The following is an 84,182-nucleotide window of genomic DNA, read 5'->3' on the forward strand; positions in this document are numbered from 1 at the left end:
AATGGGTAATACTTCGACTTCGCTCAGTAACAGGGTAATGGGTAATTACGAATTACGAATTACGAATTACGAATGGGTAAGGGGTAATACTTCGACTTCGCTCAGTAACAGGGTAATGGGTAATTACGAATTACGAATTACGAATGGGTAAGGGGTAATACTTCGACTTTGCTCAGTAACAGGGTTTTGGGTTTTGGGCTATTGTGATTAAGTGGGGTATAATCTCAAAACCTGTTGAATTAAATCTAAACCATCATGGAGCCAAATTCACTACTAACGGAATTGATACTAACACAATCTCATCAATCCCTTGGACGTATTTGTTTAGATTGGACACCTCAACCGGGACACGATCTAAATTTCCAGGGTCAAACCTATCGGGTTTTAGAGCGCCGTCATCGCTATCAACTCAAATCTGGTCGTTACCGACTGCATAAAATTTCTTTGTATGTGCAATCGGTAGAACGATCTGAAGATAGAACCCTAATCGATGGACATTGGGTTATAGGAGATGCAAACTGTCGTTTTAATGCCCATTCTGAACTAATACGCTGTGCGGTGAATCCCCTGGGCTCCTGTCAAGATTGTCATTTTTTTGAATCGATTTTAGCCGATTAAAGATTGAACGGCTCAAATCATTTCGGCCCGATATTCTTCGCTAGAAAGCAGACGCCATTTTTGATCTCCCATGAGTTCTAAAACATTATCATGGTAGCGCAATAAACTGATTCGATGCCCAACACTAATATAAGTTGTTCCGGTTTCATGTAGTTTTTTATAAAGTAGTTCTTCATTTTTTAAATCTAAGGCGCTGGTGGCTTCATCTAAAATCGCGTAGCGGGGTTTACTAATTAATAATCGAGCAAAAGCTAACCGTTGCTGTTCTCCGACAGACAGAACATTAGCCCAATCTAATTCCGTATCAAAACCACTAACTCGTTGGGGTAAATCTGCTAAATTTACTAACTGCAATATTTGATGTAATTCCGTTTCACTCACCTCTCGATTACTATTAGGATAGAGTAATTGTTGACGTAAGGTTCCGAGAATCATATAGGGACGTTGGGGTAAAAATAACATCGATGAGAGTTCAGGACGAATTAAGCGCCCGGTTCCCGATGTCCATAACCCGGCAATGGTGCGTAATAAAGAACTTTTTCCTACTCCACTTTGACCCATAATTAATAATCCTTGACCTTCGGGTAAGATTAGAGATAGGTCTTTAACCAGGATTTGTTGATAGTTGGGTGTGTTGACGGTAACGTGTTCTAAGGCTAGGGAATCATCAACTTTTATATCAATTTGTGTCTGACCTTCCTCCATGGATTTAGGAGAGTCTAAAAATTCCGAGAAGGTTGATAAACGATTAATTCCGGCGGCAAAAGCACTTAATATTTCAATCTGACTAACTACAATTGAAAAAGCTCCTAAAACTTGACCAAAGGCAAAACTAGCTTGGGTAATATCCCCATATTTAATCGTTTCAGCAAAATAAATAGGAGCTAAGATCAGTGAAGGAAGAATAATCACAGCATATCCATAGCTTGTGGTAAAATAATCAACATTTCTCTGCCAACCAATTAATAAATTAAAGTTTTCAAAGGCTTTGAAAAATCGTTGTTTTACCTGAGTTGATTCCTGTTCTTCTCCCTGATAAAAGGCAATGGATTCAGCATTATCTCGGACATGAACTAATCCATAACGAAAATCGGCTTCTCGTCTTAATTGATTGAAGTTTAGAGGAATTAAACGCCGTCCAATAAAAACCGTGATGATCGTACCGACAGAAGCGTAAACCAATAGAAATACGGAAAGAGATTTAGAAATAGACCAGAGGATTCCGGTAAAAGAAATTACATCAATAATTGAACTTAGAATAATTAGTAAAAATCTTAAACTCGTAATCGTAAATGCCTTAATATCCTCGGTAATTCGTTGATCTGGGTTATCAATTTTATTTTCTGATTCTATTTTATAAAATGCTCGCTGACTTAAATATTGGTCTAAAAATTTATCCGTTAACCATTTCCGCCAATAGTTTCCCAAGCGATCGCGGGTATAAGAATACATGACAATAATGGGAGTTCCTACTACAAACACACTGGCATAAACATAGAGAAAACGCCAAAAATTATCCTGATTTCTTTCGGCTAAAGCCGTCGTAAAAAAGTTACTCACATAGCTAAGAATTACATTCAATCCACTGACAGATAGGGATATAAATAAAAGCACACTTAAAAATGCCCAAGGTTGCCAACGAGTTTTAATTTGGTTTCTGTACACTAAAAATGTTCCGATGGGAACAATCAACATTAAAATAACGATAATAATATAGCGAGAATAAATAATACTTTCGATCACTTCATACAACCCCGGAGCGATGCTATTAAAGAATTCGGGAAAAACAGATTGACTGATAACAGTAACAATACTCACTAAAACAAAGACAGTCGCCGCCAGAAAAATTAACAATAATAATAATAAACTCAAAAAAACCTTACTACTTCCGGGTTCTAAAGGATAAAAGAAGGGTTGGGCAATTCTTAAAAAGCGTTGCCAAAGTTGAGTATCAAATTTATTCATATTTTCCATCACGTTTAGCACAGGTCTTTTATCCTATCAAAGTTATGTATTCTCTAGGGTTTTCCACAGATTAAATCTGTGAAAAGGGCTAGATTTTTTTGCAAGTAGTTAGAAAATCGGCACAATCGAATGAGGAGATTAACAGCCACGGACGAGAGAAATATAACCCTAGTCACTCTACCATATTAATTTTAAATCTTAGCAGCCACCTCGAAATTTTTACACCCAGACTCAATTTAATTGATTATTCTGACATTTTATAATATATCTTAAGATAGATGACAAAGGTTGATTCAGTTTATCCGATTAATTTGAACATCCTGTACACAACCAGGAAAGCTTAATACTCAGATCGGCTGCACTCAACGATACAATGGTTCAGGGTCTAATAAGAACACGATGTCTCAAACCTATACCGTCGAATTTCACAATCAAGGGAACATCCAAACAGTCGAAGTTCCAGAGGATAAACAAATCCTCCAAGCTGCCTTGGATGCCGGAATTAAGTTGCCCAATTCTTGCAATGCCGGAGTTTGTACCACCTGTGCGGCCAAAATTATAGAAGGCGAAGTTGATCAACGTGAGGGCATGGGATTAAGTCCCGAACTTCAAGCTGAAGGTTATGTCCTGCTTTGTATTGCCTATCCTCGTTCTAATTTGAAATTGATTCCAGGGAAAGAAGACGAAGTTTATGATCGTCAATATCCCCAAACTTCCTAACGAGTGAACAGAGGGGGCAGGGGATGGGGAATTACGAATTACGAATTACGAATTACGAACAGGGGATGGGGAATTACGAATTACGAATTACGAATTACGAACAGGGAATAGGAAGCAGGGGGAGCGTCCTCGCTCGCTGAATATCACCCAAAACCCAAAACCCATTACCCAAAACCCAAAACCCAAAACCCAAAACCCAAAACCCAAAACCCATTACCCATTACCCATTCGTAACATGACAACCCATTTTATTACGGCTGAAATTGATATTCAGGAATCTCCGACGCAGTTAAATCAAGCGATTGAAGCGGAGTTAAAAAAACGGGGAGAACCCCTACGCTGGGCAATTAACCGGGTTGATTCTGAACAACAAAAAGCCCATGTTGAAGCTGTTGTAACGGTTCAAGAAACCTCTAAGGTTTGATGGTTGATAGTTAACTTTTCTTAGGGTGTTTCCCCTGATCTTCTATGCCTCGTCCTTATACGGTTGTTTTAATTATCCCAACGGGAATTGGTGCGGCCATTGGTGGGTATGCGGGGGATGGTTTACCTGTGGCGCGGGCGATCGCTCAAGTTGCGGATACCCTAATTACCCATCCTAACGTTCTCAATGGTGCCCAACTGTATTGGCCGATGGCTAATACCCTCTATGTGGAAGGGTTTGCCCTGGATCAATGGGCCGCCGGACAGTGGGGACTGCAACCTGTGCATCGAAACCGGGTGGGGTTACTCCTCGATCAAGCCATTGAGCCGGAATTGCGCCTCAGACATTTACAAGTGGCGGACGCAGCTAGGGCAACCCTGGGCCTAACTTTAACCGACTATGTGGTGACAGATGCCCCCCTGAACGTGGAATTGAGAACCTCGACTTCCGGGGCTTCCTGGGGAACTATTGGCAACCCAGACAGCCTGCTACGAGCCGCAGAACGCTTAATTAAGGATGCTAAAGCGGAAGCGATCGCCGTGGTAGCCCGTTTTCCTGAACCGGAAAATAGCAGTGTTTTAGAAGCCTATCGTCATGGACAGGGAATTGATCTCTTAGCCGGGGCGGAGGCGGTGATCAGCCATTTAATTGTTCGTACCTTTCAAATTCCGGCAGCCCATGCTCCGGCTCTTTCCCCCCTGGCCCTTGACCCGGAATTATCCCCCCGTTCGGCGGCGGAGGAATTGGGCTATACCTTCCTACCCTGTGTGTTAGTGGGGTTGAGTCGCGCCCCCCAATTCGTCACAACTACTACGGCGGGGACAATTTGGGCCGATCAAGTGGATGCAATTGTGGTTCCGGCTACAGCCTGTGGGGGTTCTGCGGTGCTTAGTTTTGGCCTAACTCCGACTCAAATTATTGCTGTCGGGGAAAATCAAACCCGAATGCAAGTTACCCCAGAACAGTTAGGAATTAAGGCAATACAGGTAAACTCTTATTTAGAGGCTTTAGGGGTTTTAGTGGCGCATAAAGCTGGACTTGATCCTAACTCCCTGCGTCCGAATATATTATCCTTGAATCAACTTAAATCCTATTAATTTTTAACTAGCGTGGTAGAACAAAAAACACCTAACAATTTTGACCTCGAATCTTTAAGCCGGACTCAGGTTTTGATAGCCATGGGGGGGACGGCGATTGTATTATTAGCGATCGCGAAAGCTTGGTTATATTTGAGTCATGTTACTCTTTTACCTATTAACTTAACCTGGGTTAGTTTGGGGTTGGGTTTAGGTGTGGGATTAATGATTACAATGGCTAGTTTTGTCATGTATAGAATCTGGCCTGCCTATAGTAGCAGTGCAGATACCTATTTAAAATTAGTCTTAACTCCTTTATTATGGCCGGATTTAATTTGGTTAGGCTTATTACCCGGACTGAGTGAGGAATTATTATTTAGAGGAGTAATGTTATCGGATTTGGGATTAGGAACTCTGGCTTTAGTGGTTTCTAGCATAGCCTTTGGGGTTCTACATTTTAGCGGTTCTCAACAATGGCCCTATGTAATTTGGGCAATTGTTGTGGGGTTTATTTTAGGGTATAGTGCGATCGCCACGGGTAATTTATTAGTTCCGATTATAGCTCATATTTTTACTAATTTTATGTCTGGTTGTTTATGGAAATTAAACTATTTTGGGGGTAAATTATAGTAGGGAGGGAACAGGGAACAGGGAACAGGGAATGGGGAATAGGGAATAGGTAATAGGGAATAGGTAATAGGGAATAGGTAATGGGTAATGGGTAATGGGTAATACTTCGACTTCGCTCAGTAACAGGGTAATGGGTAATGGGTAATAGTAAGTAAAATCAACTTACTGCCCACCAGCTATTATTATTTACCCACAAAAACAAACTTTAAAACAAAAATAACTGCTAAAATCCACATTGCAATATTGGTTTCATGAAACTTACCCTGACAGGATTTAATCAGAGGATAAGTAATTAAACCAACGGCTAGACCATCGGCGATGGAATAACTTAAGGGCATGATAAAAATAGTTAAAAATGCCGGAATAGATTCGGCGGGGTCATCCCAGCGAATATATTTAACACTTCCCATCATTAATACCCCCACAATAATTAAAGCCGGGGCGGTGGCAAAACTGGGAATAGCTGATAATAGGGGAATAAAAAATATCGAAATTGTGAATAATATTGCCACAATTACAGCTGTAAATCCACTTCTTCCCCCCTCGGAAATTCCCGATGCGGATTCAATATAAGTAGTTACCGTTGAAGTGCCAAAAATTGCCCCGGTTGTAGTTCCCACGGCATCAGCCATAAATGCTTCTGTAACCCTAGGAAATTCCCCCTGTTGATTAATATAACCCGCTTTCATTCCTAACCCCGTGAGAGTGCCTACGGTGTCAAATAAATCCACAAAGAAAAATACAAAGGTAATTGTAAATATCTGAAAAAAATTAACTTCTAAAACTTGTTTTAACCCAATAATTCCCTGACCGAATAAATCCACAGGTAATTGAGGCAAACCGATAATTCCTTGGGGCCAAGGAGCAATTCCTAGAATCCATCCTAACCCGGCTGTGGCTAAAATTCCTAATAATAACGCCCCGGTAACTCGACGGACAATTAAAGCAGAAGTAATCAAAATTCCGGCAATTGTAATTAATACAATCGGATCATTTAAGTTTCCTAATGTGGTGGTGGTCACTGCATCGGTTACAATAATTTTTGCACCCGTTAAGGCAATATAGGCAATAAACAAACCAATTCCGGCGGCGACGGCGTGTTTAATTCCTTCAGGAATAGCGGTAATAATTTTAGTTCTAAATTGACTCAGGGTTAGGGCGATAAAAATTAAGCCTTCAATTAAAATAGCAGCTAACGCCACCCGCCAAGGAATGCCTAATTTTAACACCACTGAAAAGGCAAAATAAGCGTTTAATCCCATTCCTGGGGCTAAAGCAAAGGGATATTTAGCATATAATCCCATGACTAATGTTGCTAAGGCGGAAGCCAGGGCGGTTGCTATAGCTAATTCTCCAAATAAATCCCCCGATGTTTGTAGAAAAATAGCATTGGATAAAATAGCAGGATTGACAATTAAAATATAAGCCATGGTCATAAAAGTTGTGACCCCGGCTATAATTTCAATCCTAAAATTGGTCTGAAGTTCTCGAAAGTTGAAAAAACGGGCAACTGATTCTAAAGTGGAAGAATTAGAGTTCATATTATCCCCGAATCAAAAATAAATTATGGATATTAAAGCTGCTGTTGCATGGGAAGCTGGAAAACCTTTAACCCTGGAAACCGTTCAACTTGAAGGCCCAAAAGAGGGAGAAGTTCTTGTTGAAATTAAGGCGACAGGGATTTGTCATACCGACGCCTATACCCTTTCCGGCGCCGACCCGGAAGGATTATTTCCAGCTATTTTAGGTCATGAAGGTGCCGGAATTGTAGTTGAAGTTGGTTCCGGGGTAAAAAGTCTTAAACCCGGAGATCATGTTATTCCCTTGTATATTCCAGAATGTCGTCAATGTCAATATTGTTTAAGTTTTAAGACAAATTTATGTCAGGCGATTCGCGGGACTCAGGGCAAAGGTTTAATGCCCGATGGTAGTAGTCGTTTTTCTAAAAATGGTCGGATGATTCATCATTATATGGGAACTTCTACCTTTTCAAATTATACGGTTTTACCCGAAATTGCCTTAGCAAAAATTAGAGAAGATGCTCCGTTTGAGAAGGTTTGTTATATAGGTTGTGGGGTGACAACGGGAATAGGTGCGGTGATTAATACGGCTAAAGTGGAACCCGGATCAAATGTGGTGGTTTTTGGCTTAGGAGGCATTGGATTAAATGTGATTCAAGGGGCAAAAATGGTGGGGGCAAATAAAATTATTGGGGTGGATTTGAATTCTGATAAAAAAGCCATTGCTGAGAAATTTGGCATGACCCATTTTGTGAATCCGAAAGAAATTGAAGGGGATTTAGTATCCTATTTAGTGGAATTAACTGACGGTGGCGCGGATTATAGTTTTGAATGTATTGGGAATGTTAAAGTTATGCGTCAAGCCCTAGAATGTTGTCATAAAGGTTGGGGAGTTAGTGTGATTATTGGGGTAGCTGGGGCGGGGGAAGAAATTAGTACCCGTCCCTTTCAATTGGTGACCGGAAGGGTTTGGAAAGGTACGGCTTTTGGTGGGGCAAAAAGTCGGACGGATGTGCCTAAAATTGTGGATTGGTATATGGATGGGAAAATTAATATTGATGATTTAATTACCCATGTCATGCCGATTGAAAAAATTAATGAAGCCTTTGATTTGATGCACAAAGGAGAATCAATTCGGACGGTGGTAACGTTTTAATAGGACAGGATCAAAAAGTATTTCGATGGGGAGCAAATAGAATCACAATTGTACCCACCAGACAAATTATTGCCCCCAGTAAGTCCCATCGGTCAGGTTTTACGCCTTCAACTATCCATAGCCAAAAGATAGATGAAAGGATATAAATTCCACCATAAGCTGCATAGGTTCTGCCCGCATAGGAAGCATCAACCCTAGTCAAAGCTGAGGCGAAAATAATCAGTGCTATTACGCCGGGAATCAGCCAGAGGATGCTTTTTCCCAAGCGTAGCCATGCCCAAAAAGTATAGCAGCCAGAGATCTCTCCCAAAGCTGCTACTAAAAAGAAAACAAGTGATTGCATTCAACTTTCAAAAATTTTTATTCTTCTCAAGTGTACTCACAATTGGAAGTACAAACGATAGGTTGATATTCTGGGTTTGATATTTTAGGAGCAGAAAATACAGGTTGATTTTGAGGTCGATTTTTGAGAGGGACAGGTTAAATGATTGGAACCAAACCAAGGATAAAAATTAGCATCCCAATCCGCCTTGGGCACAAATTCAATAAACAAATCCATCATAATTTGATTGACAACCTGAGCGATAAATTGATTAGCTAACCAATTATAAGTTTTCTCAAAATCTCGATCCGACTCTAAATAAACTGCACCCACTAAGGCTTCAAACATTTCTGATAATATTTTTTGTTGTTCAAAATCTGGTTTTAAAGGATAGTTTTTTCCTAAATCACCCCCTTGATCGATCTTGATTTTTAACGCTAATTTTGCTAAGATGATCGGACTGACTAAATCACTTTTTAAAAGTGTCCGAGTTGCCTCGCCTAAATGGGAACAGTGCAGATATAAATAATCACTCACCATCTGGCTAAACAAGTTAGAACCTAAATGAGTAATACCCCAATATTCCAAGGTTCGGAGTTTCCTTTCCTTGGGAGTTAAATCTAGGTTTTGTGCAATCGCATCGGGATGAGTTAAGGCAATTTCTAATAACTCTTGATGAGTAAAAGAATGAATTCCTATTTGGGTTTTGATTAAATTTGGATTAATCATGATTTAAAAAGATTTTAAGGTTTAATTAAAAGGGTAGTCGCCGAGATACGTGCAAAATGGGACACTTTGTAAACAAATATTGCAAAATGTCTTTTAATGATTTAAAAACTTGCCCAAAAATGGTACTGAAACATTCTAGTTTTTGGATACTTAAATCCACTGTTAACACTATTCAGTCTTTCAAACTTGCCCATTTATGACCTTTTTAGGGGATGTTTTACAAAAGAGGACACGCGGAATCCAGTGTTGAAACAACGTAAAATCGTGGATTTTAAACATTAACGTTACAAAACTTTACAACGTGTCCCATTTTGCAGGTATCTCGGTGGCTACCCTAATAGTACAAACATATTATTGACAGGGAAGCATCAATAAGGATCACAATCACTGATTGTATGTCATATCTACAGAATGAGGGATTAAATTAAGCTGGAGTTACCTCGTCAATGGCAAAATAACCATTATATCCTTTCATATAAATAGCTGCTCGATGCCCAAACAGAACCATAGCTTCTGTTCTAGTTTCCAGTTGACCTTCATATCCTTTTACATAAACCTTTGAACCAATCATGTGGGTAGAATTCCACCGATCTACCTTTTCCTGAACACTCCAACTATCAGAAGTTTTTTTGATTTCAATCGGTTTTTCCTTAGATTTAATATAAGTTATAAACTTGGTCAAAACGGCTCCAACTCCGATTTCCTCAAACTCTACATCACCCTGAGCCAAGAGGTAACGTATGCTTTCTGTCCATTTAATTGAATGGGTGATCTGTTTAGCCAGATTTTCAGCAATTTCGCTATGGATGTATGGTTGTGCAGTGACATTGGAAATTACTGGGATTTGGGGTTTGGCAAAGGTAAAACCTTTGATAAACTTTTCAAACTGGACTTTTGCAGACTCCATATAACGCGAGTGAAAAGCACCACTTGTATTTAAAATAATGTATTTTGTACCTGCCTCTTGAAAACAGTCACTAGCTCTAGCGATATCTTCTTTTAAACCGGAAATAACTACTTGCTCTGGAGAATTGAAGCTAGCTATATCAATATCAAAACTGAATTTTCTCAGAAGTTTTTCAACTTGCTCTTCAGTAGCACCGATGACAGCTGCCATAGCTCCTTCAGGAGCTTGGCTCATTAGTATACCTCTTTGTTGAACCAGCTTTAGTCCATCTTCAAAAGTAATCGCGCCTGAAGCTTCTAAAGCGTTGTATTCCCCCAAGCTGTGTCCGATCAAAAAGTCGGGCTTTTTACCAATCTCCTCAATTTTGCTCCGGTAGGAGAGGGCATTCACAACATAGAGAGCAGGTTGGGTGAATTGAGTTTGATTCAACTCTTGTTGCGGATCGTTTAAACAAAGATTTTCAATTGAGTATCCTAAAATTGAATCAGCTTTTTGCGTCAAATTGGGAAATTTGCTAAAGAGATTCTTTCCCATACCCTTGATTTGAGAACCTTGTCCTGGAAACATATAGGTGATCATTGCTATACTTCTCCTATTTCTTGAGGTACGATTTGTTGAAGAAGCCTAAAAGTTGAAATGAGATGTCAACTGAACTGTATGGGAAGTTATACAGAGTCCTAAACCAGTATTTATGCTCGTTTTTGAGCGGCCACAAGCACATACCCAAGGTTATCACACATATCTTGGAGCATTTGAATCCAATAGTCGATCGCTTCACTCTCGATATATTCCCTACCACGCTTATTTTGGTACGATCGCAGCCAATCTTGCATTTGTGCGCTATTGAGATATTTCAAGAAATCGGACTCATGCTGTTGGCAAGCAATCTTCATATTGGATACAAGAGGAGTAATCACGAATTCGGTCACGTCGTCAATTTCAATCAAGTCAAAACCAGCTGCATCAAGCAGTTCTGGATAGTCTTCTTTGGGGATAATAAATGAATGAGTCTCTTCCTCGCAAAGTACCCTATATTCTTCGCTCATGGTGGGTCGCGCTGGAAGGTCTGAAATCACCAAGGTTGCTCCCGGTTTCAAGATTCGAGAAGCTTCTTGCAGGGCTTTGCGGTGTCCCATATGAAAAATCGATTCAAAGAACCAACCACCATCATAGGTTGCGTCCTCGCAGGGCGTTGCCAAGGCATCACCTAGTATGAAGTTTGTCTGTTCAGATAGACCTGCTTTTGCTGCTAGTTCCTGTGCCTTTTCATGCTGGGACTGACTAATCGTAATTCCATCTACAAAACATCCTGTGGCTTGTGCCAGCTGTATCGCTGGCATACCAACCCCGCATCCCAGATCGCAGAAGCGTTGTCCTGGCTGAATGGTCACTTTGTCAATCATAATCTGAGTGAGACGATCTGCGGCTTCAGTAATACTTGCATTTGGATTTATCTCATCCCAATAGCCCAAATGATACTGATCGAGAAGGATAGCTGTCTCTCCTTGATCTTCGATGGAATCGTACATCTGTGCTACTTTTTCTGGTTGATAGTTGCTCATCGTTCTCCTAAATTAATCTATGGTGACGCAACAACGGCATATTTAAATTCCCTTACAACATTAAATCATGTCAATGCTACTCAATTGTTTTAATTTTGCTTTCCAGGTGCTGGAGATCTTACGCTACAACCCTATTGCTCAAAAAGTACATGATATCGGTATTTTGGGGGATTGTATCCCCCAAATGAACAGATGGTAAGCCTTCTAAAAATCTTTACGGTCTACTGACTCTGGGAGAATCGAATCGCCCAAACAGTTACGAAGCTAGGACTTACGCATTGACAAAATAGCTCGATTGTGCGTATCGGGAACAGAGGTGAGTTCAGTTCCCAAAACAAATAGAATTGAGTAAAATTGCTTAAGCTATCAGGGGAGAAAAAATATTAGAACTAGAACTAAGCCATCTACTGCACTGTGCAACCTGGAAAAGTACACATATTTTCTCTTAGCTGAGTCTAAATATTCAGGTTGCTGTCGGCTCTCCGAAATTTTAGATGAATTATCTCACGATAGCATTAACCGTTTTTTGTTAACGGGACTTAAACAAAAAACACGAGCTAAATAAGTTATAATGTTTGTAGAGCAAGCATACAACATTCAAAAATGAGCGATGAAAGAGACCACCCCCGCCGCCATGCCCCCCTGCTTTGACCGATGGTGTAAAAGATTTGACGATATATTTGGTCATCAAGCCCAAAAACGGGAATTTAGGAACTATTTAGGAGGATTATTGGGAGAAAGTGAGCGAAAAAACCTGTCGCAAATGGCAAATAACGCCGTAGGAGTAACTTACCACCGATTACACCACTTTTTGACCGAAGCTCCCTGGTCAGCAATGAAACTGAATCAGCGTCGCCTGGAGGTGATGAATCAGTGTAAGCAAACCCAGATTAGTCGGGGATTTGCCCTAATTATTGATGATTCAGGACATCGAAAAAGCGGGAACTTTACCGAGGGAGTGGGACGGCAATACATCGGAGAAATCGGAAAANCAAATCGTTGCCCCAGGGAGCTTTTAGTGAAATTCAACTCCAACTAGAAAAACCCAAAACTGTGTGGATAGCAACAAGAGAAATTGAATTATCAAAGTATGCCGGGAAGAAAGTAATAGCCATCGTCATGAATGCTGCCACTTTCGACCAAGCCAGTGATATTGATTATTTAATGACTAATGTTGAGGCATCAAAAGCCACAGGAGAATGGATAGTAACGACCTATTCACAAAGAAATTGGATAGAAGTTTTTTACAGGGAAGCAAAGGGNGAAGGAGTAACAGCAGAGCAACTAAATGATGACCGAATAGGGAGAGCATTAGATAAATATTATCAAGCGGGAACAACAAAGCTATTCACAGCAATAGCCCTAAAAGCCGCCCAAAAATTCCAAGTAGAAAAGGAGAGTGTACACCTAGACAGCAGTTCGATATCAGTAGAGGGAGAATACAAAAGTAAAGAAGAAGAAAATCAGGAAATAGAAGAAGAAATGAAAGCCATAAAANATTAAGACGTCGATGGGCGAACAAACCTTTAAACACATTTGCTGATGCCCTTGAAGCCTTCCGCACAGCGATTTCCTTTCGATTTGTGGAGTGGCTCCAGGATAATAGGGATGTATTTGCAGCCTACAAAGCAAGTTTAGGCTTGATTTGGGCTTGATTTTTGTTTAAGTCCCATAGATAACTTCATGTCGCACGCCCCTGGTGACAGCTTCGCTATATCTACCCCAATTTACGATATAAAACTTATGACATCTAGTTGGATTATTAAGTATTATCCAAATCCTCAAGCATCTTTACGCCTTTTTTGCTTTCCTTATGCAGGTGCAGGTGCTTCTATTTTTCGCAGTTGGTCTACTTATTTACCTCCAGATATTGAAGCTTGCGGCATCCAACTTCCAGGGCGAGAAAACCGATATAAAGAAAAGAAATTTACTAATATATTTTCTTTAATTGACGCTCTTACAACAGCACTTTTACCTAATCTAGATCGCCCTTTTATGTTTTTTGGTCATAGTGTTGGCGCATTGCTTAGTTTTGCAGTGGCGCGTCAACTTCGCAGACTACGATATCCTACTCCATTACACCTATTTATTTCTAGTTATTCCGCTCCACAACTTCCTAATTTAGATTTACCGATCGCTAAACTTTCCGATACCGATCTTTTAGAAGAAATACGCCTTTACAATGGTACACCAAGTAACATTTTAGAAAATCAAGAATTTATAAACTTCTACTTACCGATTATGCGGGCAGATTTAACATTAAAGGAAAGTTATGTTTACCTACCTGAACCCCCTCTTAATTGTCCGATTTCTGTATTTGGAGGCATAAACGATCCTAAAATTAGCCGAGATTCTCTAGCTAGTTGGCAAGAGCAAACCAGTAAAAAATTTAACCTACAAATGTTTTCTGGAGATCATTTTTACTTAAAAACTCAACAAGAGTCTTTGCTGAAAGCGATCGTTCTTGATTTAACCAAACACAGTTAACCTTAAAGCCCACATTCCGCAGATAGGGGTCAAATTTTCCACTATAGCGCCCGCCAAGGCGGTTAGGACGCAAGACGCAGTACATTCTCAATTGCCTCTCGCAAGGAATCAAAGTGAGTTAATTCCCACATTCCGCAGATATTTAAGCCAATTGAATTTCCAATTAAATTGGAATAAATAAAAGCCCAAATTTAGACCATTTAGGAATAGTAGCAGGCGTAATATAGCAATCTTAAATGATTTGCGATCAGAATATAGAACCCCACCCTAGCCCTCCCCTTACTAAGGGGAGGGTTGGGAGGGGTCGAGATAGATGGAAATATTACAACTGATTTAGGATTGCTATAGATGAGATGGAATTAGTAGAAGAAGTCAATAAAAAAGTCGGATTAAAAGCAAAAGAAGCCGTAAGCCCAGGACAGGTAATGAAAGCAATGATTTTGAATGGATTAGGATTTTTGAGCGCGCCATTGTACCTATTCGATAACTTTTTTATAGGGAAGGCAACAGAACATTTAATAGGAGAAGGAGTAACAGCAGAGCAACTAAATGATGACCGAATAGGGAGAGCATTAGATAAATATTATCAAGCGGGAACAACAAAGCTATTCACAGCAATAGCCCTAAAAGCCGCCCAAAAATTCCAAGTAGAAAAGGAGAGTGTACACCTAGACAGCAGTTCGATATCAGTAGAGGGAGAATACAAAAGTAAAGAAGAAGAAAATCAGGAAATAGAAGAAGAAATGAAAGCCATAAAAATAGTGCATGGATACTCAAGAGATAAAAGACCAGATCTGAAACAATTTATAATAGATATGGTAGTAAGTGAAGATGGAGATGTGCCATTATATCTAAAAATAGATGACGGAAACGCCGATGATAAAAGCGTATTTGTAGAAAGACTAAAAGAATTTAAAAAGCAATGGACATTTGAAGGAATATGTGTAGCAGACAGTGCGTTATACACAGCAGAGAATATAGCAGCAATGGCAGGAATGAAATGGATAACAAGAGTGCCATTAAGTATAAAAGAAGCACAAAATAAGATAGTGGAGATAGAAGAGGAAGAATGGGAAGAAAGCCAAATAATAGGATATAGAATAGCAACGAAATCAAGTGAGTACGCGAATATAAAACAAAGATGGCTAGTGGTAGAAAGTGAAGCCCGGAAGCAATCGGCTATCAAAAAAATATCAGAGCAAGTAGAAAAACAGTTAGAAAACGCCAAAGCATCGCTGCGTAAGCTATCGAAACAAGAGTATGCCTGCATAGCAGATGCAGAGATAGGGATAAAAATATTATCAGAATCGTGGAAATATCACCAAATAAAAGAAATAAAATGCACAGAAAAAGCCAGTAAAAAAAGCCAAAGTAAACCCAAAAAAGCCAAGAAAGAAAAGACAATAGTTTATCAAGTTACAGGGGAGATAGAACCTAGAGAATCAGTGATAGAAGCGGAAAAAATCAAAGCCGGAAGATTTATATTAGCGACAAATATATTAGACAAGAAAGAGGTGAGTAATGAAAAGCTATTAGCGGAATATAAAGCGCAGCAAAGTAACGAGAGAGGATTTAGATTTTTAAAAGATCCGTTATTTTTCACAGCGAGTGTATTCGTGAAAAAACCAGAGAGAGTAGAAGTAATAGCGATGATAATGGGATTGTGTTTGTTAGTGTATAACCTAGCCCAAAGAAAATTGAGAAAACAACTAGAAACAGCCCAAGAAGGGGTGAGAAATCAGGTCAAAAAATTAACGAATAAACCGACGATGCGGTGGATATTTCAAATGTTCCAAGCAGTGCATTTAGTCAGGATAAATGGAGAGAAACAAGTGAGTAACTTAACCCAAGAGCGTCAAGAAATATTGCAGCATTTAGGGAAATCTTGCTGTGAATACTATTTAATGATTTCCGGGGGATAAAGATTGAGAGAAAGGGGAAAATAGTTGTAAACAAATCTAAGTTATGAGTCAAGATGAGAACTCTTGGCTGGAACGAACTTGGTTATAAAATACAAATATGTTAAAAAAAGAGGATTCTATTTCTATGAAAAAATAGCAATTATTTGTGTTTAGTTAAAAAGCGGTAAATTAGCTATACAATCTGATAGTAAAGCCTCGGAAGTTCAACGAAGAACTGTAAGGATTTTCAATTTTTTAGAATTAGTGGAAAATTTAGCCCACATCTGCGGAATGTGGGTCTAATTATTATTCTACATTAAAAATAGCCCAAATCATTACATGGCAACTATTTGGGCTTTTATTTATTCCAATTTAATTGGAAATTCAATTGGCTTAAATATCTGCGGAATGTGGGTGTTAATTCATTAACTCGAAGAAAACTTATTTATCACTCTTACTTGGGGTAAACTCTGTGCTAATTCATCTATTCTAATTGTTTGTTTGTTGGGTTTTACCCCACCTAGCTCTCATTCCCAACCCAAGAGAGCTTTAGCCCTCTTGTCACACCATGAGATAACCCTTATTCAGCAGCTTTACTAGCTCCCTTATCGACCTCTGGAGGTTTTTCTGCTGAAAACAAAACATAATCATCAAACCCCATAAACCAACCCCAATTTTTCAACCAATCCTCAATTCCTGGATTATTTTTCTGAAGATCAATGACTATTTCATCATGGTTACTAATTCCTCGGCCTACATTATGGTCACTAACTTTTATACCTACTTGGGCAAAATAATATACCCACGCAGACCAAACATATTCGCTAATTGATATAGCTTGAATATTAACAAATCCACAGCTTTTTAGTTTTTCTACATAAGCATTTCGATCATATAAATTTGCAATAGGAATGAACATTTTTTTACTATTAACCCTCAGCCAAAAGTCAATCTTTCGTCCTACACTAGGCAAACAATCTGCTACGGCAAGCACTCCACCAGGTTGCAAAACTCGAAAGGCTTCAGCAAAAAAATCTTCACGAGTATTAAAATAAAAAGCACATTCTAAGGCGGTAACTTTATCAAAATAATTTTCTTCAAAAGGTATTTTTGTAGCTGAACCTACCTGAAGATGTATTCTTTCAGATAGCCCCGCTTTAGCTACTCTTTCTTGAGCAATTTCTACTTGTAACTCTGTCAGATTAAGACCAATAATTGAGTCAACATTGTTTTCCCGCACCCAAAGTAAATCTTGTTCAGCAAAACCGAAGCCCACATCTAAAACTTGGTCACCAGCACTAAGTTTTGCAATTTCTCCTAATTTACGAGCTAAAGCAGCGCAGGCTCTATTATAAGTAGTTTCTTCTTTCCAATAGCCAAAATTGAGCCATCGGGGAATATTGGGATCATGAAGATTAAAATCTTCTTGGGCTGCATATGTATAATTATCAGTTACGTCTATTTTGCCTCGCAAATACATAATTTCCTTAACTGGATAGAGAATAAATTCTCTGATCGTTATCCAGCGATTGCGCCATTCATCCCTCAAGGAAATTTTGCTAATCTTTTCCACATTAATACCCTCATACTAGTCACGGTTCACACGTTTCTTGATCACACAAAAATTATACCACGAGGGCTAGGTCAAAAGTCCATTTTCAGAATACAGGGTTTTACAAAAATCAAGAATCGTATCGCGTGACTTCTCTTCTGAGAACATGGTCATGTGACTGGACGAATTAATATCAATAATTTGCAGGTTCGGCAAGTTGTTTTCCCATTGCCGCGAAACGGCTGCCTGATCGGTAGCAAATTTTTCTCTATCCTGCGGTATCGCAAAATAATAGGGAGCCTGATCACCCAACATTGATCCGTTCTTGTTGCGGAAATAATAGCAATTTACCAAGTTTGGATCGGGCAGAGGCATAATAGTAAAGGGATCGGCTTGATAAAATTCATCAAGAGTTGTTGTATATTCGAGGTCGGCACGTATTTCTGTCTCTGCTTTCACTAATCCTCGTTTTTGAGCTAAGGCGATCAATTGACTTAAATATTTGTCGTCACTTAGGCTTGCATCCAGTTCATCTGAACGAATCAGCATTTCCTCCAAAGTTTTTTCTGAACGCTGCCATGCAGATAAGGCCAACACTCGATTCAAGGTAACCAGATAGTCTGTTTTGCGCGAGTATTTATTCTTGGCACCAGGGTTATTCTGTATCGTATCCACCATCACAATGGTGTTAACGCGCTCTCCCAGTTCCTGTAATTGACGGGTTGCTTCATAAGCTAACGCCCCACCCAGCGAATAGCCACCAAAATCGTAGGGTCCCTCCGGCTGTACGGATCGTATGGCATCAAGATAACGTTTCACCATAGGTTGAATATGAGAAGGGAGTGCGGTTTTGTTGATCCAACTCCAGGGCTGAATGCCATAGAACGGGCGCTGGCTTTTTTCCGCAACGGGCGCGTAAACCATAACTCCCGCGATCCCATGAAACCAGAATACAGGTCTTCCCTTGGTACTCGAATTAAGCTGGATTAGCTCTGGGAAAAGAATGTCATTTGACAAAGAGAAATCAGCTAATTGCTGATGTGTCGGCTCTGGCTCGATTTGCGGTATGTCTCTTTGCGATTTCAAATAGAGAAGCAAATCCCACGTTGTTTGGCATTCGAGCAACTGCGTTAAGTTAACGCGGGCATCGACTTTGGATTTTATTTGCTGGAAAATTTGCATAAACATAATAGAATCAACCCCATATTGAACCAGAGGGGTATTTAGATTTAATTCTTCTGCCGTCAGTCCTAAGATTAGAAGCATAATATCCACAAGTGCTGCCTCTCTGTTTTTGCCAGAGGGGCTTTGATCATCAAGGTTTTTAGAAACCGACTCTGTCTGAACCTTGAGATCAACTTGAGATGGAACGTTAACCTCAACTTTAGCCTCAACCCAACAGCTCCGTTTGGCGAAGGGATAGGTCGGCAGAGAAATCATAGAAACTTGTCCTTTTTTATGCAGTAACTGCCAGGGAATCTTACCTCCTTTAACCCAGTAAAGTGCGATTTTTTCCAGGTCATTTTCCGCTAAAAGCACTTTCATCATTGCCTCTCCGGATTTACCAGAAAGCAGATGCTTTATTTCTGAGTGATCCGCCTCCACATCGCCCATATACACCGGAATGGAGGTTTCTATCACAGCATTTTGTTCCAAGCAATTCAAAGCCTCCTTGATTCCCTGGAGCAATTCTTCTTGATTATTCACCAGAATCGCAATTCGATGGGTCATCGCCATACGCCCCACCTGGAGGGTATAAGCCATCTTCCTCAGAGAAAGTTGTGCATTGGATTCAACAAAATGGCTCATCTGTTGCAGCACCACCTGAAGACGATCGCGACTTTTTGCAGAGAAAACCATCAGATGGCGATCGCCAGGAAAATCAATATCAGACGATACCGGCTTATTACTGGGAGAAGGAATATATTCTTCGATAATCAAATGTGCATTGGAACCCCCGGCACCAAAGGAGCTAACCGTTGCGCGTCGGGGAAACTCCCGCTCCTGACCATCAATATTTAGTACTGGCCGCTGCCAAGGCTGAAGTTTTTGTTGCAGATAAAAAGGTGAGCCGTCGAAGCTTAAATTTGGATTCAGCGATTCTGCATTAATCGACGGTACAAGCTGTTGATGCTGAAGTTGTAAAATTACTTTTGTCAGTTGGGATATTCCAGAAGCCGCCTCTGCATGACCGATATTCGACTTTACCGAACCAATTGCACAAAAGCCCTGATCCTTAGTAAATTTTTGAAAAGCCTTATTGAGGGCACTGACCTCAATCGGATCTCCTAGCGGAGACCCATTGGCCGCCGCTTCAACATAAGTAATCGTCTGTGGATCGATGCCAGATTTACGGAAGTTATCTTCAAATAATTGGGCTTGGGAATTCGGGTTCGGCACATAAAATCCGTGAGTATGACCGCCATGATTTGTACTAATCGATTTAATGACAGCCAAAATGGAATCCTGATCTTCTATTGCATTGGTTATGGGCTTTAATAATACTGCACCCACCCCTTCTGCCGGAACATAACCATCATCCTTTCCAAAGCTGTTGCTGGTGTTTTGCCGACCAATTATTTGGCCCAGGCTCAAGCCAATGTATTTGTTCGGATGAATCGAAAGGTTCACGCCCCCCGCGATCGCCATCTGACATTCACCTTTAAGCAGACTGTCACAAGCCAACTTGATCGCAATTAATGAAGAGGAACACATCGTGTCAATCGCCATGCTGGGGCCATAGAAATCAAAAAAGTAAGACACACGATTGGCGATCGCGCTATAAGAAGACATCGAAAGAATTGATTGTATTACCGGGTCAGAAGCCAAAGCTTGATACTGCTGATGCGTAGCCCCGACATAAACCCCCACTTGATTTTCATGTTGCTTCTGTATTCTTTCCAGCGTATACCCCGAACGTTCCATAAGTTCCCAGACTATTTCCAGAAAAAGACGCTCATTGGGGTTCATTAACTGAGCTTCGTTAGGAGAAATATTAAAAAATAGGGCATCAAATTTGTCCACATCGTCTAAGAAACCGCCCCACTTGCTACGCATCTTGCCGGAGTGGGAAGGATCAAGATCAAAATACAAGTCATGATCCCAGCGACTTTTGGGAATTTCCGTAATACAGTTTTTGCCCTTCGATAAATTTTCCCAGAATGTTTCCAAGTCTGGAGACAGAGGATAACGTCCAGAAACACCAATAATGGCAATATCCTGCGTTTGTGCAACAGATAATGGCGATAAGCTTAGCCTATCAACCAAAAAGCGAGATTGTTGATTTGCCTTGGGACTGGCTTCATTGACGAAAGCCTCGCGACAATTATCAGGCACTTTTGTCTTATCTAGACTTAGTATTACTTTAAGTTTTTCTCTATAGGACGCGACAAAATACTGGTTTATTTCTTCAATCGTTGGATACTCAAAGAAGATGGTTTTCGATAAAGAGCCAAAAACTTGTTCCAACTCATTGGTTAATTGCATAATCACAATAGAATTAATGCCATAGACTTCCAGCAATTCGTCGTTTTGAATTCGATGAGCAGGTATCTTTAATATGGACGAGATTAGGTTTTTGAAATAATGAAGTGACCTTGCCTCTAACTCTTGTTCACCAAACTCATTTTCAGGAATGCCTTCCTGTCCAATATCAATCTGAGATGGTAACGATGAAAGATGTGTCTGCTGCAAAATTTGCAAGCGTTCCAGATCTCCCCGCAAAACCATAAGCTGGCTCTGTCCTGAAGAAAGACCTTGAATCAGGGCTTGAATTCCACACTCTGTCTCCATCACCACTAGCCCCGAATTTTGCAGCATGGCGTTTTCAGTCCACGGATCGATGTGCATACCACCATCTTTCCACAACGGCCAATTAATAGAAAACGTCTGTCCAGTACGTTCTTTTGTCGCCACCAAGTCATTCCGGTAATGGGCATAAGCATCCATAAACGCATTAGCGCAGGCATAATCCACCTGTCCCACGTTGCCGATACTGCCTGCGAGAGAGGAAAATAAAATGAAAAAATCGAGAGTTAACTCTTTAGTTGCCCGATCTAAATTAATTACGCCATCCACTTTAGGCGCAAGCACTGATTGAAACTCACTCGCTGTTTTCCTAATAATAAAATTATCTCGAATAATGCCAGCACTATGCAAAATGCCCTTAAGTGAACCTATATCATTTTCGATGTTTTTAATTAAGCGCTCTGTTTCCTGCTTCTGACTGATATCAACCTGCCGATAATATACCCTAGCACCTAAAGATTCCAGTTCTTTGATTTGCTTGTGTCGGCGCTCATCCAAGGTCGATCGTCCAGTCAGAATAAGAACAACCTTCCTTGTTTGCTGTGCAATATGTTTAGCAAAAATAAATCCCAGTCCGCCCAGTCCACCCGTAATCAGGTAAACACCGCCTTCCTGCCAGGGAATTGGAATAGCCTGCTCTGAAACTGAGAGTTCTTGCCACGAAATAATCTGGCGTTTTTCTTGCTGATAGCGGATAAAAGTGTCTTCAGGGCAATGGCTGTTTCGCTGAATTTTATCAATTAGACCTTCCTGGGTTTCACTCGCTTCCAATAGGATAACTTGCCCCAGAATTGCTGGGTTCTCCAAATGAGCCGTTCTGAGCAAACCTGTGAGCGCACTAAAGAGCGACATCTCTCCCGAAGAAGGTATCAGAATCTGGATAAATGTTACCCCTTTGTTTTTTTCGTAGATGACCCCTTTGATTTGCTCAAAGACCTGAACCGAAATTTCTTGAAAAGATTTTGCCAGTGTTTTTGTTTTAGTCGTCAAATGAATACAAGTTGCACCTTCTATTTGAGATTCAACTGACTGCTTGGAAAACCATTCCATCTCAAATAACATAACAATATGTTGAGCAAACTCAGAATGTATCTTTTCAGATAATGGTTTTTCTTGCCAAACTGGAAAGCCCATCCAAGTGCCAATGGCTTTGCTCTCCTGTATTGCCTTTTCGTCAATCAGAGGATGTGATTTTATAGCGTTTTTCTCTCCTGATATAGCCGAACTTTGACGGTTGGTATTAAGCACCTCTTCGATCCAGTATTTTTCTGGTTCAAAGGGATAGGTTGGCAGACTGACACGATCGGGTTTTGACTCACCATAAAGTTTGTACCAATCAACCTGCAATCCCTGACTCCAAAGCTCAACTAATTTGGCGAATTTTCGGCGTTGAATCCATTTTTCGATCGCCTCCTGAAGTTCATCATCGTCAGTAAATAAAGCTAATGATTTTTTATTTCCTTTCACCTGTCCGCGATACAGATCTTCAATCCCAGTTTCACGGGCAATAAAGCGACTAAGTTTTTGTTTGAGTTCATCTAAGGAATGAACAATTAAACCTAAACGTTCTTCCATTGCTTCACGCCCTATTTGAAGAGTATAGGCGATCTCACGCAGGGTTAAGTTGGCAGCTTGCTTTGAATTCAAGTAATCGGATAAATTTTGAGCAACACAGTAGAGACGATCTTCATTTTTTGCTGATAATGTAATGATTTGTGCTTCATTATTGCGATCGCATTCTCTCATCTCACTAACCCACTCTTCCTTCACATACTCTTCTACAATCAAGTGAGCATTCGCTCCACCAGCACCGAAAGAGGAAATTCCCGCTCTTCTGGGATATTCTTTAGTTTCACCCTCAATCTCGATCGTTGGTCTTTTCCATGTTGACAGTGTTTGCTGCAAAACAAAGGGGGTTTTGTCAAAATTAATATTAGTGTTTAATTCAGTAGCATGAAGACTTGGCACAATTTGCTTGTGTTTCAGTTGCAGAATAATTTTCGTTAGTCCTACAATACCTGCGGCTGCTTCCAGGTGTCCCAGATTAGATTTAACTGAACCTAATGCACAGAAATTGGTAGCGGTGGTATATTTTTGGAAGGCTTTGGTTAAACCACTGATTTCGATCGGATCGCCTAACTCGGTTCCCGTTCCATGTGCTTCAATATAACTGAGTGTGCGTGCGTCGATTCCAGCTTTATTCAAAGCTTCTTCGATTAATTCGGCTTGTGCATTTGGATTGGGTATTGTGTAACCATTGGTTTTTCCGCCATGATTCACACTTGAAGCACGAATGACTGCATAGATATTATCGCGATCGGCAATCGCTCGCTCAAGAGGCTTAAGCAATACCGCACCTACACCTTCACCTGGGACAAAGCCATTAGCGCCTTTGCCAAAGCTTTTACATTTCCCATCTGGTGAAAGCATATTAGCGGCACACAATTGAATATAAGAAGAAGGATGAAGATATAAATTAACGCCCCCAGCAATAGCCAACTCGCACTCCCGACGACGAATATGTTCGCAAGCTTCGTGAATAGCCGTTAACGAAGAAGAACACATTGTATCGATCGGTAAGCTTGGCCCCCGCAGATTTAAAATATAAGAAACACGATTAGCAACCGAGCTAAAAGATGTATGCGGGTAAACTATTTCGCCACGCTGCCATAGTTCTGGGCCATATAAGTTAAAACCTGTTTTGGTAATACCAACAAATACTCCGACTTGCTGTTGAAACTGATCTCGTAGTGTTTCTCTAGTGTAGCCTGCATCTTCGATCGCCTCCCAAGCAGTTTGCAAAAACAGACGTTCCTGCGGATCGATCCCAATAGCTTCACGAGGAGAAATCGAAAAGAACAGAGGATCGAAATCAGCAAAATTGGTAATAAAACTTCCCCATTTACTGTAACTTTTACCTTGAACAATAGCCTCTTCCAAATTTTCATGATAAAAGCCTTCCAATGACCAACGTTCTGGAGGAATTTCCGTCACACAATCTTTGCCTGAGAGTAAATTTTCCCAATAAGCTTGGGGTGTATTGGCTTGAGCATAGCGACCAGCTATACCAATAATTGCAATGGGTTCATATTGCCAAGGTGTCTGTATCTTTAAAGAAGATTCTGATGATATTTTAAACTCTGGAGTAACTTTAGATTCGGAGATAATTTTAGGTTTTGAAAGTATTGATTTATCAGTTGTAGAATCAACAGCCAAGCCAGTCCAGTTAATACATTTTTGTCTGTATTCGGTCATTAAATATTTTGCTAGTTCGCTGAGTGTCTGATGTTCATAAAGTAGAGTTTTGGAAATTTCACCAAAAATTGTTTCTAAACGAAGATTCATTTGAATAACAATCATTGAGTCAATTCCATAGTGTTCTAGAGGTTCTTCTGACTCGATGCGATCAACGGATAATTTAATAATGCTGCCAAAAAGAGTTTTACATTGGTGTAATGTTTTAGTTAATAGGTGGCGATCGTCGATCGCAAAATCTGAAGCTGAAGATTCATCATAACTAAGCTCTGTCGATGTAGCAAACAACCCTTGTCGAATTTTGGTCAGATTACCTGACAACACCATAACTTGATTTGGTTTTAAATTAAGTACACGCAGCAACGCATTTATGCCACTGTTAGTTTGCAAAGCTTCGATCCCTGTATTTTGTTCTAAGGCATTTAACTGCTGCTCATCCATACCCATACCGCCTTCTTTCCAGAAAGGCCAATTAATCGAAAGGCTTCGACCAAAACGTTTATTTGACGCACACAAAGTATGACGATAATGAGCATAAGCATCCATAAAAGCATTAGCAGCAGCATAGTCTGACTGACCAGCATTACCCAGCACTGCAACACCCGAAGAAAACAAGATAAAGAAATCCAGATTAATTTCCTGGGTAGCTCGATCTAAATACACCGTACCGCAAACTTTAGGTGCTAACACCTGTTGAAACTCTGCAACCGTTTTTTTAATAAAAAAATTGTCGCGAATAATCCCAGCAGAATGCAAAATCCCATCAAGTTTAGTGAAATCCCGTAAAATATTTTGGATCAAATCATCCACTTCTTTCGGTTGACTAATATCAGCTTGTCGATATTCAATTCGCGCACCTAATAGTTTTGCTTCTTGTTGCAGTAATTCTTGTTTTTTCTGACTTAACAAAGAGCGACCTGCCAAAATAATCGTTGAATTCTTAACAGAATGAGCAATTTCTTGAGCAAAAATCAAACCTAAGCCACCAGCGCCGCCAGTAATTAAATAGACTCCCCCTTCTTTCCAAGGTATGTAAGTAGCTTGCTGTTCTGAAATAGGAAGTTCTTTCCAAGAAATTACTTGACGTTGGGTAAGTCGGTATCTGATTTGTAAATCTTCTGGGAACTGACTATTTTCTTGGATTTGTTTAATTAATTGATCGTTTGTGTTGTGGCGATCGACTTCAATAACTTGCCCAATAATTTTGGGATTTTCCCAATGTGCAGTTTTCAGCAAAGCAGAAAGTCCTTGAAACAGACAACCAGTATCTTCAAAATCATCTGTTCCGTTACCTGGAATTACAATCTGTACTAATATTTTGCCTTTCGGTTGATTCTCTAAAATTTCTTGGAGATGCGTAAAAACCTGTTCGCAAATAGATTGATAGCGTAGCGCCAAATCTTGACTCTGAGATTGAAGTACACGACAAATGATATTTTGAGATAAATGGCTTTCTTCACCCGTAGGCACATCCATTTCACAGAATAGAATCAGGTGTTGACTATAATTTAGAGAAGCCAGATCGATTGAATCCGACTCGATCAAAGTCGCCTTTTCTTGCCAAACTGGGTAACACATCAATACCCCAAAAGTTTCATCAGCTTCAACTGGTGATTCTGACAATCTATCGGATTTAGCTTCATGTTGAATAGGTGTCGGAAGCCAGTAACTTTCACGCGCAAACGGATAGGTTGGCAAACTGATCCGCTTGGGTAAAGTTCCGGTGTAAAATTTATTCCAGTTCACAGAAAGTCCTTTGACCCAAAGCTTGAGGATTTTGTCAAATTTCCTGCCCTCAATCCATTTTGCCAGTATTTCCTGTAACTCATCATCAGACCCAAAAGTTTCTATAGTATCTTTGTTTCCTTTAGTGCTGCCTTCATATAAGTCTTGATTTTCTCCGCGATCGCTAATATAAACCGCCAGCTTTTCTTTAAGTTCCTCAATCGAAGAAACCACAAAACCTAAACGATATTCCATTTCCTCACGTCCGATTTGAAGCGTGTAGGCAATATCACTAAGACGTAATAGATTAGTTGAAGAAGAATTGTAGCTAGCAACGAGAAAGTTATCCAAATTACTAGCAATTTCAACCAAACATTGCTTATTCTTAGCTGATAAAATAATGGCTCTAGCTTCGCCGTTGTCTGGCTGTTTGGTGGCTGTCTGGCTAATATATTCTTCTAAAACTAAATGAACATTAGTACCGCCAATGCCAAAACTACTGACTCCGGCACGCCTGGGTATGGGGTTTTGTTCCGCATCCTGTAAAGCCGTCCAAGCTTGAGTATTTTTCGCTAAATAAAAGGGGCTGTCAGTTAATTGCAAATAAGGGTTTGGTTCTTGAAGATGACAATTACCGGGAATGATGCGATGTTTCATCATCAATAAAACTTTTAGAACACCGGAAATTCCCGCAGCGGCTTCCAAATGTCCGATATTAGTTTTCACGGAGCCCAGCGCACAATGGGGTTCTTTTGCGGGCTCACTTCCGTTTTGTTGATAAAGTTGGGCAAACGCGCCCTTGAGTCCGTTAAATTCGATCGGATCGCCAAGGGGAGTTCCCGTTCCGTGAGCTTCAATATAACTCACAGTTTCCGGGGCAATTCCTGCTTGGGTGTAGGCTGAAACTATTAATTCTTGCTGTGCTATTGGATTAGGTGCTGTGGGCGAAGTTGCCTTACCACCGTGATTTTCTGCCGAACCACGAATAATTCCGTAGATAGAATCATTGTCCTCTATGGCTTTTGCCAGGGGTTTTAACAAGATAGCGCCAACGCCCTCGCCTCTGACATAACCATTGGCACTTTTATCAAAGGTTTTGCAGCGTCCATCTTCACTTAACATACCGCTTTGAGCGGCTGCAATCACCAATTGAGGGTTAGCAATAATATTGACTCCTCCAGCTATAGCCATTTCACAACTTCCTTGGCGTAAGCTTTCGATCGCACGATGAATAGCCACTAAAGAACTAGAACAAGCTGTATCTATCGCCTCACTAGGCCCGCGAAAATTCAGTAAATACGAAACACGATTAGCCAGCATAAAGGGAAACATTCCATAATATTCTGGGGAATTTTCCTTCATTAGTGCTTGCTGCATTAAATCTTTATAGTCTGTGGTAGTGACTCCTACATAAACAGCAGTTTTGCTTCCAGACAGATCGCTCGCCCGATAACCTGCGTCTTCAATTGTCGCCCAAACTGTTTGCAAAAACAGCCGAAATTGCGGGTCTATTAACTCAGCTTCTACTGGGGAAATTCCAAAAAATAAAGGATCGAAGCGATCGACATCAGTAATAAAACCGCCCCATTTAACATTAGTTTTGCCGCTTTGATTCTGGCGATCTCCGTAGTAATCTCGCCAGTTCCAACGGTCTTCAGGTATTTCACTAATTAGATCGCGGTTAGCCTCTAAATTATGCCAAAACTCTGTCAGATTTTCTGCGCCCGGAAATTTGCCACTCATACCAATAATGGCAATAGGAGCAACTTTAGTTTGATTCTCTTGCGTCGAGATAGAATCAACGATTGTGATAGGTAAAGGTTCAAAACCTTGGTTTTTCTCTATTTGCTCTGGTGCGACTTGGGGTTGGCTGGGTAAAGCAGCTTTTTTTGAGAGTTTGTATTTTTTTAGTAAGGCTTCTTGATGATTTTCTATTAGTGAGTTGGTGAGCGATCGCAAACTTGAATACTCAAAAAACAGCGTTGGCATTAATTCCAAACCATAGGTTTCATTTAAATAATTAGTAAAACTTGTAAAGCTAATCGAATCAAAACCATAAACAAAAAACTCAGCGTCAATTTCAATTTCTTCCGGTTTAACTTTCTGTAAGCGACAGATAAATGCAGCCAGATCTTTATGCAATAATCCTGTTAGCCATGTTCGTTGACTTTGCTCATCCTGATTTGTCTGCTCAGAAAACTCTGATTTATCGACTTGAACTTGCTGTTGATTTTCTCTAGTTGATGATGACGATAATAAACGCGATCGAATTTTTTCAGTTTCGCCTTGAGCCACAAAAACCTGGTTAAACTCTGAAGCTAAAGCCCACTCATAAGCTTTTAACCCTGCATGAGTTTCTAATGCAATCATCCCAGTATTTTGCTGCATCAAAGTTTCAGTTTGTGCATCTACCCCCATGCCACCATCTTTCCACAAAGGCCAGTTTAGGGAAATAGTTTTACCAAAACGCTTTCCTTGCTGAACAAGGAGATTTCGCGCTTCAGCAAAGCTATCAAGAAAAGCATTTGCTGTGGCATAATCAGCTTGACCAATACTGCCAAAAACGCCTGCGATCGAAGAAAATAAAACTAAAAAATCAAGTTTTATATTTTGACAAACTTCATCTATCGCCAAAGTTCCTGCTACTTTAGGACGCAATACATTAATAAACTCTTCACTTGTTTTATTCACAATATAAGCATCTTGATTCAATCCAGCACTGTGAATAATGCCATTTAATTTGCCATACTTTTCTTGAATTTTTTGAATCAGATCTGCCACTGCTTTCTTATTGCTGATATCGCAACTTAGATAGCTAATTTCGAGATCCGCTTGTTGAAGTTCTTGCAATAGTTTTTCTTTAGCTGCATTCAATGGAGAACGTCCACTTAGAATCAGCTTCAAGCCTTTAATTTGACTAAAATATTTGACAAAAATTTGTCCTAAGCCGCCTAAGCCACCTGTAATCCAAACTACATCCCCTTCATGTAATAAATCTGTATTAAAAAGAGATTTTTCTTGGCTATTACTAAAGTCGGATACTTCGTTTAACTTTTTGGTTTTTCTGATTCCAGTTTGGGTATAGAATACTTCTACATCGGGTGTGTCTGCTTCGATTTCTGTTGCTACTAATTCAACAAAACTTTCTGTTTGATCGTTGATCGCATAACGAATTATTTTGCCTACTATTTTGGAATTTTCAAATCTCGCTGTTTTAAGTAAAGCAGCCAAACCTGCATAAAGATAAGTATGTTCATTTTCAGGCAAAAGTATAATTATTGGCTGAATCAGTTTAGGCTTTTGGACAATACAGCTTTTGATTTGCTGAAAAACTCGCAGAAAGTTCTCCTGAACTGTTTCGGCAATATCTGCATCCACTGATGTTAGGGTTTCAATGTTTGCTGTCGGCCATTTCTGGCGCAATAAGTTTTTGAGTTTTGAGTTTTCTTGAACAAGAATAAAGGTAGGAACATTTGTGTCTAAAGATGTTGCTTGCTTTGAGTATTGATAATCGGATAAAGCACTTTCTTGCCATTGAGTGCTGGCATAAATTACATTACGTTGTCCCAGATTTTTTTCAGTAATTGCCCGACCTTGTAATGCACCTTGAATGGTAGTGGTAAAGCCTTTAAATGAAACAATTATTTCCCCCTTTTCATCTATTAAGTCGATATCGTGTTTATTGGCAGAGTTCAAGCTTAGATATGCGTAAGCTTGTTCAGGTATTTCTTTATATATCCAAAGATTATCTAAGGCAAAAGGAAGAGGCAAATGTTCCGGCGATCGATTCAGTAAAGAAAAGAGAACACTTGTTAAGATTGCACCATTAGTCATGCTGGGATGAAGGACATAATCTTCTCTTCCTGATTTCAGATTATCGGGTAATTGAAGTAAGGCTATTGCTTCTTTTTCGTTGTGCCATAATTGTTTGATTGTTAGTAAACTAGAGCCGTGGGTAGATTGCAAAAGTCGATCGCAATCAGCAGTTTCTATCCTAGCTGAACAGCGAGAAAAAATATCCTGAATATTAAGTTTAGGGGGTATTGCTGGGGACAAAACCCGATCGACAACCAGTTGGCATTGAAAATGTATTTTTTCTTGAGAAGTCCGATCTTGTGTGGTGATAATCAAGGGAAGTCGATCGCCTTCTTGATGTAATTGAACAGATACATCTTGAACTTGCCCAGTAATAAAAAGAAGCTGACTCCAAACAATATTTTTGAGTCCAATAATTTTCTGTCCTGTGCTAATCTGACCAGCACTGCAAGCCATTTCGAGGTAAGCTGTACCTAGCATAACTTGTTGATGATCTCGAAGAAAAAATTCTTCTCCTGTGAATCGACTGACAAATCGATCGCCGACTTGTTGATGCAATAAGGGGTGCATTAATGTTTGTGGAGAACGGAAGATCCGAGAAGAAAAACCTCTCATCACTACACAAATTTTGCCGATATCATCGCATAAATCCAAATCAAATTTTTGAATCGGGCTATCTCCTTTATTCTGCTCAGAATAGCGTATCCAAACCCACATTGAAATACTACATTTCGCCTTTATTTCCAGCGTTTCCAAAGCATAAGGTAAAGAGGAATGTTGTTCTGTATCAGATGTCTGTATACCAAGAGCAAAACCGATCGCTGCTTGCAATGATGAATCCAGCATACTCGGATGAAGTGTAAACTGTTCGCGATCGTCCAAAACCGAGGAAGGCATTTTTAATTCTGCTAATATCTGATTATTACCAAAATGAATTGCTGCTATACCTTGATGTCCTTCCCGGTAATCAATACCCATAGTCATAAAAGCTTGATAGCATTGCTCTGGAGTGAAATGGTTTTGATTTGTTGTTTCTTGTAAATCTTCCAGATCCAGATAAGTTTCACTATCAGGTGTTTTTAAGATAGCAATACCTTGACAGTGCATGGTGCGACTTTGCTGATTAGGATAGTGTTTATCGTCAGTATAAATTTCAAAACCAACTTGTGAATTTTCTTTGGCAACCAAGCGGATATGAACCGTTTTTTCTGGATCATCAATAACTAGCGGTTGTTGCCAGATAATATTCTTGAGTTGTATGGCACCCAAATCATTAACTGAGGTGGCATTTTGCACCGCAACTCGTGCCATTTCCAGATAAGCAACACCAGGGAGAATTTTTTGACCTTGCACAAGATGATCGGCAAGGAAAAATTCTTCACCGCTAAAGGTAGAGGTAAATTTGTGTTCGTTGAGAGTAGAAGTATTACAGTGTAATAAGGGGTGAAGAGCAGTAAAAAGCGGAGTAGGTTTAACTTTTGTTGGTATCCAGTGACTTACTTTAGCAAAAGGGTAAGTTGGCAAGCTGACACGGGCAGGTTTTGGGAAATTTTTCTCCAACGCATAAAGGTTTTCCCAATTTAAATAAACTCCTTGAATCCATTCTTGTGCAAGTTTATCGAGTCTGCCTTCAAGCATCCACTGTTGTAAAATTGCCTCGCTATTCTCGCCTTGGCGAGCAGTTTTTTGCTGTTTAACTTGCTTATTCTGCCAACAATTTTCTTTAATGTTGTTACCTTTTAAGAAGGCTTTTAGGTTTTCAATTAGTTGCTGTTTGCGATCGACCAGAAAAATCAGCCTAGTTTCCATTGCTTTTCGACCTACTTGTAAAGTGTAGGCTATATCTCTAAGACTGGCTATTTTCTCTGCTGCAAAACCTTCAGATTGAGAGACTAAATAATCATAAAGCCTTTGGACAACTTCTCTAAGTCGTTCTTCATTTTTGGCAGACAAAGGAATCAGTACAGGTTCATTTTTCTCTGTTGTTTCTGTAGTTTGTGCGGAAATGACTTCGCTGGGTTCGGCAATGTATTCTTCCAGAATTATATGTGCATTTGATCCGGTTGCACCAAAGGAGCTTAAACTTGCGCGTCGTGGGTAGTTTGGGGGCTTTTCCCAGTGCTGGGTTTGATGTTGAATATAAAAGGGCGATGCTGGCAAATCAAGGTGAGGATTGATTTCTTGCGAGTGTAGTGAGGGAACCAGTGTTTTATAGTATAGTTGCAAAGCTACTTTGGTTAAACCACTAATGCCTGCGGCTGATTCTGTGTGACCAATATTGGATTTAACTGAGCCGATCGCACAAAATTGCCTATCATTAGTGTAAGTTTTAAAAGCCTTGGTTAAGCCCTGAATCTCGATCGGATCGCCCAGAGAAGTACCTGTGCCATGAGCTTCCACATAACTAATTGTTCGTGGGTTAATACCCGTTTTCTCTAAGCATTGTAGAATCATATCGCCCTGAGCTACTGGGTTTGGTACACTAATCCCAGACACTTTTCCCACATGATTAATCGTGCTGCCTTTAATGACAGCGTAAATATGATCCCGATCTTGGATAGCCTGTGCCAAAGGTTTCAAAACCACAGCACCTACCCCTTCACCTGAAACATAACCATCCCCACCCCTGCCGAAAGTCCGACAACGCCCATCGCTGGAATACATATCGAGTAAGCCATAAGTCATATATTTATTCGGGTGCAATGACAGGTTTACTCCTCCTGCGATCGCAATATCACTTTCCCCATGTCTAATACTTTCCAAAGCCAGGTGTAGGGAGGTGAGTGAGGATGAACATACGGTATCGATCACCATTGAGGGGCCGTGAAAGTCGCAAAAGTAGGAAACTCGGTTAGCGATCGACGCATAGTTCAAAGATAAAAGAAACTCCTCCCCACGCGCAATAGCTTCTGCACCGAGAAAAACATAATCTTTGTGCATCACACCAACAAACACACCAACACTTTGTCTACGATGTGCGTCTTGCTGGCGAGATACAAGAGTTTCCGGTGTATAGCCAGCATCTTCAATACATTCCCAGCAGGTTTGCAAAAACAGACGTTCCTGTGGATCTAGCACTTCGGCTTCTCGTGGAGAAATCCGAAAAAACTGGTGATCGAAGCAATCTGGGTTTTGAATAAATCCTCCCCATTTTGATATATTTTTACCGGATGGAGATTTGTATTTGGCAAATGTTTGCCAGTCCCATCGTTCTTTAGGTATTTCGCTAATACAATCTTTACCTGAAATTAAATTTTGCCAGAATTCATTAATATTATTTGCCCCAGGATAACGCCCCGCTATCCCAATAATGGCAATATCGCCCTCTTGTTTAGTTGGTGTTTTCGCAAAATTAGTAAGTAATAGATTATTATTCTCTTGGCTAGTAAGGTTTTGATTGATCAAATTTTCATTGATCAGGTAATCAGCTAGATCGGCGATGTTTGTATATTCAAATAATAAAGTAGGAATAAGTTTAACTCCAAACGTTTTCTCTAATGCTGTAACAACTTCTAGCAGCATTGCCGAATCTAAGCCTAGTTCATAATAACCAGCATCGCTATCTATTTCATCTGGAGAGCATCTTAAGTAAGGGGCAATAATCTCTTTTAGTAAGTTTTCTATACTTTCCCAAGTTTCAGATTTATCAAGCTGAGGTAAACTTAAATTTGATTGGGGATTGCTAGAGATTTCCTGATTTTGATTCAGCTTAGGTGTTGGAGAACTGTCTGATTTTTTGAGATTTGGATTAATAAAAGCGGCTTCTGGCACCAATTTATTAACAAATTTTTTCAATTCGGCAATTTTTTGACCAGATTCGTTAAAAAATTCCAGATCCATATAGATCATGTCTTTTTTTCTTAATACTGATGCCGTTTTAACCCTGACAATGCACTTTTGGCGAAACAAATCAGATGCACGGAAATTTTCATAAAATAATGGGAGAAATAAACGCTGTTCACCTTCAACCAATGCCGCAAATAAATTTGATGAAGCTACACTGCCACCATCCATAATAGTAGGATGAAATATAAATTCAGTATGAGTAGCAATTGCTTCTTTTGGCAGAGAAATTTCGACAATTTGTGCATCATCCAGCGTGTAAATTGTTCCTTCTGCCTTCATCATGCCTGAGTGAATCAGTTGTTGAGAACAACACTGTGCATAGATATCACACAAGCTGATTTGGGTTTTACTGGCGGACTGGAGAGCTTGAAAATCCAGATGTTCTTCAAAAATTGGCGCTGTGCTGTGATGATACATTTCCGCTTTTATATAAAGTTGCGGCTTTTGGGTTACACTGTCATTGTGTTGTTCTCGGTCTTGTAATGTGATCGACCACAGCCCCTTAGATACTTCATCTGCTTGTAACAAAAGCTTAATACTGCCACTTGTTCCAACTATCAAAGGACGATAAATAGACAAGTTACGAAGCTCCAATACCGCAAAATCATACCCCTGCTCCCGAAAAAACTGATACAGTAAATCAACATAAGCCAACCCTGGCAATAACGCCTGACCGTAAGCTAGATGGTTTTTAACAATGGGATGGTTTGCACTGATAGTAAATTCTTTTTTCACCTTATTTGCCTCGTTTCTTTTATCCATGTTTGTCAAAGTTGATGATCTAGGTGCGTTTTATTTATGTGCTGTCGCCCCACCAGGGGTTATGGCTGGCTTCTTTTGTGTCTTGTGCTACTTTTTCCTCGATGACTGTTTCAGGAACGAAACTATTTCCTCGAACATTTACCCGTTTTAGCTGAGGTGGTGTTATCGCTTGTCGTTGCTTACCAGATTCTTCCTGCAACCAACTTCCTATAATAATATGTGCATTGGTGCCACCATCGGCAAAACAGTTGAGTGCAAACACAAGTGGCGAAGTTTCCATCCATGCACTTGATTGACGACAGAAATAAAATGGCGAAGTGTCTATATTGTAATGTGTCAAGGGCATTTGCCCAGATAAAAAGGGTACTTGCTGCTGATGGTTTAACATACACACTAGTTTGATCAAGCCAGCAATACCTTCCGCACATAACGGATGTCCAATATTGGGCTTGATGGAACCTAAGCTACAAGGTGTCTTGTTTTCACTGCGATAAACTGCTTCAATAGCTTTAAGTTCTAGCAAATCAGTTACTTCGGAACCAGAACCGTTAGCTTCAATATGAATAATATCTTGTGGTTGTTTAGCACTTTGGGCTAGGGCGCGTTGCATAACTTCTTTTAGTGCTTTGATATTTGGTGTTGCTGGGCCTGCTGTGCGACCATCGTTATTGATTGCTAGTCCTTTAATGATGGCGTAAATGCGATCGCGATCATGTTGCGCCTGCTGTAAAGTTTTTAACAACACTAGTCCGACTCCTTCACCTAAAGTGATGCCAGAAGCTCGTCGATCGAAAATATGAAACTTCGATCCTTGATTTAACAAATTACGTTGCTGAAATATCCGATGTGCATTTTCGTTAACCAGAAGACTAACACCTCCAACTACAGCTGAGTCAATCTCGCCACTAAGCAATGATTGTATAGCAAAATTCATCCCTACTAGAGCCGAAGAGCAAGCCGTATCAATCACCAAACTTGGCCCTTTTAAATCAAAGAACTGCGAAACATGAGTAGCTAGATAATTCTGTGCCGATACAATTGGATTTTTCGCTTGATAAAGATCGGCAGCATCCACAAAATGTTGGCTGCGGGCACCCAAGAAAACTCCAGTGGCACTGCCCTTAATCTCTTCCAGAGTATAACCTGCGTGATAAAACAAGTTTAGGCATTCTTCTAATACTAAAAATGCCTGGGGATCTATTACCTTTGCATCCTCTGGCGGAATCAGGAAAAAAGCGGGGTCAAAATCACTGATATTATCAATTAAGCCTGCATAAAATGGTGTTGGGCTAGACCAGCGATCTCCCGAAACAGGACAAATCGAGCTTTTACCTTCTGATAATAAAGTCCAATATTCATCCAGATTTTTTGCCCCTGGAAATTGACAAGACATACCAACTACGGCAATTTCTAATGGCTTTGGCGATGAGGATTTTGGTGAAGTGATACCGGAGATATGAGGCTGGCTTTTTTCGAGAGGTGGAGATATTTGTGTGGTGTGTTCGCTATTTTTCGGCTCGATTTTCTGATGAATAATTGTATTTTTTAAAGCGGATGCTTGTTCGCTGGTCAGCCAAGAGGCGAGGGATTTTAATGATGAATATTCGTATAAGCTGGAGGGAGCGATTGGTTCAATAAGTTGTTGATTGATTTTGCTTGTCAGTTGAGCCAGCCAGATAGAATCCAAGCCATAATCGGCAAAGGATTTGTCTAGATCTAATTTTTGTTTAGCGATACCTAATTCTTGTGAAAATAAGTTGATTAAGTTATCTAGGGTAAATTTGTTAGAAATGTTGCTCTGTGTGAGAGGTTCTGCTAATGCTGGCATTTGTTGGTTTTGAATTAATGTTTGTGTGCTATTTATTTGTCTGTTCTGATGCTTCATTAGTTGTTGGGGATTCCACGAAGCAGAATGAACAACAGCAGGTAAAACCACAGGCCCCATCTTGGATGTAAGTATATTATCTAACAGTTGTAGCCCTTCTTGATTGGTTTGATGAAGTAGTCCTGTTTGTTTATATGCTGGGGTATTCGCTGCACCCATTCCGGCTTCTTGCCAACTTGACCATTGAATACTAACCACGATACCGCCTGTGGCTTCTGCTACATAATCCATATAAGTGTTAGCCATTGCATAGTCGCTCTGTCCGCTAGCCAGACTGGGAATAATGGCGGATACGGAAGAAAACAAGACGGCAAATTTTAATGGCTGCTGTTGGCATTGCTTCAATAGCGATCGCAATCCCACCACTTTAGGTTCTAGCACCTTTGCTATGTCTGCGATCGACTTACGAACAAAGGCCGGATTTTCTGAGTCCACTATTCCAGCACAATGAAGAAGACCAGCGATCGGCCCAAAGTTCGTTGTGATTTGGCGCAGACTTTCTTGGACAGCTGCTCGATCGCTTAAATTCAGTGACAAAACTTCTACCTTGACACCCTGCGCTTCTAGTGCTTGAATAGCACGGATCTTTTGTTGTACCTTGTCATTTTGCGGAGTAGCCCACTCAGTTTTGGGAGGTAGTGTTTCCCTTCCGGTTAGTACCAGGCGTTTTACTGCATAATGTTGGGCAAAATGTTGAGCACATAAAAGCCCTAAGCCGCCTGTTCCTCCAGTAATCAATAGCACTTCTTCCTCTGCAAACTGAAGTTCTGTACTTTGTGTTTTGGGTGCTTCTAGTACACGCTCTGTCAAACATGACACATAGCGTTTTCGATCGCGGCAACAAACCTCGCAGTTATCATCATTCAACAAAAACTCTGATGCAATCTGTTCTGCCAAAGCTGCCGTTTTCAGTCGAGGCTCAATATCAACATGACGGGATTGCACAAAACTATACTCACTTTGCAGCATCCGATACAACCCTACACGAGATGCACCAGATAAATTTACCTCGTCGTTTTGAAAAGACTCTAAACCTTGAGTTATACCCAGCAGTTTCAGGTTAGTTCTAGATCCTTTTTCGATCAGGCATTGAAACCACAATATCCAGTCAAGGGAATCTTCTGTTATTTCGCCTTTACAACAACCCAAAAGATCTATACAGCCGATGTATTCACTCCAATCTGTATCACTTTGTTCCAGTTGTGACTTGATGCTATTGAATTCAACGATCTGGCTGTTAGGAAATTCTTCTGCCAGCAAAGTCGCTAGTAATAGCGTTTCTTGATTACTGAGAATGGCAACTTTTCCCGTTAATTGTTTTTGGTATTGCGATCGATCAAATCTTGATTCATCAAGTACCCAATACTTTTGTAGATAATGAATTTTTCGTGAGGTTGCACTATCTTGAGTTGTGTTTGGTTGGCGATCGAAACTGCTTTGAGCGAGTCCTGGGAGATCGAACCAATAAAACTCTTTAGCAAAGGGATAGGTAGGAAGACTAATACGTTGGGGATTGCGGTTGTCATAGAACTTCTGCCAATCAATAGTGAAACCTCTCACCCACAGATTTAGCAGTTTATTTATTCTCTTTGATGCGATCCATTCATCAATTATGGTGGAAAACTCTTCTTCACTGGCAAAATCTGCCAGTAAATCTCGATCCTGTTGCAAATGCCCCCGATAAAGCAGTGGAATATCTTCCTGTCCTTCAACAAAGGACTTGAGTTTGTTTTCTAATTCATCCAAACTGCTCACAATCATTGCTAGACGCTCTTCCATTGCTTCGCGTCCTGTTTGAAGAGTGTAAGCAATATCTTCTAATCGGAGTAGTTTAGCCTCAGTTTGAGCAATTAAAAAGTGCCTTAAATTGTCAGCCATTTTAATAAGTTGCTCGGTATTTTTGGCTGACAATACGATCGCTACAGGTTGATGAATATCCTCATTGACATACTCGAAAACATCCTCCTCTGCATACTCTTCAATAATCAAATGTGCATTTGAGCCGCCAGCACCAAAGGAAGAAATACCCGCTCGTCTTGGGTATTCTTTGACTTCGCCGTTGATTTCAACAATAGGTCTTTTCCACTCCGAAAGAGTCTGCTGCACAACAAAAGGTGTTTTATCAAAAGCAATATTGGGGTTTAAATCTTCTGTGTGCAAACTGGGAACAATCTGGCGGTGCTTGAGTTGCAGGATAATTTTGCATAGTCCGGCTATACCTGAAGCAGCTTCCAAATGTCCCAGATTGGATTTTGCAGAACCTATGGCACAAAAGCCAGTATCGGCTGTTTCTTTGTTAAAGGCTTGGGTTAAGCCAGTAATTTCTATTGGATCTCCTAATTCTGTTCCTGTTCCGTGTGCTTCTATGTAGCTAATACTGCGGGCATCAACGCCTGCTTTATTGAGTGTTTGGCGAATTAAATCTGCTTGGGCTTTTGGGTTAGGAACGGTGTAACCATTGGTTTTCCCGTCGTGATTCACATGACTGGCGCGAATAATGGCGTAGATGTTGTCGCGATCGCGAATAGCCGCAGATAATGGTTTAAGTAAAACCACCCCTACGCCCTCTCCAGGCACAAAACCATTACCGCCCTTACCGAAGGCTTTGCACTTGCCATCCTTCGATAACATCCGCAACGCACACATCTGTACATAAGTGGAGGGGTGCAGATATAAGTTAACTCCACCTGCGAAGGCAAGTTGGCAGTTTTGACGACGTAAATGTTCGCAAGCTTCGTGAATAGCGATTAAGGATGATGAACACATCGTATCAATTGATAAACTTGGGCCTTGCAAATTCAAAAAATAAGATGTGCGGTTGGCGACTGAGCTAAAGGAGGTATGGGGAAAAACCTGTTCGCCGCGTTTCCATAGTTCTGGGCCATACAAGTCGAAGCCTGTTTTGGTGATTCCGGCAAATACTCCAACTTGTTGTTGATAGATATCCCGTACAGTGTCGCGGGTGTAGCCAGCGTCTTCTAGTGCTTCCCAAGAGGCTTGGAGAAATAAGCGTTCTTGGGGGTCAATACTTAAGACATCACGGGGAGGAATGCCAAAAAACAGCGGATCGAAATCTGCAAAACCTTCGAGAAAACTGCCCCATTTACTGTAACTTTTTCGTTGGGCGATCGCTTCATCGGCATCCTCAACAAAGAAGTCTTCTAATGACCAACGTGAGCTAGGAATTTCGCCAACGCAGTCAATTCCTGCTAGGAGATTTTGCCAATAAGCTTGTAGTGTATCGGCTTGGGAAAAGTGCCCGCTGACACCAATAATTGCGATCGCTTCTGTGACTTGGGAGTTTACCACATTTAGCACTTTCGATTTACTGATTGTAGTTTCAGGTAAAGGAGATTTGGCGATCGCTTTTTTGTTTTTCAACCCAGTCCAAGTCATGCACTCCTGCGGGTATTCATCAACCAAATAAGCAACTAATGCCTGTGATGTTTGGTATTCAAAAAACAAGGTTTGGGAAATTTCTGGAAAAACCTTTGCTAATTCCTGATTCAATTGGATAATAATCACGGAGTCTATACCGTAATGCTCAAATGCGTCTGATGCTTTAATCCGACTTGGTGCTAAACCGAAAGATTCTCCCAAAAGACCTTTTAGTTGAATCAAAGTTTTTTCCTGAAGCTGTTGTTTTTCAACCTGTGTCAGTGATTTTTCCTGATTATTTCCTTTTAGATTAATTTTTGATCGATCTGATGTTTTTTCCGTTGATGGCTCTCTTAGCAGCCATTTTTTCAAGGTTGGAAGATGACCGCCTGCTACTAAAATCTGACTTGGCCCTGAAGCCAACCCCTTAAATAATGCCTGAACTCCTTGGACTGTATTGATCGTTTCTAGTCCCACGCTCTGCTTCATTGCTGCTTTGTGGTGAGCGTCCAGTTGCATTCCACCCGCTTCCCAAAGGGGCCAGTTAATAGAAAGTGTTTGTCCCCATCGTTGCCCAGCTTTGACTAGATCGTTACGATAGCTGGAAAAGGCATCCATGAAGGCATTAGCGATCGCATAATCAGCCTGTCCTCTATTGCCCATTGTGCCCGAAATTGATGAAAACAACACCAAAAAATCAAGATTCAAATCTTTACTAGCTGCATCTAAATTAATCACACCTGCTACTTTTGGAGCCAACACTGACTGAAACTCGGCTGAGGTTTTTTTGATAATAAAATTATCCCGCACAATCCCCGCACAATGTAAAATACCATTCAAGGAACCATATTCTTTTGTAATTCGTTGCATGAGCAGATCGACATCATTTTTATTGCTGATATCAGCCTGCCAATACTCTACCCTTGCGCCAAGTTTTTGCAGTTGATGAAAAAGAGATTTTTGCTTTTCTAAACTTAGGTCTGATCGCCCAGTTAAAATAATCGTAGAACTCTGGGTTTTAGTAGCAATTTCTTCGGCAAAAATCAAGCCCAAACCACCTGCACCACCAGTAATTAAATAAACGCCTCCTTCTCGCCAAGGGGTTTGGTAAGTGCGATTGGAAATGACAAGCTCTTTCCATGCCAATACTTTACGCTGCCCAAGATAATACCTAATCTGCTTATCTTCTAGGCATTGACAATTTTCATTGAGTTTCTTCAGCAGACTAGTTTCCGTCTCGTCAGCAGAAACTTCAATTACCTGCCCGAATACTTTTGGGTTTTCCAGTTGAGCCGTTTTGAGTATACCGGAAATAGCCGATAAGCATTGTTTTTCTGTTTGTTGAGGAACCACACATTGAATAAAGGTTTTACCCCGATTTTTACTAACGAGAATTTCCTGAATAATTTCAAATATTTTAGTAAAATGATCCTGATAAATTTTCTCTAAAGTTGTGTTGTTGGGTAAAGTGTGAGCAGATGCTAAATGCACAAATTCAACACTTGGCATTTCGGGTTGCATCTCCACCACAGAGATATGATCCATCCCAGATAATAAGACGAGATGCAGATCATACTCTAACGATTCAACAGTTTGGGTAACAGCTTTTTCTTGCCAGTGTGGATAACAAATTAAAGTTTCTGATGAAGATGAAGACACTGTTGGCAGTTGTTCTACTTCTTGTTCGCGATCGCTACCAAAATACTCGCCAGTAAAAGGGTAAGTAGGCAACCCTGCTAATCGATGAAATAATCCAGATTGATAAAAAACACTCCAATCTACCGATGTACCTTGCTCCCACAACTGAGCAAGTTGTTCTACTTTGCGATCGGATATTAATTTTTGAATTAAGGCTGTTTCTTCCTGATTATTTCTACTAACTAATTTTTCATTTTCTGTGCTTTTTTCTCTATTTTCAAGCCATTGTTTTAACTGTTGAATCAGAGTTTGTTGATTATTTGCAATTAAAGCTAAACGATAGGTAAACGCTTCCCTTCCTACTTGAAAAGTATACAAGAAACGCTCAAATTGAATGCCGGGATTATCTTCCAGATATCGCTTTACATTGTAGGCATAGTGTTGTAAAGTTGACTCACTTTCAGCAGAAAGTAGAAATACGCCTGGTCTAAATACGTTGATTTCTGTTGGCGATCGAGGAATATAATGTTCCAGAACCAAGTGTGCGTTAGTGCCACTAAAACCAAATGAGCTAACCGCCGCCAGACGTGAACCCTGTGCATTCAGAGGCCAAGGTTTTAGCTGAGTATTAACGTAAACAGGACTGTTATCAAAATCAATGTGTTGATTGCCCCGATCAAAGTTAATTGATGGTGGTATTTGTTGGTGTTTCATACTCAGCAAAACTTTAATCACACCTAACACACCAGCGGCAGCGGTTGTATGTCCTACGTTAGCTTTTAATGAACTGATCGCACAGAATTTTCGTTTTGCGGTAAAGGACTGAAAACTTTTATTAAGTGCATGAATCTCTATCGGATCGCCGAGTTTAGTAGCTGTTCCATGAGCTTCAATATACTGTAAATCTTCCAGATTAATATTAGCCTTTTGATAGACTGAACTTTCCAATTCACTTTGAGAAACAAAGCTAGGAACAGTCAAGCTAGAAGTTTGTCCATCCTGATTAATCCCACAACCTCGAATAATGCCATAAATTGCATCGCCATCGCGCTGGGCTTCCTGCAAACGTTTAAGAATAACAACACCAACTCCATCACCAACTACAATTCCATCGGCATTGTTATCAAAGGGGCGGCACTGACCCGTTTTAGAAAGCATCCCTGCATTGTGCATGGCGATAAAAGTACCAGGATGCTGATAAAATGTCACGCCTCCAGCAATAGCAAGATTAATTTCACCATTTTTTAAAGCTTTGCTTGCCACATCAATAGCAACTAAAGAAGAAGAACAAGCTGTATTAATAGTCAGTGCAGGGCCTTTTAAGTCTAGGAAATAAGCTATACGTGCTGATAGAATACTTGTCTCTGAACCGAGCATATCAAAATGGGAAAAACCTTTGCCGAGTGAAGCACTTCCCATCGCACCTATATAAGTTCCTACAGCTTTTTTCTTTAATGACGAAGGTTTATAACCTGCATCTTCTAAAGCGCGATAACATTCTTCTAAAAGTATGCGTTGGGTTGCATCCATCGCTTTGGCTTCTCTGGGTGAGATATGAAAAAACAGCGAGTCAAAATAATCTAAATCGGGCATCATGCCATAGCGAATGGGAAAAGTTTCTGAACAATGGGAGGCGATATAGTCAAGCCATTCGGGTTTATTCAGGTCGGCAATACAATTTTTCCCTTGACTAACTACCTGCCAAAATTGCTCTTGATCTTTGGCTCCAGCACAGCGACAGGAAATGCCGATAATCGCAATATCATTGTTTGTATTGTTGTTTATTACAGGTATTTTCTCTTCAATAAATGCAGCATATTTTTCTGCTGTTACTAATAGATTGTAATTCCATGATCTAATCGGTTTACGCCCTAATTCAACTTGGATATATTGGGCTAAATCCTCTAAATTATGGCACTCAAATATTATACTGCTGGGCAAATACAGATCAAATTCTGTGTTAATAGCTTCCAATAATTCTACTGCATTTATAGAAGTAATTCCCAATTCTCCAAGTTGAAGTCGTTCTATAGATTTGAGTTCCTGTGCTGCAAATCCTAAGATGTTAACAAAAATGTTGACTAGGATGCTTTTTATTTTCTCTAAGTTAGGTATATTCTCATTAAGTGTGGGAGGCAAAATTTCTTTAGACTTGTTCACAGATAGCTCAGTTTTTTTCAGTCCTCCCATTGGTGGATAAGGGATATGACCAATCCGCAACATTTCATCTAATGCGTGGCTATATGGTGTTTGATTGGCGATTTTTCGGGTGTTATAATCACGCCGTTCTTGTTCGCTGCGCTGAGTATCTTTTCTCAATTTTAACAAGTTATAAGTAATCCAACCTTTTTCTAGTGCGATCGCTTGATTAGCATAATTACGATAACTATCCTGACTCACTTTCGGCAAATGCTTGGTATGTTCAGCGTGTTCTGGATCATAAAGATAGTTGGAAATTTCCCTCGATACATCAATAATTTCATCAATAATTAAATTGTGTTTTGATAACAGGTCAATCCACTGTTGTTGAGTAGGGATACTAATTTCCACATTCGGATCGACAATACTACCTCGCAGATTGCCGATATAATCCATGAGCAAAATTTTTCCGTTCTCACTAAGCGCGTCTGCCATTTTCCGAAACAAAGCATCTTTATCACGAATATGAAAAGTGACTTCAACGCCGAGAATAATGTCACAGCGATCAGGGAATTTATCTTTTGAACTATCTTTGTGATAAATATGAGCGCGGGAACCCAAATTCATATTTTCAATCCGGCGATTTCCCAAAACTGCTTGAGATTCGGTAATGGTAAAACCGTCAGTTTGAATATGAGGATAAAGTGCGGCGATTTGAATTACATCCGTTCCATGACCGCATCCAATATCAAGAACAGTGTGAATTTTGGCAAAGTTTTCCCGACAAAAAAGAACCTGACGGACTTCCCGTTGTTTTTCTTTAATCATTTCTAGTTCTTCGGGATACTTTGCTGCATTCATAGCCACACGAGTCATCGAAAAGCCGGGAATTCTTTGGGGAAAAGCGCCGAAAGTTAAATACTCTTCCTGAAATTCTTCATCACATTCTTGTGACATTCTTGTATAAAATTCAACGACTTTATTTTCTTCTCCGCTTGGCTCTAAGTTGAGATTATTCTCTAAGTTACATTCAGCTTCTGAAAATTCATTCTCATGAGGAACGATCGAGCAAGTTCTTCTCACAAAAGGATAAGTTGGCAAACCATTAATCCTGTCTAAAATTCTTTCATTATGCCACTCATCCCAAGGAATAGTATTACCTTGTACCCAAAGTTCAGCCACAGCGAGAGCATTATCAGCATCACCTTCTTTTACCCTTGCTGCTACTGCTTCTGGATTCTTGATTTTCGCTTGTGTTAAATCACCGTAAAAACCTACTTCACCTAGTTCACGGGTTTCCAGCCAACGATTAAGATATTTCTCAATTTCCTCCGATTGTTTAACTACAAAAGCTAGGCGACAGGTCATACTTTCCCGGCCTACTTGTAGGGTGTAAGCTATCGATCGTAGATTGAGATTTTGATGATTCTTTAAGTAGATTAACCAGTCCTGAACATATTGTTCTAAGCGTTCTTCATTTTTGGCTGATAAAACAAACAATACAGGCTCCTGGCTCTCGCTCACAGGCTCTACATTAACAGCGTATTCCTCCACAATCACACAAGCATTCACCCCGCCAGCGCCAATGTTCATAATCCCGGCTCTCCGAGGGACTTCTACTCCATCGACGCTCACGGGTTTCCATTCGCTAAGGTCTTGTTGTAACTCAAAGGGTAGTCGCTGGAAATCAATACTAGGACTGAGTTCTCTGGAACGCAAGGTGGGTACTAGGGTTTTATTGTGCAATGATAAAATGACTTTGGTCAGTTGCGACATTCCCGATGCTGATTCGCAGTGTCCGATATTGGGTTTGACTGAGCCAATGCGATAGGCTCCTTCAACATGATAACGATCACGAAAAACCTCGGTCAATGCACTTGCTTCTATCGCATCACCCATTTCTGAACCTTGTGCTGCGGCTTCAATATAACTGATGCTTCGCGCATCAATGCCACTATCTTGCAAAGCTTGGCGAATCACAGCGGCTTTCGGTTCAGGATTGGGGGTTTTATAGCCATTTGTCTTACCATCATGATTGACCGCACTACCTCGAATCAAGGCATAGATGCGATCGCGATCTTTAATCGCTCGATCGTAAGATTTAAGAATAACAACCCCAACTCCTTCTCCGGGAACAAAACCATCACCATCTTTTTCAAAAGCAGCACAAATCGAACTGCTGGAAACAAATTTTCCTAAAGAAAGTTCGAGATATGACGAGGGATGTGCATATAAATTTACACCCCCAACTATAGCCATATCTCCCTTACCAGAACGAATATATTCACAAGCTTCATGTATAGCAACTAAAGAAGAGGAACACATCGTATCGATCGGGAAACTTGGCCCTTGGAGATTCAGGAAATAAGAAACCCGATTTACTAGAGAGGCATAAGATGTAGCTGGAAAAATAGCGTTGCGATCGCTATTTTCAAATTCTGTGCGATATAAATTAAAGCCTTGTTTTGTAATTCCGGCAAAAACACCAATTCTTTGCCGTAAATCAGCCGATATATGGGAAGGTGAATACCCAGCATCTTCTAGTGCTTTCCAACTTTCCTCAAGGAATAGGCGTTCCTGGGGATCAATATTAGCTGCTTCACGGGGAGTCATGTTAAAAAATATCGGATCAAATCGATCAAAGTCCTCTAAAAAACCACCCCATTTGCTATAACTTTTTCCTAATTTCACTGCTTGATTGCGATCAGGATGATAATGATGTTGCCAATCCCAACGCTGCTTAGGAATCTCCTCAATGCAGTATTCGCCGTTTTGCAATTTTTGCCAAAATTCGGCTATTGTTTTCGCTTTTGGATAACGACCACTCAATCCGATAATAGCGATCGGTTGTTTTGTAGCAATATTTGGTATTAAAACAGGCTGAGTTTTGACAGATTCAACTTTTAGATCTGGAATAGCGATCGAGGTATTCCAATCAATCCATTTCCGGCAACCATCCATATAGTTTGTGGCTAAATGATCTGCTAAATCAGCTAAGTTTTGGAATTGATAAAATAGAGTTTGAGATACAGAGCCTAACCTCTCAGTCAACTTGTGATTTAACTGGCTAATTATGATTGAATCAATACCATAATTTTCTAGAGGTTCTTCTGGATCGATCTTGTTTAAAGGTAGCTTAGTTATTTCGGCAAATAAACTTTTTAATTGGTCAAGGGTTTTTTGTTTTAGTTGCCTGTCATCCAGAACAGTTTGAGAATCACTTCCTTGAGACCGAACTGTTTTTTCTGGCAAGTTCAAAAAGAATTGTTTAAGTTTAGCCACATCACCCTCTAGGATCATCACCTGATCCTGATTGCTAGCAAAGGCTTTATACAAAGCACGAATGCCAGCCGAAGTAGGCATAGCAACTAGACCAATACTTTGCGCCATCATTTTCTCGATCGCTTCATCAACTCGCATACCACCCTCTTGCCATAAGGGCCAGTTAATTGATAAACTCCGCCCTTGACGTTGATGTGATTGCACAAGTTGATTACGGTATTTCGCATAGCAATCCATAAAGGCGTTAGCACAAGCATAATCCGCTTGTCCGACGTTACCTATAGCACCCGCTAGTGACGAACAGAAAAAGAAAAAGTCTAATGGTTGGTCTTTAGTCGCCTCATCAAGATTCACCGATCCCATGACTTTGGGCGCAAGTACTTTTTCTAACTCTTGTGATGTTTTTTTAATAATAAAGTTATCGTAAATCACACCAGCAGCGTGAATAATACCGTCGAGATAACCGAAATTTTGGTTAATATCTTCGATCAAATTTGTAACACTTTGCGAATCGCAAATGTCCGCTTGTCGATATTCAATATGTGTATTACTTTTTATACATAATTTCTCTAAGCTTTGCATTAGCTGTTGCTTCGTCTCGTTAAGTGGCGATCGACCAGCAAGAATAATCGTTCCATCACAAATTTGTTGGGCAATCTCCTTACTAAAAATCAAACCTAAACCACCAAGACCTCCAGTAATTAGATATTTCCCCTTTTCCTTCCAAGGGATAAGTACTTCATCGTTAGAAATCAGTATTTCCTTCCATCCCCCAATCCGACGGTCTCCGTTGTGATAATCAATTTTTTGGTCTAAAGGCGTTTGAGCATTCGTTTTTAGTTTGGCAACAATATCTTCTGCATCCTCATTCGGTGCTATGGTTATTAGTTGACCGATCAGATTTGGGTTTTCCAGGTGAGCCGTCATCAGCAAACCAGCAAGACCAGCAAAAAGCTGATGTTCAGGCCAATTACGAATTACCAACTGAAGTAGAATTTTTCCTTCTTGTTTCGTTGTGAGTAACTGTTGAATTTCTGTAAATAGCTGCCACGCATAGCATTGGAAACGTTCAGCGATATTTTTTGATGGTGATTTCAGAACGAGACAATCGATCGTTTCCATCCTGCCAGCGATACTGTCCTGCATCATTCCGTTAGGTTCACAAAGAATCACCAAATGTCTGCTGTACTGCGTGATTAATCTTAAATTTTCGTAAGTGTTCACAGGGTAAACTCCCTATCAATCAATGGGTTCATTAAAGATCGGCTCCAGACATACTGCAATAATCACATCACCATTTTCTCAGAAGAGAAGCCACACCAGCCGATTATTAAATTTTGTGACATTTTATATTCTGAAAAATAAATTTCTGATATATTTCTTATATTTCAGACTCATTTTGTCTTATGAGCGAAGAACTTGAGAAAGCCTCAGAGCGAAGGCTCGACCGATCAGAAACAGGAACAGGAGTCGAGAAAAATCCCCTGAATCTGAGTGCCAGTTGGTACATCGCTATGCTCTCTAAAGAATTGGGGAAAAAGCCAAAAGCCATTGAGTTATTCGCTCAGTCCTTGGTTGTTTGGCGAGATGCAAAGGGTAAGCCAGTACTCATGGAGCGTTTCTGTTCCCACATGGGCGCTAGTCTGGCGCTTGGGGCAGGGGGTTTTCATTTTCCCAAATGCGATCGCTATCTTCAAAAAAAATTATCAATTTTTCCGATCAAATTCTCTCTAATTTTCATCAGATAAGTGGGAAATATTAAGAATGAACAATTTTCATATTTATTAACAGCAAAAGATAGCCATTGTCTTGATTAATAAGACTTTATGACTATTTATTATTAAATATTTTGAATGTTTTTTTAGAAAAATAGTTTTAAAAACTTAATTAATTCAGGCGATCGCTAAAATCTTTTCCCAATTATTTCCCAACCATGACTGTCCCTCTTTTATTGAGCTAAAACCCAAACTTCTGTATATATTCAAAATTAATGTTACTAATAACGAGAATTTTCCGGCTACGTCTATGCCTTTTATTCTTGATTTATCTTCATTAAAATTCACATCTTTGACCCAATGTACTTGATTTTCAATTAACCAATGTGCTTTAATTTTTTCTGCAAATGTTTTCGCACTTAATTTCTGACTACTAATATAATATAAAGTCTCATTATATTCTTGATCACCCCGAAAACCCGTTCTTTCTACCTGAATAAAACTTTGAAGATGAGGATAATTTTTATGGTTGACATTTTGGCTATCAAATACTGATACTTTTCTGCTAATATTTCGCCCATGACTGACATCTTTTTCTTCATATACCGTTAAAGGTTTTTCGATTTCTGCTAAAATCTTGATCCGATTGTGCAATTTAATTTGATTCCCTTTTACCGTAATTAAATAATTATTTTTGCTCTCAATTATTGCCTGAGTTGTTTCCTTACTACAATGGAGAGCATCGAGGGTAAATACTTTATTTAATAACCCGCATTTTTCTATCATAGACAGAACTTTAGCGTTTTCAGAACTTTGTTTACTTTCAAAACTTTCCGATTTAATTACTAACTTTGTTTCTTGACTAAACCAAGATACCATAATTAACATATTTTGTTTCTGATTTTCATAGTTAGTCAGGGTGTTTTTTAAAGATTTTCCATCGATCGCAATCCAATCAACGCCTTCTTGTTGCCAATAATATTCCTGGACTATTGACTGAAAAACCAACTGAATTTCTATTGAATTTATTCCGAGCATTACTCGTCTTATGGTACTATAAGACGGCAATTTTTTAGTGTTAGTTTCTAATAATTTAATTAGCTTATTTTCTTCATTTTTTCTAAAATTATCTATTTGCTTATAAGTAACATTGCCAGTTAGCAGTGCTAAAACAATGATAGTCAACACTACCCATAATTCATGTCTTTTACCACGATTTTTCCGAAAATCCTTGACTAACTTCAGTTGTTCGATTATACTGTTTAACATAGTTTTTTAAAATCAAATAAAAGTGATCTTTCTTTGATTTTACCAAAAAAAGATCACTTTTATTTTCTTTTTTACCCCCGACAATGAAAACACCCTGGCGCTTGGGGAGGTAAAAGAGGGGTGTCTTCAATGTCCATTTCATCACTGGCGGTACGATAACTCTGGAGAATGTGTTTCCATCCCTGAGATAGACCATATTCCCCCAACTGCGCGTCAGGCAATTTATGTCACACAAGAAAGATATGGTTACATTTGGGTCTGGTATGGTACCCAGACTCCTCTGTTTTCCCTGCCTGAGTTTCCACCTGCTGAAGACAAGCAGCATTATATGTCTCTTTCCTTAACATTCAATGCCAAAACCTCGGCACTACAGATACTAGAAAATGCGTATGATTATCGTCATGCAGTTACAGTACATAATGCGCCCCTTATTTCCACTGAAGTCACTTTGCTTGATGAGTTTCCTCTAGGTGTCGATAAGCAAAACGAACTAAGTCCTAAAAATGAAGCTTGGTATAGCATTTTAATAGAAAACAAGATTGAGAAATATGGTGGTCTAATAGGTTCATTAGTGAAGATTTTAGGGCTTAGTGTTGAAATAACGAAGGGTCAAGTAGACACCTGGCCTAGTGGACATTTAGCCTCATATTGTAACGATGGCAAAGAAGCCTATTCGATGCTACAGGGAATCACGCCAGTTGGTAAAAACAATACAACCGGGCATTTTTTATTTGCGATCAAGAAAACTGGATTTTTTTTGCTGGATATACTTTTATATGCAGTTTTTAGTCGTCTAAACAAACTTATTTTTGAAGAGGATGTACCCATTTGGAATACTCTAAATAATGATAGGAGAGGGGTTTATATCAAACACGATCGACCCGTCTTGAAGCTCAGAGAATTTTATCAAAGTTGGGTCGATAAGGTTGAGATTTAGTGGGAAAAACTCCTGGTTAAGTAGGTGAATTTGTTAATTGTATTGACACCTCTTTTCACTCACAAATCAAACCATAATCAAATTTACTACAAAAAGGGGGAGGGAGAGGCAGGCGTTCGCCTGCAATTACTATCCTCTAAGGATAAACTCTTTTTTTTGCCTTTACCAATATATACCCAAGATTCACACACACACACTCAAATACTTGGAGCCAACCGTCGATCGTTTCACTCTGAACATATTGCAGATTTTCGGCTTCATACTGTTTGAACCCGGCTTTAACCTTCGGAACCATAAAAGGCATCATAAATTCGGTTAGGTCATCAATTTCGATCAGGTCAAAACCAGCGGTATCAAACAGTTCTGGATAGTCTTCCTTTGGAATATGATCCGAATGCAGTTGTTCCTTAGCAAACATCTTGAATTCTTCGCTAGTGTTTGGCCCTGTTATTAAGTCCGCAATTAGTAATGTCGCCCCTGGTTTCAAGATTCGATAAGCTTCTCGTAGGGCTTCGCGGTGCCCCATGTGATAAATACTTTCAAAAAACCAGCCTCCGTCATAGGTTGCGTCGTCACAGGGTACTTGCAACGCATTGCTCTGGATGAAGTGAACTCGATCGGACATCCCAGCTTCCTCGGCTAGCTCTTTCCCCCTGTTATATTGGTACTTGCTGATTGTAATTCCATCAACGAAACATTCTTTGGCTTTTGCAATCCGTATCGCTGGGACACCTACACCGCATCCAAGATCGCAGAAACGTTCCCCCTGACGGATCTCTGACTTATCAATCATAATCTGAGTCAGCCGATCGGCTGCCTCACCAAGATTGGCATCAGGATTATTTTCACCCCAATAGCCAAAATGTAAGTAGGTAGGCAGGAAGAAACAAAAGTATGTAAAGATAAATGAAGAGGGAAAAGAAATCTACCGAGGTCGTAAAAATATGGGTGCTCGTTTAAGGGTATTTCTGACTCGTGAGCAAGACAAAATCCTGTTCAAGCTCAGAACAGCAGATGTGCCACAAAAAGTCAAAGACCGAGCCGAAGTGATTCGCTTAAACTCACAAGGTTGGTACGTGGAAAAAATAGCAACTTATTTCAATTGGACGGCACAGACAGTCAGAGAAGTGTTGCACAAATGGGAAAAGTTGGGGCTAGAAGGGTTATGGGAAAAACCAGGTCGCGGGGGGAAAGCCAAGTGGAAAGAAGAGGACTTAGTATTTTTAGAAGAATGTCTCAGAAAAGAATCCCGGACATACAACTCTGAGCAATTAGCCCAAAAGCTGGAACAAGAACGGTCAGTTAAATTGAGTCCCGATAGATTAAGACGGGTGCTCAAAAAAAGGGGGTGAATTGGAAGCGAGCCAGAAAGAGCCACAAAGGAAAACAAGATCCGATAGTCCGTGCTCAGAAACAGGCGGATTTAGAGATGTTGGAATTATCGGCTGCGGCTGGAGAAATTGACTTAAAGTATTTAAATGATGGAACAAGAAGCACAAGATGCGGAAAAAACCGGACGGATGAGAGTGATTGTCCAAGATAATAGCCCGATACATCAATGCCATGAGGTGAAAAAACTCTGGCCAAAATGGGAAAGTATGGGTTTGTATATTTTCTGTTTACCTAAATAGGGCTTGCTGAAAAAGTAACAGAAAAGGAAACGAATGATTAACTAGCTAATGAAGTCAGAAGGTCAGATAAGTTTTTTTCGAGGTAATGAGTTAAGAGATAACTTGTCATAATCAATGACTTGAAAAAAGTAATGGAATAAAAAAATTGACCCCAAAATCTGTCTAAGAATCACAGAGAGATTCATGACTAAAAAAGTAATAGCAATTGCCGTTTCGGAAGTATGAGCTAGTTTATTCATAATCCGATTCAGGCTAAATCTTCTTTTTCCTTGGCCAAATTTGCCTTCAATAGAATTCCGAATCTTTTCATCTTCTGACGCCTGCTTCTTAGTAGCTTTACTAATATTTACTGGAGGTCTACCTAACGGGGGGCCACTCATTCTAATCCCCTTTTCTTTACACCAAGCTCGGTTGTCTCTAGTTCGGTAAATTTTATCTACATGGACTGACTCAGGATAATGTCCCGTATATTCTTTAAAAGCCTCTAAGTAGGTGGTCATAAATAGAGTTAAAATAAGAAATGAAGAAATATCAGAGGAATAGTCATGCCACTGAGGTTAAGAATTCAACTAACAGAAGAAGAAAAACAAGAGCTACTAACTCTGTATCAGCAAGAGAAAGTTCCGAAAAGAACAAGGCAGAGAATAGATATATTAATGTTTAGTGATGGAGGATGGATGGTCTCAAAAATAGCCCAGACTTTAAGGTGTTCAGAAGCCATGGTAAGAAAAACAATAACTCGATGGATAAATCAAGAAAAAGAAGGATTATTTGATGCTCCTCGTTCGGGAAGAAAACGGAGGTGGAAAGAAGAAGATATAGAATATTTAGAAACTTGTATAGAGTCAGATGAAAGAACTTATAATAGCCGTCAACTGTCGGAAAAACTTCTGCGAGAGAGAGCGATCGCACTAAGCGCAGAAAGAATTAGAAAAATCTTAAAAAAAAAAGACTGGCGCTGGAAAAGAACAAAAGCCAGTTTAAAGAAAAAACAGAATCCCGAAAAAACAGCGAGCAAGAAAAGAGATTTGGAGACGTTAAAGCGTTATGAAGAAGAGGGTTTGGTCAGATTAAAATATTTAGATGAGGCAGGTTTTTGTTTATGGAGTCCTGTGAGTTACACCTATGTAAAAAAGGGGAAGCAGAAACAAATAAACCAGACGAAAAAGCGAGGAAAAAGATTGAATGTAATTGGAGTATTAGAAAAAGGAAAAAGTTTTGAGTACGGTTTAAGTTTGTCAGGAATTACAAGTGAGAATTACATAAAATTTATAGATTGGCAAGCGGAAAAAGCTGAAAAGCATTTTCAAAATACTCGACAAATTACCGTACTGATTCAAGATAACTACAGTGTCCATAAAAGTCAAAAAATACAAGAAAAAGAAAGGGAGTGGCAAGACAAAAAATTAGAATTTTTCTTCCTGTCTGCTTATAGCCCTGAATTGAATGAAATCGAACCAGAATGGCATCAATTAAAAACTCATGAACTGGCGGGAAGAATGTTTGAAGATGAATATGATTTGAGCCAAGCTGTGATTCAAGCCATTGAAGATAGAAACGAAAGAAATGATTGTACCTGCGATCGCTTGCGATTTAATTCCCTGAGTAACTCTCAAGAATTATCCTAAACAATCTTTTTCTATTATTGACTTTATTTATGACCACCTACTTAAGTCCTGAAATAAATGGTCAAGAAATATTAATAAATGAAGAAAAACTTGCCATTAGTTAGCTAATATGAGATAGTTGTGAATAGCTTGATCGGCGAGCCGGACTTACGCAACTGGTTTAATTAGTAGGGAACTCTATTAAGCTCAAACCTGGATACTCTCGATCTTATTTAGAATCTGGGTCATCCTGCCATTTGATTAAAGTGTGACAGTTGCATAAGTTAGTTATGGTTATGTAGAAAAGCTGGCAAGAAATCTCATTTTCCCAAACTTAAGGAGATCATTTATGACACTGACCGAATTACAGCAGAAAAAACTGAAAAAATTGTTCGATGCTTATGACTTCGATTCCAGTCAAAGTCTTGCAAAATCTGATTTTCAGTCATACATAGAAGATTTAAATACAAAACTTGGATATCAGAAAGAAAGCGACGATTATCAAACAGTTGAGTCTGTATTCTGGGACTTTTGGAATGGTCTGCACCAAAAAGCAGGACTAACCCAAGATGGGGAAGTGAAATTAGAAGCATGGCTGTCATATTTTGATTATGTGCTGCTTGACGAAAATTTTCAGTCAGCAGGAATTGATGCAAATGTTGATTTACTATTCAACATAATAGACCAGGATAAAGATGGCAATATCTCCTTAAAGGAGTATACAGATCTTTTGAAGTCTTATCGGATTAGTGACTCAGAGGCTTCAGAAGTCTTTTCCAAGTTAGATATTAACGGTGATGGTTCACTAAGCCGAGAAGAACTCAAACAACTTTACAAAGAATTTTATTACAGTGACGATCCCAATGCTCGTGGAAATGCAGTGCTTGGATTAGTCGCGTAATTCATCAGAAACGGTTTGTTAGCTCTAATACTCCTTGCTTAGGAGGTTTAAGTCAAAGTTAGGACTTACGCACAGGCTCTATTTGTAGGATGCGTTAGTAACGCACCAGTCCATCATATTTAGCGTCAGTGCGTAAGTCCTATAAGTATATTTTTTTTTAAATTAAAATATCGAGCAAGTTTACTACCTAATGGTAATATTATCTTATGCGAAGTTATATGATCGGAGAAGGGACATTATTAATTTCATGTAGTGAATATCTTATTGAACAAGGACACGAAATTTTTGGTATTGTATCCTCAAATTCGTTAATTGTCAAATGGGCAGAGGGACAAAAAATTCATTTAACTGATCCAACCGACAATTGGAAAGAAATTCTTAAAAGAACTGCTTTCGATTATTTATTTAGTATCTATAGCTTTTTCTTAATTCCTGATGAAGTTTTGTCTTTACCAAGGAGACAAGCCATTAATTTTCATGACTCTTTACTACCTGAATATGCTGGGTTTCATGCGACATCATGGGCTATTATGCAAGGGGAAAAGCAGCATGGAGTGAGTTGGCATTTGATGACATCAAAGGCGGATGCAGGAGGGATTCTTAAACACAAGGTCATTGATATTGGTAAAGATGAAACAGCACTGGAGGTTAATTTAAAATGTTATCAGGCTGGGATTCAATCATTTGCAGAATTAATCGATGATTTGGTTCGGGGAACTGTAAATATTAAGGAACAGAATTTAGATCGAAGAAGCTATTTTCCGCGTTATAAACGTCTGTTGCACGGGGGAGTTGTTTCATGGAAGACAACGGCAGAAGAAATTTATAATTTAGTTCGAGCTTTAGATTTGGGGCCTTACCCTAAACCCCTTGGTGTTGCTAAGTTTCTGGTGAAAAAAGAGTTTTTTATTATTAAAACTTGTTCTGTTTTGCCGTCAGAGAAGAAATCACAGCCAGGAGAAATTGTCAATATAAATGAGCACCAGATTCAAATCGCTACAGAAAACGGGGACATTCTGCTTGAAGAAGTCCTCACAATTGAAGGGGAAGTATTAACAATCAGAGATTTTGTTGAACGTTTGGGAATTTATCAGGGGATGATCCTAACCGAATTAGATACCCAAATTACTGAAAAAATAGATGCTTGCCTGAAGAAAATTACTCCCTATGAGACTACTTGGGTAAAACAATGGGAAAATTATCAGCCTGGGAAGGTCAATTGGTATTTTTCGGAAAATATATCTATTAATTTTAGCGATCGCCCCATTATTTATCAAACTATACCCCTAAAAATTCCGACAGAATTATCAGCCTTTTTCGCTAGTCATCAATCAGAAAATCATCAAGATTTTTTAGCAGCCGCCTTCTTCTACTACCTTGCTAATATCAGCCAACAACAATGTTTTGATATTGGGTATGGAAATCAAGAACTGATTGAAACATTTGAGAAATCGATCGGGTTCTTTGCCCCTTATGTACCCTTCCGAGTTGAGGTAAAATTTAGAAAACCTTTTGCAGAATTTCTGCCTGATTGCCAGAAAAGTCTACAATCAACGAGACAAAATCATACCTATACAAGAGATTTACGGAGTCGATATCCTTCACTTCAGTCAAAAATCCAAAAACAATTATCTTTCCCTATAGTTACGCTACAAATAGACAATCCCGAAGATTATCAACCAAAGGGAGAAGATATTACTTTTATCATCTCTAATCAAAAACTCTCTGGTTATCTCAAGTTTAATACTCAAGTATTAGAACAATTCCAAGTGGAAAAATTCCTTCGGGATTTTGAATTTTTTATCATAACGGATTTCATAACCAATAACTTGATAAAAAATGATGTTTCGCTTCTCAACTCAGCATCCACAGAAATGAACAACTCCGATCGAGATCGAGTTGATCAATGGAGGCTGGTTTATAATCACATCTATGAGGAAGATCGAAAAACCTCCGAACAAGATCCCTTCTTTAACATAAATTGTTGGAAAAATAGTTATACCGGAAATAGAATGTCCGATGATGAAATGCGGGAATGGGTTGCTTCTACGGTGCAAAGAATTCAAGAAGAATGTAGACCTTCTCGCATTCTAGAAATTGGCTGTGGAACCGGACTTATTTTATCTCCTCTGCTTCCTGATGCTCTCTATTACTACGGAACAGATTTTTCGGAAAATGCCCTTACCTATATTCAAGAATCTTACGATCGCAGTTCCGAGAATATCAAGCATTTAGAACTATCACACAGATCGGCTGACGATTTTTCTTCATGGCCTCAACAAACTTTTGATACCGCAATTTTAAATTCCGTTATTCAATATTTTCCTAGTTTAGCTTATTTAAAAAAAGTAATAAAAGGAGTAATAGAAAAACTAGATGCTGGCGGAACTTGTTTTATTGGAGATGTTCGTAACGCTCTTTTATTGCCAATCTATTATTCTTCTGTTGCTTTATTTAACGCCACAAAAAAAACTCCTTTGGAGCAATTAAGGCAACAAGTATTAAGGCGCGAAACTCAGGAAGAAGAACTCTGTGTCGATCCAGATTTTTTTTTCAAAATCGGAGAAGAATTTCCCGAAATTAATCATGTCGAAGTTTTGTTAAAAGAAGGAAATAGTGTCAATGAATTAACCAAATTTCGGTATGATGTAATTCTTCGACTAGGAAAGAAAGAAACAAAATCGGGGGAAATTCCCTGTTTAGATTGGCACAAGGAAAACTTAAATCGGCAAAAAGTTCAGAAAATTCTACGTGGGGATCGACCTCAGTATTTAAAGATTATCGGTATTCCTAATCGTCGCATTTCACAGGATGTAATGGCGTGGAATTACATAAAATCAGCGGCAACTAATGAAACGGTTGCAAATCTACGTCGCAGGTTACAAAAATGGGAAGCGATCGGAGAAACTCCCCAAGATTGGCAGCTTTTGGCTAAAGAAGAAAATTATGCTATAACTATCAGTTGGTTAGGAAGCAATGCTAGAGGCGACTTTGACGTCATTTTTAGATTACCTTCGGCAGAAAAAATCACTCTCAATAATTTGAGAACCACATCTCAACACATAACGACTTCAAAGGAAGAAACAATGTTTTCTGGAGAAAAATATAATATTCCTGTCGAATATCCCAGAGAAAAACGTATGGTGGATTTGTTTGCGGAACAAGTCCGAAAAAACCCAAACGCTACAGCACTCGTTTACCAGAATCAGAAATTAACTTATCAAGAATTGGCGGAACAGATCGATCGATTAGCAACTTATATCCGCAGTCAGGGAGTAAAAGAAGAAGACTTAGTTGGTGTTTTTGTTCAACCTGCGCTGGAAATGCCGATCGCCTTGCTTGCGGTGATGAAAGCCGGAGCCGCATACTTACCATTAGATCCCTCTTATCCTGGGGAACGAATCGCTTATATACTTGATGATGCTCAAGCATCCTGGGTAATCACTCAAAAGGAAATTGTGGCAAACTTACCCAAAGTTAAGAGTAAAATTTTATATGTTGAAGATAGAGAAAAAATAGAGCCAACGGAACGACAGTTAGACTGGGAAAAAGATGGCGATCAAGGAGATTCTCTAGCTTATGTTATTTATACATCTGGGTCTACTGGTAAACCCAAAGGAGTTGCCATTGAACATCATAGTTTGACGAACTTTTTATGCTCAATGGCAAATGAATTCAATTGTGGACAGGATGATTATTTATTGGCACTAACTACCTTTTGTTTTGATATCTCGGCACTAGAATTATATTTGCCTTTAATTACCGGAGGTTGTGTTGAAGTTCTGCCTAGCGAAATTACGCGAGATGGCTTAAGCTTACGAGAAAAAATAGAGAATACTAACTCCATGACTATGATGCAAGCAACACCAGCTACTTGGCAAATGTTGCTGGCAGCTGGATGGGAACCGAAAAAATCACTAAAACTTTTGTGTGGTGGGGAAGCTCTCAGTGAAGAATTAGCACAGAAGTTATTGCAGAAAGAAATACAATTGTGGAACTTATATGGGCCTACAGAAACAACAATTTGGTCTACTTTAGCTAGGATAAATTATGGCGATCAAATTACAATTGGTCGTCCGATCGCCAATACACAATGTTATATCCTTGATGAACAACAAAACCCAGTTCCTGATGGAGAATTGGGGGAATTATATATTAGTGGCGAAGGGGTGGCTAGAGGATACCTAAGACGACCGGAAGAAACTAGGAAAAAATTTGTTAATAATCCTTTTACACCAGAAGGTTCCCCACCTTTATATCGGACTGGCGACTTAGTAAAACGGTTGCCTGATGGACGGATGATCTATGCCGGACGCATCGATTTTCAAGTAAAGCTGAGAGGCTTCCGAATAGAATTAGGGGAGATTGAAAGCGCACTCAGAAAATTAGAAAATGTAGATGATGCGGTGGTTGTGTTGCGAGAAGATGGACTCGATAAACGACTCGTAGCATTTATTTTAGACAAACAGGGACACAGCTTATCTGTTACGAGAGAATGGACGGAAGAACTCAAAGAATGGTTGCCTCAATATATGCTTCCGTCAATCTTCATTTGTTTGCAAATCTACCCACAAACACTTAATCGCAAGATCGATCGCAAATGTTTATCTACAGTTTCTCTCAATAAATTGAAAGAAGATTACGGTTTTCCCCAAAAGTCTTTTAATCAGTTATTGCAACAAGACTTGCGAAAAATCGTTGCTCAAGTTTTAAAACTTGAAAATATATCATTGGACGTCAATTCAAATATTGGAGAATATGGCTATAATTCATTACGCTTTACCAGTTTAAGCGTAGCCCTGAATAAAACCTATAATATTAAAACAAATCCGACGATATTTTATCAGCATTCAACTATCAGCAAAATTGCTAAATATTTAAAAGATAATTTTCCAGAAAGTCTAACACAATATTATCAGCAACATCTGAAAAAACTGTCTTCTGATTCAGAACCACCTAGACAAGAAAACCAGGTTTTACCTGTGTTTGATTCAAAGCCAACTCCCAGTAGAGTGGATGATCCGATCGCAATTGTTGGAATAGGCGGAATTCTGCCAGGGGGAAATACATTGACAGCATTCTGGGAATCCTTACTCCAAGGAAAAGATGCTATCCGAGAATTGCCACAAGATAGACCCGATGGTGATTATTATCGCCAGAAAATGCAAGAAATTGGAATCAAACAAGTTTTGGGCGGCTTTATTGATAATGTTGATAAATTTGACGCTTCTTTCTTTGGATTGTCACCAAGGGAAGCCGAGTTAATCGACCCACGCCAGCGATTATTGTTACAGACAGTATGGGAAGCTATTGAAGACTCAGGCCATAAACCTTCCGATTTTGCTGCTCAAGAAATGGGAGTGTTTATCGGCGCAACTGGAGCGGATTATTGGGAATTGCAGCAACAGCGCAATCAACAAATAGAGGGCTACACTCTTTCTGGATATTCTACTTCGATAATTGCCAATCGAATCTCCTACTTATTCAACTTTAAAGGCCCAAGCTTTGTGGTAGATACTGCCTGTTCCAGTTCTTTGATGGCAGTTCATCGAGCTATACAGGCAATTAAAACGAACTCTTGTGAGTTAGCATTGGCGGGCGGAGTAAATCTCATGCTCAGTCCCCTATTCCATTTGGCATTATCAAAGGGAGGTTACTTAAGTGAGGATAGCAGATGCAAAACATTCGATCGATCTGCCAACGGATACGTTCGAGGCGAAGGCGTTGGGGTTGTGTTGCTTCGTCCCCTCAGTCAAGCGTTAGCAGATGGAGATCCCGTGTACGCCGTGATTCGGGGTTCAGAGGAGAACCACAGCGGTCGGACTAATTCTTTAACTGCGCCAAGTGTAGATTCTCAAAAAGAATTGTTAGTCACAGCTTATGATCAAGCCAACATCGATCCCGATTTATTAGGTTATATCGAAGTTCACGGCACAGGCACTAGTTTAGGCGACCCGATAGAAATCAATGCCCTGAAAGAAGCATTTAAAATTATTTATCAAAAATCGGGAAAAGAAGGAAAAGGAAGAAATAATCATTGTGCGCTAGGGGCGTTAAAAACAAATATTGGGCATTTAGAAACTGCTGCGGGAATTGCTGGTTTGCTTAAGGTTGTGTTAGCGATGAAATATCGTTGCCTTCCTAAATCGCTACATTTTCAGGAACAAAATCCTTATATCGATTTACAGGAAAGTCCATTTCGGATCGTTAAAGATCGGGAAAATTGGCAACGTTTAAAAGATGATGCAGGTCGAGAATTACCCAGACGAGCAGGAGTAAGTTCTTTTGGGTTTGGAGGAGCGAACGTTCATATTGTACTTGAGGAATATTTATCCTTGGCATCAGCAAATCAAAAATCAAAACCCAATAGTAATAATTCTCAATCCTGTTTGGCAGTGTTGTCCGCTAAAAATGAGAAACAACTAAAAGTTTATGCTCAAAAATTGCACGATTTTCTCAAGAATCAAATTGAGAATCATCAAGAATCGATCGCTCTCCGAGATCTGACATACACTTTACAAATAGGCCGTGAGTCAATGACAGAAAAACTGGCTTGGGTTGTGTCGGGAATAGAAGAGTTGCTCGATCGACTTTCCGCTTATCTTCAAAACCGACAAGAAGACCTTTGTATTCGGGGAAGCTCGGAGTCAGGTAAAAAAGTCCCGGCATTTGAGGGAAAAGAAGGAATCGCGTTTATTCAAAGTTTAGCTAAAAGTCAATCTTGGCAGGATATCGCTTCTTTATGGGTGATGGGATGTAATATAAATTGGCAAAGTTTATATCCCCCAAAAAATTACCCGCAACGTTTACATTTACCCACTTATCCCTTTGCCGAAGAGAGCTATTGGCTGCCAAATATAAAACCAGAAAATATAAAATCAACACTAGGAAAACAGACGGAAAATAATCTGCAAGATCATCCATTAATTCAACACCAAGTTGCAGCAGACGGGGGACAAGTTTTTACTAGTATATTGCGAGCCGATGCCTTTTACTTAAAGGATCATATTGTTAATGGAGAAAAAGTGTTACCTGGGGTGGCAACGATAGAAATGGCACGCATCGCTGCCGAGATAGCCGAAGGGAAAAAGGTGCGGAAAATTCGACAAATTGTTTGGGCACGCCCGATTCAGGTGAACAGTTCTTCTTTAAACGTTGAACTATATTTGCGACGGATCGATCGATCCGTTATATTTGAAATTCGGGATGAAAAAGGAGCAGGCAAAAATTCTATTTACACGCAAGGAAAAGTAGTTTACGAAGAAGAAATTCAAGAGTCAAATAATGTAGCCAAAACAATAGATATTGAGGCGATTAAACAAAGCTGTTTAAAACATATAACTGGTAAAGAGATCTATGATCGAATACGTAAATTCGGACTAGAATTAGGAACAACATTTCAACCCATTAGAGAGTTAGTTAGTAACGATAAAGAAGCTTTATCTACTCTGGAATTACCTGATATTTTAGCAGAAGACGCAAACAAGTTCATGCTCCATCCTTCGTTAATGGATGGTGCTTTACAAACCGTGTTGGGGGGCCCTTGGGGGTTAACTTCTTCTTCATTGCACATTCCTTATACAATAGGTGAAGTGGAAATTTTCGGATCGGTAGCTCAATCCTGTTATGTATATGCGGTTTGTTCAGGAAAAGGGATGGCTACCAATAATCGCGGATTTGGCGATCGCTATGATGCCTATATTCTAGATCGAACTGGGAAAGAACTTGTCAGAATCAAAAATTTCCTGTTAAGACCTGTACACAAAAAAAATCAGCCCCCAGTAGAAACATTAGATGTGTTAGATGAACAAGCTTTATTAGACTTAACGCTGAATGATTTAGTTGGCATGGTATCTGCTATTTTGAAAATGCCAAAAGAAACAATTGTCATATCAAGAAACATGAGCGATTATGGATTTGATTCCATCAGTTTTATGGAGTTAGTAAATCCAATTAACCAAACATTTAACCTAGAGATTACTCCCGATTTATTTTTCGAGCATTCTTCATTAGAAAACTTAGCAAACTATTTATGCCAAGAATTTCGCAGCCCATTAATTCAACATTATAATTTGACGGCAAAACCGAAATTATTAGATCCGGTTAAACCATCATTAGAAGCATCTTATATTATAGATGAACAAGCTTTATTAGACTTAACGATAAATGATTTGGTTGGTATGGCTAGTTCTATTTTGAAGATGTCGAAAGAAGCAGTTGTCACATCAAAAAACATGAGTGATTACGGCTTTGATTCCATTAGTTTTATGGAATTAGTTAATCCAATTAACGAAACATTTAACTTAGAAATTACTCCCGACCTGTTTTTTGAGTATTCTTCATTAGAAAAACTAGCAAATTATCTGTGCCAAGAATTTCGCAGCCAATTAATTCAACATTATGAATTGGTTTCTCAACCGGAATTTCCCCAATCTGACTATGTAAATACAATAACTGTTGAAGAGCGAATTAACCATAAAAGTACTGAATTAAAGAACGCGAATGAACCGATCGCCATCATTGGTATTAGTGGTATATTTGCTGGAGCGCAAGATCTAGAATCTTTCTGGCAAGGACTTATCAAGGGGAAAGATTGGATTGTGGAAGTCCCTCCAAGTCGCTGGGATTGGAAAACCTATTATGGCGATCATAAGACAGAGGACAATAAAACTAAGTCCAAATGGGGCGGATTTATCAGTGAGGTAGATGCTTTTGATGCTGCCTTTTTCGGGATTTCACCGCACGAAGCGAGATTGATGGACCCACAACAGAGGTTTTTCCTACAAGCTGTATGGAAAATGGTCGAGAATGCTGGGCTGCAAATGTCCGCTTTATCAGGTACAAAAACCGGGGTTTTTGTGGGCGTAGCTAATACTGATTATGGTGATTTATTGAAAGCTCATGCTCCTTCAGTTGAAGCCCATACATCAACGGGTACTTGTCCCTCAGTTCTAGCCAATCGAATTTCTTATTTGTTCAATTTACGCGGCCCCAGTTTACCCATAGATACAGCTTGTTCTAGTTCATTGGTAGCAGTAAATTATGCCGTTGAATCTATCCGTAATGGTAGTTGCGAAATGGCGATCGCTGGAGGAGTAAATATTATACTCACACCGCATTTTACCCTCTCATTTAGTAAGTCGGGAATGCTGAGTGAAGATGGACGCTGCAAAACTTTCGATCGCAAAGCAGACGGCTATGCTCGGGGAGAAGGTGTTGGGGCAATTTTGTTAAAACCTCTTAAACAAGCAGAAGCAGATGGTAATATCATTCATGCTGTCATTCGTGGCACAGCCATTAATCATGGGGGTCATGCCAATTCACTAACAGCACCCGATCCAAATTCTCAGGCTCAGGTGTTGATTAATGCTTATGAAAATGCAAATGTCGATCCTTCAACTGTTACTTATATTGAAGCACATGGTACGGGGACTAGCTTAGGAGATCCGATCGAAATAAAGGGTTTGAAAAAGTCATTTACAGAATTGCAAAAACGCTGGGGAACAACAAACCCAAAACAATTCTACTGTGGAATTGGTTCTGTAAAAACGCAAACTGGTCATTTAGAAGCAGCCGCAGGTATCGCCGGACTCTTAAAAGTAGTTCTTTCCCTGAAACATGAAAAAGTACCTGGAATTCTTCATTTTCAAGAACTCAATCCTTACATTAACTTGGAAAAAAGTCCATTTTACATTGTTAACCAAACAAAAACCTGGGAGCGTTTACACAATGCTGACGGAGAGCTAATACCTCGACGGGCAGGGGTAAGTTCTTTTGGTTTTGGAGGCGTAAACGCGCACGTTGTTTTAGAAGAATATGAAAAGCCATCCAGTGTTTTTAGGCATTCAAATCGGAACCAAGATTATTTAATCGTACTTTCGGCAAAAACCAAAGAGTGTTTAGGAGAAATTGTTAAAAATCTCTGGAATTATCTTAGAGAAAACCAGTTGCAATCTTACCCAAAAACTGCCATTGGGGATATCGCTTATACACTCCAGATTGGTAGGGAAGCTATGCAGGAACGATTGGCTTTAGTCGTATCGAGCCTTGAAGATTTGATCGACAAATTAGATGCTTATAATCAAGGAATTTCACCCATAGCCAGAGTATTTTCCGGTAGTGTAAAACCGTCAGCAACAAAACTTGAGAAGCAGTCGGAAAAATCAAATAACAGCAGTTTAATTCAGCAAGCTGTTCAAGAAAAAATACTAGAAAAAGTGGCTCAACTCTGGATTTCAGGTGATTCAATTAATTGGAATTTATTATATACAGAGCTTCCGCAACGGATTGAACTGCCGACTTATCCTTTTGCAAAAACCCGTTATTGGCTCCCTATTGATCGCCAAAAAGAACATCAATCCCCAACTACGACAATCATAAATAATGAAACAATCGAGAATCAAACTTCGGATAGAGAAACAAACTTTTTAGAGTTGTATCGATTAGAATGGGTACCCCAATCTTTAAGAAATCAACAATTAAAAAATACTGTCTCTTTACAAATTAGCACAAAAAAAGTATTAGTGGTAACTCCCCCTGAAAACATCTGGCTGGAAAGCTTGTTAGTTAGAGCTTATGCTCAAGATGAAGTCTTATTGATAAAATTAGGGGAGATGGAAAATCCCCAGACTTGGTTGACTAATCTCGATCGTCTGGAAAATCTCGATACTATCTACTTTCTTGGTGGCATACAACCATTTTTATTGGATGAAAATTGCGATCAAATAGACCAATTAGAGCGAAGTCAAGAGTTAGGAGTTTTTTCTTTATTCCGGCTACTCAAAGCATTGCATAAGCGTTTAATGGGAGGAGCACCTTTATCTCTAAAAGTAATTACTTGTGGCGTTCACCGCATTCTTCCTGATAGCAAAATATATCCTTTTGCAGCCAGTATAAATGGGATGAGTATCACCCTTGCCAAAGAATACCCGTTATTAAAGGTAAGCTGTTTTGATATTGACCCGGAAGCCCTCGACAAAAATTACCCGGAACAACAAAAAGAATTTCTGATCAAATCAATTTTAGAAGAGCCAGCATCCGATCGCGGACAAGAGATAGTCCTCAGAGCCGGACAGCGATATGTCCGCACCCTCTACCCATTGGTGCTACCTCACCCTTCACAGGATCATCTGCGAACTAATGGCGTGTATCTGATTCTCGGCGGAATGGGAGGAATCGGATTAACTTTAAGCCAATATTTAGCAGAAAATTATCAAGCTCGATTGATTTTAATCGGTAGGAGCCAACTAGATCGGCAGAAAAAAGACCAGATTGCTGATCTTGAATCGAGAGGAGGTACTGTTTTTTACGGTCAAGCCGATGCTACAAACTTTGATAGTATGAAACAGGTTATTGCCGAAGCTAAAGCTCGATTTGGCTCGATTCACGGAGTTTTCCATTCAGCTTTGGTATTAGAGGATAAAAGCCTAGCTTCAATGGATGAAAATGCTTTACGAGTTGCCTTAGCTCCTAAAGTAAAAGGCAGTGTGATTTTACATCATTTAGTCAGAGAAGAAGATTTAGACTTTATGATGTTTTTCTCTTCCATTCAAACCTTTATGGGTAATCTGGGACAGAGTAATTATGGTGCAGCTTGTGCTTTTAAAGATGCTTATGCTCACTATCTGAATGCAACAGAAAATTACCCAGTTTATATTATTAATTGGGGATATTGGGGAACTGTGGGAATAGTAGCCCAAAAATCCTATCAACAGCGTTTAGCTAAACAAGGTATATATTCTATTCAACCTGAAGAGGGGATAGAAGTTATTCAGCGAATGTTTGGTTCAATCGCATATCAGGCGATCGCCATGAAGACTAGCAGAGAATTTTCAGAAAGCTTAGGCGTAGATCGACAATATCAAGTAGAAGTTTTACCTCAATCTCAATCTATTTTATCTTTAGTTGAAACCCTGGGAACAAAACTTCAGCAATCTATCACAATCGATCCCGAAGTGCTAAAATTCCGCAAGGCTCTCACACAATTAGAAAATTGGGGGACAAGATTTTTATGCAAAGTTATACAAGAGATGGGAGGACTCGATCGAGAAACCCTTCATATTTTACCCCAATATTCTCGTTTATATGACTGTATAGTAGATATCCTAAGCCGAGCAAGTTTGACACAAATTGATCGTCAAGGCAACATTTATTTGCTAAAAGATCGCATTCAAGAAAGGGAATTCTTCGAGCTAGAAAGCGAAAAACAACAATTATTGTCTATTTATCCCAATCTCAAAGCACATATACGTTTATTAGAAGAATGTCTCAGTCATTTTCAGGAAATTTTGACAGGAAAATGTTTAGCAACTGACGTAATATTTCCTCATTCTTCTCTGGATTTGGTAGAGGGGATTTATCAAGGAAATCCGATCGCCAATCATTTTAATCAATTAGTTGCTAACAGCGTAGTTTCCTATATTTTGGCTCGTCTCCCACAAAGAAAGGGCGATGAGAAAATTACCATCCTAGAAATAGGAGCCGGAACAGGTGGAACCAGTGCTGCTGTACTCAAAGCGATCGCACCCTACAGCCATCAAATTAAATATGTGTACACAGACATTTCTTTAGCTTTTGTTAACTACGGCAGAGAACAATTTAGCACAGATTATCCTTTTACGGAGTTTCGCGTTCTCAACATAGAAAAAGAAGTGTCTGTTCAAGGCTTCCATAAAGGAAACGTCGATCTAGTTTTGGCAACTAATGTGTTACACGCTACTCAAAATATTCGGCGAACTCTTTCTCATACTAAGGTATTGTTAAAGAAAAATGGTTGGCTCATACTCAATGAAGCGACCGAAGTTCAAGATTTTGCTACCCTAACTTTCGGTTTATTATCAGGTTGGTGGCTTTATGAAGACGAAACATTTAGACTTCCCGGAGCGCCATTACTCAGCACAAGTATGTGGGAAAACGTTCTGGAGAAAGAAGGCTTTAGGAAATGTGTTTTTCTCAACGATCGAGAAGATTTTGCTAACCTACGTCAGCATTTAATTATTTCTGAAAGTGATGGTTTAGTGAAACAGCAAATTTCCCATCAAGTGAAAGAGAATAATCAAATTGAATTAATGCCATTGTCTGAAATAAAGCGATCGACCCCTCAAGCATCACCTACAAATAAACAACCCAAGGATTTAGTTAAACAAACCGATCATAATTCTGCCGATTTATCTGCAAAAACAGCGAAATTTCTGCAAGAAATAATGAGCGAAATTTTGCAAATGCCTGGGGAAGACATAGATGTTAACACAGCATTTGTAGATTACGGAATGGATTCAATTTTACTCAACCGATTTCATCACATTTTAGAAACAAAAATTTGCATTTTGGCGAAAAGCTTGCTTTTGGAATACCAAACAGTAAAGGAATTAACAGATTATTTGTTATCCGATCGTCGTCAAGAACTCATAAAAGTAATAGGCGGCTCAAATCAAAACTCGGAACAAGAAATCACTCAGAAAAAAGCTCTAACAATTCAAAACAATAACAACAGAAATATTCCTCAGCTAGATCCAGTTACCGAAAACGATATTGCTATTGTGGGGCTTTACGGACGTTATCCCCAAGCTGAAAATCTGACTCAGTTTTGGGAAAATCTAAAATCCAACAATAGTTCTATTACTGAAATTCCCAGAGAACGTTGGGATTATCGAAATTTTTACGATCCCGAAAAAGGGCGTGAAAATAAAATGTACTGCATCCAAGGGGGCTTTTTAAAAGATATTGACAAATTCGATCCTATTTTCTTTGGCATAACACCACTAGAAGCAAAAGCAATGAATCCAGAAGAACGAATTATGCTAGAAATAGTTTGGTCAACTCTGGAAGATGCTGGCTACTCTCGACAAGCCCTAAGTAAACAAAAAGTGGCTGTGTATTTAGGAGCAAATGCCTTTGGGTATCCACTGACAAAAATCAATGGAAATATCAATACTCCGATCGATTTTACCACCTACAATTTACCGAATCGAATTTCTTACTTTTTCAACTTCACGGGGCCAAGCATGGCAATAGATACCTCTTGTTCCTCCTCGCTAACAGCAGTGCATTTAGCTTGTGAAAGTATCAGACGTGGAGAGTGTGACGCAGCAATTGCTGGAGGAATTAATTTATATTTGCATCCATCAAAATACTTGCTACTAAGTCAATTTAGACTGTTATCATCTCAACCATCTTACAACTTATTTTCTCAAGATGGAGATGGATTTATTCCCGGAGAAGGAGCCGGAGCAGTGTTATTAAAATCATTACAACAAGCTGAAAAAGATAAAGATCATATCTACGGTGTAATTAAATCTTCCGCAATACTTCATAAAGGTCGAAGTAATGATTTTCTTTTACCTTCTCCTCACGCACAACAATTGTTAGTAAAAGAGGCGATCGCCAAAGCAGGATTTAGTGTTGAAAGCATCAGTTACTTGGAAAGTCAAGCGATGGGATCTGCTGTGGTAGACTCTGCGGAATGGGCGGGAATCAGTCGAGCTTATCGTTCATTAACCGATCGCACAAACTTCTGTGCTTACGGGTCAGTAAAACCCAATATCGGTCATTTGGAGACAGCTTCCGGTATAGCACAATTAACCAAAGTTTTGCTACAAATGAAACACCGTCAATTATTGCCAACGCGCTTTTCTGCGGAACTCGATCCAGCGATCGAATTAGAAAATTCTCCTTTCTATCTCCAACGGGAACTAAGTCCTTGGCAGAGAATTCGGGTAAAGAAAAATGGCTCATGGCAGGAATTTCCCCGGCGTGCTGCTATCAGTTCTGGTGGCGGTGGCGGAATGCTATCCCATCTTATTGTTGAGGAATACGATCCAGATTATAAAAAATTAGGCATAAAGGAAGAAAACCATGAGTGAAGAACTGATAGTAGTTTCGGCTAGAACAGAAGAACAACTTACCCTATATATTAGGAGTTTAAAAGATTATTTGCTTTCCCAAAATTCAGCTTCTCTAGCTGATATTGCTTTCACTTTACAAAGAGGTAGAGAAAGCTTTGCAGAACGATTTGCTGTAGTAGTAAAGACTAAATTAGAGCTTTTAAATTTGCTCACTATTTACTTGGAAGGCACAGGTTCTCCTGCCATTTTTAGAGGCGGAAAGAAAGAATCTCGGCATCGCTTAGAAGTGACTGCTGAAGAACAAAAACAACTATATGAAAATAAAGATTTGCAAACTGCGGCAACGTGGTGGACAAATCACATTGATATTGATTGGGAACAACTCAATCAACATTCAAATGCTAGACGTATTTCTCTGCCAACTTATCCATTTGAAAGAAAGCGTTGTTGGGTGGATAGTGAAATATCCCAACCCGATCAACCATTAGAAACTGGGGAATTAGTTGCCAATTTTTATAATAAAATGACTCCTTATATGAAAGAGTTATTAGGGACGGAAGATGCCCATTTGATCTTTTCACCTTTGGCAGAGAAGATTGAAGGTTTTTCCTGGTTATTAATTTATAACGAACCCGAAAAACATCCCGAACACGCAGCGATCGTATCGGCTAAACAAAAAGAAGCAAAACGGATTCTTTATAGCGGAATAGATTTTTCTAAAGTATATAAAGTCATGGATATTGGGTGTGGTTTTGGGACAGATTTAATCGATCTGTCTATAACTTATCCCCATATAATTGGTGATGGTTTTACGATCGCATCTAACCAAGCACAAGAGGCAACTAATCGAATCCGAAACAAAGGTTTAGACGATCGCCTAAAGATTTTCTGCAAAGATAGCAGCAAAGATCCCTTTCCAGGTTTCTACGATTTAGCGATCGGTTTTGAAGTTTTTCCCCATATTGAACATAAACAAAAAACCTTTGAAAATATTTATCAACATCTCAACCAAGACGGTCGAATTATTTTAGCCGATTGTGTCGCCAATACCGTCACCGAAATTAATATGCCTAAATTGGCGATGTTTACTAGCACCGCCCCTCAGTACAGTAAAATCCTCAGTGATGTCGGACTGAAACTTATTGAGTGCGTAGACATTAGCGTTGAAATTTGCAACTTCCTAGACGATCCGCAATTTGAAAGTAATTTTGCTTATTTATGTTCTGTTAACCCAATTATTAAACAATTTGAACAAGAATATCGGGGATGGTATAGTTTTGGGCAGGGAATCAAAAAGAAAGTTTTACGTTATCTTCTGTTAACTATTAGCAAAGCGGCTCCTCATGAAACTAAAGAAGAATTGCGCGAAATTAACCAGCATCATTTCGATTATCCAGTGTTTTATAAAGAGGCGAGCGATCGCCTTACTCCCACACCAGAAAACCCCATTTCTGCACATTCCACCATTTTACAAACTGCTCCCTTACCAGAAGAAAAGATCATTACAACTCCTATCGATCGAGTCGATATCAAACTTATTGAAAAGAAACTGGTCGATCTTACTAGCCGAGCGATGGAAATGGAGCCAGATCAGATCAATAGCACGGCTCGATTTGCCGATTACGGAGTAGGCTCTTTGCAAGGTGTATTACTAATAGATGCAATCAACCGTGAGTTTGACTTAAAATTAAAAATTCAAGTAATTTATGATTATTCGAGCATTAGAGATCTCAGCCAGTTTCTTGTTGCTAACTATGGTGAAACACTAATAAAAAATCAAACACTGAAAAGCAATATCCCACAAAGCAATACCCTAAAACAAGAAGTAAGTAAAATTCCCGTCCCAGCAGCAGAGAAAGCTCCCTCAATCACAAATACAACAGATATTGCTGTAATTGGAATGTCTGGGCGTTTTCCCGGAGCCGATAACCTATCAGAGTTTTGGGAAAATCTCAAACAAGGTGTAGATTCGATCGCAGAAGTGCCGCCAAGTCGCTGGGACGTGCAAAAATATTATCACCCCGATCCGCAAAAACCTAATTGTAGCTATAGCAAATGGGGTGGATTCCTACGCGATGTTGATAAATTCGATCCGCTATTTTTTAACATTTCTCCCGCAGAAGCAGAAGTCATAGACCCACAACAACGCCTATTTCTGCAAAGCTGCTGGCATACCCTCGAAGATGCCGGATATGTCGGACAGCGACTCAATAACACGAAATGCGGCGTATTTGCCGGAGTTATTTATAACGATTACAAAGCACTTTTATATAAACAAGGTCTAATCAAAAGTCATGGGCAAGTCATGTTAGGTAATGCTAACTCAATTCTTGCCTCTCGTGTTGCATACTTTTTAAACCTGAAAGGGCCAGTAATGACCATTGATACCGCCTGTTCTTCCTCTTTGATGGCGGTTCACCTAGCCTGCAAAAGTCTCCGGGATGGAGAAGCCGATATCATGCTGGCTGGTGGTGTAACACTGTACCTATCGGAACAACTTTATGTGGAAATGAGTAAAGCAGGGATGGTTTCACCTACAGGTAAGTGCAGAGCTTTTGATAACTCTGCTGATGGACTCGTTGTAGGCGAGGCTGTTGCTGTTGTAGCCCTGAAACTTTTGGATCGGGCTATAGCAGATGGGGACATGATTTATGGAGTGATTAAAGGGTCGGGTACTAATCAGGATGGAAAAACCAACGGAATCACTGCTCCTAGCGGGAAATCTCAATCAGAACTGGAATTAGCGGTATATCAACAGTATAATATTCACCCCGAAAGTATTTCATATATCGAAGCACACGGAACGGGTACTAAATTAGGCGATCCCATTGAAGTAGAAGCCCTTACAGAAGCATTCCGTGTTTATACCACGAAAAAACAATACTGTGCCCTTGCCTCAGTTAAAAGTAATATTGGGCATACCTCCGCAGCCGCAGGAGTCGTCAGTTTGATTAAAGTAATCCTTTCTTTACGCCACAAAATGATTCCTCCTACACTTTATGTAGAAAAGGAGAATACCCATAATGATTTTGCAGAAAGCCCCTTTTATGTCAACAAAAATTTGCGGGACTGGCAACCGAATTTCCCTCATCCCAGAAGATCCGCTATTAATTCCTTTGGCTTTAGTGGCTCAAATTGTCATATTGTTGTTGAAGAATATCAAGAGTTAGTTTCTAGTTTTTTCCCGGCTCAAGAACAGGGAAAACCTGTACTTATAGTCTTATCTGCCAGGAATAAAGAACGACTCAAAGAAATGGCAACAAATTTGTGCCATTATCTCGATGATGCGAATAATATAGACCTGTTGCGTTTAGCCTATACGCTTCAAGTTGGGCGGTTGGCTATGGAAGAACGCTTATGTTTAATTGTATCGAATGTTGAGGAATTACGAGAAATTTTGCGGGACTATGTTGAAGGCGGCGAAGATCGATCGCTAATTTATCAAGGAACTATAAAAGCAGAAGTTGCCGCATCCTTATCATCAGAAGAAATCCGTAAACAAACTCACGTTTCACTTGAGGAATTAGCGAAACTTTGGATTGAAGGAGTAGAAATCGATTGGTTAGCATTGTATCCCAGTCCGACTCCCAAAATTATGTCTTTACCAACCTACCCTTTTGCTAAAGAACGCTACTGGATTCCAGAAAAATCACCAGCAATAAAGGAAGAAGAAAGCCAAGAAGAAAGGGAAAAAGACAACTCAAACTCTGACCCTGTTACTTACCAAAATTTAGAAAATTTTCGTCAAAAAATTGAGGAAGATCTCAAAGAGATTTTGTCAAAAACTTTAAAAATTCCTACTGCCAAGCTCGAAGCCTCAGCACCTTTTGAAAGATACGGCATTGATTCGGTGGCAATCATCAGCTTAAATCAGGAATTAGCATCTCATTTCGGCGAGTTGCCTAAAACCTTATTGTTTGAGCGACAAAACTTATACGAACTTGTTCAGTATTTTATCGAACATCATCAAACCGCATTGCTCAAGAAGTGGGAAAATATCCCAGAAGAAAAACCTCACACCGAATCGCAATCTGTCAAAAGTTCCTCTGCTGCTACTAGAAAATTTGATGTCGATTTGCAGCCAATATCTACAGTTACAGATGTCAGCAGAAACCCTGACAAACAATGCCAAGAAATTGCCATTATCGGGATCAGTGGTCGCTATCCACAGGCAGATAATTTAGAAATATTTTGGGAAAATCTGAAGACAGGAAAAAACTGTGTCACAGAAATTCCTCTCGAACGTTGGGATTACCGTCAGTATTACGATCGAGAAAAAAATAAAAGAGGGAAAAGTTATTGCAAATGGGGAGGTTTCATCAATAATGTCGATCGCTTTGACCCCCTATTTTTTAATATAGCTCCCAAAGAAGCTCAAATCATAGACCCACAGGAACGCCTATTTCTCCAGGTAGCCTGGGAAACGATCGAAGATAGCGGCTATACAAGAGATAAACTTCATACAAAAAAAGTTGGCGTGTTTGTCGGGGCGCTTTACTTGGAATATCAGTTGCTTGGAGTCGAAGAAACCGCTAAAGGTAGACCAATGTTTTTAGGATATTCTCTTTCTTCGATCGCCAACCGAGTATCCTACTTCTTTAATTTTAGCGGCCCCAGTTTAGCTGTAGATACAATGTGTTCTTCCTCCTTAACTGCAATCCATTTAGCTTGCGAATCAATCAGACATGGAGACTGCGAATTAGCTTTAGCTGGCGGAGTTAATCTATCTCTTCACCCGAATAAGTATCTACAATTAGGTCAAAACGGATTTGCTTCCAGTGACGGACTTTGCCGCAGTTTCGGCGCAGGAGGCGACGGTTATGTTCCAGGGGAAGGCATCGGGGCAATATTACTTAAGCCACTAGATAAAGCCATTAGAGATAAAGACCATATTTATGCAATTATTAAAGGCAGTTCTCTGAATCACGGAGGCAAAACCAACGGCTATACTGTACCCAATCCCAACGCCCAAGGTTTAGTGATCAAGGAAACTCTAAAACGAGCAAATGTAAACGCTCGAACTATCAGTTATGTAGAGGCACATGGTACAGGTACGGAATTAGGAGATCCTATAGAAATTTCCGGTTTAATTCAAGCTTATCAACAAGACACAAAAGACCAGCAATTTTGCAGTATTGGTTCCGCAAAAGCTAATATCGGTCATTTAGAAGCTGCTGCTGGAATAGCAGCTATTACCAAGGTTGTTTTACAACTTAAATATAAACAACTCCCACCTTCAATTCACTCAGAAACCGTAAATCCAAACATCCGTTTTGAACAGTCTCCCTTTTATCTCCAGAGAAATCTTGAAACATGGGAAAGACCGATTATTAAAGAAGACGATATCGAAAAGACTTATCCTCTTAGAGCAGGGATTAGTTCCTTTGGTGCAGGTGGAGCAAACGCACACCTAATTTTAGAAGAATATATAGAACCGAGAAACAACGAACAATTAAACACAGAAATAAACGGACAACCCGTATTAATTCTGTTGTCTGCGAAGAATAAAGAACGTTGCACCGAATACGCCAGAAAACTGTTCGATTTCATCTCTGTTTCCTCTTCGTCCTCCGATGTTTTTCCATCGATGCAAAGTATTGCCTATACTTTACAAGTAGGTCGTGAGGCTATGGAAGAAAGATTAGCTTTGATCGCATCGAGTCCAGAAGAACTGCGGGAAAAATTGTGGCAATATTGCCAAAGATTAGGAGAGAACGCAAATTATTACCAAGGTGTTGTACAAAGTTTAGAGACAGAGATGGAGACACTCCTACAAGGAGAAATTGGAGAAAACTTTGTCCGGCAATTGCTTAATGGTCAAGAGTTAGGTAAATTAGCTGCATTGTGGACTAAAGGTGTGAACATTGATTGGCAGTTATTGTATAGTGAACCTAAACCAAAACGTTGTTCTCTACCTACTTATCCCTTCGCTCAAAAACGCTATTGGATTCCTGAAGTAGAAATATCTCAATATTCTAAATCTCCAGCTATTTACTCTCATCCTTTATTAGATGGATTTGATATTCAAGAAAGTGTAGGCATTGGAGCCGTATTTTACAAGAGTTTAACCGATAGGGATTGGATTGTTAGAGATCATCGGGTGAAAAATCAGCCAGTTCTCCCAGGTGTAGGAATTCTGGAAATTGCGATCGCAGCTTTTTCCTCAGTTCAACCCAACAAACAATACAATATTTCTAGAGTTCTCTGGCTACAACCAATAGTAGTAACCCCAGAAGGAAAAAGAATAAATATTCTCATTACCCAAAAAGACCAAGAATTTGGTTTTGAAATTCGTTGCGGAGATATCCTTCACGCTCAAGGTGAGTTCATTTTAGTAACAGAGAAAGAGTGCAGCAAAGAACCACCTTTGTTTATAGAAGAAATCAAAAAACGTTGTTTTCGGAAAATAGACAAAGTAATTCATTACACTAGTTGTCAAGAAAAAGGTGTTGATTACGGAATCCGTTTCCAAGGACTCGAACAAATCTGGGGAAACGATCAAGAAGCTGTTGGTTTATTTCAATTACCAACTTCTTGTGAAAGCGATTTTAAACAATATGAACTTCATCCCACTATAGTAGATAGTGCGCTGCAAGCGATCGCAGGTCTTTTTGATTCTCTGCAAACAAACAGTGGCGAACCAATGCTACCTTATGCTGTCGAAAAAGTAGAACAAATTCGCCCTTTACCAACTCGTGGTTATGCAGTGGTTAAAGTTCTCGGCAATTCACGTTATGATGTAACACTTACAAATGAACAGGGTGAAATCTGTCTTAAACTGAGCGATGTTGTTCTGAGAAAACTTAAAGATCCTTTAGCTGAATTTTTTTATGCTCCTAGTTGGACAATAGAAGAAAATCATCATTCTTCACGACCAACCGAAAAAGAAAGTATTTTGTTGGTGTATCCCCTGCCTTGTTTGCCTTTAGCAGATGCTCTTGTTTTTGCCCATAACAATCATAAATGTTTGCGGTTTCAATTGGGTTTAACCACTAGAAAATTAGGGGAAGATTTGTGGGAGATAAAAGCCGATGATTTACTAGCTTGGAATAACTCCATTCTTGCTTTAAGGGAAAAAATTGGCTCATCTTCTCTCACTATTTACTTTCTGGGCGGGGTTTATAAAAATAGCGAAAATGATGACAATCTGGAAGTTTTAGAACTAAGTCAGCAACAGGGTGTAATGTCACTCTTTCGACTTTTTAAGAGCATGATTTCGGACAATTTTAGCGATCACCTTCGCTTAAAAATCCTGACCAATAGAGTGTATCAAATTAAACTGGGAGAGGCGATCGATCCTTATAATGCCAGCTTACACGGTTTTACCTCCTCCCTCGCCAGAGAATATCCTCAACTCGAAGTTAGTTGCATAGACATTAACCTCGAAGATTTTGCGGTTGAAGTAACAGAAGAAAAACGACAAGCCTACATAACCCCAATCCTAACTGAACCGCCTCACCCTCAAGGAGAAGCCGTAGCAATACGTCAAGGAAAACGTTATATCCGCAAATTACTACCTATAAACCCGCCTTCCGTTTCCAAAATACCTTTTCGCAGCAAAGGCGTCTATTTCATTCTCGGCGGAGCAGGTGGTATCGGCTTAGAACTTTGTCGTTATTTAACGGAAACTGTCCAAGCTAAAGTTATTCTTGTCGGTAGAAGCGAATTAGATACCGACAAGAAAGAAATAATCCGAAGCATAGAATCCAAAGGTGGCGAAATCTTGTATTTAAAAGCCGATGCTACTGATTTGGATAGTATGAAAAAGGCAGTAACACAGGCTCAAAATCGATACAGAAAGATTCATGGAGTTTTTCATTCAGCGATTATCTTAAAAGATAAAACTCTGGAAAAAATGGATGAATCTTCTTTCAGAATGGCTTTGGATATAAAAGTGCTAGGGAGCGTTATTTTACATAAAATCTTTCAAGGTGAAGCTCTTGATTTTATGTTATTCTTTTCCTCTGCGATCGCCTTTTCAGGTAATATAGGTCAAGCGAATTACGCAGCAGGTTGTACTTTCAAAGATGCTTATGCTCATAGCCTCGCTCAAAAACAAGACTTTCCAGTTAAGGTGATTAATTGGGGTTACTGGGGAACTGTAGGAATTGTTGCATCAGAGGATTTTAACAAAAAACTGGCTGCTGCTGGTCTTTATTCAATTCAACCTGAACAGGGTATGGAATCTATTTCTCGGATTCTGTCACATCCTTTAAATCAGGTGATGTCTATCAATGCCAATCAGAAATTTTTGCAAGGGATTAATGTTGATTTTAACGATGAATTAGTCTTCTTTCCTGAAGAAATTATTCCTAGTTTAAATGCTCTGATAGACTGCACTTTTGGCGGATTTATTGAGTCAGAAAAAATCAAGCGAGGTTTTGAGGAGATCGATCGCCTTGGACAACATCTCACCCTATTATGTTTTCAGAAAGCCGGGGTATTCCGCAATGCTCATGAGAAATACGACAAACAGCAACTAAGAACAAGCTTATCCATCACCCCTGACTATTGGCGGTTATTTGATGAATTATTAAACATTCTAGCTCGTGCTGGATGGATTCAATTGCAAGGACAACAAATTGTCTCTACTACCGCAGTAGAGAACACTGCAATAGAGGAATCAATTAAATTTGTCGAAACAGAAAAGAATCAATTGCTTTCTTCTTACCCAGAATTGAAAACTCATATAAATTTAGTATGGGTTTGTCTGGATGCTTGTTTGGGCGTAATGACTGGGAAAATTGCGGGAACAGATGTGATGTTTCCCAATTCTTCAATGGAACGAGTTGAAGGTATTTATAAAGGGAATTCCCAAGTCGATCATTACAACCAATCTGTAGCACGTAACGTCTTAGCTTATATTCGTCATCATATCCCGAAATTAGGTAAAAACCGAAAAATCAAAATTTTGGAAGTGGGTGCAGGAACTGGATCTACAAGTACGATGATTTTTGATGCTGTCAGAGAATATGGCGAACATCTCTCATATCTCTATACTGATATTTCTCCTGGTTTGATCAATTATGGTAGAAAAAGTTTTGCAGCAGAGCATCCTTTTGTGGATTTCAAAATATTGGATGTGGAAAAAAATGTAGAAACTCAAGGTTACGAATTATTCTATTTTGACATCGTTATTGCTACCAATGTATTTCATGCAACCCGCAATATCAATAATACTCTTCGTTGTGTCAAACCCCTTCTCAAGAATAATGGCTGGCTGATTATTAATGAGGGCGTGAAAAATCTGGAGTTTTTGACCTACACATTTGGGTTACTCAAAGGTTGGTGGATCTACGATGATGAAAAAGTAAGGTTGCCTGGTGGCCCGATTCTCAGTTTAGCTATGTGGAGAAATGTTTTATATGAGGAGGGATTCGGATCTATTTTAAGCCTTAATGAATCTTCTCAGATAGATTTAGATTTTGGGCAAGATGTAATTCTGGCAGAGAGTAACGGGATAATTAAACGCGATCGCAAGTCAGCAAAAATTCCCACTGTTACCAAAGCTGATTCGGTGAAATTGCGATCGCCATTAATTCAGCAACCTAAACCTAAAAAAGAAAGAAAAACAACCGATCTCAAATCCTATATTGAGGAAAGTCTAGTTCAGAATCTTATCCAAGCATTAGATATGAGTGGGGAAGATATCAACATGAAAAAACCACTTTCCGAGTATGGAGTTGATTCAATTACAGGGGTAGACTTAATCAACAGAATTAATCAAACTCTCAAGATTCAGCTAAGAACTACAGCACTCTTCGATCATGCCAATATAGAAGAATTTTCCACTGCTATTCTCAATGAATATGGTGAACAAATTCAGGCGTTGTTAGAATTGGAATCCGCAGAACCTTTGGAATCTTTGGAAATCTCGGAACCCTTAGAAACCTCATTAAACTCGACGTTTTCATTTGCAATCAATGAGATTACTGATTCATCCCAGATCAATCACGCGCCAATAGATCAGATTGAAGAAAAAGAGCGATCGTCCTCTCTATATCAAGCCGTTTTTGTCACCAAACCAGGTTTCCCCGAAGATTTAGAAATTCGTCCTATCCAACCAACTGCGCCCGATGAGGAAGAAGTAGAAATCGAAGTTAGGGCTTTCTCTCTCAATTTTGCAGATATTCTATGTATGCGTGGGTTATATCCCAATATGCCATCTTATCCATTTACGCCCGGATCGGAAGTCTCTGGTGTCGTCTTGCGTACAGGAGCAAAAGTAAAGCGTTTTCAACCCGGAGATGAAGTGATTGCGGTAATGGGAGATTCAATGGGCGGGCACTCCGAACTGGTTTTAGTTAAGCAGGAGAATATCCTGAATAAACCTCCTACTTTAACTTATGAAGAAGCTTGTTCTTTCCCTGTAGCCTTTTTAACCATGAATCACGCCTTCAACTTGGCTAACGTAAAACCAGGAGAAAAGGTACTCATTCAAACTGCTGCGGGAGGTATCGGTTTGATTGCCATCCAATTAGCCGCATTGCAGGGTGCAGAGATTTATGCTACTGCGGGTTCAGCAGCGAAATTAGAATACTTACAAAAGAAAGGCATTAAGCACCTAATCAACTATCGCACAGAGGATTTCGCCAAAAGAATTTTAGAACTGACCAATGGACAAGGTGTTGATGTAGTTTTTAATACCTTGTCAGATGATGCCATTCAAAAGGGTTTAAATATTCTGGCTCCTGGTGGGCGTTATATCGAAATTGCTATGACTGGGCTGAAAAATTCTCGGCAGTTTGACTTGTCCCACTTGGTTGATAATCAAACTTTCCAGTCCATCGACATGAAAAGGTTATATAGCAAACAACCGAAACTTTTGACAGAACATTTGGCAATTATGGCTCAGGTACTTGCGGAAAGAAAGATAGTACCAACCTTGAGTCACATTTTCTCATTTGACCAGATTCGTGATGCTTATTACTGTCTACAACAACGGGAAAACATTGGTAAAGTTGTCGTGACAGTTCCTCCTCGAAAAAAGCCTTCTATTGCGACAGTTCCTATTAATCCCATTCAAAAGAAACAGTCTGTTTTGCCGATCGCTATTATCGGTATGTCTGGGCGTTTTCCGGGAGCTTCCAATATCGAAGAATTTTGGGACAATCTAGCTAATGGTAAGGATAGCATTACCGAAGTTCCTGGCGATCGCTGGGACATCAACGCATATTACGATCCTAATCCCCAGCATCTTGATAAAACTTACTGCAAAAAAGGAGGATTCTTAACCGATATCGATAAATTTGACGCTCTTTTCTTTAAACTGTCTGGGAGAGAAGCAGAACTCACCGATCCCCAACAGAGACTCTTTTTAGAAGAAGCATGGAAAGCTTTAGAAGATGCTGGTTATGCAAATGCCTCAATTTCTAACACTAAATGTGGTGTTTTTGTGGGTGCAGATCCGGGCGATTATCGGATGAAGATGCGGGAAGCTGGAGTACCCTCTGAACCCCAATCTTTTTGGGGTAATGCAGGTTCGCTGATCGCTGCACGCATTTCCTATTTTTTAAACCTCAAAGGCCCTAGTATTACAGTTGATACGGCTTGTTCGTCATCGCTGGTAGCGATTCACTTGGCTTGTCAAAGTATCCTTCAAGGTGAAAGTGATATGGCGATCGCTGGTGGCGTTTATGTTGGTATAACCCCTAATTTTCATGTTGTAGCCAGTAATGCGCGGATGCTTGCACCAGATGGAAAATGTAAAACATTCGATCGCAAAGCCGATGGATTTGTTCCAGGGGAAGGTGTCGGGGCTGTAATCTTAAAACCCCTGGCTGCTGCTTGCCAAGATGGAGATCATATTTATGGGGTGATTCTGGGATCGGGTTGCAATCAAGACGGAAGAACTTATGGAATCACTGCTCCCAGTGTTACTTCTCAAAGTGAATTACAGCAGAGTGTATACCAAAATGCTAACCTCGATCCAGCTACGATCAGTTATGTGGAAGCACATGGTACAGGAACAAAATTGGGCGATCCGATCGAAATTGATGCTCTAACCAAAGCCTTTCAGATTTATACTAATCAAAAAGGCTATTGTGCGATCGGCTCAGTGAAAAGCAACATTGGTCATGCCGCAACAGCCGCAGGAATTGTAGGTTGTATCAAAATATTATTATGTTTGAAACACCGCAAATTGGTGCCGTCGTTGAATTTTGAACAAAGCAACGAACATATCGATTTTGAGAATAGCCCCTTTTATTTGAATCAGGAATTTAAGGATTGGTTTGTTCAGGAAGGAGAGGTAAGACGAGCCGCGATTAACAGTTTTGGCTTTGGTGGAACTAATGCACATATAGTGGTTGAAGAGTACAGAGAAAAATCCGAAAAAAGAACGGAGGAAGAAGAAGCAGTTTTAATTGTGCTATCGGCAAAAAATGGCGATCGACTTCAAGAAGTTGCCAGAAATCTCTGTCGTTTCCTGTTCAATACACCATCCTATTCTCTGGCAGACATCGCATATACTCTACAGGTGGGGCGGGAAGCGATGGAAAAACGGGTGGCGTTTATCGTCGATGGGAAAGATGCCTTAAAACAAAAATTGTCGGAATTTTTGACAAACAAGAAACATGATGAAACGTTTTATTCGGGAGAGGTTAAAGAAGGAGAACTAAAAATTTCTTCAGTTTCTTCCGCAGATATGTTAGCCACCCTAAATAATCGGGAACTGGAAAAACTAGCTTCTTGGTGGGTTTCAGGTGTGAATCTGGATTGGAATCAGTTACCGAGAACAGTTAAACCTCGACGAGTTTCTTTGCCTACTTATCCTTTTTCCTGCGATCGTTATTGGTTTGATTCATCGGCTTCTGTGAAAATTCCTCAATCCCGAAAAGACTATATTTTTAAACAGGAATTAAAATCTTCAGAACCGCTTTTAGCGCAACACACAATCGATGGAAAACCTGTTTTTCCGGCGGTAGGTTTCCTAGAAATGGTGTTAGCTGGTTTAAACCGGATTATCCGCGATCGATCTGTGATTTTGGCAGATATATTCTGGATCGCTCCACTTTATGTCCTTGATAAATGCTCCGTTCAAATTGTTATAGAAGTAGAAGACGATACTTTTAAATACCGAATTATTAGCGAAGCAGATGAAAACACAGTTTATTGTCGGGGTAATGGCTATTGGACGCAAGCCCCAGAAACACCAAAAGCACTAGATATCAACCGCTTAAAAAGCAGTATGATCAAACAAGTATTGCCCGAAGAACCATATCGATCGTTTGCCACAAATCAGGTAGTTTTGGGAACTCTTTATCAAGGAGTTTCTGAAGTTTGGACTGGTAGAGGGGAGGCGCTAATAGCGATCGATCTACCAATGCAACAAAATACAGAATACCTTTTCCATCCTGCGGCTTTTGTTGCAGCTTTACTCACCCGTTGTTGGATTGATTTTGCTGCACAAGAAATAGAAATTCCCTTCTTTGTCCAAAAAGTAGAATGGTGGAATAACGCAGAGCAACCAGCCTATACTTATGTCATGCAAGGAACAAAGAAAGAACTTGATGTGCAAATTTTAGATCGGCTAGGTCAAGTGTTGGTTCGTTATACTGGAATTAAACTCAAACCCTGGAAAAAAGTAAATCTGGAAAAGCTGATTTATGTTCCGGTTTGGGAACGTTTAGCTGATAGAAATACAATTTTTCAAGAACAACAACCCGATGGTACAACCTTGGTGGTATATCATGAAACTAACGCATCAGAGGCGGAAAAGCTGTTAAAAATCTATCGGGAACAGAAACATCAAATTCTCTCTGTTTGTCTTGCACAAGGAGAGAATCATCAGTTTGAATTTTTGGAAAATCAATTAAAACAACTTACGTCGCCACTGAGCAAAATTTGTTTTCTCGCTACCTCAAACGAAACATTCCTGCTATCCGAAAATAGTTTACTGAACAATGTTTGTGAACCTTGGTATGTGATAGCTTTACTGAGTTTAGTCAGAAAATTAGAACAGTTTGGTTATGGGGAGAAACCTTTGCAATGGATATTGTTAACAAATTGTTCTTATGCTTTGCAAAAAGAAGATCAAATAGATCCGTTTGCTTCGGGAATTGTAGGATTAGCTACTGCTTTGGCGCAAGAACATATCCATTGGCAAGTTAATTTGTCCGATCGTCAAAATATACCACTATCTTCTGTTTTTCCTTCATTGTTAGAAGATCGGAATA

General features: G+C 39.6%; 26 protein-coding genes and 4 pseudogenes. 18 read left to right on the top strand and 12 right to left on the bottom strand.

Features of this window, described 5'->3' with window-relative positions:
- Window positions 1-255 precede the first annotated feature (255 nt).
- On the top strand, window positions 256-618 hold the full coding sequence (locus PL9631_RS17525; RefSeq protein ID WP_083622311.1) for a DUF6464 family protein: 363 nt from the start codon (window positions 256-258) through the stop codon (window positions 616-618).
- Window positions 619-630: 12 nt separating this feature from the next.
- Here PL9631_RS17525 and PL9631_RS17530 read toward each other — a convergent pair whose 3' ends face one another.
- Window positions 631-2,583 (bottom strand): ABC transporter ATP-binding protein/permease, encoded by a 1,953-nt coding sequence (locus PL9631_RS17530; RefSeq protein ID WP_083622599.1) that lies wholly within the window; start codon window positions 2,581-2,583, stop codon window positions 631-633.
- 399 nt (window positions 2,584-2,982) lie between these two features.
- On the opposite strand from PL9631_RS17530, the gene PL9631_RS17535 reads away from it, so the two are divergent.
- The 4 genes from PL9631_RS17535 (at window position 2,983) to PL9631_RS17550 (ending at window position 5,433) form a co-directional block, all read left to right on the top strand.
- The gene (locus PL9631_RS17535) at window positions 2,983-3,303 is read left to right on the top strand and encodes a 2Fe-2S iron-sulfur cluster-binding protein (RefSeq protein ID WP_027248846.1); all 321 of its coding nucleotides are present in this window, start codon (window positions 2,983-2,985) and stop codon (window positions 3,301-3,303) included.
- Between the two features lie 235 nt (window positions 3,304-3,538).
- The gene (locus PL9631_RS17540; protein WP_083622313.1) at window positions 3,539-3,727 is read left to right on the top strand and encodes a hypothetical protein; all 189 of its coding nucleotides are present in this window, start codon (window positions 3,539-3,541) and stop codon (window positions 3,725-3,727) included.
- Window positions 3,728-3,771: 44 nt separating this feature from the next.
- Complete coding sequence (locus PL9631_RS17545; protein ID WP_083622315.1) at window positions 3,772-4,824, top strand: DUF3326 domain-containing protein; 1,053 nt, start codon at window positions 3,772-3,774, stop codon at window positions 4,822-4,824.
- Between the two features lie 12 nt (window positions 4,825-4,836).
- Window positions 4,837-5,433 (top strand): CPBP family intramembrane glutamic endopeptidase, encoded by a 597-nt coding sequence (locus tag PL9631_RS17550; protein WP_331281271.1) that lies wholly within the window; start codon window positions 4,837-4,839, stop codon window positions 5,431-5,433.
- A 182-nt stretch (window positions 5,434-5,615) separates the two neighbouring features.
- On the opposite strand, the gene PL9631_RS17555 is transcribed toward PL9631_RS17550, so the two are convergent.
- On the bottom strand, window positions 5,616-6,974 hold the full coding sequence (locus tag PL9631_RS17555; protein ID WP_083622319.1) for an NCS2 family permease: 1,359 nt from the start codon (window positions 6,972-6,974) through the stop codon (window positions 5,616-5,618).
- Window positions 6,975-6,999: 25 nt separating this feature from the next.
- Between PL9631_RS17555 and PL9631_RS17560 the strand changes: the two genes are divergently transcribed.
- Window positions 7,000-8,109 (top strand): S-(hydroxymethyl)glutathione dehydrogenase/class III alcohol dehydrogenase, encoded by a 1,110-nt coding sequence (locus PL9631_RS17560; RefSeq protein ID WP_083622321.1) that lies wholly within the window; start codon window positions 7,000-7,002, stop codon window positions 8,107-8,109.
- Between the two features lie 10 nt (window positions 8,110-8,119).
- Here PL9631_RS17560 and PL9631_RS17565 read toward each other — a convergent pair whose 3' ends face one another.
- The 4 genes from PL9631_RS17565 to PL9631_RS17580 form a co-directional block, all read right to left on the bottom strand.
- Complete coding sequence (locus PL9631_RS17565) at window positions 8,120-8,452, bottom strand: YnfA family protein (RefSeq protein ID WP_083622322.1); 333 nt, start codon at window positions 8,450-8,452, stop codon at window positions 8,120-8,122.
- 84 nt (window positions 8,453-8,536) lie between these two features.
- On the bottom strand, window positions 8,537-9,160 hold the full coding sequence (locus PL9631_RS17570; RefSeq protein WP_083622324.1) for a ribonuclease III domain-containing protein: 624 nt from the start codon (window positions 9,158-9,160) through the stop codon (window positions 8,537-8,539).
- 424 nt (window positions 9,161-9,584) lie between these two features.
- The gene (gene fabD / locus PL9631_RS17575) at window positions 9,585-10,646 is read right to left on the bottom strand and encodes an ACP S-malonyltransferase (RefSeq protein ID WP_083622326.1); all 1,062 of its coding nucleotides are present in this window, start codon (window positions 10,644-10,646) and stop codon (window positions 9,585-9,587) included.
- A 110-nt stretch (window positions 10,647-10,756) separates the two neighbouring features.
- Entirely contained in the window at window positions 10,757-11,629 is an 873-nt protein-coding gene (locus PL9631_RS17580; RefSeq protein WP_083622328.1) for an SAM-dependent methyltransferase, read from the bottom strand.
- Between the two features lie 382 nt (window positions 11,630-12,011).
- Between PL9631_RS17580 and PL9631_RS26795 the strand changes: the two are divergent.
- From PL9631_RS26795 to PL9631_RS17600, 4 genes and pseudogenes are all read left to right on the top strand, one after another.
- Window positions 12,012-12,161: pseudogene (locus PL9631_RS26795) on the top strand (IS701 family transposase); the annotation flags it as partial.
- Between the two features lie 78 nt (window positions 12,162-12,239).
- Window positions 12,240-13,284: pseudogene (locus tag PL9631_RS27555) on the top strand (transposase).
- 88 nt (window positions 13,285-13,372) lie between these two features.
- A complete protein-coding gene (locus tag PL9631_RS17595) occupies window positions 13,373-14,116 on the top strand; it encodes a thioesterase II family protein (protein ID WP_083622330.1) in 744 nt (247 codons plus the stop codon).
- 344 nt (window positions 14,117-14,460) lie between these two features.
- Window positions 14,461-16,038 (top strand): annotated as a pseudogene (locus tag PL9631_RS17600) (IS1634 family transposase); the annotation flags it as partial.
- Window positions 16,039-16,597: 559 nt separating this feature from the next.
- Here PL9631_RS17600 and PL9631_RS17605 read toward each other — a convergent pair.
- The 3 genes from PL9631_RS17605 to PL9631_RS17615 form a co-directional block, all read right to left on the bottom strand.
- Entirely contained in the window at window positions 16,598-17,590 is a 993-nt protein-coding gene (locus PL9631_RS17605; protein WP_083622333.1) for a class I SAM-dependent methyltransferase, read from the bottom strand.
- A 66-nt stretch (window positions 17,591-17,656) separates the two neighbouring features.
- Entirely contained in the window at window positions 17,657-34,780 is a 17,124-nt protein-coding gene (locus PL9631_RS17610) for an SDR family NAD(P)-dependent oxidoreductase (protein WP_156090613.1), read from the bottom strand.
- 34 nt (window positions 34,781-34,814) lie between these two features.
- A complete protein-coding gene (locus PL9631_RS17615; RefSeq protein ID WP_156090614.1) occupies window positions 34,815-48,326 on the bottom strand; it encodes an SDR family NAD(P)-dependent oxidoreductase in 13,512 nt (4,503 codons plus the stop codon).
- 182 nt (window positions 48,327-48,508) lie between these two features.
- Here PL9631_RS17615 and PL9631_RS17620 point away from each other — a divergent pair, with 182 nt between their 5' ends.
- Window positions 48,509-48,850: a Rieske 2Fe-2S domain-containing protein gene (locus tag PL9631_RS17620; RefSeq protein ID WP_083622337.1), complete on the top strand. Its 342-nt coding sequence runs from the start codon at window positions 48,509-48,511 to the stop codon at window positions 48,848-48,850.
- A 144-nt stretch (window positions 48,851-48,994) separates the two neighbouring features.
- On the opposite strand, the gene PL9631_RS17625 is transcribed toward PL9631_RS17620, so the two are convergent.
- Window positions 48,995-50,086, bottom strand: a complete 1,092-nt coding sequence (locus PL9631_RS17625) for an ISAs1 family transposase (RefSeq protein ID WP_083616174.1) — start codon at window positions 50,084-50,086, stop codon at window positions 48,995-48,997.
- A gap of 94 nt (window positions 50,087-50,180) precedes the next feature.
- Here PL9631_RS17625 and PL9631_RS17630 point away from each other — a divergent pair, with 94 nt between their 5' ends.
- Window positions 50,181-51,023, top strand: coding sequence for a Rieske 2Fe-2S domain-containing protein (locus tag PL9631_RS17630; protein WP_407947596.1), 843 nt, complete (start codon window positions 50,181-50,183; stop codon window positions 51,021-51,023).
- A gap of 136 nt (window positions 51,024-51,159) precedes the next feature.
- On the opposite strand, the gene PL9631_RS17635 is transcribed toward PL9631_RS17630, so the two are convergent.
- On the bottom strand, window positions 51,160-51,948 hold the full coding sequence (locus tag PL9631_RS17635; protein ID WP_083622338.1) for an SAM-dependent methyltransferase: 789 nt from the start codon (window positions 51,946-51,948) through the stop codon (window positions 51,160-51,162).
- 19 nt (window positions 51,949-51,967) lie between these two features.
- Between PL9631_RS17635 and PL9631_RS17640 the strand changes: the two genes are divergently transcribed.
- Together PL9631_RS17640 and PL9631_RS17645 are read left to right on the top strand one after the other, a co-directional pair.
- Window positions 51,968-52,375, top strand: a complete 408-nt coding sequence (locus PL9631_RS17640) for a helix-turn-helix domain-containing protein (RefSeq protein WP_083622340.1) — start codon at window positions 51,968-51,970, stop codon at window positions 52,373-52,375.
- 126 nt (window positions 52,376-52,501) lie between these two features.
- Window positions 52,502-52,654 carry a hypothetical protein gene (locus tag PL9631_RS17645; RefSeq protein ID WP_156090615.1) on the top strand — a complete coding sequence of 51 codons (153 nt, stop codon included), beginning with the start codon at window positions 52,502-52,504 and terminating at the stop codon, window positions 52,652-52,654.
- A gap of 62 nt (window positions 52,655-52,716) precedes the next feature.
- Here PL9631_RS17645 and PL9631_RS17650 read toward each other — a convergent pair.
- A pseudogene (locus tag PL9631_RS17650) lies at window positions 52,717-53,142 on the bottom strand (transposase); the annotation flags it as partial.
- Window positions 53,143-53,199: 57 nt separating this feature from the next.
- Between PL9631_RS17650 and PL9631_RS17655 the strand changes: the two are divergent.
- From PL9631_RS17655 to PL9631_RS17670, 4 genes are all read left to right on the top strand, one after another.
- Complete coding sequence (locus PL9631_RS17655; RefSeq protein ID WP_083616166.1) at window positions 53,200-54,282, top strand: IS630 family transposase; 1,083 nt, start codon at window positions 53,200-53,202, stop codon at window positions 54,280-54,282.
- A 328-nt stretch (window positions 54,283-54,610) separates the two neighbouring features.
- On the top strand, window positions 54,611-55,162 hold the full coding sequence (locus PL9631_RS17660) for an EF-hand domain-containing protein (RefSeq protein WP_083622341.1): 552 nt from the start codon (window positions 54,611-54,613) through the stop codon (window positions 55,160-55,162).
- 206 nt (window positions 55,163-55,368) lie between these two features.
- On the top strand, window positions 55,369-70,023 hold the full coding sequence (locus PL9631_RS17665; protein ID WP_156090616.1) for an amino acid adenylation domain-containing protein: 14,655 nt from the start codon (window positions 55,369-55,371) through the stop codon (window positions 70,021-70,023).
- Window positions 70,016-84,182, top strand: a 14,167-nt coding sequence (locus PL9631_RS17670; RefSeq protein WP_197046412.1) for an SDR family NAD(P)-dependent oxidoreductase, incomplete at its 3' end; no start/stop codon positions are given. The genes PL9631_RS17665 and PL9631_RS17670, both read left to right, overlap by 8 nt.

It is taken from the genome of Planktothrix paucivesiculata PCC 9631 (genome assembly GCF_900009265.2).
GTDB classification, from domain to species: Bacteria; Cyanobacteriota; Cyanobacteriia; order Cyanobacteriales; family Microcoleaceae; genus Planktothrix; species Planktothrix paucivesiculata.

Bases quoted from the DNA above. Each gene is read 5' to 3' on its own strand.
- PL9631_RS17525 (WP_083622311.1), top strand. From the start codon at position 256: ATGGAGCCAAATTCACTACTAACGGAATTGATACTAACACAATCTCAT.
- PL9631_RS17530 (WP_083622599.1), bottom strand. From the start codon at position 2,583: ATGAATAAATTTGATACTCAACTTTGGCAACGCTTTTTAAGAATTGCC.
- PL9631_RS17535 (WP_027248846.1), top strand. From the start codon at position 2,983: ATGTCTCAAACCTATACCGTCGAATTTCACAATCAAGGGAACATCCAA.
- PL9631_RS17540 (WP_083622313.1), top strand. From the start codon at position 3,539: ATGACAACCCATTTTATTACGGCTGAAATTGATATTCAGGAATCTCCG.
- PL9631_RS17545 (WP_083622315.1), top strand. From the start codon at position 3,772: ATGCCTCGTCCTTATACGGTTGTTTTAATTATCCCAACGGGAATTGGT.
- PL9631_RS17555 (WP_083622319.1), bottom strand. From the start codon at position 6,974: ATGAACTCTAATTCTTCCACTTTAGAATCAGTTGCCCGTTTTTTCAAC.
- PL9631_RS17560 (WP_083622321.1), top strand. From the start codon at position 7,000: ATGGATATTAAAGCTGCTGTTGCATGGGAAGCTGGAAAACCTTTAACC.
- PL9631_RS17565 (WP_083622322.1), bottom strand. From the start codon at position 8,452: ATGCAATCACTTGTTTTCTTTTTAGTAGCAGCTTTGGGAGAGATCTCT.
- PL9631_RS17570 (WP_083622324.1), bottom strand. From the start codon at position 9,160: ATGATTAATCCAAATTTAATCAAAACCCAAATAGGAATTCATTCTTTT.
- fabD (WP_083622326.1), bottom strand. From the start codon at position 10,646: ATGATCACCTATATGTTTCCAGGACAAGGTTCTCAAATCAAGGGTATG.
- PL9631_RS17580 (WP_083622328.1), bottom strand. From the start codon at position 11,629: ATGAGCAACTATCAACCAGAAAAAGTAGCACAGATGTACGATTCCATC.
- PL9631_RS17595 (WP_083622330.1), top strand. From the start codon at position 13,373: ATGACATCTAGTTGGATTATTAAGTATTATCCAAATCCTCAAGCATCT.
- PL9631_RS17610 (WP_156090613.1), bottom strand. From the start codon at position 34,780: ATGGATAAAAGAAACGAGGCAAATAAGGTGAAAAAAGAATTTACTATC.
- PL9631_RS17620 (WP_083622337.1), top strand. From the start codon at position 48,509: ATGAGCGAAGAACTTGAGAAAGCCTCAGAGCGAAGGCTCGACCGATCA.
- PL9631_RS17625 (WP_083616174.1), bottom strand. From the start codon at position 50,086: ATGTTAAACAGTATAATCGAACAACTGAAGTTAGTCAAGGATTTTCGG.
- PL9631_RS17640 (WP_083622340.1), top strand. From the start codon at position 51,968: ATGGGTGCTCGTTTAAGGGTATTTCTGACTCGTGAGCAAGACAAAATC.
- PL9631_RS17645 (WP_156090615.1), top strand. From the start codon at position 52,502: ATGATGGAACAAGAAGCACAAGATGCGGAAAAAACCGGACGGATGAGA.
- PL9631_RS17655 (WP_083616166.1), top strand. From the start codon at position 53,200: ATGCCACTGAGGTTAAGAATTCAACTAACAGAAGAAGAAAAACAAGAG.
- PL9631_RS17660 (WP_083622341.1), top strand. From the start codon at position 54,611: ATGACACTGACCGAATTACAGCAGAAAAAACTGAAAAAATTGTTCGAT.
- PL9631_RS17665 (WP_156090616.1), top strand. From the start codon at position 55,369: ATGCGAAGTTATATGATCGGAGAAGGGACATTATTAATTTCATGTAGT.